The sequence below is a fragment of the Streptomyces sp. JNUCC 63 genome (genome assembly GCF_054366325.1).
Genome location: NZ_CM135963.1, coordinates 2,347,914 through 2,460,969 on the forward strand (window position 1 = coordinate 2,347,914; position 113,056 = coordinate 2,460,969).

Here is a 113,056-nt window from a genome sequence, read left to right on the forward strand (position 1 = left end):
TCATGATCCGTACGCTGATCCGTACGAGGATGAAGGCGACCAGCCGCTGGTACGTCCGTATGCGATGACCGGCGGCCGGACCCGGCCGCGCTATCAGCTCGCCATCGAGGCGCTGATCAGCACCACGGCCGACCCGGCAGCGCTGATGGGACTCCTCCCGGAGCACCAGCGGATATGCCATTTGTGCCGCGAGGTGAAATCGGTGGCCGAGGTGTCGGCGCTTCTCGCCATGCCGCTGGGTGTGGCACGGATCCTCGTCGCGGACCTCGCCGAGGCCGGCCTGGTGGCCATCCACCAGCCGGGCGGCGATGAGAACAACGGTGGCGCACCGGATGTGACGCTGCTCGAAAGGGTGCTCAGTGGACTTCGCAAGCTCTGACGCGGGCCGGGCGACCACCTCCGCCAAGATCGTGGTGGCGGGCGGCTTCGGCGTGGGCAAGACCACGTTCGTGGGCGCCGTCTCGGAGATCAACCCGCTGCGCACGGAGGCCGTCATGACGTCTGCTTCGGCGGGCATCGACGACCTCACCCACACCGGGGACAAGACCACCACCACGGTGGCCATGGACTTCGGCCGCATCACGCTCGACCAGGACCTGATCCTGTACCTGTTCGGCACGCCCGGCCAGGACCGGTTCTGGTTCATGTGGGACGACCTGGTCCGCGGCGCCATCGGCGCGGTGGTCCTGGTCGACACGCGCCGTCTGGCCGACTGCTTCCCGGCGGTCGACTACTTCGAGAACAGCGGCCTGCCCTTCGTCATCGCCCTCAACGGGTTCGACGGCCAGCAGCCGTACAACCCCGACGAGGTCCGCGAGGCCCTGCAGATCGGTTCCGACGCACCGATCGTCACCACCGACGCCCGCCACCGCGCGGACGCCAAGTCGGCGCTGATCACTCTGGTCGAGCACGCCCTGATGGCCCGGCTGAAGTAACGCCCGGCCGAAGTAACGCCCGGGTGCCGTTACCCATGGTTGCCAAGTCGGCAAGGCCGTACGGCAGTTGTCGTAGGCACATCGGGGCCGGCTGTGTCCTTTGACACGGTCGGCCCCGATGTTCATAACGTTTCGGCAGAGGAATCGGCGGGTACGGCCACGCGTCGCGCACATACGGTGTCGCTGCGCGCACAATCCCCCGGCCTTTTGCCGAGGCTCGTTCTTTATGACCGTTTTATCCGGGGCTCGCAAGCGCGTACTCGGTCGGATCCGGGTGTTTGGAAGAGTCCATGCTGACGTGCTGGAATGCCTGAACTGCCCAATGGTCAAAGACGTACCCAGTTGTACCGGGTCGTCGATGGCGGACAGGGTTCTGAGACACTGCGGCACAACGTAGGTGCCGACCGCCGAGAGGTTGTTGGTCGAGTGAGGCGAAGCAAGAACGGCTCCGAGCCGTCGGCCCGGGGCAACTTCACCCCGCCGCCGCGCGGCGCGGCGCCCGCGCATGTGCCCGGTTCGGAGCCGACGGCCGCTCCCGCCCCGAGCGGCGGCCGTTTCTCCCCGCGCAACTGGCGGGTGCCGACCCGGCTGAACGCGATCCTGCTCATACCCGTGCTGGTCGGCCTCGTGATGGGCGGCTTCCAGGTCAAGAGCTCGATCGACACCTGGCAGAACGCCCGGGACGCCGAGAAGACCGCGCGTCTGGTGCAGGCCTCGCTGGCCTACGGCGACGCCCTCTACCACGAGCGTGACGTCAGCGCGGCGCCTCTCCTGCAGGGCAAGGGCCAGAACAACTCGACCGTCGTTCAGGCCCGCCAGGAGACCGACAAGGCCGCCGACGCGTTCAACCAGGCCGCGCAGGACATGCCGCACAAGCCCGGCCTGGACCGCCGGCTGAAGCTGTTCCGCGAGACTGAGCCCTTCCTGCAGAAGCTGCGCGCGGGCGCGTACTCCGGCAAGTTCACCGGCGTGCAGACCGAGGAGGGCTATGTCAAGATCGCCCACCCTCTGATGGAGTTCGCCAACGAGCTCGGCCTGGGCACCGGCAACATCACCTCCTACGGCCGTACCGTCTACGCCATCTCACTCACCAAGGCGGCGCTCTCGCTGGAGCGCTCGATCGGCATGCACCTGCTGATCAAGCCCGGCCCCGACGCCCCCAACCTGGCGAGCCAGCGCGTGGCCCTGTCCTCGTACGCCTACCTCGAGGGCATCGCCATCGAGGAGTACCTCGGCGGCGGCACCCAGGAGGACGCGGACAAGCTGGAGGCTCTGAAGAAGGAGATCCAGGCCAAGGGCGCCACCATGGCCGAGCAGGCCAAGGCCAAGGACCCGAACTACGTGGCCCCGCCGGAGGACCCCACGAAGATGGTCTCGGCCCTGGCCACGCTGCAGAGCACGGACCCGGCCGAGCGCGCCGCGCTCGCCCAGAAGGGCATCACGCCCGAGAACTGGTGGGCGGTCAACACCCTCAAGTACGACGCCTACCGCCAGATCGAGTCGGACATGGCCGACACCGCGGTGAACGAGGCCGCCACCATCGCCGACGACGCCAAGCAGTCGACGTTCATCACCGGCGCGATCGTGGTGGTCGCCCTGCTCGCCGCGTTCATCCTGGCCGGCATGGTGGCCCGCCAGATGAGCCGCTCCATGCGCCAGCTGCGCAACGCCGCCTTCGGCATCGCCGAGCAGCGCCTGCCGATGCTGGTCGACCAGCTCTCGCGCACCGACCCCGGCCGGGTCGACACCCGGGTGGCGCCGATCCCGATCACCTCGACCGACGAGATCGGCGAAGTCGCCCGCGCCTTCGACCAGGTCCACCGCGAGGCCGTCCGGCTCGCCTCCGAGCAGGCCCTGCTGCGGGGCAACATCAACGCGATCTTCACCAACCTCTCGCGCCGCAACCAGTCGCTGATCGAGGGCCAGCTGACCCTGATCACCGACCTGGAGAACAACGAGGCCGACCCGGACCAGCTGGAGAACCTCTTCCGCCTGGACCACCTGGCGACCCGTATGCGCCGCAACGGCGAGAACCTCCTCGTCCTCGCCGGCGAGGAGCCCGGCCGCCGCTGGGACCAGCCGGTCCCGCTGGTCGACGTGCTGCGCGCGGCCTCCTCCGAGGTGGAGCAGTACGAGCGCATCGAACTGTCCGGTGTCCCCGAGGCCGAGATCCACGGCCGCGCCGTGACCGACCTCGTGCACCTGCTGGCCGAGCTCCTGGAGAACGCCACCACGTTCTCCTCCCCGCAGACCAAGGTCCGCGTCACCGCGACCCGTCTCCCCGACGGCCGCGTGATGATCGAGATCCACGACAAGGGCATCGGCCTGACCGCCGAGGACTTCGCGGACATCAACCACAAGCTGGCCAACCCGCCCACCGTGGACGTGGCGATCTCCCAGCGCATGGGCCTGTTCGTGGTCGGCCGCCTCGCCGACCGGCACGGCATCCGCGTCCAGCTGCGCCCCTCCGGCGAGCAGGCCGGCACCACCTCGCTGGTCATGCTGCCGGACGCGATCACCCACGGCGGTGGCGGCGAGCAGGCGCTGGACCAGAACGAGTTCACCGTTTCCCAGATCATCCCGGAGCAGCAGTTCCAGGGTGAGGACTTCGGTGCCCTGCAGCCGATGCGCACCGCCGCGGAGCTCGGCTTCGACGACAGCCAGTACGAGGTCCCGGACGACATCCGGGGGCTGGACCCCGTCAACCGCTCGCTCAAGCGCGAGGAGCGCCGGGCCACCCTGGAGGCGCAGACGCACGGCCGGCAGCAGGGCCCTGAGACGGGCGAGCAGGCCGCCTATCCCGACGAGCACACCGGGCAGCAGCCGTCGTACGACACCGGCCAGATGCCCTACCCGGAGCAGGGCGGATACGACCAGCAGCCGTCGTACGAGGAGCAGCAGTCCGCGTACGACCAGCAGCGGACGGCCTACGACGGGGCGGGACAGCCGTCGTACGACGAGACGTACTACGCGCCGAACGGCGGCCTGCCGGACAACGACTCCTACTCGTCCAACGGTGGTTACCCCGACCCCGCCTACACGGAGTCCGGGCAGCAGGAGCACGCCGCGGCGCCGGAGACGTACGCCGGCTTCCAGGAGCGGTCCTACCAGGACGACTGGCCCCAGCAGGACGGCTACCGGAACGGCTACCCGGACCAGTACGCTCCGGAAGCGGAAGCCGCGCAGGCCGCTGACGGAAACGAGGCGGACCGCGTAGGCTTCGAGCGTCCGGGACCGGCCTCCTCCGCCGCCCACGAGCTGACCGACGCCGGGCTGCCCCGCCGCGGATCCATCGCGAGCGGTTCGAACGGCACGCGGCCCGTGAACCAGGAAGCGCCGTCCCGTACTCCGGAGAGCAGCGACGACAGCAGCTGGCGTTCGGCGAACGACGAGCGCTGGCAGCAGGCCTCGCAACTCCGTAAGCCCAAGGCGGGCGGGGTGACCTCCTCCGGCCTGCCACGGCGGGTGCCCAAGGCCAATCTGGTCCAGGGCACCGCGGAATCGACCCCGCAGGGCGGCCCACAGGTCTCCCGCGCCCCCGAGGACGTCCGGGGCAGGCTGAGCAACCTGCGCCGGGGTGTCCAGCGGGGACGCACCGCAGGAAGTGAAAAGAACGGCCAGGGCTTCGGTCCTGACAGCACCTACAACCAGGAGCGTTAGTGTGAGCCCGATGAGCCAGGCGGCACAGAACCTGAACTGGTTGATCACCAACTTCGTGGACAACACCCCCGGGGTGTCCCACACCGTGGTGGTCTCCGCCGACGGACTCCTTCTGGCGATGTCCGAAGGCTTTCCCCGCGACCGCGCCGACCAGCTCGCGGCCGTCGCCTCCGGTCTGACCTCGCTGACCGCCGGTGCCTCGCGCATCTTCGAGGGCGGCCACGTGAACCAGACGGTTGTGGAGATGGAGCGGGGATTCCTCTTCATCATGTCCATCTCCGATGGTTCGTCCCTCGCGGTTCTCGCACACCCCGAGGCGGACATCGGTCTCATTGGGTACGAGATGGCGCTTCTGGTCGACCGTGCCGGTACGGTCCTGACCCCGGATCTCCGCGCGGAGCTCCAGGGAAGCCTTCTCAACTAACAGACAGACGGTGCTTTTCGGCGTCCCGGGGCCGTAAGGTTTCGGGACGCGGCTTCCCCAGGGATGGGTGCCCGGCACAGTCGGAGGAGGAGAGAAAGTGGCAACACCCCCAGGCGGTTCGTCTTCGGGCAACTGGCCGTACGGCCCTGCCCAGGGCCAGGGCGACGGATCGGCGAACCCGTACTTCCCCTCCGCTCCACACCACCAGCAGCCGTACGCGCCGCAGGGCCCCGGCCCGTCGCCGTACGACCAGCCGCCGGCGCGGCGGATCCAGCCGGTGCAGCCGCAGCGACGCGCCCCTGAGCCGGCGCCCGCCGGGGCGTCGAACAACCCCCTGGTGCGCCCGTACGCCATGACGGGCGGCCGCACCAGGCCGCGGTACCAGCTCGCCATCGAGGCACTGGTGCACACCACCGCGCAGCCGCACCAGATGCAGGGCCAGTTGCCCGAACATCAGCGGATCTGCCATCTGTGCCGCGAGATCAAGTCGGTGGCCGAGATCTCGGCCCTGCTGTCGATCCCGCTCGGCGTGGCCAGGATCCTCGTCGCCGACTTGGCGGAGGCGGGCCTGGTCGCCATCCATCAGCCCGGCGGCGACGAGAACGCCGGTGGCCAGCCAGACGTGACACTGCTCGAAAGGGTGCTCAGTGGACTTCGCAAGCTCTAGCGGCGGTCCTTCCCGCTCCACCACCTCCGCCAAGATCGTGGTGGCGGGCGGCTTCGGCGTGGGCAAGACCACGTTCGTCGGCGCCGTCTCGGAGATCAACCCGCTGCGCACGGAGGCCGTCATGACGTCTGCTTCGGCGGGCATCGACGACCTCACCCACACCGGGGACAAGACCACCACCACGGTGGCCATGGACTTCGGCCGCATCACGCTCGACCAGGACCTGATCCTGTACCTGTTCGGCACACCCGGCCAGGACCGGTTCTGGTTCATGTGGGACGACCTGGTCCGCGGCGCCATCGGCGCCATCGTCCTGGTCGACACCCGGCGCCTGGCCGACTGCTTCCCGGCGGTCGACTACTTCGAGAACAGCGGCCTGCCCTTCGTCATCGCCCTCAACGGGTTCGACGGCCAGCAGCCGTACAACCCCGACGAGGTCCGCGAGGCCCTGCAGATCGGCCCGGACACCCCGATCATCACCACCGACGCCCGCCACCGCGCGGACGCCAAGTCGGCGCTGATCACTCTGGTCGAGCACGCCCTGATGGCCCGACTGCGGTAGCGCTCCGCCCGGTCGACGAAGGGGGCGTCCCCTCCCCGCGGGGAGGGGACGCCCCCTTCGTCGTTCCGTGGAGGACGCGCGAAAGGGGCCCACCCGGGCGGGTGGGCCCCTTGGGGAGCCGGACGGGCTCAGTGCCAGCTGTGCGGGGCGCGGAAGCCGCTCTCCCGTTCCAGCCGGCGCCAGCCGGCCTTGGCGCGGCCGCGGTGGGTGAGGGTCGTGTCGGCGGGGCGGGCCGCGGCGCGGGCCAGGAGGAGGGCCGTGATGGCGGCGACTTCCTCGGGCTCGGCGTGGCCCTTCTCTACGCGGATGTCAACGTTGTCCATGAGTGGGTCTCCGTGACTGAGTTACTGCGGCGGGTTGCCGTGCTTGCGGGAGGGCAGGTCGGCGTGCTTCGACTGCAGCATCGCCAGGGACTTGATCAGGACCTCGCGGGTGTCGGCGGGGTCGATGACGTCGTCCACCAGGCCGCGCTCGGCCGCGTAGTAGGGATGCATCAGCTCGGCCTTGTACTCCTTGACCATCTTCTGACGCATGGCCTCGGGGTCCTCCGCCTCGGCGATCTGGCGGCGGAAGATGACGTTGGCCGCGCCCTCGGCGCCCATCACGGCGATCTCGTTGGTCGGCCAGGCGTAGGTGAGGTCGGCCCCGATGGACTGGCTGTCCATGACGATGTAGGCACCTCCGTACGCCTTGCGCAGGATCAGCGAGATCCTCGGCACGGTGGCGTTGCAGTAGGCGTAGAGCAGCTTGGCGCCGTGCCGGATGATTCCACCGTGCTCCTGGTCGACGCCGGGCAGGAAGCCGGGTACGTCCAGAAGGGTGACGATCGGGACGTTGAAGGCGTCGCACATCTGCACGAAGCGGGCGGCCTTCTCGCTGGCCTCGATGTCCAGGACGCCCGCCAGCACCTGGGGCTGGTTGGCGATGATGCCGACGACCTGGCCGTCGAGGCGGGCCAGCGCGCAGATGATGTTGCGCGCCCAGCGCTCGTGGACCTCCAGCACCTCGCCGTCGTCGACGATCTCCTCGATGACCTTGGCCATGTCGTAGGGCCGGTTGCCGTCGGCCGGGACCAGGTCCAGCAGGACGTCGGAGCGGCGGTCGGCGGAGTCGGAGCAGTCCACCCGCGGCGGGTTCTCCCGGTTGTTCTGCGGCAGCAGCGACAGCAGGTACCGCACCTCGGCGATGCAGGTCTCCTCGTCGTCGTAGGCGAAGTGGCACACGCCGGAGGTCTCGGCGTGCACGTCCGCGCCGCCCAGGCCGTTCTGCGTGATCTCCTCGCCGGTGACGGCCTTGACCACGTCCGGACCGGTGATGAACATCTGCGAGGTCTCGCGGACCATGAACACGAAGTCGGTGAGCGCGGGGCTGTAGGCGGCGCCGCCCGCGCACGGGCCGAGCATCACGCTGATCTGCGGGATGACCCCGGAGGCCTTGGTGTTGCGCTGGAAGATGCCGCCGTAGCCGGCCAGCGCGCTGACGCCCTCCTGGATCCGGGCGCCCGCGCCGTCGTTGAGGGAGACCAGCGGGGCACCGGCCGCGATGGCCATGTCCATGATCTTGTGGATCTTCGTGGCGTGGGCCTCGCCCAGCGCGCCGCCGAAGATGCGGAAGTCGTGGGCGTAGACGAAGACCGTGCGGCCCTCCACCGTGCCCCAGCCGGTGATCACACCGTCGGTGTACGGCTTCTTGGCCTCCAGGCCGAACCCGGTCGCCCGGTGCCGGCGCAGCTGCTCGACCTCCTGGAAGGAGCCGGGGTCCAGGAGCAGTTCGATCCGCTCCCGCGCGGTCAGCTTGCCCTTGGCGTGCTGCGCCGCGGTCGCCTTCTCGCTGGGGCCCGCCACCGCCTGCGCACGGATCCCGTGCAGTTCGGCGACCCGCCCGCGCGCGTCCGCCGGCTCGCCGGCCGGCTCACCCTTCGTCTCTTCCAAAACGGTCATGTAGTGACCTTACGAAGGACACCAAGGAAAGCGGGCCGTCGACTCCGTACAGTCTCCGGCCCGTTTTCCTGGTACCACTGAACAGAACCTGGGCGTGTTGCAGCCTTTCCGACTGTTCAGAGGGCGTCGGCCTTGTAGGGGTGCCACAAACCGGGGTCGCGAGAGCCCCCTCATATTCAGGTGGGCAGATGCCATCCCCCGGGTGACGGCGCGCCCGTCCGGTCAGCAGCCGCCGCAGTTGTAGTACAGGACGTCCCAGTGGTTGCCCTCGTCGGCGTAGATGTTGCCGGAGCCGGACCGGTACTGCGGGGCGCCGTCACCGCGCAGGCCGATGTAGGCGAAGTTGTTCTTGATGTAGTTCGTGACGCAGGTGTTCTTGCCGTAGTCGAGCTTGTAGCCGTTCCAGTGGGAGTAGGTGCCGGAGGCGTGACCGGTCTCCGTGCCGCCGGTGATGTTGAGTGCGCAGCCGCTGGCGCGCTTGAGGGTCTGGGCGCCCTGCGCGGTGGAGAGGTTGAGCTGCTCGAAGGACGTACAGGTCGAGACGTTGCGGTTGGAGCAGTTGCCGGAGGAGGACCAGGTGATGCCCACCTGGCTGAACATCTGGGTCGCGGTCGCGTGGCTGATCTTGGTGACGGCGACGGCGGCATCGGTGGCCGTACCGACGGCGACGGCGACGGCGGCCGTGCCGACGACGGCGGCACCGGGGGCGACGACGAGCGCGAGGGCGGTGACGGCGGCGCGGACCTTGGTGACCCTGCCGGCCTGGATGACCTTCATGGGGGAACCCTTCCTGCTGTTGGCCGTGTTCTTCATGGGGCGGCTGTGCAGGTGGTGCAGGGAGATGGTGCCCGAGTTCTACGCGCGTCCGCCAGAGGGCGGACGCGGTGACTCTGTGCGACCCGGAGAATACAGGCCCAATGATGTTGAAAGTCGAACGAAATAAGTCTATGGTCGTAGGCGTTGAGCAACTTGAATGTTCAACATCCTTGGCGCCCCCTCCGCGCCGAGCGACCGTTCGTCTACAGAGGAGCACATCATGGGCATCTTCAGCCGCAGGAACGACACCGCCGAGAACACGTCCGCCCCCGCCGCCGTGAACCCGGCCCTGGCCGCGCTGACCGGTGAGTACACGATCGACCCGGCGCACTCCACGCTCGGCTTCGTCGCGCGGCACGCCATGGTCACGAACGTCAAGGGCAAGTTCAACGAGTTCACCGGTGTACTCCGCCTGGACGGTACCGACCCCTCCGCCTCCACGGCCTCCATCGACGTGAAGATGGAGAGCATCGACACCGGCTCGGCGGACCGCGACGGCCATCTGAAGAGCGCGGACTTCTTCAAGATCGACGAGTTCCCGGAGATGACCTTCCGCTCCACCAAGGCGGAGGCCCTGGGCGGCGACGACTACCGCATCACCGGCGACCTGACCATCCTCGGCGTCACCAAGCCGCTCACCATCGACCTCGAGTTCAACGGCTCCGCCAAGGACCCCTTCGGCAACGAGCGCGTCGGCTTCGAGGGCAAGGCCGAGATCGTGCGCTCCGAGTGGGGCCTGACCTGGAACGCGGCCCTGGAGACGGGTGGCTTCCTGGTCTCCGACAAGATCAAGCTGAACTTCGACATCTCCGCCATCAAGAACGCCTGACGGGCGCGGGTCCTCAGAACCCGCCCCAGTCCCCGCCTCCCCCGCCGAAGTCGCCGCCTGAGCCGAAGTCCCCTCCCCCGCCGAAGTCGCCGAAGTCGGACGGGTTGAAGTCCGCGCCGGAGACATCGCCTCCCTCGTAGCCGCCGCCGTAACCGTCATGGGCGCCGAAGTCGCCGTAGCCGGTGCCGTAGTCGGCCGCGTAGGCCGGGGTGGCCATCATGCTGCCGAGCAGAGTGCCCACCAGGAGGCCCGGGAGGAGACCGCCGCCGAAGTAGCCTCCGGCCCAGGGGCCGTACGCGGGGCCGGCGTCCCAGTAGGGGCGGCGGCCCCGGTCCGTGTCCACCTCACGGATCTGCGGGTCGCGGCCGTCGGCCAGGCGGACCCGGTCGGCGGCGCAGACCGGGACCTGGCGGGGTGCCCCGCCCGGGGGCGTCCACGTCGCGTCGGCGACCGAGGGGCCATGGCGCGGGTCGAAGAAGCAGGGCGGGCGGCGCTCGGGCAGGGGACGGCCCTCACGCCGGGCGGCCAGCTGGGCGAGCGAGAAACGGCCGTCCTCCAGGGCCTCGGTGACAGCCCGCACGTCCTCCGGCCTGCGGGCGTCGGCCATGTACTGCTTGGCCTGCTCGTAGGCGTCCAGCGCCCGCTCGTAGTCCGCGCGCATGGCGTCGTCCGCGCCGGCCTCCGCCGGGTGGAAATCGAGGCGGTCGAGTTCCTCGCCGAAGGCGGTGATGTCCTCGTCCACGACGACCCGCAGCTTCTCCAGCGCGGCCCGCTGCTCCGCCTCCCGGCGGCTCTGGCCGCGCCTGACCAGGGCGTACGCACCCACACCGCCCGCCACCAGGACCGCGCCGGCGGTGATCAGCGCGGTGGTGGACACCGTGCCGCCGTGCCCGGTGCTGCCCCAACTGGAGGGGGCCGAGCCGCCCATGTTGGCCAGGGCCCGGTTGGTGAAGTCGGTGAGCTGTGCCCTGGTGTCCTCGCCCTGGACGCTGGTGACGAGGTTCCGCACGGCGGTGCGCGGCAGCACCGAGGCGTCGGCGCGGGCGTCGAAGCGGTCACCGAGGCGCACGGCGTACGCGCCGGTGACGCCGGTGGCGGTGCGCAGATCGGTGAACAGGTTCCGCGTCGGATAGTTCGCGGGCAGGACCGCGATGAACAGGGGTTTGTCCGCGTCCTTGATCTGCCGGCTGAGCGTGGCCGCTTCGGCCGGCGGCAGTTGGGCGGACGCGGCCGGATCGACGTACACGGGGCCCCTGCGGAGCGCTTCGGCGACCGTCGAGATGCTGGTGGCCGCCTCCGCCCGGGGTGCGCCCGTCGACAGTACGGCCACGACGGCGACCGCGAGCGCCATCAGCAGTCGCACAGGAACTCGGGTCAGGGCGACGGCCTTCATGCTTCGAAGCTACCTGAACCGGCAGAAAAGGGTTATTCGCGGCCGGTGCAGCGCCGGGCCGGCGGCTCCTGGTGGCCGTATCGTCGGGGGCATGACCACACCGCGGGACCTGTTGATCCTCAGCCTGGACGTGCCGTCCGACCGCCCCGTCGAGCAGGGCGACCTGTCGCTCGCGCTGGCGGGCGCCGAACTGGTCGACCTCCTCGCCGCCGGCGCCGTCACCCTGGACGGCGACCGCATCGTGCCCGTCCCCCGGCAGGGCACGGGGGACGGCCTCCTGGACCAGGCCGGGGCGGCGCTCAGGGAGCAGCCGCCGTACGAGTCCGTCGAGGACTGGCTGTGGCGCCGGGGCGAGGGCCTGGCCGTGGCCTACGTCGACGCACTGGAGGCGGACGGGCACCTCACCGGGCGGCGGCACCGCTGGATGCCCGCCCGCGGCGGCCGGACGACGCCCGTCGACTCACCGGAGCGGCGCGAGGCGGCCGAGCGCTGGGCCTCCCACGATCCCGTCATCGCCGGGCTCGCGGCAGCCGTGGGCATCGAGGCCCGTCCCGGTGAGGAACTCGCGGCGCCGGACGATGACGCCCTGGTGACCGTGCTGGCCGCCGTCAACGGCGCGGTGACGGAACTGGAGGCCGTACGGCAGCGGAGGCGCATCGAGAACGTCGCCTTCGACAACATCTGGCGCGCCCCCTGACGACTGCCGGCCGGCGGGCTACCGGATCGGCCGGCCGATGCCCAGCGGATTCCCCTCGCTGTCCCGGAACCAGGCGCCGCGCTCCCCGCGTGCGCCCTTGCTCGGGTAGTTCCCCTCGATTTCGGCGATCCCGTCCGTGGTACGGAAGCCGGGCACGTCGGCCTCCTCGAGGACGACACCGCGCCGCCCGAGCTCGGCCACGGTCGCCTCGAGGCCGTCGGCCTCCCACGCCATCCGGGTGAACGTGCCCGGCGAGGCTCCGGTCGAGCGGAACACCACGAAGTGGGTTCCGCCGCACCGGTACAGCGGCCCGCCGGGCCGTTCCTCGGCGGGCCGCAGCCCGAGCTTGTCGGCGTAGAAGCGCCGCGCCCGGTCCAGGTCCCGGGCCGGCAGCCGGGTCGTCACGTGTCCCCGGGCCGGCGGGCCGCTGTCGTCCGTGTCCATCCCCCCGCTGTGCCGTGGCCGGTGGCCGAAGGGGTGGGCGGAGGCGTCCGTTCGACTACTGCGCCGGTTCCACGCCGGCGCGCAGCAGGCCGTAGGCGTACGCGTCCTCCAGGGCCTGCCAGGAGGCGGCGATCACGTTGTCGGCCACGCCCACCGTGGACCACTCGCCCTGGCCGTCCGAGGTGGAGATGAGGACGCGGGTGGTGGAGGAGGTGCCGTGCTTGCCCTCCAGGATGCGGACCTTGTAGTCGACCAGACCGATGCTGGCCAGCTCGGGGTAGATCTTCTCCAGGGCCACGCGCAGGGCGCGGTCGAGGGCGTTGACCGGGCCGTTGCCCTCGGCGGTGGCGACGATGCGCTCGCTCTTGGCCCACAGCTTGACGGTGGCCTCGTTCGCGTGGGTGCCGTCGGGGCGGTCCTCGACGATGGCCCGCCAGGACTCGACGTCGAAGTACTTCAGGGGCCTGCCCTCGGCCTCGGCGCGCAGCAGCAGTTCGAAGCTGGCGTCGGCCGCCTCGTAGGTGTAGCCCTTGAGTTCGCGCTCCTTGACCCGCTCGACGACGCGGCCGACGAGCTCGCGGTCGTCGCCGAGGTCGATGCCGAGTTCTCTGCCCTTGAGCTCGATGGACGCGCGGCCCGCCATGTCGGAGACCAGCATGCGCATGGTGTTGCCGACCTGCTCGGGGTCGATGTGCTGGTACAGGTCCGGGTCGACCTTGATCGCGGAGGCGTGCAGGCCGGCCTTGTGGGCGAAGGCGGAAACACCCACATAGGGCTGGTGGGTGGAGGGCGTGAGGTTGACGACCTCGGCGATGGCGTGCGAGATGCGGGTCATCTCGCGCAGCCGGCCCTCGGGCAGCACCCGCTTGCCGTACTTCAGTTCCAGGGCCGCCACGACCGGGAAGAGGTTGGCGTTGCCGACGCGCTCGCCGTAGCCGTTGGCGGTGCACTGCACGTGGGTGGCGCCCGCGTCGACGGCGGCGAGGGTGTTGGCGACCGCGCAGCCGGTGTCGTCCTGGGCGTGGATGCCGAGGCGGGCGCCGGTGTCCGCGAGGACGGTGGAGACGACCGCGTTGATCTGGGCGGGCAGCATGCCGCCGTTGGTGTCGCAGAGGATCACCACGTCCGCGCCGGCCTCGGCGGCGGCCCGTACGACGGCCTTGGCGTACTCGGGGTTGGCGCGGTAGCCGTCGAAGAAGTGCTCGCAGTCGACGAAGACGCGGCGGCCCTGGGAGCGCAGGTGGGAGACGGTGTCGCGGACCATCTCCAGGTTCTCCTCCAGGGTGGTGCGCAGGGCCAGTTCCACATGCCGGTCGTGCGACTTGGCGACCAGGGTGATCACCTCGGCGCCGGAGTCCAGGAGTGCCTTGACCTGGGGGTCGTCCGCCGCCTTGCCGCCGGCCCGGCGGGTCGCGCCGAAGGCCACGAGCCGGGCGTGCTTGAAGTCGATCTCCTCCCGGGCACGGGCGAAGAACTCGGTGTCCCGCGGATTGGCGCCGGGCCAGCCGCCCTCGATGAAGCCCACGCCGAAGTCGTCCAGGTGCCGAGCGATGGCCAGCTTGTCGGCGACCGTGAGGTTGATGCCCTCGCGCTGGGCGCCGTCGCGCAGGGTCGTGTCGAAGACGTGGAACGAATCGTCGAGCTGGCTGGTTGCGGTCATGGTCTCAAGGCTCCTGTTGCAATCTCGGTCTTACCGGAATGACCGGCTCCACCGTCCCCCCAATAGTCCCTTGCGCTGCGATTCCGGCTGAAGGTGGGCCAGGAAAACGAAAAACCTCTCGCGGGTGCGAGAGGTCTGCGCGCGGGTCGAGGACGACGGTGGCCGCCCGCACCTGGTCGTACGTGGCGGTCACTGCGGACCGGCGCGCCTGCTGCCAATAATCATGGCGAACGAGAGCACGGGGGAAGTGTGGCACAAGTCCGGCGTCCTACGCACAGCGTCTCAGGATGCGGTCGTCACGCTGGACGCCTCAGGTGGCGTACGACACGTCCGGGACACCGCGGGTGTCGTGCGTCACGCGTCCGCGCGCCCGGACCGGCCCAGGGACTCGTCGAGGAACTCCCGTACGTGACGGAGGATCTGCTCCCGGCCGGTGCCGCGCAGGCCGATCGCCACGTGGATGGAGAAGCCGTCGAGCAGGGCGCGCAGCCGGGTGGCGAAGCGGTCGGCGTCGACCGGGCGGAACTCGCCGCGTGAGACGCCCTCGGCGACCAGGGCGGCCAGGTCCCGGTGCCAGGCGCCCTCGATGGCGGCCTGCCGGTCGCGGGCGTCCTCGCCGGCGTTCAGCGAGCGGTTCCACACCTCCAGCCACAGTGTCCAGTGCGGGTCCCAGTGGCCGTCGGGGACGTACAGGTCGACGTAGGCGTCGAGCCGTTCGCGGGCCGGGGCGCCGCGGGTCAGCAGCCGCCCGCGTTCGGCCCCGAGCCGGCTCTCGCTCCACTCCAGCGTCTGCAGGAGGAGTTCGTCCTTGGAGCGGAAGTAGTACAGCAGATGGCCGCTGCTCATCCCGAGCTCACGCCCGAGCGCCGCCATGGTGAGCTTCTCCAGACCGCGCTCGGCGATCATCTCCATGGCGGCGGCGAGGACCTTCTCGCGCGGCGGCGCGTTCCTGCGCGCCCGTGCCGCACCGGCCATCCGCGACTCCTCGTGCGTGGTCAGACCTTCGGCTGCTGCTGGGTGACGCAGTGGATGCCACCGCCACCGGAGAAGATCGTACGGGCGTCCACCAGGGTCACCGTCCGGTCGGGGAAGAGGCGGCGGAAGATGCCGGCCGCGAGCTCGTCGCGGGGGTCGTCGAAGGCGCAGAGGACGACGCCGCCGTTGCAGAGGTAGTGGTTGATGTAGGAGTAGTCGGCCCAGCGGCCGTCGGCCTCCAGGGCGGTGGGGGCGGGGACCTCGATCACCTCCAGGCGGCGGCCCTGGGCGTCCGTCGCCGACTTCAGGATGCCGATGACCTCCTTGGTGACCTCGTGGTCGGGGTGGGCCGGGTCCGGCTGGTGGTGGGCGACGACGACGCCCGGGCGGGCGAAGGCGGCGACGATGTCGACGTGGCCGAGGGTGCCGTAGCCGTGCGGGGGGTAGTCGCCGGTGAGACCGCGCGGGAGCCAGATGGCCCTGCTGGTGCCGAGGTGGGCGTGGATCTCCGCCTCGACCTGCTCCTTCGTCCAGTGCGGGTTGCGTTCGGGGCCGAGCTGCACGGTCTCGGTCAGCAGGACCGTGCCCTCGCCGTCGACGTGGATGCCGCCGCCCTCGTTGACGAGCTTCGAGGCGTACGTCCTTGCCCCCACCAGGTCCGAGACGTACGCGGCGATCTTCGCGTCGTGCTCCCAGCGGGCCCAGTCCTGGGCGCCCCAGCCGTTGAACGTCCAGTCGACGGCGGCGAGTTCACCCTTGCCGTTGGTCAGGAAGGTGGGGCCGATGTCGCGCATCCAGGCGTCGTCGAGGTCGCGTTCGACGGTGTCGACGTCCTCGCCCAGCAAGGCGCGGGCCTCGGCCGACTGACCCGGTCCGCAGACCACCGTCACCGGTTCGAAGCGGCGGACGGCGCGGGCCACCGACGCCCAGGCGGCGCGGGAGGCGGCGAGGTCGTCGGGGGTGTCGAAGGTCGGGTTGGGGCCCGGCCACGCCATCCAGGTGCGCTCGTGCGGCGCCCACTCGGCGGGCATGCGGAAGCCGTCGGCGGCGGGGACGGTCATGTCGTGGGTCCTCACAGGAAGTACAGGCGGTTGAGGGAGACCGCGTCGGCGGGCTCGGAGCGGATCGGGTCGCCGTCGAGGGTGACCAGGCCGGTGCGCTGGTCGACGTCGACGGATCCGGTGCGGGAGTTCAGGCGCAGGTCGGCGGGGCCGATGCCGCGGGTGCCGCGTACGGCGACCCTGCGCCGCCGGGTGGGCATCCGGTCGTTGCCCTGGTCCACGGCGGCCTGGGCGACGAACGCCACCGAGATCTCGGCCGGGGTGGCGCCGTGCGCGCCGAACTGCGGGCCGAGGACGAGGGGTTCGCAGGTGTCGGTGGCCGCGTTGGGGTCGCCCACCACGCCGTACGCCGGGAAGCCCGCCTTGAGGACGAGCTGCGGCTTGGCACCGAAGAACTCGGGGCGCCACAGCACGATGTCGGCCAGCTTGCCGGTCTCGAGGGAGCCGACCTCGTGCGAAAGCCCGTGCGCGATGGCCGGGTTGATCGTCAGCTTGGCGATGTAGCGCAGCACGCGCGCGTTGTCGTCGTCCGGGCCGTCCCCGTCGGCCGGGCCCAGCTCCGCCTTCATCTTCCCGGCCATCGCGAAGGTGCGGCGCACGGTCTCGCCGGCCCGGCCCATGCCCTGTGCGTCGGAGGAGGTGATGCCGATGGCGCCCAGGTCGTGCAGCACGTCCTCGGCGCCCATGGTTCCGGCGCGGATGCGGTCGCGGGCCATGGCGGCGTCACCGGGCAGGTCGGTCTTCAGGTCGTGGACGGAGACGATCATGCCGTAGTGCTCGGCGACCGCGTCCCTGCCGAAGGGCAGGGTGGGGTTGGTGGAGGAGCCGATGACGTTCGGGACTCCGGCCATCTTCAGCACGTTGGGGACGTGTCCGCCGCCGCAGCCCTCGATGTGGAAGGCGTGGATCGTGCGCCCCTCCAGGACGCGCAGGGTGTCCTCGACCGACAGGCACTCGTTCAACCCGTCGCTGTGCAGGGCGACTTGGACGTCGTGCTCCTCGGCGACGCGCAGCGCGGTGTCCAGCGCCCGGGTATGGGCGCCCATGTCCTCGTGCACCTTGAAGCCGGACGCGCCGCCCTCGGCGAGGGCCTCGGTCAGGGGAGCTTGTGAGGACGACGAACCGCGCCCCAGGAAACCGATGTTGACCGGCCAGGCGTCGAACGCGCCGAACGCGTGCCGCAGCGCCCAGGGCGAGTTGACGCCCACGCCCCACACCGGCCCGAACTCCTGGCCGATGACGGTGGTCACGCCGGAGGCGAGCGAGGCCTCCATGATGCGCGGCGACAGCAGGTGCACATGGGTGTCGACGGCACCGGCGGTGGCGATCAGCCCCTCGCCGGACACGATGGACGTACCGGTGCCGACGACCACGTCGACGCCGTCGAGGGTGTCGGGGTTCCCGGCCCGCCCGATGGCGTGGATGCGGCCCTCGCGGATGCCGATGGACACCTTCCGGATCCCCTGCGCGGCGTCGATCACGACGACGTTGCTGATCACCACGTCACAGGTCTCGCGGACCGCGGCCGCCTTGAGGTGCAGGCCGTCGCGTGCGGTCTTGCCGAAGCCGGCGAGGAACTCGTCGCCGTACTTCTGCGCGTCGGACTCGACCCGCACCACCAGCCCGGAGTCGCCGAGGCGGATGCGGTCGCCGGCGCGGGGGCCGTGGGTGGCGGCGTATGCGTACGGATCGATGCTCATCGGTCTGCTCCCAGGTATCCGCAGGCGGCGGCCCTGCGCAGGGCCTCCTCCTTGGCGCCCGGCGTGTCCAGGGGCCCGTCGACCAGCCCGGCGAAGCCGATCGCGACGCGCTCGCCGCCGATCGGCACGAGGCCGACCTCGACGCTCTCCCCCGGCGCGAACCGCACGGACGACCCGGCGGGCACGGCGAGCCGCATGCCGTACGCCCGCGCGCGCGGGAAGTCGAGGCGCGGGTTGGCCTCGAAGAAGTGGAAGTGGGAGGTGACGGAGACGGGCACGGTCGCGGTGTTGGCGACCGTGATCCGCACGGCCGCTTCCGGCTCGGCGTGCCCGGGTCCGGGCAGCAGCGCGCCCGGACCCCGGTCGCCCAGGGAGCCGCCCGCGATGGGGTCGGAGACCACCGCGAGCCGTGAGCCGTCGTCGAACACGGCCTCGACGTGCACCTCGGTAACCACGTCCGCGACACCGGGCAGGACGTCGTCGGGGCCGAGCACCGCGCGGGCGCGCTCGATCGCCTCGGCGAGCCGGGCGCCGTCGCGGGCGGCCTCGCACACCGTGTCGGCGATCAGGGCGGTGGCCTCCGGCACGTTGAGCCGCAGCCCGCGGGCCCTGCGGGCACGGGCCAGCTCGGCAGCCGTGAACAGCAGCAGCCGGTCACGCTCGCTGGGCGTCAGTCTCACGCCGCGGCACCTCCTTGCCTTCCTCGTTTAGAACAGCACTCTAAGCATGAGGCTCATGTATGGGAAGGATTGGGTACCCTACGCCTACGTCACATTGAACGGCGTTCCAGCCTCCTCGATCGAGCGGTCGGCCGGAAGCGCGTCAGGGCCGCCGCGGACGAGAAGTCCGCGGCGGCCCTGACCGTCGAAGGGGAAGCTTCAGCCGAGCTTGTGCATCCAGCCGTGCTTGTCCTCGATGACGCCGCGCTGGATGTCCAGCAGGGCCTGGCGCAGCTTCAGGGTGACCTCGCCGGGCTCGCCTCCCGACTGCTGCCACTCGGCGCCCGCGCGCTTGACGGTGCCGACCGGGGTGATCACGGCGGCCGTGCCGCAGGCGAAGACCTCGGTCAGCGTGCCGCTCTCGGAGTCGCGCTGCCACTGGTCGATGGAGACGCGGGCCTCCTCGGCCTCGTAGCCGAGGTCGCGGGCGACCGTCAGCAGCGAGTCACGGGTGACGCCCTCCAGGATCGAGCCGCTGAGAGAGGGCGTGACGATCTTGTCGCCGTAGACGAAGTACAGGTTCATGCCGCCGAGTTCCTCGACCCACTTGTGCTCCACGGCGTCGAGGTAGCAGACCTGGTCGCAGCCCTTGGCGGCGGCCTCGGCCTGGGCGAGCAGGGAGGCCGCGTAGTTGCCGCCCGTCTTGGCGTCTCCCATGCCGCCGGGGACGGCGCGGACGCGGTCCTCGGAGGCCCAGATGGAGACCGGCTTCACACCGCCGGGGAAGTACGCGCCGGCCGGGGAGGCGATCACGAGGAACAGGTACTCGTTGGCGGGCTTGACGCCCAGCCCGACCTCGGTGGCGATCATGAACGGGCGCAGATAGAGGGACTCCTCGCCGCCGTGCGCGGGCACCCACGCCTTGTCCTGCTGGACCAGGACGTCACAGGCCTCGATGAACGTCTCCACGGGCAGCTCGGGCATGGCCAGCCGGCGGGAGGAGGCCTGGAAGCGCAGGGCGTTCTTCTCCGGGCGGAAGGTGGCGACCGAGCCGTCGGGCCGGCGGTAGGCCTTCAGGCCCTCGAAGATCTCCTGCGCGTAGTGCAGGACGGTGGTCGCCGGGTCGAGGGAGATCGGCGCGTACGGAACGAGCTGGCCGTCGTGCCAGCCCCGGCCCTCCGTCCACCTGATCGTCACCATGTGGTCGGTGAAGTGGCGGCCGAACCCGGGGTTGGCCAGGATCTTCTCGCGCTCCGCGTCGGAGAGCGGGTTGGCCGAGGGCTTGAGCTCGATCGTGGGCGTCGTCATGAGTGAGTGTCCTTCACCGGGTTGTAGTGACGGGCCGCGCTCACGCCCGTACGGCCGGTGGCCAGTGCTAGGACGTCCGAACATTTCCTCATACCGCGGCTCCGCGTTCGATTATCACGCGGCGCCGACGGCGGAAGAAAACGGGGTGAATGCGGCCCAGGGATTGATGGTGGCACCCGGCGGTGGACAGGGGGAAGCCGCCGGGCGCGGATGCGACCCGACGGCTTCGAGGATTTCGATCGGCGCTGGGGGCACCCCCTGCACGGAGTGCTTGGGAGAGGGTCAGCCCGCTACTCGTACGCGGAGCGCGTCGCCGATCTCGGAGGTGCTGCGCGCGGGCAGCGCGCCGCGCTCCGCGAGGTCGGCGGAGACCGCGTCCTCGATCCGGGTCGCCTCGGCCTCGTAGCCGAGGTGGCGCAGCAGCAGGGCGACGGACAGGACCGTGGCGGTGGGGTCGGCCTTGCCCTGGCCGGCGATGTCCGGGGCCGAGCCGTGGACGGGCTCGAACATGGACGGGAACTCGCCGGAGGGGTTGATGTTCCCGCTCGCGGCGACGCCGATGCCGCCGGAGACGGCCGCGGCGAGGTCGGTGATGATGTCGCCGAAGAGGTTGTCGGTGACGATGACGTCGAACCGCTCGGGCTGGGTCACCAGGTAGATCGTGGCGGCGTCGACGTGGATGTACTCGGTGGTGACCTCGGGGTATTCCTCGGCCACCTTGTTGAAGATGTTCGTCCACAGGTGACCCGCGAAGGTCAGCACGTTGTTCTTGTGGACCAGCGTGAGCTTCTTGCGCGGGCGGGCCTGGGCGCGGGCGAAGGCGTCGCGGACCACGCGCTCGACACCGTAGGCCGTGTTGACGGAGACCTCGGTGGCGACCTCGTGCTCGGTGCCCTTGCGGATGGTGCCGCCGTTGCCGGTGTAGGGGCCCTCGGTGCCCTCGCGGACGACGACGAAGTCGATCTGCGGGTCGCCGGCGAGCGGGGTGGCGACGCCGGGCAGGAGCTTGCTCGGGCGGAGGTTGACGTGGTGGTCGAAGGCGAAGCGGAGCTTGAGCAGGAAGCCGCGCTCCAGGACGCCGGAGGGCACCGACGGGTCGCCGATCGCGCCGAGCAGGATGGCGTCGTGCCGCTTGAGCTGCTCCAGGTCGGCGTCGGTGAGGGTCTCACCGGTGGCGTGGTAGCGCCGGGCGCCGAAGTCGTACTCCTTGGTCTCCAGCTTCACGTCCTGCGGGAGGACGGCGGTCAGGACCTTCAGGCCCTCGGCCACGACCTCCTGGCCGATGCCGTCACCGGGGATCACTGCGAGATTGATGCTGCGAGACATGTCGGCACCCTACTCCTCGTCCCATGAGATGACACGCCGCGTCCGCGATATGGACGCCCGGACGGAGGAGGGCGGAGGTGGGTGAGGTACGGCTCAGTGGCCGGTCTCGCCGCCGTTGTCGCGGCGGTCGAGGGCGCGCTGGAGGGCGGCGGCGGCGTTCTTGCGGTCGGACTCGCTCGCACGGGAGGTGTGGCGGACGCGGCGGCGGACGGCAGTTGCGGCCATGGGGCATCGACTCCTTCGGCACACGCGGAGTGCGGAAAGCGCAAGAGGGTGGAAGACGCCGGAAGGGGCGGGAAGCGGTGCCGCAGGGGTGTCCTGCACAGGGGCCCGGCTCACGACCGCCATTCGCTTGATCGAGCGAGACGTTCGGCTTCTACAAAGCTAAGTGAGGAGCGGGCGCCTGTCTCCACAATTACTCGGACTTCCTACTATCTGAGACGGTGGATTGGGTCACACTCTCCTGACCTGCGCTTTCTCCTCACCCGGCCAGGTCAGAGAACATCCCCGTCACGCCAGTCGAAGACCAGCTCGGCATCCGCCTCGACCGCGGGCCACACATACACGGCCCCCTCCTCCTCACGCAGCCGCACCACGCCGTCCGGACCCAGCGCACAGATCCGCCCGCCCCACACCCGCCAGCCGCGGGCCTCGTACAAACGGGCCCCGTCCTCGGTCGCGGACAGCGCCCCGAACGCGTACGCACGCGTGACGACCCCCTCCAGCACGGCCATCACCCGGCCACCGATCCCGGCCCGCCGCGCCTCCCGCCGTACCGCCACCCCCTCGACATACCCGACCCGCACCCACCGCCCCCGGTACCGCACCCGTCGCATCACCACGGCCCCGTGCCCGGCGAGCCCACGCCCGTCGGACACGAGCACATGGACACCCCCCAGGGTGTGGTCCCAGTCCTCGTCCCCGAGGCCCCCCTCGAAGGCGTCGTCCAACAGCCCGCGGACGGCACGGAGTTCGGCGGGGGTGAGGTCGGCGGTGTGGGCGGTGCGGACGGTGACGGCCATCGGACCAGTATTCCGGGCGGTCCCGGTATGACGCCGCCCCCGGCCCGGAGAAATGCGTTCGGGACGGAGGCGGAGTTCAGGGGTGCCGCGCAGGGGTCAGCCCATGTGCGGGTAGGTGTAGTCGGTCGACGGGACCAGGGTTTCCTTGATGGCCCGGGTCAGGGTCCAGCGCATCAGGTTCTGCGGGGCGCCGGCCTTGTCGTTGGTGCCGGAGGCGCGGCCGCCGCCGAAGGGCTGCTGGCCGACCACGGCGCCGGTCGACTTGTCGTTGATGTAGAAGTTGCCGGCCGCGTAGCGCAGCTTCTCCATCGTGTACGCCGCCGCCGCACGGTCGCCCGCGACGACCGAGCCGGTGAGGGCGTAGTCCGACACCGACTCCATCTGGGTCAGCATCTCGTCGTACTTGTCATCCTCGTAGACGTACACCGCGAGGATCGGGCCGAAGTACTCGGTGGTGAAGACCTCGTTCTCCGGGTCGGTGCACTCGATGACGGTCGGGCGGACGAAGTAGCCGACCGAGTCGTCGTAGGTGCCGCCCGCCACGATCGTGCAGGTCGGGTCCTCCTTGGCCCGGTCGATCGCGGCCTTGTTCTTCGCGAAGGAGCGCTCGTCGATGACCGCGCCGATGAAGTTCGACAGGTCGGTGACGTCACCCATCGTCAGGTAGTCGACCTCGGAGGCGAACTCCTCCTTGAAGCCGGAGTTCCAGATGGACGCCGGGATGTACGCCCGGGAGGTCGCCGAGCACTTCTGGCCCTGGTACTCGAAGGCACCGCGGGTCAGGGCGGTCTTCAGCACCGCGCGGTCGGCCGACGGGTGGGCCACCACGAAGTCCTTGCCGCCGGTCTCGCCGACCAGGCGCGGGTAGGAGCGGTACTTCTCGATGTTGTTGCCGACCGTCTTCCACAGGTACTGGAAGGTCTTGGTCGAACCGGTGAAGTGGATGCCGGCCAGGTCACGGTGGTTCAGGGCGACCTCGGAGACCTCGATGCCGTCACCGGTCAGGAGGTTGATGACGCCCTTGGGCAGACCCGCCTCCTCCAGCAGCTGCATGAGCAGTACGGCGGCGTGGGTCTGGGTCGGGGACGGCTTCCAGATCACCACGTTGCCCATGAGGGCCGGCGCGGTGGGCAGGTTGGCCGCGATCGCCGAGAAGTTGAACGGCGTGATCGCGTAGACGAAGCCCTCCAGCGGACGGTGGTCCAGACGGTTCCACACGCCCGGGGAGTTGGCCGGGGGCTGCTCGGCCAGGATCTGGCGGGCGTAGTGCACGTTGAAGCGCCAGAAGTCGACCAGCTCGCAGGGGCTGTCGATCTCCGCCTGCTGCGCGGTCTTGGACTGGCCGAGCATCGTGGAGGCGGCGATCGTCTCGCGCCACGGGCCGGACAGCAGTTCGGCGGCGCGCAGGATGATCGCGGCACGGTCGTCGAAGGACATCGCACGCCAGGCCGGAGCCGCGGCGAGGGCGGCGTCGACGGCGTCCTGGGCGTCCGCCTTCGTGGCGTTGCGGTAGGTGCCGAGGACGGCCTTGTGGTTGTGGGGCTGGACGACCTCGAAGGACTCGCCGCCGCCCATGCGCTTCTCACCGTTGATGGTGCAGGGCAGGTCGATCGGGTTCTCGGCCAGCTCCTTGAGCTTGACCTCCAGCCGGGCGCGCTCGGGAGAGCCGGGAGCGTAGCCGTGCACCGGCTCGTTGACGGGGGTGGGGACCTGGGTCACAGCGTCCATGTGATCCGAACTCCTTGACTTGAGCGGTGTGTTGAGCGTGTGGTGGGGGCTCAGCCCTTGCTGACCATCGAGCGGACGAAGAAGCGCAGGTTCGCCGGCTTCTCCGCCAGTCGGCGCATGAAGTAGCCGTACCAGTCGGTGCCGTAGGCGGTGTAGACGCGCATGCGGTGGCCCTCGGCGGCCAGCCGCAGGTGCTCGTCGCTGCGGATGCCGTACAGCATCTGGAACTCGTACTCGGCCGGCTTGCGCCGGGCCCTCCGGGCGAGTTCCTGGGCGATGCTGATGATCCGCGGATCGTGGGAGCCGATCATCGGGTACCCGTCGCCCTCCATCAGGATGCGCAGGACGCGGACGTACGCCTTGTCGATCTCGTGCTTGTTCTGGTGAGCGACCTCGGCGGGCTCCTTGTAGGCGCCCTTCACCAGGCGCACCCGGCTGCCGTTCGCGGCGAGGCGGCGGGCGTCGGCCTCGGTGCGGAAGAGGTAGGCCTGGATGACGCAGCCGGTCTGCGGGAAGTCCTTCCGCAGCTCCTCGTGGATGGCGAACATCGAGTCGAGGGTGGTGTGGTCCTCGGCGTCCAGCGTGACCGTCGTACCGATGGCGGCGGCGGCCTCGACGACCGGGCGGACGTTGGCGAGGGCCAGCTCGTGCCCGTTCTCCAGCGCCTGGCCGAACATCGACAGCTTCACGGACATCTCGACCTTCGGGCCGAGCCGCAGCTCCTTGATCCGGTCGATGAGCCCCAGGTACGCGTCGCGCGCGGCGGCGGCCTGCGCGGGGGTGGTGATGTCCTCGCCGACCACGTCCATGGTCAGCTCCAGGCCCCGGCCGGTCAGGTCCCCGATGATCGGGACGATGTCGTCCACGGTCTCACCGGGGATGAAGCGGTCGACGACCTGCTTGGTCACCGGGGCCGCCGAGATCAGGCGTCGCATCCGGTCGCTGCGCGACGCGGCAAGAATCACGGGACCCAGCACGGGGCACCTCCAAACAAGGTGAACAAGGCCGAAACCCGATGGTTCGGGGCGGCACGGAGAACCACCGTGAAAGTAAAGGATTCTTCAGGTCGTCGGCCATCGACAGCTGTCACGCATCCGTGCCCTGGATCTCAGACAGTTGTATGAAGGCCCTGGGGACATGCGGGAGAATGCCCGCGTGACGGCCGACAACAAGGGTGACTACCAGGAGCTGGTCGACGAGATCTCGGAGCTGCTCGGCGCGCCGGCCACGCTGGAGAACCGGAACTTCGAGCTGATCGCCTTCGGCGCCTACGACAGCGAGGGCGACCTGGACCCGTCGGCCCTGGACCCGGTGCGCACCCGCTCGATCCTCACCCGCCGCTCCACGGCGGCGGTCCGCCGCTGGTTCGAAAGCTTCGGCATCACCCGCGCGACCGGGCCGGTGCGGATCCCGCGGACTGTGGAGGCGGGCGTGTACCGGGGACGGATCTGCCTTCCGGTACGCCATCGGGGTGTCGTCCTCGGCTACGTCTGGCTCCTGGACTACGACCCGGGACCCACCGAACAGCAGCTGGCCGCCGCCATGCGGGTGACCGGACGGATCGGCGCCCTGCTCGCGGACGAGGCCCAGCACGGCGCGGACCTCACCCGGGAGCTGCGGGCGGCGCTGACCGCCGAGCGGGGGTGGCCGCGGGACATGGCGGTGGCGGAGCTGCGTACGGCCCTGGGGGTCCGCGCGGACGGTCCGCACACGGTGGTGTGTGTGGCCCCCTGGCCGTCGGCCGACCCGGACGACGCCCCGTCGGTGCGCGCCCTGCCGGGCGCCAGGGCGCTGTGCACGGTCCCCTGGGGAACCACCGACCAGAGCCTGGCGCTGCTGGTCCGGCTGCGCTCCACGGACACGCTGACACCGGCGGTGTCGGCGGCGGCGCGGCTGCTGGAGGGGGCCGGCGGGACAGGACCGGCCGACGGTACCGCTGCCGGTGGGGTCGCCGCCGGGGTCTCCGCCGCCCGGGTCGGGCTCGCCGAGCTCGGTACGGCCTGGGCGGAGGCGTCGGCGGCCGCGCGGGCCGCGCTGGCGGAGCCGCGGCTGGGTCCTGTGGCGCAGTGGGCGGCGATCGGGCCGTACCGGCTGCTCACCGGCCTGCCGCCGGAGGCCGCCCACGACCCCGCCCTGCACGACCTCCTCTCCCCCGCCCATCGGGAGCTGGCCCGCACCGCCGAGGTCTACCTCGACTGCGCGGGCCAGGCCGGCCGCACCGCCGCCGAGCTGGGCATCCACCGCCAGACCCTCTACTACCGCCTGTCGCGGGTGGAGCGGCTCACCGGCCTCGACCTGGACGACGGCGAGGACCGCCTGCTGCTGCACATGGCACTGAAGGCGGCGCGGCTCTAGGAACTGCGCCCGGTCCCCGCGATGACCCGGCGCAGTCCCTCCGTCAACTGGTCCGCGTCGGTCGCGGAGTCCGGGTCGAAGAGCCACTGCACCATGAGCCCGTTGAGAAGGGTCTGGTAGAAGCGGCCCTCCGTGTTGATGGTCTGCTTGTCGAGCTCGTTCTCCGGGATGCCGGTGAACAAGGACACCAGGCCCGAACGCCCCTCCCGCTGAGCCTCGCCCAGCAGCCGGCGCACCTGGGGAACCCGGTCCCCCTGGAGGACGAGCTCAAAGCTCAGCAGCCAGATCGCCCGCGACTCGGGGAGCGAGCGGATGACGTCCGCCCACACCTGCTGGAAGCGCTCCAGCGACCCGAGGGGCGCCGCCACCTCGCCACCCGTGGCACCCCAGCCGGGGCCCGTACCCGCCGCCACGTCTTCGATCAGCGAGACGTACGCCTGGACCAGCAGCGCGTCCTTCGATCCGTAGTGGTAGCCGATCGAGGCGAGGTTGGCCCCCGACTCCTTGACGATGTCGCGCGCGGTCGTGCGCACGAACCCTTTCTGCAACAGGCAGCGCTTGGCGCCCTCGAGGAGGTCCTCACGGTGTCCCATGCCGACCACCCTACCCGCGATCCATACAACCGTCCTAGACGAATGACTTATACAAGCGTTCTAGACAAGCGTTTAAGACGCTTGTACATTACCGGGCATGACGAACCCGACGAGCACCACCACGCCCCCCTCTGCCACCCCGCCGCGCGCGGGGCGCCGCGAATGGACCGCCCTCGGTGTGCTGATGCTGCCGTTGCTGCTGGTCTCGATGGACGTCTCGGTCCTGTACTTCGCCATCCCCGCGATCAGCACGGACCTGGAGCCGAGCGGCACGCAGCAGCTGTGGATCTTCGACATCTACGCGTTCGTCCTGGCCGGCCTGCTGATGACGATGGGCTCGCTCGGCGACCGCATCGGCCGCCGCAGGCTGCTGCTGATCGGGGCCGCCGCGTTCGGCGCCGCCTCCCTGGTGGCGGCGTACGCGAACAGCGCCGGGACGCTGATCGCCGCCCGCGCGGTCCTCGGTATCGGCGGCGCGACTCTGATGCCGTCGACGATGGCGCTGGTCCGCACGATGTTCACCGACCCCGCCCAGCGCGTGAAGGCGATCGGCATCTGGTCGGGCGTGATGGCCGGCGGGGTCGCGCTCGGCTCCGTGCTGAGCGGTGTTCTGGTCCAGTTCTTCTGGTGGGGCTCGGTGTTCCTGGTCAACCTGCCCGCGATGGCGCTGCTGCTGGTGCTCGGCCCGCTCCTGCTGCCCGAGTCGAAGAACCCCGAGCCCGGCCGCTTCGACCTCCTCAGCGTGCCGCTGTCGATGGCGGCGGTGCTCCCGGTGATCTACGGCCTGAAGGAGATCCCCTCCGAGGGCTGGCATCCGCTCTACGTCGTCTCGATCACCGTCGGCCTGCTCTTCGCCGCCCTCTTCGTCCACCGCCAGCGCACGGTGGTCTCGCCGATGATCTCGCCGACCCTGTTCCGCGGCCGGGGTTTCGCTCCCGCGGTGGTCCTGAACCTCGTGTCGTCGTTCGCGATGATGGGCTCGGCCTTCTTCACGACGCAGTACCTGCAGTCGGTGCTCGGCAAGAGCGCGATGGAGGCGGCCCTGTGGGGGCTGCTGCCGTCGGTGCCGATCGGGATGGCCGCGCCGATCGCGGCAGCGCTCGTCCAGAAGGGTGTCAACCGGGCGTACGTCGTCACCGCGGGCTTCGCGATCACCGCGGCGGGCTACGGGATGCTGGCCTTGGCCGACACGGACTCCCTCTGGCTGCTGCTGGTCGCGAGCGGCGTGCTCGCCTCCGGCGCCGTGATGGTGATGTCCCAGATGACCGACCTGGCGCTGGGCGCGGCCCCGGTGGAGAAGGCGGGCGCGGCCTCCTCACTGCTGGAGACCGGCTCGGAGTTCGGCGGCGCGCTGGGGATGGCGGTGCTCGGCTCGATCGGTACGGGGATCTACCGCCACGAGATCCCGTCCTCGGCCCCGGCCGCGGCCCACGAGACCCTGGGCGGCGCGCTGGCCGTCGCCGGGCAGCTCCCGGGGCGCGCGGGAGACGCCCTGGCGACCGCCGCCCGGGACGCCTTCACCAACGGAATGCACGGCGCGGCGCTCGCGGGGACGGCGGTACTGCTCCTCGCGGCGATCGGGTCGGCGGCCACGCTGCGACGGATCCACGTCAGGGCCTGAGAGCCACCCACAGCACAGGAAAACGCCGGACGAGCTCAAGCAGCCCGTCCGGCGTTTGAGGACGAGGCCGTTCAGGCCGAAGGGGGCCTGGGGGGCGCAGCCCCCGGACGGCACCCTCAGACCAGGTTCACCGAACGGGCGGACGTCGCCCCGATCTCCTCGGCAACCTCCGCGAGCACCCCGGAGGGCACCGTGTCGTCGACGGTCAGCACCGCCAGCGCCTCGCCGCCCGCCGTCGCGCGCGCGACCTGCATACCGGCGATGTTGATGCCGGCCTCGCCGATGATCCGGCCGACCGTGCCGACGACGCCGGGACGGTCCTCGTAGCGCAGGACGACCATGTGGTCGGCGAGCGCGAGGTCGACGTCGTAGTCACCGACCGCGACGATCTTCTGCAGGTGCTTCGGCCCGGCCAGCGTGCCGGAGACGGACACCTCCTCGCCGTCGGCGAGCGTGCCGCGCACGGTGACGACGTTGCGGTGGTCGGTCGACTCCGAGCTGGTGGTCAGACGTACCTCCACGCCGCGCTCCTGGGCGAACAGGGGCGCGTTGACGTAGGACACCGTCTCGTCGACGACGTCCTCGAAGACGCCCTTGAGCGCGGAGAGTTCGAGCACCTTCACGTCGTGCTGGGTGATCTCGCCGTAGACCTCGACGTCGAGGCGGGCGGCGACCTCGCCCGCGAGCGCGGTGAAGATGCGGCCGAGCTTCTCGGCGAGCGGCAGACCCGGCTTGACGTCCTGGGCGATGACGCCGCCCTGGACGTTGACCGCGTCCGGCACCAGCTCACCGGCGAGGGCGAGGCGGACGGACTTGGCGACGGCGATGCCGGCCTTCTCCTGGGCCTCGTCCGTCGACGCGCCGAGGTGCGGGGTGCAGACGACCTGGTCGAACTCGAACAGCGGGGAGTCCGTGCACGGCTCCTTGGCGTACACGTCCAGGCCGGCGCCCGCGACGCGGCCCTCCTTGAGCGCCGAGTACAGCGCCTCCTCGTCGACGATGCCCCCGCGCGCGGCGTTGATGACGCGCACGCTCGGCTTGACCTTGCGCAGCGCCTCCTCGCCGATCAGGCCGATCGTCTCGGAGGTCTTGGGCAGGTGGACGGTGATGAAGTCGGAGACCTCGAGCAGCTCGTCCAGGGTCAGCACCTTGACGCCCATCTGCGCGGCCCGCGCGGGCTGCACGTAGGGGTCGTAGGCGACGACCCTCATGCCGAAGGCGGACATGCGCTGGGCGACCAGGGCGCCGATGCGGCCGAGGCCGACGACGCCGAGGGTCTTCTCGGCGAGCTCGACGCCGGTGTACTTGCTGCGCTTCCACTCGCCGTTCTTCAGCGCGGCGTTGGCCTGCGGGATGTTGCGGGCGGTGGCGACGATCAGACCGCAGGCCAGCTCGGCGGCGGTCACGATGTTGGAGGTCGGGGCGTTGACGACCATCACGCCGGCCTTGGTGGCGGCGGGGACGTCGACGTTGTCCAGGCCGACGCCGGCGCGGGCGACGACCTTGAGCTTGTTCGCCGCGGCGATGGCCTCCGCGTCCACCTTGGTGGCCGAGCGGATCAGGATCGCGTCCACGTCGGCGATGGCCGGCAGCAGTTCGGCCCGGTCCGCGCCGTTGCAGTGCCGGATCTCGAAGTCCGGGCCGAGCGCGTCGACGGTGGCGGGCGACAGCTCTTCAGCGATGAGTACGACGGGTTTCGAGCTCACGTGAGTCCTCACAAGTCCAAAGCATGCGGACGGCCGTCCCGACGGCCGCGGGCGGAGGAGGGAGCGGCGCCGGGGACGTGTCCGTGACTTCCTCGGTGTCGCTTGGCCGCGTGGAAGACGCACGACGCTGTGGGCCTGACGCGTTGTTGTGCAGCAGTGTAGTGGCGCCGCGTGCGTCGTATTACGCCGCTGCGGAAGGATCACCCGTCCGTGGCTGGACGGGGTGGACAACGTCGCGCGTCCACCGGGGACTCCGACGTTACTCCGGGTTCGCCGAAGGGGCCGGAGCTGTGCCGCTCCGGCCCCTCGGGTGAGGCCTACGCCTCCTCGTTCACCCAGCTCATGAGCTTGCGCAGCTCCTTGCCGGTGGTCTCCAGCAGGTGCTCGGAGTCCTGCTTCTTGTACTCGTTGTACTTCTTCAGACCGCCGTGGTACTCGTCCATCCAGGTGCGGGCGAAGGAGCCGTCCTGGATCTCGGCGAGGACCTTCTTCATCTCGGCCTTGGTGGTGTCGGTGATGATGCGCGGGCCGGTGACGTAGTCGCCCCACTCGGCGGTCTCGGAGATCGACCAGCGCATCTTCTCCAGGCCGCCCTCGTACATGAGGTCGACGATCAGCTTCAGCTCGTGCAGGCACTCGAAGTAGGCGATCTCCGGCTGGTAGCCCGCCTCGACCAGGGTCTCGAAGCCGGCCTTCACCAGCGCCGCGGTGCCACCGCACAGGACGGCCTGCTCACCGAACAGGTCGGTCTCGGTCTCCTCGGTGAAGGTGGTCTTGATGACGCCGGCGCGGGTGCCGCCGATGCCCTTGGCGTACGACAGGGCCAGCGCGAAGGCGTTGCCGGAGGCGTCCTGTTCGACGGCCACGATGCAGGGGACGCCGCGGCCCTCCTCGTACTGGCGGCGCACCAGGTGGCCCGGGCCCTTCGGGGCGACCATGCAGACGTCCACGCCGGCCGGGGGCTTGATGAAGCCGAAGCGGATGTTGAAGCCGTGGCCGAAGAACAGCGCGTCGCCGTCCTTCAGGTTCGGGGCGATGGACTCCTCGTAGACCTGGGACTGGATCGGGTCCGGGACCAGGATCATGATGACGTCGGCCTCGGCGGCGGCCTCGGCCGGGGTGACCACGCGCAGGCCCTGCTCCTCGGCCTTGGCCTTGGACTTGGAGCCCTCGTGCAGACCGACCCGCACGTCGACACCGGAGTCGCGCAGCGACAGGGCGTGGGCGTGGCCCTGGCTGCCGTAGCCGATGACCGCGACCTTGCGGCCCTGGATGATGGACAGGTCGGCGTCAGCGTCGTAGAACAGCTCGGCCACTTTGGGTTCTCTCCTTGGTGTGCAGGTTGTGCGTCCCACCGTATGACGGTGAGGGGACGGGAAGTCTCGGAGTCTCGGTATCCGGGCGGCCGGTGTCACCCGGCCGCCCGCACACCGGGTTATGCCGAACGGTCCAGGGCGCGCAGCGACCGGTCGGTGATCGAACGGGCGCCGCGTCCGATCGCGATCGTGCCGGACTGGACCAGTTCCTTGATGCCGAACGGCTCCAGCATCTTGAGCATGGCGGCCAGCTTGTCGCTGGCCCCGGTGGCCTCGATCGTGACGGCCTCCGGGGAGACGTCGACGGTCTTGGCGCGGAACAGCTGCACGATCTCGACGATCTGGGAGCGCGTCTCGTTGTCGGCGCGCACCTTCACCAGGACGAGTTCGCGCTGCACGGCCTGCGAGGGCTCCAGCTCGACGATCTTGAACACGTTGACGAGCTTGTTGAGCTGCTTGGTCACCTGCTCCAGCGGGAAGTCCTCGACGCTGACCACGATGGTGATGCGGGAGATGTCGGGGTGCTCGGTGACGCCGACCGCGAGGGAGTCGATGTTGAACCCGCGGCGGGAGAACAGCGCGGCGATCCGGGCGAGGATGCCGGGCGTGTTCTCGACGAGGACCGAGAGGGTGTGCTTGGACATGGTTCTCACTCAGCTCTCTGTCAGTCGTCTTCGTTGTCGCCGAAGTCGGGGCGGACGTCCCGGGCGGCCATGATCTCGTCGTTGGAGGTGCCGGCGGCGACCATCGGCCACACCATCGCGTCCTCGTGGACGATGAAGTCGACGACGACCGGACGGTCGTTGACGGAGTTGGCCTCCGCGATGACCTTGTCGAGGTCGTCGGGGGACTCGCAGCGGAGGGCGTAGCAGCCCATCGCCTCCGACAGCTTCACGAAGTCCGGGACGCGGGTGCCCCTGGCCTGAGGGTTGACGTCGTCCGGGCCGGAGTGCAGCACCGTGTTGGAGTACCGCTGGTTGTAGAACAGGGTCTGCCACTGGCGGACCATCCCGAGGGCGCCGTTGTTGATGATGGCGACCTTGATCGGGATGTTGTTCAGGGCGCAGGTGGTGAGCTCCTGGTTCGTCATCTGGAAGCAGCCGTCGCCGTCGATCGCCCAGACGGTCCTGCCGGGCTGTCCGGCCTTGGCGCCCATGGCGGCCGGGACGGCGTAGCCCATGGTTCCGGCGCCGCCGGAGTTCAGCCAGGTGGCGGGCCTGTCGTACTGGATGAAGTGCGCGGCCCACATCTGGTGCTGGCCGACACCGGCGGCGAAGATCGTGCCCTCGGGGGCGAGCTGTCCGATGCGCTCGATGACCTGCTGCGGGGACAGCGAGCCGTCCTCGGGCTGGTCGTAGCCGAGCGGGTAGGTCTCGCGCCAGCGGTTGAGGTCGTTCCACCAGGCGGTGTAGTCGCCTCGGTGGCCCTCGGCGTGCTCCTTCTGCACGGCCTGGACCAGGTCGGCGATGACCTCGCGGGCGTCCCCGACGATCGGCACGTCGGCGGCGCGGTTCTTGCCGATCTCGGCCGGGTCGATGTCGGCGTGGACGATCTTGGCGTACGGGGCGAAGCTGTCCAGCTTGCCGGTGACGCGGTCGTCGAAGCGGGCTCCGAGGGCGACGATCAGGTCGGCCTTCTGCAGCGCGGTGACGGCGGTGACCGCACCGTGCATGCCCGGCATTCCCACGTGCAGCGGGTGGCTGTCGGGGAATGCGCCGAGCGCCATCAGGGTGGTGGTGACGGGCGCTCCGGTGAGTTCCGCGAGGACCTTCAGTTCGGCGGTGGCGCCGGCCTTGATGACACCGCCGCCGACGTAGAGCACGGGCCGCCTCGCGGAGGTGATGAGCCTGGCCGCCTCGCGGATCTGCTTGGCGTGCGGCTTGGTGACGGGCCGGTAGCCGGGCAGGTCCATGACCGGAGGCCAGGAGAAGGTGGTCTTCGCCTGGAGGGCGTCCTTGGCGATGTCGACGAGGACCGGGCCGGGGCGGCCGGTGGAGGCGATGTGGAACGCCTGCGCGATCACCCGGGGGATGTCCTCGGCCTTGGTGACCAGGAAGTTGTGCTTGGTGATCGGCATGGTGATGCCGACGATGTCCGCCTCCTGGAAGGCGTCCGTGCCGATCGACGAGGACGCGACCTGGCCGGTGATCGCGACCAGCGGGACGGAGTCCATGTGGGCGTCGGCGATCGGGGTGACCAGGTTGGTGGCACCGGGGCCGGAGGTGGCCATGCAGACGCCGACCTTGCCGGTGGCCTGCGCGTAGCCGGTGGCCGCGTGACCGGCGCCCTGCTCGTGCCGGACCAGGACGTGGCGCACCCGGCCGGAGTCCATCAGCGGATCGTAGGCGGGAAGGATCGCACCGCCGGGAATGCCGAATACGGTGTCGGCGCCGACCTCCTCGAGAGAGCGGATGAGGGACTGCGCACCCGTGACGTGCTCGGGCGCGGACTGGTGTCCTCCGGATCGGGGCCGCGGATGCGGGTGAGGGGCCCCGGTGGCCTGCTCGGTCATCGGCATTCTCTTCTCGATGCTGAGGGTTTTTGCGAGGTTTGAGAGAGTTGCGGCGCTGCACGATCGGTGCTCGTGCAACAAAAAACCCCTCGTGCCACAAGGCAAGCGAGGGGAGCGCGTCGGTGAAGGTCGCTGGGTGTCCGGATCGTCGTCCGGTGGGTCCCAGCTCAGCCGACGCGCTGTCCAAGTACGAGGATTCGGGTGCGCATGGCACTGACCCTCCCTCCGGCACGCACCCGATGTCAAGCGGGTGGGACGCGCGTCTCATTATGTGGGCTCAGGGCGGTCGCGTTGTGCGAACCCAGGACGGCCGTGCCGCCGAGAACGGCCGGCACCCCGCCGGCGCGCACCCCCGCGCCTCCCCCGGCGAACGCCGGTTCGGCCGGACCGTGCGGCACCGGACAGTGGCCGCGGGTGAGCGCCCGGCGCAGCCGGTACTCGTCCAGCGGCCCCGAGAGGGCCATGCCCTGCCCGTGCGTACAGCCCATCGCGCGCAGAGCCACGACCTGCTCGGGCAGGTCCACGCCGTCGGCCACCGACTGCAGCCCGAGGTCGGCGGCGATGCGCAGCAGCCCACTTGTGATCTTGTGCAGCCGGGCGGACTCGACGACGCCCTCGACCAGGCCGCGGTCGAGCCTGAGCACGTCGGCGGGGAGCCTTCTGAGGGCCGTGACGGCCCCGTGGCCGCTGCCGAAGCCGTCCAGCGCGATCCGCACACCGAGCCGCCGGAGGGCGGCCAGGCGCCGCTCCAGCTCGTCCAGCGGCGCTCGCGGGTCGGTGTCGGACAGCTCGATCATCAGCGCCCCGGACGGCAGCCCGTGCCGGGTCAGCAGGGCCTCCACGGAGCCGGGCGGCAGCGAACGGTCCACCAGGCGGCGGGCGCCCATCCGGACCACCACGGGCACGGTCGGTCCCGTCGCGGCGCGCTCGGCGGCCTGCTCGACCGCCTCCTCCAGCATCCAGCGGCCCAGCTCGGCGGTCCTGTCGCTGTCCTCGGCCACCCGCAGGAACTCCGCGGGCGTGAACAGCACCCCCTGGGAGGAACGCCAGCGCGCCTGGGCGGCGACCGAGGTGATCCGGCCGTCCTCCAGGCGGACCACCGGCTGGTGCAGCAGGGTGAACTCGCCGTCGTGCAGCGCGGACCTGAGCCGGGTGGCCAGCTCCGCCTTGCGGACGACGTCCTGCTGCATCTGCGGCTTGTACAGCTCGACCCGGCCCTTGCCGGCCGCCTTGGCCCGGTACATGGCGAGATCGGCGTTGCGCAGCAACTCCCCCGCGCCCAGGCCCGGTTCGGCGAAGGCCACGCCGATGGACGCGGCGACACGGGCGTCGTTGCCGTCGATGAGGTACGGCTGCGACAGCGTCACCCTGAGGCGGTCGGCGAGCTCCAGGATGTGCCCTTCACGGGCGGTGCGGTCGCGGGTGCCGTCCCCGACGATGAGGGCCGCGAACTCGTCGCCGCCGAGCCGGGAGGCGGTGTCGCCGTGCCGGACCGCCTCCTGAAGTCTGCGGGCGGCCTGGACGAGCAGCTCGTCCCCGGCCTGGTGCCCGATCGTGTCGTTGACGGCCTTGAAGCCGTCGAGGTCGATGAAGAGCACGGCCGTGCCGCGGTCGGTCGAGCGGCGGCCGGACAGGGCCTGCTGCACGCGCCTGGTGAACAGCGCGCGGTTGGGCAGGTCGGTGAGCGGGTCGTGCTCGGCGTTGTGCTGGAGCTGCGCCTGCAGGCGCACCCTCTCGGTCACGTCCCGGCTGTTGAGGATGAGGCCGCCGTGGTGGCGGTTGATGGTCGACTCCACGTTGAGCCAGCCGCCGTCGCCGGACCGGAAGCGGCACTCGATGCGCGTGGTGGGCTCCTGCAGGGGGCTCGCGACCAGGAAGCGGCGCACCTCGTGCACCACGCAGCCCAGGTCCTCCGGGTGGATGAGATTGGCCAGCTCGGTGCCGACCAGTTCCTCCGCGGGCCGCCCGTACACCCCGGCGGCGGCCGGGGAGACGTACCGCAGGATGCCGTTGGGCGCGGCGATCATGATGACGTCGCTGGAGCCCTGCACCAGGGAGCGGAAGTGGTTCTCCTGCTGGGCCAGTTCCTGGGTGAGGGCGATGTTGTCACGCAGCACGATGCCCTGGCGCACGACGAGGGCCAGCACGACGGCGCCCGCGGTGATCAGCACCACGCGGTCGACGCTGTGGCCGTTGAGCACGTTGCAGAGGACCCCCAGTGTGCACACGGCGGCGGCGAGGTACGGGGTGAGGGCCGCGATGGGCCGGCTGGTCGGATACCGGTCGTGGTCACCGCCCGGCGCGAGCGGAGGGCGGTGGGCGGCGCGCGCGGTCGGCGGCCGGCCGGGCACGTGCTCGTGCACCACGCGGCTGTGCCCGTCGGCGCGCCCGTGCGTGTCGACCACGCGCGTGTGGTCGTCGACGGCGTACTGGTCCGTGTCGCGCGGGTCCGCGTGATGCCGGTCCACATCGTCGTGCCGGTCCACATCGTCGTGCCGGTGCGCCTCGTCGTGCCGGTGCGCCTCGTGCCGCTCGGCGGTCGCGTGTCCGGAGCGGGGCGCGGCCCAGGGGGCGTACGCCAGGAGCAGTGAGCCGGCGAACCAGCCGGCGTCGAGCATCTGCCCGGAGCGGTAGCTGTGGTGCAGCAGCGGCGAGGTGAACAGGGCGTCGCACAGCACGGTCAGCGCGAGCGCGCCGATCGCCGTGTTGACGGCGGTGCGGTTGACCGCGGAGCGCCGGAAGTGCAGCGCGAGCACCATGCTGACCAGGGCGATGTCCAGCAGCGGGTACGCCAGCGAGAGCGCGGTGTGCGCGACGCTCGGACCGTCGAACCTGGCCGCCTGAGCCAGCGCGATGCTCCATGACAGCGTGAGCAGCGAGCCCCCGATCAGCCAGGCGTCCAGCGCCAGGCACACCCATCCGGTCTTCGTCGCCGGCCGTTTGGCGAGCACCAGCAGGCCGACGATCGCGGGTGGCGCGAAGCACAGGAAGAACAGGTCGGCGTAGCTGGGGCTGGGCACGGGCCGGTCGAGGACGACCTCGTACCATCCCCAGACCGCGTTGCCCAGGGCCGCCATCGCCGAGGAGAGGGCGAACAGCAGCCAGGCGCTTCGAAACCGGACACGGTGGCTGCGCGCGTACAGGGCGCAGGAGACGGCGGCCGTGCCGGCCGCGGCGCTCAGCCCGAAGTCGCCCATGACCAGTGCGGCCTCGCTCGAACCCCAGCCGCACGCGGAGCCGACGGCATATCCCGCGCACACCAGCGCCAGCAGGAGTTGCGGAGCCGGTCCTGTACGGCCGGCGGCCGACGGCCGGGGCAGCGGCGTCCCCGGCGAAGACGGAGTCCGCAGTGCGCCGTTGAGCGCGGTCAGGGCGGGCGGCGGCGGGCTCACCGGGGGCTCCTGGTCCGCGCTGCCGGGTCCCGGGGATCCCGGTGCGCCGGGTGCGCGTGCCTCCGGCGGCCGCCGGGCCTGCGGTGGTGGTGATGGCTGCTGTGACGGCCGCGTCTGTGCGCGGCCGTGCGCCAGGGCCTTTGGCGGCGGCCCCGCCGCGTCGGATCGTTCGTCCATAGGCCGTGCATCGCCCGTCGCCCCCCTCGCAGTCTGAGATGTCCGTCCCCGGCGCCGAACGGTGCGCGGCGCAGCCCCTGTCGGGACGATACACCAGTATCGTCACTCAGGGACATAGCATCTCTACGCTCCGTGACGACCAGCGGAGATGCGGGTACGTACCGCGTCCAAGGGGTTGCGGACAGTACCCGAAGCGGACTACGCGCTTGCCGCGCCCGTCGTCAGAACCACGTTGGCGAGCGGCTCCTGGTTCACGAAACGGCGCAACTGGTCCGTCAGAAGCCGTTTGGCGCGCGGCAGGAAAGCGGACGTGGGGCCGCCGACGTGGGGGCTGATCAGCACACCTGGTGCGTGCCACAGAGGGTGCTCCGGGGGCAGCGGCTCGGGGTCGGTGACGTCGAGGGCGGCGGTGAGACGGCCGCTGTCCAGCTCGGTGAGCAGCGCTTTGGTGTCGACGACAGGTCCGCGCGCGACGTTCACCAGCAGTGCGCCGTCCTTCATCCGGGCGAGGAAGTCGGCGTTCACCAGCCCGCGCGTGGACTCCGTCAAGGGCGTGGACAGGACGACGACGTCGGCTTCCGGGAGCAGGGGGGGCAGATCGGTGAGCGGATGCACCGGACCGCGCGCCGTGGTGCGCTTGGAGCGCGCCACGCGCGCCACCCGCGCGAGTTCGAAGGGCGCGAGCCTGTCCTCGATGGCGGCGCCGATGGAGCCGTAGCCGACGATGAGCACGTTCTTGTCGGCGAGGGCGGGGTGGAAACCTCCCTGCCACTCGCCCCGGTCCTGGGCCCGCACGAAGCCGGGGATGCCGCGCAGCGAGGCCAGGATGAGCGCCAGGGTGAGCTCGGCCGTGCTCGCCTCGTGCACTCCGCGCGCGTTGCACAGCCGCACGCCGGGGGGCAGGTGCCGCAGGCCCGGCTCCACGTGGTCGGTGCCGGCGGACAGCGTCTGCACGACCCGCAGGGAGCTCATGTGCGGCATCGGGCGTACGCCGATGCCGCTGGGCTTCATGTACGGCACGACGTAGAAGGCGCAGTCGGCGGGGTCCGCGGGGAACTCCTCGGCGCCGTCCCAGAAGCGGTAGGCGGGCCCCTGCGGAAGCCCCTCGATCTCGTCCGGCGGGATGGGCAGCCATACGTCAGCGGTCATGGTCAGGAGGCTATGCCAGGGGCGTCGGGAGGCAGAGGTTAGGTTGGTGGAGCCCGAGAGAGGGAGGGTTACGGCCAAGTGGAGCGCAGGACGATCGGCGCGGCGGCACTCACGGTGGGGGCCGTAGGACTGGGGTGCATGCCGATGAGCTGGGCGTACAGCGCGTCGCGGCAGCGGGGGGAGGAGTCGCTCAGGACCGTGCACCGGGCGCTGGATCTGGGCTCGACGCTCCTGGACACGGCCGACATGTACGGCCCGTTCACCAACGAGCTGCTGGTGGGTCGGGTGTTGAAGCAGCGGCGGTCCGACGCCTTCGTCTCGACGAAGGTCGGTCTGCTGGTGGGTGAGCAGCACATCGTGGCCAACGGGCGTCCCGGCTATGTGAAGCGGGCCTGCGACGCCTCGCTCCGGCGGCTGCAGACGGACGTGATCGACCTCTACCAGCTGCACCGCGCCGATCCCGAGGTCCCGGTCGAGGAGACCTGGGGGGCGATGGCGGAGCTGGTGCGGGCCGGGAAGGTGCGGGCGCTGGGGTTGTGCGCGGTGGGTGCGCGCGGCGGGCGCAGGTCCGGGGCGCGGCTGCACGACGGAACGATCCGCCAGTTGGAACGGGTGCAGCAGGTCTTCCCGGTGAGCGCGGTGCAGGCCGAGCTGTCGGTGTGGTCGCCGGAGGCCCTGGAGTCGCTGCTGCCGTGGTGCGAGGCGCGCGGGGTCGGCCTCCTGGCCGCGATGCCCCTCGGCAACGGTTTCCTGACCGGCACGCTCACCCCCGGCGAGGGCTTCGAACCGGACGACGTACGCGCCCGTCACCCCCGGTTCACCGCTGAGATGATGGCCGCCAACCAGCCGATCGTGGCCGGTCTGCGACGAACGGCCGAGCGCCACGGCGAGGACGTCACCCCCGCCCAGGTGGCCCTGGCGTGGGTACTGGCCCAGGGGCGCCACGTGATCCCGGTACCGGGCACCAAGCGGGAACGCTGGGTGACGGAGAACGCGGGCGCGGCGGCGCTGCGTCTGACGCCGCAGGACCTGACGGAGCTGGGCCGGCTGCCGGCGGCACGGGGCTCGTGGGACTGAGGGCACGCGGCGGCAGGCGCGGGCGTCGGGTTCGGCGGGCGGCCGGCCGACGGGGGCCGGGTCGGCAGGCATAGGGGCGACGGGCATTGGGCCGGCAGGCACCGGATCAGCGGGCACCGGATCAGCGGGCACCGGGCCGACGGACGCCGGGCTGGCAGCCATCCGGCTCGACAGGCGCCAGGCCAGCAGGCATCGGGCTCAGGGGGCTCAGGGGGCTCCGGGTCGACGGGTATCGGCTCGGCGGACGCCAGGCCGACGGGGACTGGGCCGACGGGCTCCGGCCGACGGGAACTGGGCCGACGAGCTCCGGGCCGACGGGCATCTGCTCGGCGGGCGGCCAGGCCGATGGGCTCCGGGGCGGCGGACACCAGGCCGACAAACGCCGGGGCGGCAGGTATCGGGCCGACGGGCATGGGGCCAGCAGGCATCGGGGCAGCAGGCGTCAGGGGGCAGCAGGCGTCAGGGGCGGTGGGCGTCAGGGGGCAGCAGGCGTCAGGGGCGGTGGGCGTTGGTTTTGGGTGATCGGGAACCTGGGAGGCGCGGGCGGTGTATGACAGGTAGGACCCGCCGCGTCGAAGGGACGAAGATCGTGCAACGTCGAGTGGTGACGGGCGTACTGGCCGCCGCCCTGCTGTTGACGGCCGGGTGCTCCTCCGGGGGCTCGTCGGCCGGTGGGGGCGCCGCGGCGCCCAGTCGTACGACGGCGGCGTCCTCGCCCTCCGGGCAGGCGCCCGGGGAGAGCGCGCCGCCGGCCAAGGGCTCGGTGAAGGTGCTGCGCACGGTCGCGGAGGGGCTGGACTCGCCGTGGGGACTGGCCCCGATCCCCGGCGGCGGTCTGCTCGTCTCCTCGCGTGACAAGGCGACGATCACGCGCGTGGACGAGAAGACGGGGAAGAAGACCGAGCTGGGCACGGTGCCCGGGGTGTCGCCGGAGGGCGAGGGCGGCCTGCTGGGCATCGCGCTCTCCCCCGACTTCGCCTCCGACCACATGATCTACGCCTACTTCACCTCGGCCTCGGACAACCGCATCGTCCGGATGCTGTACGACGACAGGAAGCCGGTCGGACAGCAACTGGGCGCCCCCGACACGATCTTCAAGGGAATCCCCAAGGGGTTCATCCACAACGGCGGCCGGATCGCCTTCGGCCCCGACCGGATGCTGTACGCGGGCACGGGTGAGACCGGTGACCGGGGTCTGGCCCAGGACCGGAAGTCCCTGGGCGGCAAGATCCTGCGGCTGACCCCGGAGGGCGAGCCGGCCCCGGGCAACCCGTTCCCCGACTCCCCGGTGTACTCCTACGGCCACCGCAATGTGCAGGGCCTGGCCTGGGACGACAAGCAGCGCTTGTTCGCCTCGGAGTTCGGCCAGAACACCTGGGACGAGCTGAACGCGATCAAACCGGGCGACAACTACGGCTGGCCGGACGCGGAGGGCAAGTCCGACGACCCGAAGTTCCACAACCCCATCGCCGAGTGGCATACGAACGTCGCCTCCCCCAGCGGCATCGCCTACGCCGAGGGCTCCATCTGGATGGCCGGCCTGAGGGGCCAGCGACTGTGGCGCATCCCGCTGAAGGGCACGGAGGCCTCCGCGGCCCCCCAGGCGTTCCTGACCGGCGAGTTCGGCCGCCTGCGCACGGTGGCCTCGGCGGGCGGCGACAAACTCTGGCTGATCACCAGCAACACGGACGGCCGCGGCACCCCGAAGAAGGGCGACGACCGAATCCTGGAACTGGAGGTGAAGTAGACCCCACCCCTCACCCCTCGCCGGCCCCGCCCTCCTCCGAGGAAGTCTCGGGCGGCCGTACGACCACCTTCCCGGACGCGAGATCGATCGGACCCCGCCCGGGATCGTTGTCCCCCACGTCCTCCCGCGTCAGCTCCAGCCGCTTCTCCTCGTCCCGGGTGTGCTTGCGTCCGGGCGCGAACAGTTCCTCGAAGACGTTGAACACGGCTTTTCCCCTCCGGCCGCCATCACTCGGGCCTCTACTCGTCGTCGATGAGGCATCGGCGAAAGTGCGCCACCGACATCAGGACCAGCACCGCCTCGTGCACCGTGTAGTGGACGCTGAGCCGTGGCGCGAGGGCGACGCCACGCGCCTCGCCGCCGACGGCTCGCGACACCGGCGTGAACGGGTCCTCGGCGAGCTTGTGCAGTTCGCGCTGATCTTCCGGGAGCGCATCGCACTGCCGCGCAGCCCGCTCGGTGAACTCGGTCGTGCATGGCAGGGTGCCCTCCATAAAGACTCTTCCCCTCGTCATCGCGCGACCAGGCGGTCCCCGGTCCCTGGCGGGAACAGCCCCAGCCGGTGGGCCACCGCCGCTGCTTCCCCGCGGCCCGAGACGCCCAGCTTGGCAAGGATGTTGGAGACGTGGACGCTGGCTGTCTTGGGGGAGATGAAGAGTTCCTCGGCTATCTGGCGGTTGGTGCGGCCGATGGAGACCAGGCGCAGGACGTCACGTTCGCGGCTGGTCAGGCCCAGGGACTCGGCGGGGTCGGCGGAGGTGGGCCGCTGTGGGGCGCAGGTCAGGGTGAGGCGGGCACGGCGGGCGAGCAGGGCGACGGAGTCGGCCAGCGGGCGGGCGCGCAGGTGCTCGGCGACGGCGTGGGCCAAACGCAGCAGTTCGGTGGCGCGGTCCCGCTGGTCCTCGTCGGCGGCGAGCAGCGCCTCGGCCAGGCGGCAGCGGGCGCGGGCGAGGTCGTAGGGGCGCTGAAGCGTCTCGAAGGCGGCGACGATCCCCGCCCAGTCCTCCGGCCGGCTGTGGCCCTCGGCGCGCAGCAGTTCGGCACGCACCCAACGTTCGTACGCCTGCCAGACGGGCACGTTGGTGGCGAGCGACCTGGCGGCCCGGCGGATGCGTTCGAGGGTTTCGGCGCGTCCCGGGTCGGCGGCGGGCAGTCCGGCCGCGCCGGTCTCCACGGTGGCGGCGGTCAGCAGCAGAGGCCAGCCGTAGCGCTGGGTGCCGGGCGGGAAGCCGTCCTCCACGACGTGCTGGAGCTCGGCGCGGGCGTCCAGCAGGCGGCCCTCGCCCGCGGCGACCCCGATCGCGATGCGGGCCAGCGGCAGGGAGTGCTGGGGCGCGAAGTCATGGGTGCCGAAGTGCTCACGGGCGTCGGCCAGTTGGTCGTACGCTTCGGCGAGGTCGCCGCGCTCGAGGGCGAGTTCGGCGCGGATCCGGGCGTGGAAACCGCGCGGCTTGGCACTCTGCCCGACGCGCCGGGACCGGGACGCCGCCTCGGCGGCCTCCTCCCAGCGGCCCAGGGTGAACAGCGACTCGGCGAGGTTGCCCCACACCCAGGCCTCGCTGTCCAGCAGGCCGAAGCGCCGGGTGAAGGCGATCCCCTCCTCCATGAGCGGCACGGCCTCGCGGGAGCGGCCGACGGCCTCCAGTTCGGAGGGCAGGTTGACGTAGGACCGGCCGGCGACGGCGGCGATGCCGTCGGCGACGGTGCGCTTGTTGACCTCGTACATCTCGGCGAGGCCCGCCTCGACATCACCGGCCTGGGCCATGAGGGCGCCCAGGGTGAGCCGCGCGGTCATCTCGATCTCGCGGGCGCCGACCATGCGCGCGTACTCCACGGCCCGTTCGGCGGCCGAGAGCGCGTCGGGGCCCGGCACGTGCACCATGGACCAGTTGGCGACGTTGACCAGCACCTCGGCGTGCACCTCGGACGGCGGCAGCCCGCGCACCAGCTCCTGCGCGGTGCCCAGTTCCCGCCAGCCGTCGCCGTGGGCCTTCGCCTGGACCAGCCGGGAGCGCTGGACCCAGAACCAGGCGGCCCGCAGTGGATCGTCGTCGTCCTCCAGCAGGCGCAGCGCCCGCTTGGTGATTTTCATGGCGCGGTCCCGCTCCCCGCAGAAGCGGCCGGCGACGGCGGCCTCGGCCATCAGGTCGAGGTAGGTCAGCGGGGTGGTCGCCGGGTCGCAGCCGCACGGGGAGTACGTCTGGGTGTAGTCGACGAGGCGCAGCCGGGAGCGTACGTCCTGCGGCGCGGCGTCCCACAGTTCCATCGCCCGCTCCAGCAGCCCCAGTTGCTCACTGTAGGCGTGCCGGGCGCGGGCCGCGACGGAGGCTTCGAGGACGGCGGGCAGGGCTTTGGCCGGGTCGTGGGCGTGGTACCAGTAGCTGGCCAGCCGCATGACGCGCTGGTCGGCGGGGACGAGGGTCGGGTCGGCCTCCAATGCCTCGGCGTAACGGCGGTTCAGGCGTGAGCGCTCGCCGGGCAGCAGGTCGTCGCTGACGGCCTCGCGGACCAGGGAGTGCCGGAAGCGGTAACCGTCGCCGGTGCGTGCGGCGATCAGGATGTTGGCGTTCACCGCGTCCCGCAGCGCCTCGATGAGGTCGTCCTCGGCGAGCCGGGCCACGGCGGCGAGCAGCCGGTGCTCGACGGTGGACCCTCCCTCGGCGGCGATCCGGGCGATCCGCTGGGCGGGCTCGGGCAGCGTCTCGACCCGGACGAGGAGCAGGTCGCGCAGGGATTCGCGGAGGCTGGGGCAACAGCGCTCGTGGACGGCGACGGCGAGCTCCTCGACGAAGAAGGCATTGCCGTCGGAGCGTTCGAAGATCTCGTCGACCTGGGCGGGGTCCGGTTCGGTGGCCATGATTCCGGCGATCTGGCGGCCCACTTCCTGGCGGGTGAAGCGGGCGAGCTCGAGGCGGCGGACCGTGCGCAGCCGGTCGAGTTCGGCGAGCAGGGGCCGCAGCGGGTGGCGGCGGTGGATGTCGTCGGAGCGGTAGCTGGCCAGGACCAGGAGGCGGCCCGTGCGCAGGGTGCGGAAGAGGTAGGCGAGCAGATGCCGGGTGGAGGCGTCGGCCCAGTGCAGGTCCTCCAGGGCCACGACGACGGTGTGGTCGGCGGCGACGCGCTCCAGCAACCGGGCGGTGAGTTCGAAGAGACGGGCCATGCCCTCCTCGTCGTACCGGCCCGTGCCCCGCGCGGCGGGCGGCTCGCCGAGTTCGGGTACCAGCCGGGCGAGTTCCTCCTCCTGCCCGGCGGCCGCGGCGGCGAACTCGTCGGGCAGTTCGCGGCGCAGGGCGCGCAGGGCGGTGGAGAAGGGGGCGAACGGCAGCCCGTCGGCGCCGATCTCCACACAGCCGCCGAGCGCCACGACGGCGCCCCCGCGACCGGCGGCGCCGGCGAATTCCTCGATCAGACGGGTCTTGCCGACGCCCGCCTCACCGCCGAGCAGCAACGCCTGCGGCTCTCCCGCGGCGGCGCGGGAGAGCGCATCGTGCAGCGTGCTCAACTCGTCGGCGCGGCCGACGAACACCGGACTGACGGACCTGGTTTCCACAGCCCCGAGCATCGCATGCGGGTCTGACAGCGCGGCACCCGTTTTCGCAGCCCGCGCCACCGTGTTCACGCGGCGTGGGTGAACCAGTGTCGGCGGGGACCGTGGGTATGCGGCTCCGCCTCGGGGGTTCGGCGGGCGGCTGCGCGGCGCGCGGCACGGCGGGCGCTCAGGACCTCGCGGGCCAGGCGGTCCTGCTCGGCGCGACGGTGGAGTTCGGTGGCGTGCTGCTGGTGGAGCTCGAGGTGGAACATGACGTCTCCCTGGTGAGAGGTGGTTTCGGTATCGCTTCCGGCGATGCCTCAACCTTCGTCTCCCAGGGGGGTCGGCCACATCGGGAGAGTTCCGCATCTTTCCGCGGCGCAGGGGGCCTTAGACGCGTAGGGGGGCCTCAGAACGGCCGTAAGGCACCGGTGGGAGACCGGTAAGGCACCTACGGCCGCCCCGGGGACCCCTCGGAGAGCGATGGTGACTCAGGCGGACGGCAGTCCGAGCAGGGACGCCGAACGCGGGCCGGCGAGGACCGCGACGAGGGCGAGGACCGCGACGAGGGCGAACAGCCCGCTCCACGGCGCGGCGGTGTGCCAGGCGTCGCCGTACACCTCCTCGGCCTGCTGGCGATGCTCGCGGAGGACGAGGTCCGCAGCCGGACGATCAGCTGCTCGCGCGCCCCGGCCACGATGCCGAGCCGGCTACCGCTGAGCGAAACCAGGCCCAGCGCGGCGGAGACGACGGCACCCGCGCCCTGGCCGACGCCGGACGAGCCGTCCTCCTCGGACGCCGGCGACGCGGCCTCGGCCGGTTCCCCGCCGTCGGTGCCGTTCTCGGCGCCGGGCGCCGCCCCGGCCTCGTCCGCGGTCTTCGTTCCCATGCCCCGCACCGTACGGACGCTTCCTGAGAGGTCTCTCCGTGCTCCTTACCGACGATCACGCGCGCGTGCCTCGCGCCACTCGGGGGCGAGGACCGCCCACACCTCCATGTCCTGGCGCACACCCCGGTAGGGGAAGCTCTCGCGGAGCACGCCCTCGCGGGTCATGCCCAGCCGCCGGGCCGCCTTGATGCTCGCCTCGTTGGCCGACGACGCGTGCCACTCCACGCGGTGCATGCCGCGCTCGTCGAACGCCCAGTCGATGAGCACCCGCGCCCCGCGCGTGACGAGTCCCCGTCCGGTGCCGGCCGGCTCCAGCCAGCAGCCGATCTCGCAGGTGCCGGTCGCCGCGTCGAAGATACGGAACAGCAGCCCGCCGACCAGCTTGCCCTCCAGCCACAGCCCGTGCAGGAAGCCGCTGTCGGCGGCGCGCTTGTCGGCGTACGCCTGCAGGGTCGCGCGGGCGGAGTCGAGGTCCGTGGCGTTCGCCCCGAACGGGATGTGCCGGGTGATGAACTTCCGCCCCCGGTCCAGGTGAGCGAGGAACTCCGCGGCATGCCAGGGCTCCAGCGGCCGCAGCTCGGCTCCGTCGTCACCCAGGGAGATCGCGTACATCCTGCTGCGGCTCCTTCGCCAGTGCCTCCACGACGTCCGTGATCTTCTCATGGCCGGCGCGGCACTCGGGCGGCTCGATGCTGATCCGGGGCAGCACCCGGTCCAGCGGCCGCGGCAGCCACCAGTTGGCGCGGCCGAGCATGTGCATCAGGGCGGGCACGAGCAGGGTGCGCAGCACGAACGCGTCCAGGGCGACGGCGGCGGCGAGCGCGATGCCGAACATGGCGATCACCCGGTCGCCGCCGAGCACGAAGGCGAGGAAGACCGAGATCATGATGACCGCGGCGGAGTTGATCACCCGGCTGGTCTCGGCGAGGCCGACGCGGACGGCTCGCCGGTTGTCTCCGGTCTCCAGCCACTCCTCGTACATCCGGCTGACCAGGAAGACCTGGTAGTCCATGGACAGCCCGAAGAGCACCGAGACCATGATCACGGGGAGGAAGGGCTCGATGGGTCCGGCCCTGCCGAGGCCCAGGAACTCGCTGCCCCAGCCCCACTGGAAGATCACGACGACGACTCCGAAGGCGGCGGCGACGGCGGCGATGTTCATCGCGGCGGCCTTCAGGGGGATGCCGATGGACCGGAAGGCGAGCAGCAGCAGTACGCAGCCGAGGCCGACGACCACGCCCACGAACAGCGGCAGTCTGCCGATGATCACCTGGGCGAAGTCGTCGTATCCGGCGGTGACCCCGCCGACGTGCAGATCGAGCGAGGTGCCGGTCTGGGCGCGCGGCAGCACCTCGGTGCGCAGTCGGTCGACGAGCTCGCTGGTGCGCTGCGACTGGGGAGCGGAGTCGGGGATGACGGTCAGGTAGGCGGTGGTGCCGCCGGTGTTGTAGGTCGCCGGGGTCACCGCGGCGACGCCCTCGGTGGTGCGCAGGGTGGCGTCGAGGTTGTCGAGGGCGAGCTTGGCCTCGGCTCCGTCCACGGGGGTCACCAGCGTGAGCGGCCCGTTGACGCCGGGGCCGAAGCCCTCGGCTATGAGGTCGTACGCCTTCCGGGTGGTGGCCGTGCTGGGGTCGTTGCCCTGGTCGGAGGTGCCCAGGCGGAGGGAGAGCGTGGGCAGGGCGAGCACGGTGATCACGGCGAGGGCGACGGCGCCGAGCAGCTTCGGGTGGCGTTCGACGAAGGCCGACCAGCGGGCGGCGAATCCGGTGGGCAACTCGGGTTCGGGACCGTTTTCGGCCAGTCGGCGCCGCTCGCGCCGGCTCAGGGCGCGCGGGCCGATGAAGGACAGCAGGGCGGGCAGCAGGGTCACCGAGGCCGCGACGGTCAGGATCACGGTCACCGAGGCGGCGACCGCCACGCCGTTGAGGAAGCCCAGCCGCAGGATCAGCATGCCGAGCAGGGCGATGCAAACGGTGGCACCCGCGAAGACGACGGCCCGTCCGGTGGTGGCGACGGCGTTCGTGACCGCCTCGGTGGGGTCGAGTCCGCGCTTCAGTCCGCGCCGGTGCCGGGTGACGATGAACAGCGCGTAGTCGATGCCGACGCCGAGCCCGATCAGCATGCCCAGCATGGGCGCGAAGTCGGCGACCGTCATGGCGTGGCCGAGGAGTCCGATGGCGGCGTGGGCGGTGCCGACGCTCACCAGGGCGGTGGCGATGGGCAGCAGTGCGGCGGCGAGCGAGCCGAACGCGAGCAGGAGCACCGCCCCGGCCACGACCACGCCGACGACCTCGGCGAGGTGTCCGCCGGAGGGCTTCGTGGCCCCGATCGCGCTGCCGCCGAGCTCCACCTGGAGCCCGTCGGCCTCGGCGGCCTTGGCGGCCGTGACCACGGCCTGCGCCTCGGGCTCGGTGATGTCCTGGGCCTCGTGGGTGAAGGTGACCGTGGCGTACGCGGTGTGCCCGTCGCGGCTGATCCGGTCCGCGCCCTGGGCTCCCTGGCCCTCGTAGGGGCTGGTCACGGAGGCCACCTGGGGCAGGGTGGCGATCCGGTCCAGGGCGCGGGTCATCGTCTGCTCGACGTCGGCGGCGCGCACGGTGCCGGCCGTGGTGTGCCAGACGACGGTGTCGCTGTCACCGCCGAGTCCGGGGAAGCCCTCCCGGAGCAGCTGGGTGGCGCGGCCCGCCTCGGTGCCGGGGACCTCGTAGTCGTTGGAGTACGCCGAACCGGTGACGGAGGCGGCCGTGGTGACCCCGCCGAGGGCGAGGATCCAGAGCAGTACGACGACGAGGCGGTGCCGGACACACCAACGCGCTAGGGCTGCCACGAACGTGCTCCCAGGGTGACTATGTGGATCTTTGACCGGGAACAGTCGTCCATGAACGGAACGGCCCGCAAAGAACGCATGAGCAATTAAAGACACTCTTGCAGGCGAATCTGATCGTTTACCGTATTCGTGGCCTTATTCACATGAGTGCGATTCAATTCACAGGACAATCAGGTGAGGTCTGTCGCCCCGCAGGGTGCCCGCTGTCACGTACGGATCAGGAAGGCCGACTGCTCGGAAGGGTGCTCAGTCGAACTGGTCGCCGAGCGCCATCACCATCACCCCGGCGATCAGCAGCCACAGCGCCCGCCGGGTGCGTCCGCGGGAGCCGAGGAAGGCCGCGAGCGCGCAGACGGCGGCGCCGAGGGCGTAGGCGGCCGGGACGAGCGCGGGGGCCGAGCGGGTGAGCCGCAGCAGCGCCGCGGCGAGGCCGGCGAGCGTCAGCAGCGCGCCGGCGCCGGTCGCGGTCCAGCGGGCGCGACGGGCGACCTGAGCGGGGACCTCGACATCGTCCTCGGTATCGCCCTCGGCATCGCCGTCGTCGTCCCGTACCGCGGTGGTCTGGACGTCGTCGGCCTCGGATATCTCGGGGTGCGTGTCGGAATCGGCGCGTCCACTCATGGCGGGCGAGCGTAGCGCCTGCGCCCGGCGGCCCGGACGCGGGGTTGGGGGCGACCCCCGTGACGGAACGCCTCGGGGGGGCACCGGATCCGGTGCCCCCCCGAGGGTGGTTCGCGAGAGCCGGCTCAGCCCTCGCCGACGCCCAGCTTCTGAAGGATCAGCTCCTTGACGCGGGCCGCGTCGGCCTGGCCGCGGGTGGCCTTCATGACCGCGCCGACCAGGGCGCCGGCCGCGGCCACCTTGCCGCCGCGGATCTTGTCCGCGATGGCCGGGTTGCCGGCGATGGCCTCGTCGACGGCGGCGGTCAGCGCGCCCTCGTCGGAGACGACCTTCAGGCCGCGCTTGTCGACGACCTCGTCCGGGGTGCCCTCGCCTGCGAGGACGCCCTCGATCACCTGGCGGGCCAGCTTGTCGTTCAGGTCCCCCTTGGCGACCAGCTCGGTGACCCGGGCGACCTGCGCCGGCGTGATCGGCAACTCGTCCAGGGCCTTGCCCGACTCGTTGGCGGCACGGGCGAGCTCGCCCATCCACCACTTGCGGGCGGAGGCGGCGTCCGCGCCGGCCTCGATCGTGGCGACGATCGGGTCCAGGGCGCCGGCGTTGAGGATCGCCTGCATGTCGGTGGCCGAGATGCCCCACTCCGCCAGCAGGCGGGTACGGCGGACCAGCGGCAGCTCGGGCAGCGCGGCGCGGATCTCCTCGACCCACTCGCGCGAGGGGGCCACCGGCACCAGGTCGGGCTCCGGGAAGTACCGGTAGTCCTCGGCCTCCTCCTTGACCCGGCCGGAGGTCGTGGAGCCCGTGTCCTCGTGGAAGTGGCGGGTCTCCTGGACCACCGTGCCGCCGCTGTCGAGGACGGCGGCGTGCCGCTGCACCTCGAACCGGACCGCGCGCTCGACGGACCGCAGCGAGTTGACGTTCTTCGTCTCGGAGCGGGTGCCGAACTTGTCGGCGCCCTTGGGCATCAGCGACAGGTTCACGTCGCAGCGCATCTGGCCCATCTCCATGCGGGCCTCGGAGACGCCGAGCGACCGGATGAGCTCGCGCAGCTCACGGACGTAGGCCTTGGCCACCTCGGGGGCACGCTCGCCGGCGCCGACGATCGGCTTGGTGACGATCTCGATGAGCGGGATGCCGGCGCGGTTGTAGTCCAGCAGCGAGTGGGACGCGCCGTGGATACGGCCGGTGGCGCCGCCGACGTGCGTCGACTTGCCGGTGTCCTCCTCCATGTGGGCACGCTCGATCTCCACGCGGAAGATCTCGCCGTCCTCCAGCTGCACGTCGAGGTAGCCGTTGAAGGCGATCGGCTCGTCGTACTGGGAGGTCTGGAAGTTCTTCGGCATGTCCGGATAGAAGTAGTTCTTCCGGGCGAAGCGGCACCACTCGGCGATCTCGCAGTTCAGCGCGAGACCGATCTTGATCGCGGACTCGACGCCGGTCGCGTTGACGACCGGCAGCGCGCCGGGCAGGCCGAGGCAGACCGGGCAGGTCTGGGCGTTCGGGTCGGCGCCGAGCGCGGTCGGACAGCCGCAGAACATCTTGGTCTTGGTGCCGAGTTCGACATGGACCTCGAGGCCCATGACGGGGTCGTACGACGCCAGCGCGTCCTCGTACGACACCAGGTCGGTCGTGGTGGTCACGGTGAAAACTTCCCTCTCAGCCCAGCAGGACGTCGTCGTCGCCCAGCCGCTTCAGCTCGCGGTAGAGGATGGCGAGGCCGGTGACGATCGCGACGGCGGACACGGTGGCGTCGATCAGACGCAGCGTGTCGTGCTCGGCGCGGGCCTTCTTGATCTGCTTGGCGACACCGATCGCGCCGAACGCGGTGGTGGCCATGGACAGGTACGTACCGGACTTGGACTTCTTGAAGCCCTTGGCCTTCTGCAGTGCCTTGGTCACAGCGACGGAGCCTCCTCGAGCAGCGGGTGCCCCCACTTTTCCACGAAGGCGGCCTCGACGGCGGCACCCACCTTGTACAGGCGGTCGTCCTTCATCACCGGGGCGATGATCTGCAGGCCCACCGGCAGGTTGTCCTCCGGGGCGAGACCGCAGGGCAGGGACATGGCCGCGTTGCCCGCCAGGTTGGTCGGGATGGTGCACAGGTCGGCGAGGTACATCGCCATCGGGTCGTCGGCGCGCTCGCCGATCGCGAAGGCGGTGGTCGGGGTCGTCGGGGAGACGATCACGTCGACCTGCTCGAACGCCTTGTCGAAGTCCTGCTTGATGAGGGTGCGGACCTTCTGGGCGCTGCCGTAGTACGCGTCGTAGTAGCCGGAGCTGAGCGCGTACGTACCGAGCATGATGCGGCGCTTCACCTCGGGGCCGAAGCCCTCCTCACGGGTGAGGGAGGTGACCTCCTCGGCGGAGTGGCTGCCGTCGTCGCCGGTGCGCAGGCCGTAGCGCAGGCCGTCGAAGCGGGCCAGGTTGGAGGAGCACTCGGACGGCGCGATCAGGTAGTACGCCGACAGGGCCAGGTCGAAGGACGGGCAGTCCAGCTCGACGATCTCGGCGCCCAGCTCCCTCAGCAGCTCCACGGACTCGTCGAAGCGCTGGATGACACCGGCCTGGTAGCCCTCGCCGCGGAACTGCTTGACCACGCCGACGCGCATGCCCTCGACGCTGCCGTTGCGGGCGGCCTCGACGACCGGCGGGACCGGCTCGTCGATGGAGGTGGAGTCGAGCGGGTCGTGCCCGGCGATCACCTCGTGCAGCAGGGCCGCGTCCAGGACCGTACGGGCGCAGGGGCCGCCCTGGTCCAGGGAGGACGAGAAGGCGACCATGCCGTAGCGGGAGACCGCGCCGTACGTCGGCTTCACGCCGACCGTGCCGGTGACGGCGGCCGGCTGGCGGATGGAGCCGCCGGTGTCGGTGCCGATGGCGAGCGGGGCCTGGAAGGAGGCGAGCGCGGCGGAGGAGCCCCCGCCGGAGCCGCCGGGGATCCTGGTGAGGTCCCAGGGGTTGCCGGTCGGGCCGTAGGCGCTGTTCTCGGTGGAGGACCCCATGGCGAACTCGTCCATGTTGGTCTTGCCGAGGATCACCACGTCGGCGGCCTTGAGCCGCTTGGTGAGGGTCGCGTCGTACGGCGGGATCCAGCCCTCGAGGATCTTGGAGCCGACGGTGGTCGGCACGCCCTCGGTGGTGAAGATGTCCTTGAGCGCGAGGGGTACGCCGGCCAGCGGACCGAGCTTCTCGCCCCGCTCCCTCTTCTCGTCGACGGCGCGGGCCTGGGCGAGGGCGCCCTCGCGGTCGACGTGCAGGAAGGCGTGCACCTTCTCGTCGACGGCCTCGATCCGGGCGAGGTGGGCCTCGGTGACCTCGACGGCCGTGAGCTCACCGGAGGCGATCTTCTCGGCGGTCTCGGCGGCGGTGAGCTTGATGATGTCCGTCATGGTTGCTTACTCCTCCCCCAGGATCTGCGGCACCTTGAAACGCTGCTGCTCCTGGGCCGGGGCGCCGGAGAGCGCCTGCTCGGGGGTGAGCGACGGACGGACCTCGTCCGCGCGCATGACGTTGGTCAGCGGCAGCGGGTGGGAGGTCGGCGGTACGTCTTGGTCGGCGACCTCACTGACGCGGGCCACCGCGCCGATGATGTCGTCCAGCTGTCCCGCGAAGTGGTCGAGCTCTTCGGGCTTCAGCTCCAGACGCGCCAGCCGGGCGAGGTGGGCGACCTCCTCGCGCGTGATGCCAGGCATGCAGCGTTCCTCTGGGGTGAGTGTGTGTGGTTTGGCCCAATCCTATGGGGCCGGACCTGAAACCCGTGAAACGGTCGGCTCACTCGTCGGTCGCCGCCGCGGGCAGCGCGGCGGCGGGGCGTATCCAACCGCGCGACCCCCGTGCCCGCAGCCACGCCGTCGTCTCCTCCGGAGGCATCGCGGCGGCGACGAGCCAGCCCTGTACGGCGTCGCAGCCCAGGTCCCGCAGCCGCTCCCAGGTCTCGTCGTCCTCGACGCCCTCCGCGACGACGAGCAGGCCGAGGGAGTGCGCGAGGTCGACGGTGCAGCGCACGATCTCGGCGTCCTCGGCGTCCACGGCCAGCCGGGCCACGAACGAGCGGTCGATCTTCAGCTCGCTCACCGGCAGCCGCCGCAGGTGCACCAGCGAGGAGTACCCGGTGCCGAAGTCGTCCAGCGACATCTTCACGCCGTGCCCGGTCAGGGCGTGCAGGGTGTCGGCGGCCCGCTGCGGGTCCTCCAGCAGGACGTGCTCGGTTATCTCCAGCTGCAGCGCGCCCGCCGGGACGCCGTGCCGGGCCAGCCGGGCGGCCACCGAGCCGGCGAAGCCGGGGACGTGCACATCGCGCGGGGAGACGTTGACCGCGACCGGCACGTACAGACCCTGCGCCCGCCACCGGGCGACCTGCCCGAGCGCGGTCTCCAGCACGTAGTCCGTCAGGTGGGGCATCAGCCCGGAGGACTCGGCGATCGCTATGAACTCGTCCGGCGGCACCTTGCCGCGCTCGGGATGGACCCAGCGCACCAGCGCCTCCAGGCCCGCGACCTGTCCGTCGAAGCGGACCTTGGGCTGGTAGTGCAGTTGGACCTCGTGAGCGTCCAGGGCCCGGCGCAGGTCGCCCAGCAGCCCCAGCCGGTCGGGAGTGTTGGAGTCCCGCTTGGACTCGTAGACCTCCACGCCCGTGCGGTCCCGCTTGGCCTGGTACATCGCCACGTCCGCCCGGCGCAGCATGCCCTCGGCGTCCAGGGCGTGGTCGGGGAAGACGGCGACTCCGGCGCTGGCCTCCAGGACGAGGGTGAGCCCGTCGAGGTCGAGCGGGGAGCTGAGGGTGGTGACCAGGGCGCGCGCGACCCGGGTCGCGGACGTCGTGGAGTCGGCGACCGGCAGTAACACGGCGAACTCGTCGCCGCCGAGCCGCGCGGCCTCCGCCCCGCGCGGCAGCGCCTGGCGCAGCCGGTCGGCGATCTGCAACAGCAGCCGGTCCCCGGCGAGGTGACCGAGCGTGTCGTTGACCGACCGGAAACGGTCCAGGTCGATCAGCATCAGAGCGGCCCGGGCGCCGATGCGTTCGGCCTCGTCCAGGGCGGTCCAGATGCGCTCCAGCAGCCACTGCCGGTTGGGCAGCCCGGTCAGCGGGTCGCGCAACTGCTCCTCGGCCCGGACGCGGGCTATCCACAGGGTGGAGTCCAGCGCGATGAGCGGGATGGCGAACAGCGGCAGCAGGACGGGTTTGGCCACGGCGACGACGCAGACCAGCGGCGCGATGCCGAGCAGGGCGACGGCGACCAGGCCCTGTCTGACCAGGGCGGTGCGGGCGACCGTGGGCATCCCGGCGTTGCGGGAGGTGTGCAGGAACCACAGCAGGGCGCGGGTGACCGCGAGGTAGGCGGTGGCGACCAGCACCACCTGCAGGGCGGTGGACGCGGTCCAACTGCCCGGATCGCAGGGTCGCTCCACGGTCGGTACGCGGCCGAAGGCGCCCAGCACCAGGGCGCCGGCGCCGATGCCGAGGATGTCCACCGCGCCGTGCACCACGCCCTGGCGCCAGCGGTGGCGGCGGGCGATGCCGACCAGGACGACGACGGTGAGGCTGACCATGCCGGCGGGCACCCAGCCGTAGAGCAGCAGCACGGCGAGGGTGAGGGCGGCGCCGGAGCCGGTGCCGCCCCACCAGCGGGCCCGGCCGAGCATGACCAGGTGGCCGACGATGACGCCGGTGAGCACGGCCAGGGACCAGCCGACGGTGCCGGACGGGAAGAGCGCGTGGCCGCCGAGGAACGCCCAGGAGAAACCGGCGCCCAGGACGAGGGCGGCCGCGGCGACGACCGCCGCCGGCAACGCGGGCCGGAACCGGTGTTGTTCGGCTTCGGCGCCCGGAAGCCCGGAGGTGTGTCCGACGGCCGGCCGCGCGGAGGCACGGAGCTCCGTCACGGTGTACTGTCCGGCAACGCGCCCGGCGCGCTCCTTCGCGCCCGGACGCTCCGGCGCCCGCCCCCGGCTCCCCCACCAGTTGCCGGCCAACCGGCGCAGCCGTGAGTGCGGGGCGGCGCTCTCCGTCGGTTCCATTCCCGTCCCTCTCACAGCCGGCGGTGCCCACGCCACGCGGTCCGCTGCCCGACGACCACTGGGCGGCACCGCGCTGGAAAACCCTTCCACGCGCTCATGACGAGCACGGGGATGCCCCGACCGCAGCTGGGCACGGCAGGCGCACACCTCAACAGTAGGCCGCGGAAGCCTTTCACGGGCAGCGGTCGTCGACGGTTGCCCGAATGCGCCCCGGTCACCCGTATGCATCTGGTATGCGCCGAACAGGTGGACTTCAACCACTACTCGCCGGTCGGAAGCGCGACTTCGGCCGCCGCGTCCGGGCCCTGTTCCAACAGGACGCCGAAACCGTCCTCGTTCAGAACCGGCACCTTGAGCTGCATCGCTTTGTCATATTTCGAACCAGGATTGTCGCCTACGACCACAAAGGAGGTCTTCTTCGAAACCGAACCGGTCACCTTCGCCCCCCGGCTCTGCAGCGCCTCCTTGGCGCCGTCCCGGGTGAACTGCTCGAGGGTGCCGGTGACCACGACCGTCAGGCCTTCGAGCGGGCGCGGGCCCTCCTCCTCGCCGGTGCTCTCGTCCTCCATACGGACGCCGGCCTCCCGCCACTTGCGCAGGATCTCCTGGTGCCACTCCTCGGCGAACCACTCCTTGAGCGAGGCGGCGATGATCGGGCCGACGCCCTCGGTGTTCGCCAACTCCTCCTCACTGGCCTGCTCGATGCGGTCGACGGAGCGGAACTCCCGGGCCAGCGCCTCGGCCGCGACCGGTCCGACGTGACGGATCGACAGGCCGGTGAGGATACGGGCGAGCGGTCGCCGCTTGGCGGACTGGATGTTCTCCAGCATGGCGAGCGCGTTCTTCTTGGCCTCGCCCTGCTGGTTGGCGAAGACCGTGACGACCTTCTCCTCACCGGTCTTCGGGTCGCGCTTGGGCAGACCGCTGTCCTGGTCGAGGACGTAGGCCTTGATGGGGAGCAACTGGTCGACCGTCAGGTCGAACAGGTCGCCCTCGTCCTTCAGCGGTGGGTCCGCGGGCTCCAGCGGCTTGGTGAGGGCGGCCGCGGCGACGTAGCCGAAGTGCTCGATGTCCAGCGCCTTGCGGCCCGCGAGGTAGAACAGGCGCTCGCGCAACTGCGCCGGGCAGGCACGCGCGTTGGGGCAGCGCAGGTCGACGTCGCCCTCCTTCATCGGCCTGAGCGGCGTACCGCACTCGGGGCACTCGGACGGCATCACGAACTCCCGCTCGCTGCCGTCGCGCAGGTCGACGACCGGGCCGAGGATCTCCGGGATGACGTCACCGGCCTTGCGCAGCACCACCGTGTCGCCGATGAGCACGCCCTTGGCCTTGACCACGTCCTGGTTGTGCAGGGTGGCGAACTCGACCTCGGAGCCGGCCACCGTGACCGGCTCGACCTGCGCGTACGGCGTGACCCGGCCCGTGCGGCCGACGCCCACCCGGATGTTGACGAGCCTGGTGTTGACCTCCTCCGGCGCGTACTTGTACGCGATCGCCCAACGCGGTGCGCGGGAGGTGGAGCCCAGGCGGCCCTGGAGCGGGATCTCGTCGAGCTTGACGACGACGCCGTCGATCTCGTGCTCCACCGAGTGCCGGTGCTCGCCGTAGTACGCGATGAACTCCCGGATGCCTTCCAGGTCGTCGACCACCTTGTTGTGCGGGGAGGTGGGCAGACCCCAGGCGTGCAGCAGCTCGTAGGCCTGGGAGAGGCGGGTGAGGCCCTTGAAGCCCTCCAGGGCGCCGATGCCGTGCACCACCATGTGCAGCGGGCGGGCGGCGGTGACCCGGGGGTCCTTCTGGCGCAGTGAACCCGCCGCCGCGTTGCGCGGGTTGGCGAACGGCTTGTCACCGGCCTCGACCAGGCGGCGGTTGAGCTCCTCGAACTTCTCCATCGGGAAGTAGACCTCGCCGCGGATCTCCACGAGGTCCGGGACGCGGTCCCCCTTCAACCGGTCCGGGATCTCCGTGATGGTCCGGACGTTGGGCGTGATGTCCTCGCCGGTGCGGCCGTCGCCGCGGGTCGCCGCGCGCGTGAGCCGGCCGTGCTCGTAGGTGAGGTTGACGGCGAGTCCGTCGACCTTGAGCTCGCACAGGAAGTGGTACTCCTGGCTGCCCAGCTCCTTGGCGATGCGGTCGGTCCAGGCGGCGAGGTCGGCGTCGTTGAACGTGTTGTCCAGGGAGAGCATCCGCTGCCGGTGCTCGACGGCGGTGAACTCCGTCTCGTAGGACCCGGCGACCTTCTGGGTGGGCGAGTCGGGCGTGCGCAGCTCCGGGTGCTCCTCCTCCAGTTCCTCCAAAGAGCGCAGGAGCTGGTCGAACTCGGCGTCGCTGATGACGGGGGCGTCCTTGACGTAGTACCGGAAGCGGTGCTCCTCGACCTGCTCCGCGAGCTGCGCGTGCTTCTCCCGTGCCTCGGCGGGCACCCCTGTCTCCGCTTGCTGCTTGTCGCCGGCCACCGTGTTGTCCTCCCGTTACTCTGGGTTGTCCGCGAGAGATCTCGCCGCCTGGACGCAGTGGGCGAGCGCCCGGCGCGCGTAGGCGGGGGAAGCGCCCGCGAGTCCGCACGCCGGAGTGACCGTGACCGTCTCGGTGAGAAGCCCCGGTTCCAGCCCCAGCCTGCGCCACAACGTCCTGACACCCATGACGCTACCGGCAGGGTCTGACAACGGGCCGTCGATGCCAGGGACGACGCCCGCGAAGAGCCGGGTGCCCGCTTCCACGGCCTCACCGATCGCGTCGTCGTCACGCTCGGTGAGAAGCGAGACGTCGAGGGAGACCGCCGCGGCGCCCGCCCGGCGCAGCAGGGCGATCGGGACGTCCGGTGCGCAGGAGTGGACCACGACCGGACCCTCGGTGTGCACCCCGACGACGTCCCGCAGCGTGGCCTCCACGACCTGCCGGTCGACGGCGCGGTGGGTCCGGTAACCGCTGGCCGTCCTCACCTGCCCGCGCAGGACGGCGGTCAGAGAGGGCTCGTCGAGCTGGAGGACGAGCCGGGCGCCGGGAACGCGCCGCCGCACCTCCGCGAGATGGAGCCGCAGCCCCTCGGTGAGCGAGGCGGCCAGGTCCCGGCAGGCGCCGGGATCGGAGAGGGCCGCCTCGCCGTTCTTGAGCTCCAGGCCGGCGGCGAGCGTCCACGGCCCCACCGCCTGCACCTTCAGCGCACCCTCGTATCCCTGGGTGAACTCCTCCAGGGCGTCGAGGTCCTCCCCGAGCCAGGACCGCGCCCGCTTGGTGTCCCGTCCGGGGCGGTCGCCGATCCGCCAGCCGCTGGGCTCCACGCGCGCGTACAGCTCGACGAGCATCCCGGCGGTCCGCCCGATCATGTCGGCGCCGGGCCCACGCGCGGGCAGCTCGGGCAGGAAGGGGAAGTCCTCGAAGGTGCCGGTGACGGTCTTGACGGCCTCCCGGGCGTCCCCGCCGGGCATGGACCCGACACCGGTGGCGGCACCGAACCTGAATGGGCTGTTCTCACTCACCCGGGAAGCCTACGCAACCCTCCGGGGGTGGGGCCGCTTCAGAAGCGGTGCCACCGTCCTGCCGGAAGTGCCCGGTGCCATGCCGCCGTCCCTGGGGGCCGCCGCTCCCCAGACCCCCGCTCCGGCCTGAACGGCCTCGTCCTCAATCTCCCCCAAGCTCTTCGAGCAGGGGGGACCCCCGGACAGGCTGGGTTGTGGCCGGGTCCTCCGTCACCGCCCCGGCCGGACCGTCAGGTCGTTGACCTCCGCGTCCCGCGGCAGGTCCAGCGCCATGACGATGGTCGTGGCGACCGACTCGGGGTCGATCCACTTCCCCGGGTCGTACTCCTTGCCCTCCTGCTGGTGGACCTTGGCCTGCATGGGACTGGCGGTGCGGCCCGGGTAGACGGAGGTGACCCGGACGCCGTTCGCGTGTTCCTCCTTGCGCAGGGAGTCGGCCAGCGCTTTCAGACCGTGCTTGGATGCGGCGTACGCGGACCAGCCGGCGCCTGCGTTCAGGCCCGAGCCCGAGTTGACGAACACCACGTGCCCGCGCGAGGCGCGCAGCTGGGGCAGGAAGTGCCGGGTCAGTTCGGCGGGGGCGATCAGGTTGACGTCCAGCTGATGACGCCAGCTCTTCGGGGTGAGCTCACCGACCGGGCCGAGGTCGACCACGCCCGCGACGTGCAGCAGGGAGTCCACCCGGTCGGGCAGCGTCTGGTGCGAGAACGCCCAGCTCAGCCGGTCGGGGTCGGCCAGGTCGCCGACCAGCGTCCGGGCGCCGGGGAACTCGGCGGCCAGCTCCTTGGCCCGGCCGGCGTCGCGCGCGTGCAGCACGAGCTCGTCCCCGCGCGCGTGCAGCCGGCGGGCCACGGCCGCGCCGATGCCGGACCCGGCCCCGGTGATCACATGTGTAGCCATGCCCGCCATGCTCGCACCGCCGCCTCAGCGGCCGGCGAGCGACTCCTCCAGGTACGCCATCGCGCCCACGGGCTCCTCGGCGAAGAACACGAGCTCGGCGAGCGGCCGGGGCAGGAACCCGTCCTCCTCCATGCGACGGAACTGCTGCTGGAGGCCGTCGTAGAAACCCTCCGTGTTCAGCAGCGCCACCGGCTTGTCGGTCCGCCCGTGCTTCTTCAGCTCCAGGATCTCGGTGGCCTCGTCGAGCGTCCCGGTGCCGCCCACCATGATCACGACCGCGTCGGCCTTCTCCAGCAGCAGCTTCTTGCGCTCGGCGAGGTCCCGCGCGATCACCATCTCGTCCGCGCCGGGCCGTGCCTTGGCCGACAGGAAGTCGACCGACACGCCGACGAGCCGCCCGCCCGCCTCCTGCACACCGTCCGCGACCACCTTCATCAGCCCGGTGTCGGACCCGCCCCAGACCAGGCTGTGCCCACCCTTGCCGATCAGCCGGGCGAAGTCCCGCGCGGGACGGGTGTAGCGGTCGTCGAGGTCGGCGGCGGAGAGGAAGACGCAGATGTTCATGGAGCCACGGTACGCGGCGGGAAGCCGGCCCCGGACGCGGGAAGAAGCGTGCGCCCCCGGGCGCTGTTCCGACATGACCCAAGGACACACGATCACGATCGACAAGAGCGGCGAGCACGTGCGCGTGGTGCACGGCGGTCAGGTCCTCGCGGAGAGCGACCGCCCCCTGGTGCTGCGCGAGACGGGCTGTCCCCCGCGCTACTACCTGCCGCCCGAGGACGTACGCCTCGACCTGCTGACGCCGTCCGACACGCACACGTACTGCCCCTTCAAGGGCACGGCGTCCTACTGGTCCCTGCCGGACGCGGCGGACCTGGTGTGGGCGTACCCCGACCCGAAGCCGGACGTCGCCGGGATCAAGGACCACCTGTGCTTCTACGACGTCGAAGTGTTGTGACCTGCTGAGCCCGCCGGGGAGTGGCAGTCTTGACTGGCATGACCGGCATGGACAAGAAGACCGTCTCGCGTGACGGCACCTCCCTCGCCTACCACCGCACCGGACAGGGCCCGGTGGTCGTCCTCGTCAGCGGCGCGATGTCGACGGGCGCCACGATGGGCCCGCTGGCGGCGGCGCTGTCGGACCGCTGCGACGCCGTCGTCTACGACCGCCGGGGCCGCGGCGGGAGCGGGGACACGGCGCCGTACGCGGTGGAGCGCGAGGTCGAGGACCTCGCCGCGCTGATCGACGCGGTGGGCGGCGAGGCGGCGCTGTACGGCGTCTCCTCGGGCGGCGCGCTGGCGCTGAGGGCGACGGCGAGCGGGCTGCCGGTCCGCCAGGTGGCGGTGTACGAGCCGCCCTTCGCCGTGCGTGAGGGTGACGAGCGCGAGCGCGCCGAGTACACGGACAACCTGAACCAGGCCCTCGCCGAGGGCCGCCCCGGCGACGCGGTGGAGCTGTTCCTGCGGCGCACCGGACTGGCACCCGAAATGATCGCCAACGCCCGCCAGTCCCCCATGTGGGCCGGCATGGAGTCGATCGCGCCCACCCTCGCCCACGACGACGCCGTGATGGGCGACGGCCTGGTCCCCCACGACCTGCTGGCCACGATCACCGTGCCGGTCCTCTCCGTCTCGGGCAGCGCGAGCCCGGCCTGGCTGCGCGAGGCGGCCAGGGCGATCGCGGACGCCGCGCCCCGGGGGACGTACCGCACCCTGGAGGGCCAGACCCACGCGGTGGAACCGGAGGTGCTGGCACCGGTGCTGGCGGACTTCTTCGCCGCGTGAACAGGGCGTTGCCACAGGTCCTCTCGCCCGCCGCACCCCGAGCCGCCGCGGCCCGGAGTGCTCTCCTGCCGGACAACCAGGCGCCGACCAGGCCGGCCGCGTCTTCGGTCGTGGCCGGCCTCCGCGTCCGCGCGTAGCCCGGCCCTCCCACGGCCCCGGTACGGTCCTCGCCGACGGCGCGGTGGGCCGGGGCCGGAAATGCGCCGGGACCCGTCGTTGTTGGCGCCACCGAGATGGCGCCCCGCCCGACCGGGGTCGCCCGCGACCGGGAGGGACACCGCAGCCATGCCCAGCACCGCTCACGACGTCACCGAAGCCGCTTCCGCGGAGGATGCTCCCCGCCCCTGGACCGTGGCCGTGCTCGGCCCCGGCGGCGTCGGCGGACTGCTCGCCGCGCTGCTGTCCCGGGCAGGTCACCGGGTGATCTGCCTGGCCGGGGACGCGACGGCGCGGTCCCTGCGCGAGGGCGGAATACGGGTGCGCAGCGGCCTGTTCGGGGACTTCACCGCCAAGGTCGAGGCGGACACCGAACTGCGGGAGCCGGTCGACCTGTGCGTGGTGGCCGTCAAGCACACCAGCCTGGACGCCGCGCTGGACCGGGTCCCGCCGGCCGTGCTCGGCGCGGACGGCCTCGTCCTGCCACTCCTCAACGGCATCGAGCACCCCGAGGCCCTGCGCCGCCGCTACGGCGACGACCGGGTGGCCGCGGGCGTCATCCGCGTCGAGTCGACCCGCGTCGCGCCCGGTGTCATCGAGCACGGCAGCCCGTTCGCCGAGATCGACCTGGCCGGGACGACCGCGCGCCCGCTCACCGGCCTGGCCGCCGTGCTGGAGTCCGCCGGCGTGCGGACCCGCCTGGCCGAGTCCGAGACCGCCGTCCTCTGGGCGAAGCTGGCCTTCCTCGCCCCCTTCGCCCTCCTCACCACCCGCTACGGCGTCGACATCGGTACGGTCCGCACCGGCCACCGCGAGGAACTGCTCGCCCTCGTCGGCGAGATCACCGCCGTCGGCCGCGCCGCCGGGGCGCCGCTCGACCCGGACCGGACCCTGGCGATGTACGACGCGTTTCCCGCCGGGATGAGGTCCTCGATGCAGCGCGACGCCGCGGCGGGCCGCCCCCTGGAGCTCGACGCGATCGGCGGCGCCGTGCTGCGCGCCGCGAAGCGGCACGGCATTCCGGCGCCGACGGCCGCCCGGCTGGTGTCCGAACTGGCGACCTTGTGACCAACTCAACATCCTTCAGAGGGAGTTGGTACCTCTAGACTCCCCGTGCGGGAGCGGCGAACGACCGCACCCGCACGGGGAGCAGCCATGCGTTACGCCGACCGGCCCAGCACGCACCGCGAGGTGCGCATCGCGGCGGAACCCTCGCGGGTCTGGGAAGTCGTCACCGACGTCGAGGCCATGGCCGGGTGGAGCCCCGAGCTGGTGCGCGTGGAGTGGCAGGGCGGCGCCGACCGGCCGGCGCCGAGCGCCCGCTACATCGGACACAACCAGAATCCAATCGTGGGCGAGTGGCGGACCCTCTCCCACATCACGGAGGTCGTCCCGGAGCGCACCCTCACCTGGTGCGTGCTGGACCCCGACGGACGCTACGGCAAGGCCTCCGAGGACCTGACGGACCGGATGGCCACCTGGTCCTTCGCCCTCACCCCGGCGCCGGAGGGGGGCACCGTCCTGCGCCAGTCGGTCACGATCGGCCCCGGCCGCTCCGGCCTGAGCGCGTACATCGACCGCGCCCCCGAGCAGGAGGAGGCGATCATCGCCTACCGCCTCGAGGAACTCGGCAAGGGCATGGACGCCACCCTGGCCGGGATCAAGGAGACAGCGGAACGCCGGCCCTAGCGGCACGGGCTCCGTCCCCACGCCTGCCAGGACAGTGCCGGGCCGGCTGGGTCGTCCGCAGCGAGCAGCGCAGGCCCGGTCTGACTGCGCGAGGCGGCCAGGACGACTGCCAACGCCGCGTCCCGAGGCATGTGTTACACCTTGGAAGCCCAGACCCACGCGGTGGAACCGGAGGTCCTGGCATCGGTGCCGGCGGAGTTCTTCGCCCGGTGAGCAGCGGACGCGGGCGGAATCACCTCACGGCGCCCCGCCACAGTCGCGGTTCCTCCTCCGCGAAACGGCGCTCGCGCTCGTCGGCGTCCGGCAGTGTCCGCCGGAGATGCCCGCGGAACGCGGGCCCGTGGTTCCCGGCATGGCCGGTGCGGCGGGTCCACTCCTCGTAGCTCTCGGTACGCGGCCCGGGAATCGGAGCGTGCACGAGGTTCCGGGCCGAGCACGTACCGTGCGAGCACAGGCTCACAAGCTTGCGGGCATTGCGCACCGCATCCTTCTCCCGGTTCAGGAGCGACTGGCCCCGCTGGTCGTCGAGACCCTTCCCTCGATCGCCCGAGGCCTTGTCGTACTCCGCGAAGCCCTTCGCGTCCCGGTGTTCGCGCAGCCGGCGCAGGACGGTGTCGTTCACGCCTCCCTCCTGACTGGTGAACTGCTGGAAGTGCAGGAGCAGCCACAGCTCGAAGGAGGGGTGGGAGAGCGCCACCTGAACGCCCTGCTCTGCGGCCTTGCGCATCGCGTCGGGGATGTCCTGGTCCCGGTTGTCCTGCGCGTCACGGTCGAAGAGCGCCCACTTCTCGTCCGCCGGATCCGAGGCGCACTCGAGCACCAGGTTCACGACCTCGGTGGGGCGCAGCCCGTTCTTGGCGCCGTGGAACTTGAGGACGAACTTCTCCCGCTCGCCATAGACCCTGTTCAACAGAGCGATGTAGTCCCGTTCGGTCTTGTCGCCCTCGGCGGCGACGTAGACCACCCGGCGGGACTCGTCCCCGTAGGACTGCACCGGCCTGCGCAGCGGCCGGGCGGCGTCAGGGTCGCGGCGGCGACGGCGGCCTCGTGGCTGGTTCCGGTTCTGGCGGTCCTGTTGTCCCCTGCTCACGCTGTTGCCCGCAGCCCCTCTTCGATGAGTGCGATCTGCCGTGCGATCTCGCCACTGGTCAGTCGTGGGACGCCGCCGTAGTGGCCGTGCAGGTAGCGGCGTTCGAGGTTGTCGTCCCGGCGGGCCTTCCGGGCCGCCGTGATCGGGTAGAGCCGGGATTCACCGGTGGCGTCCTTGAGGGCGATCCACACCTGGTCGCGGTCCAGGGGACGCTCCACCACTGACGGGCCCAGCAGGGTCGCGTCATGCGTGGTGAAGATCAGCTGGGCGGTGCGGGGGTTGGCCTCCTCGTCCTGGAAGAGGCGGATGACCTCCGCGGCGAGAATCGGGTGGAGGCTGGAGTCGAGTTCGTCGGCGAGGAGGACCCCGCCTCGGTCCAGGACGTGGAAGAGCGGACCCAGGAAAGCGAACCAGGCGTGGGTGCCCAGAGACTCCTGTTCCCAGAAGTCCAGGGGGCGAGGAGTGCCGTCGGAGCTGCGGTGCAGAAGTTGCACCTCACCGCTTTCGGGGTCCAGGGTCAGCCCGGTGATGCCCAGGTCCGCCGCGGCCAGCAGGGCTCCCAGGCGGTCGCGCAGGCCGCCGCCGGTTTTGCGATCGGTGAGCTGCTTACGGGTCCAATCGGTCCGGTGCGGGACGTCCGGGCCCGATGTCACCAGCCACAGGTTGTCGACGAACCAGCGGTGGACCGCTGCGAGCGCCGGGTGGTTGAGCGTGGCGCCGACCGTGAGGAACAGGGCGTCCGGACGAGTCGAGGAGACGATCAGCTCCTTGTGCCCCTTCAGCCCGCTGCCGGGGAACCGGAACTCGCCGCCCTCTTCCTCCGGCCGGCCGGCCTCCCGGTCGAACCACACCTGGCGCCGTCCGGACGGGTAGGCGTGCAGCCATTCGGCTTCCACGCGCTCGTCGGACAGCTCGAAGCCGTAGGTATAGCGGACGCGTTGTTTGCCGAGGAGAAGGTCGATTTCGAAGAGGCTGGTCTCCTCCAGCGCTTCCGGATCGAGTTCGAACGGTTCGCGCGGGACGCCGGACCTCTTGCCCCAGTCGGCGAAGGATTCGAGGACTGCCCTGCGCATGAACCGCAGAGCGTCCAGGACATTGCTCTTGCCCGAGGCGTTGGCACCGAAGATCCCGACCGTCGGCAGCACGGAGACCGGCCTGCCCTCGGAGCGGGCACCGGTCTCACGGGCGGTGCCCTCGTTGAGCTCGGTCGCCACGAGGGAGAGTTCGGTCTCCTCGCGGATGGACCTGTGATTGGCCACCCGGAAACTGAGCAGCACGGCCGACCTCCTGACGAGGCGGGTATGCGATTCGCCGCCTTACGTTGTTACGTGCGGGTAATCCGCACGAGAGAGCCTAAAGAGACTCCCGGAGATACGCCAGAGTTCGTCACCCAACGTTGACCGACATCCCGGCGTGCCCTGTGCCCTGGTCTATGGTGGGCACGGCCGGAAGGAGGTGCGGGGATGCTCGGGAAGCGGCACGGTGCCATGGGCGCCGCCCTCGCGCTGCTGACCCTGCTGGCCGCGCTGTTCTGCGCCACGTCGGTCCGCTCGGACGCCCCCGTGGCCTCGGTGGCCGAGGCCTCCTTCGCAGCGGAAGCTTCCTCTGCCGCGGCCGCCGTCTCCTCCGTGGCCCTCCCCTCCCTCGACACGGCCGATCAGAGCGGCGGTGCCGCCGCCGCGGGCGGGCCGTGTCTGAAGAAGGTCGTCCCGGACCAGCCGCAGCCGCGAACCGGCGCCGCGCCGATCAGCGGTCTGCCCGCGGGAGCCGGTGGGACGGCGTGGGTCCACGGGCCCGCGCACGCGGTGTCCCGGCACGCCGGTCCGGCTCCCTCTCCGCCCGATCTCACCGAGCTCTCCGTACGACGCGTATAGGCCGCGCACCGAGTCCGCGTGCTCCTGTCGGCCCGTACAACCGCGCAATCGCGCAATCGCGCAACCGGAGAGTCTCCCGTTGTCCTCTTCCCGCTCGCCCCGGGCGGCGTGGGCCGCCCTGCGCCGCTGGCCCCGTGGCCGGTGGGCCGCCGTGGCGGCCGCCACGCCGCTGGTGGTCCTCGCCCTCGGTGTGCCCACGGCCCTGGTGCCGAACCCGTTCTTCTCCCGCTCGGTGCCCCCGGTGTGGTGGAACCACACCGTGCTGGTGCTCACCGCCCTGCTGTCGGCCGTCGTACTCGCCACCTACGTCCGGACGGGGTCCTCGCCCCGTGACGACCGTGAGCGCACCGGGCGTTCGCTCGGGTCGGCCGGTGCGGTGCTGTCCTTCCTCGCGGTCGGCTGCCCCGTCTGCAACAAGGCCGTTCTCCTCCTCGTCGGAACGTCGGGTGCGCTGAGCTACTGGGCGCCCCTGCAGCCCGTCGTCGCGGTGGTCTCGCTCGCCCTGCTGGCCGAGGCCGCGCTGCGGCGTCTGGCGTCCGAGGCGGCCTGTCCCGTCCGGCCCGGCGCCTGACTCCCGTCTCCCTCCTTTCCGCCTCCCTCCTTCCGCACATTTCACTTCGGAGTGCCATGTCTCCCTCTCTTCGTGCCCGTCGTCGCCGTCTGGTCCTGATCACCGCGGTGAGCGGCGCGGCGGCCGTCCTCGCCTCGACCATTGCCCTCACCGGCACGTCCGGCGGCCCGAGTGCCGAGAAGGCCCCGACGTCCTCCTCGGCCGCCGTCCCCGACGAACGAGAGGCGTCGCTGCTCGCTCTGGCCCGCCGGAAGGCCGAGGATCCGCTGGCCAAGGGGAAGGCCGACGCCCCCGTCGTGATGATCGTCTACTCGGACTTCCAGTGCCCCTTCTGCGGCAGGTTCGCCCGCGAGACCGAACCCGAGCTCGTCCGCGAGTACGTGGACAAGGGCGTGCTGCGCATCGAGTGGCGCAACTTCCCCGTGTTCGGCGACGAGTCGGAACGGGCCGCGCGGGCCGCCTGGGCCGCCGGACAGCAGGGCAGGTTCTGGCAGTTCCACGACGTCGTCTTCGGAAAGCCGCGGGAGCGCGACCAGGGCCAGTTCTCCGCCATACGCCTGCGGGACATGGCCCGTGAGGCGGGCGTCGCCGATCTCGACCGCTTCGGCACCGACATGGAGTCGGAGGCCGCGGGCGAGGCAGTGAGCACGGACCAGGAGGAGGGGTACGGCCTGGGGGTGTCCAGCACGCCCGCCTTCCTCGTCAACACCACGCCGGTCCTGGGCGCCCAGCCGCTGACCGCCTTCACCGTCGCCGTCGAGAAGGCGGCCGAGGAAGCCGGGGCAGCGGCGCGATGAGCGGGATCACCGCCGCCACCGCCCTCCTCGGCGGGCTGCTCGCCCTGCTCAGCCCCTGCAGCGCGCTGCTGCTGCCGGCGTTCTTCGCGTACTCCTTCACGACGCGCACGCGCCTGCTCCTGCGCACCGCCGTCTTCTACGCGGGGCTGTGCGTGACGCTGGTGCCGCTCGGGGTGGCCGGCTCCTTCGCGAGCCGGCTGTTCTACGGGCACCGCGGGACGCTGGTCGCCGTCGGCGGCTGGACGCTGATCGCGCTGGGGCTCGCGCAGATCCTGGGGCTCGGATTCGGCTCCCGCCGGCTGCAGCGGGCGGCGGGAGCACGCCGGACGGGATCCGCCCTGTCCGTCTTCGCCCTGGGTGCCGTCTACGGTCTGGCCGGCTTCTGCGCCGGTCCCATCCTGGGCGGCATCCTCACGGTGGCCGCGCTCGACGGCAGTCCGCTGCACGGCGGTGTGCTGCTGGCGCTCTACGCGCTGGGCATGGCGGTGCCGATGTTCGTCCTGGCGATGCTGTGGGACCGCTACGACCTCGGGCGCCGGCGCTGGCTGAGGGGGTGGGCCCTGCGGCTGGGTCCCCTGACCGTGCACTCCACCTCGCTCGTCGGCGGGTGCGTCTTCGTGCTGCTCGGAGCCGTGTTCCTGCTGTTCGACGGTACGTCCGCGCTGCCCTCGCTGCTCGGTGTCGACACCGAGGCGGCGTGGGAACAGGGAGCGACGCGCATCGGGGAAGCCGTCTCCGACCGCTTCCTCGCACTGGTGGCGGCCCTGGCCGCGGCCGTCACGGCCGCGGTGGCCGCCCTGCGGCTGCGCCGGCTGACGCGGCAGCACAGCGGGGACGAGGCCGACCCGTCCCCGTGATCAGACCGCGGTGGCCGCGTCACTCGCGCGGACCGTGGACGCGATGGTCGCCGAGCCCACCACGCGCGTGCCGTCGTACAGGACGATCGCCTGGCCGGGGGCCACGCCGCGGACGGGCTCGCTGAAGGTGACCCGGAGTTCGCCGTCGACGAGCTCTGCCGTGACCTCGGTCTCGCCGCCGTGGGCACGCAGCTGGGCCGTGTAGGTGCCGGGGCCGGACGGGGCCGTGCCGCACCAGCGGGGCCTGATGGCCGTGAGGGCGGTGACGTCGAGGGCGGAGGCGGGGCCGACCGTGACCGTGTTGGTCACCGGGGAGATGTCCAGGACGTAGCGCGGCTTGCCGTCGGGGGCCGGGGTGCCGATGCGCAGGCCCTTGCGCTGGCCGATGGTGAAGCCGTACGCGCCCTCGTGGGTGCCGACGACCGTGCCCGACTCGTCGACGATGTCGCCCTCCGCCTTGCCCAGGCGGCGGGCCAGGAAGCCCTGGGTGTCGCCGTCGGCGATGAAGCAGATGTCGTGCGAGTCGGGCTTCTTGGCGACGGCTAGGCCCCGGCGCTCGGCCTCCGCGCGGATCTCGTCCTTGGTGGTGACCGTGTCGCCCAGGGGGAACATCGCGTGCGCGAGCTGCTTCTCGTCCAGGACGCCGAGGACGTACGACTGGTCCTTGGCCATGTCGGAGGCGCGGTGCAGCTCGCGGGTGCCGTCGGGCAGCGTCGCCACGCGCGCGTAGTGGCCGGTGCACACCGCGTCGAAGCCCAGTGCCAGCGCCTTGTCCAGCAGCGCGGCGAACTTGATCTTCTCGTTGCAGCGCAGGCACGGGTTCGGGGTGCGGCCGGCCTCGTACTCGGCGACGAAGTCCTCCACCACGTCCTCGCGGAAGCGCTCGGCGAGGTCCCAGACGTAGAACGGGATGCCGATGACGTCCGCGGCGCGGCGGGCGTCGCGCGAGTCCTCGATGGTGCAGCAGCCCCGCGCGCCCGTGCGGAAGGACTGCGGGTTCGCGGAGAGCGCGAGGTGGACGCCGGTGACGTCGTGGCCGGCCTCCGCGGCGCGCGCGGCGGCGACGGCGGAGTCGACCCCGCCCGACATGGCGGCGAGGACGCGGAGGGGACGGGTGCGCTGCGGAGTGTCAGTCATAGCCCTTCCAGGGTACGGGGGCGCGGGAACCGGGGCCGCCGGATATCCGTTGAAGATCACATGGGGGCGAAGAAACAGGAAGCGAACCGGCGGCCGGGGCGGCGGGCGCTGCTCATCGGCGCGGCGGCGGTGGTCGTGGGCGGGGCCGCGCTGGAGCGCAGCGGGCTGTCCCGGCTGTGGTGGCGGCTGCCGGGCGCGCAGAAGCCGCGGGTGGAGGGCGCGGTGGACTTCGGGGGCGCCCGGTGGGTGGAGGCCTCCCCGGCGAACTACCGGCGGGCGGACCGCCCGGACGACTACCGGATCGACCGGGTCGTCGTCCATGTCACGCAGGGCAGCTACGCGAGCGCGGTGAAGGTCTTCCAGGACCCGGGGCACGGGGCCGCCGCGCACTACATCGTCCGCAAGGACGGGCATGTCACGCAGATGATCCGCGAGCTGGACGTGGCCTTCCACGCGGGCAACCGGGGGTACAACGAGCGGAGCGTCGGCATCGAGCACGAGGGTTTCGTCGACGACGCCTCGTCCTTCACGGACGCGATGTACGCCGCCTCGGCGCGGCTGACGGCCCGGATCTGCGCGCGGTACGGGATACCCGTCGACCGGGAGCACATCATCGGCCACGTGGAGGTGCCGGGCGCCGACCACACGGACCCGGGACGGCACTGGGACTGGGGCCGGTACATACGGCTGGTCCGCGCGGCGCACTCCCCCGAGCTCTCGGCTTCTCCCCCAGGTTCTCGACTTCGCTCGAACAGGGGGGACCCCCATGAGCAGGGGGGATCCCCATCGCGGACCTGACCGGGTTACGTCAGTCCCGCCGCGCGGGCGCGTTCCACGGCGGGGCCGATGGCCTTGGCGACCGCCTCGACGTCGGCCCGGGTGGAGGTGTGGCCGAGGGAGAAGCGCAGGGTGCCGCGGGCGAGGTCCGGGTCGGCGCCGGTGGCGAGCAGGACGTGGCTGGGCTGGGCGACGCCCGCGGTGCAGGCGGAGCCGGTCGAGCACTCGATGCCCTGGGCGTCCAGCAGGAGCAGCAGGGAGTCGCCCTCGCAGCCGGGGAAGGTGAAGTGGGCGTTGGCGGGCAGGCGGCCCTCCGGTGCGGGGTCGCCGCCGAGGACCGCGGCCGGGACCGCCGCGCGCACCGCCTCGATCAGCTCGTCGCGCAGGGCGCCGATCTCCCGGGCGAACCACTCGCGCCGCTCGGCGGCGACCCGGCCGGCCACGGCGAAGGAGGCGATCGCGGGGACGTCGAGGGTGCCGGAGCGTACGTGCCGCTCCTGACCGCCGCCGTGCAGGACGGGTACGGGGCTGTGGTCGCGTCCCAGGATCAGCGCGCCGATGCCGTAGGGCCCGCCGATCTTGTGGCCGGAGACCGTCATCGCGGCCAGTCCCGAGGCGGCGAAGTCGACCGGGACCTGGCCCAGGGCCTGCACCGCATCGGCGTGCAGCGGGACGTCGAACTCGGCGGCCACGTCGGCGAGTTCGCGGACCGGCAGCAGCGTGCCGATCTCGTTGTTGGCCCACATCACGGTGGCGAGGGCGACATCGGCGGGGTTGCGGGCGATGGCCTCGCGCAGTGCCTCGGGGTGGACGCGGCCGTAGGAGTCGACCGGGAGGTACTCGACGGTGGCGCCCTCGTGCTCGCCGAGCCAGTGGACGGCGTCGAGGACGGCGTGGTGCTCGACGGGGCTGGCCAGTATGCGGGTGCGCGCCGGGTCGGCGTTGCGGCGGGCCCAGTACAGGCCCTTGACGGCGAGGTTGTCGGCCTCGGTGCCGCCGGAGGTGAAGACGACCTCGCTGGGGCGGGCGCCGAGGGCTTCGGCGAGGATTTCGCGGGACTCCTCGACCGTGCGGCGGGCCCGACGGCCGGATGCGTGGAGGGAGGAGGCGTTGCCGGTGACGCCCAGCGCGGCGGTCAGCGCCTCTGCCGCCTCCGGGAGCATGGGGGTGGTCGCGGCGTGGTCGAGGTAAGCCATGGTGAGACCGATTCTACGGGGCGCCTGTCCATGGCCTCGGGCCAAGCCCGCGCCGAGTCGCAGCGAGGCGGGCGCCCGGGGCCTGTCCGGCGGATCATGCCGCAGACGCGGGGTCCGGCACTTCCCCGAGCTCTTCGGGCAGGGGACCCCATCGCCCCCGCTCACCTGGGCGGATGGCCGACCGCCGGTTTCCTGCGACTTGATCCGCCGGACAGGCCCTGGCCCGAGGTGGGGGGCGCGGCACTCCGGAGTCACCGCCCATGGCGGCGACAGCCCTCTAGAAGCTCCAGGACACCGTGTTGTCCGCCTGCATGAAGGCCAGGAGGACCAGGATGTCGGCGATGCCGAGGGCCAGGCCGAGGAAGGCGCGGCCGCGGCGGGTGGTGCCGCGCCACAGGGCGACGCCGGCCAGGGCGATGGCGACGGGGCCGAGGAACAGGTTGAGGACGAGCAGGCCGAGCAGGCCGAGGACGAAGGACGCGACGGCCATGCCGTCGGCGTCGCGCGTACCGGTGCGGCGCGTGGCCGGTGCGGTGAGGTGCATGGTGGGTCTGCTCCCGACGGTCGTAGGGGCGGGACGGCGGACGAACCTCAGTGGGACGTGCCGCGCCGGCGGGCGTGGCGCTCGCGGAGCGCGAAGACGCCGAGCCAGACGGCGATGACGACGGCGGCGGCGATCGTGAAGTCGAGCGGCGCGTGGGCCACGGTGCCCATGACGACGCCGAGCAGCAGCAGTGCGGCGACGAGGAACAGCATGAGTCGGATCCCCCTTCGGTGAACGCTTGTAGGTACATTTGTTCACTGACTTCCCAGCCTAGCGCGCCGACGGCTTGGAAACCCCGGAGAACAGTTGTTGACTGGATGGCATGAGTCACACCCTCGGTGTCCGGCAGGCCCAGAAGCAGAAGACCCGACGAGCCCTTCTGGACGCGGCGCTGGAGCTGCTGGAGGAGCAGAGCCTGAGCAGCCTGGGCCTGCGCGAGGTGACACGTGCCGTCGGTGTCGCCCCGACCGCCTTCTACCGGCACTTCCGCTCCACGGCGGATCTCGGCGTGGCCCTGGTCGAGGAGGCGCTGGGCAGCCTGCACCCGATGATCCGGACGACGGTGTCCACGGCGGACGACAGCGAGCAACGCATCACGCGCGCCGTCGGGTTGATCGCCCGCCACGTGGACGCCCACCCCGCTCACGTCCGTTTCATCGCGCGGGAGCGGCACGGCGGGGTGCAGCCGGTGCGGGAGGCCGTCCGGGGGCAACTGGCCCGGTTCGCCCGGGAGGTGAAGGACGAGCTCGCCAAGGATCCCCAGTCCGCGGGGTGGAACGACGACGACCTGCTCATGCTCGCCCACCTGTACGTCGACCAGATGCTGATCACCGCCTCGCTCTTCCTGGAGGCGCTCGACGCTCCGGAGGAGGAGCGCGAGCGCGTCACCCAGGTGGCGACCCGGCAGCTGCGGCTGATCAGCATCGGCCGCCGTCACTGGCCGGCCTGACCGTCAGCCCAGCCTGACCCGTGCGAGCTGCCGGGACTGCGCCACCAGCCGGTCGGCGCTGTCCCAGACCTCGGCGTCCTCCTCCAGGAAGCCGCCGGCGAGGTTGCGGGTGGTGATGGAGACGCGCAGCGGGCCCGGTGCCGGGCGGCAGCGGACGTGCACGGTCAGTTCGACGGTCGGCACCCAGCCCTTGATGCCGAGCTCGAAGGCGGTCGGGGGCAGCGCGTCCACGGCGAGCAGCAGGGAGAGCGGGTCGTGGTCCCGGCCGTCGGCGAGGCCGAACCAGGCCCGCATCTCGCCGTTGCCGGAGGGCGAGCCGAGCGCCCAGCCGAGGGTGGCCGGGTCCAGCTTGAGCATCAGGCGGTCGGTGATGGCCGAGCTGCCGGGTACCGGGGCCGGACCGTCCTGGGGACCGAAGCACTGGCCCATCGGCGGGATCGCGGGCGGCTTCGCCGTGGTGCGTACGTCGTCGGGCAGGTCGTCGAGGTCGCCGTAGGAGGCCAGGACGCGGATGCGCTCCACCTCGCGGCCGTCCTCGTCGTACTGGAAGAGGGAGGCCTGGCCGGTGGAGAGGGTGCGGCCGGTGCGGGCCACGTCCGTGCGCACGACGGCCGGCCCGGGCTGGGACGCCGTGAGATAGTGGGCCGAGACGGTGAAGGGGTCCGGGTGCGGCAGGGCGTCCGCGAGGGCACGACCGAGGACGGCCAGCAGATAGCCGCCGTTGACGGCGTTGATGATGGTCCAGCCGGCGGAGAGCTCGGTGTCGTACACGCCGGGGGCGCGCTGGGCGACCGCGGTGTCACGGTCGAACTCGCTGTCGCCGATCGTGGCCCGCGCGGTCGGGGCGGTGGCTGCTTCTGACATGGGTGAACGGTACAACAGGAAATTACTAAGCGGTAGCTTTGGCTTCCTCGCTGTACAAGGGCCTTGCGCCCGTACAAGGAGCAGCACCCCGAGTGAGGACCCGGCAATTTCTCGGTAAGCGTCCGTACCCGTCCGTGACCCGAGGGCCCCGTTTCCCCTCTATCAGGACATGAGCCTCACCGGGACTGCGTTCCTGTACACCGCCGTCGCACTGGCCGTGGTCGCCCTGGCCCTGCCGTTCGTCCTGTGGACGCGTCTGAGGGGCCCCCGGGTGCTGCGCGCCGCCCTGCGGGCGCTGATGCTGCTGTTCGCCCAGGCCACGGCCATCACCCTGGTCTTCGTACTGGTGAACAACGCCAACAACCTGTACGACAACTGGGCCGACCTGCTCGGCACGGGCAACCATGTGCAGCAGGCCGCCGACCTCGGCACCGACGGCACCGGAGGCATCGCCTACCGCAAACTGCCCACGGTCCGGCAGAAGTTCACCCAGGCCGACGGGCCCGGGATGCACGCGGCCGGCGGGGTCAGGGTCACGCAGCTGAAGGGCCGGGTCTCGGGGGTGAGCGCCGAGGTCTACGTCTGGCTGCCGCCGCAGTACGACGAGCCGGCGTACAGGAACAAGAAGTTCCCGGTCGTGGAGCTGCTCTCCGGCTACCCGGGCTCGGCGAAGGCATGGTTCGGCACCCTGAAGGTGCACGAGCAGCTCGAGCCGCTGATGAGAAGCGGCCACGTCGCCCCGTTCATACTGGTGTCGCCGCGCACGAACCTGATCGCCAAGATCGACACGGGCTGCGCCAACGTCCCGGGCACCGTGAACGCCGACACCTGGCTGAGCATCGACGTACCGAAGATGGTCACGGACAACTTCCGCGCCCGGCCCGCCCCGAACGGCTGGGCGACCGCCGGCTACTCCGCGGGCGCCCACTGCGCGACCAAGCTCGCCGTCGCCCACCCCGACCGCTACCGGGCCGCGGTGAGCCTGTCCGGATACAACGACCCGATCGGTCAGCCCAATTCGCTCGCCAACGAGAACCTCGGGCTGCGGCGCGCGAACAACCCCTACGTCCTGCTGACGAAGTACCGCACGCCGCCGCGCATCGCGCTCTACCTCTCGGGCCAGCCCGGCGACGGGTACCAGGCGGGCGTCGCCCTGGAGCGGATCGCGAAGCCGCCGACCACCGTGCGCGTGGTCTACCTGCCGCGCAGCGCGGGCGGTCACAGCATGGCGCTGTGGCGGCCGCAGGTGCCGGCGGTGTTCCGCTGGCTGACCATGGAGCTGGGGCAGAAGTCCGCCCACCACGCCGAAGCGGGCCTCACTCCTCCCGTACCGTCGAGCGCCGGTTCCAGGCCCGCGGAGCTCGCCAGTGGTAACGCATCGCGAGCAGGCGCAGGGCGAAGGCGGTGAACGCGGCGAGGCTGCTGGTGAACGGGTTCACCGCGTCGTAGTGGATGCACAGCGCCACGATGGTGGCGCCGACGATCGCTGGGACCGCGTACAGGTCGCGGTCCCAGCGCAGCAATGACGGCACCTCGTTGGCGAGTACGTCCCGCAGCACACCGCCGCCCACGGCGGTGGCCAGGCCGAGCGTCGCGGACGAGGTGAGGCTGAGTCCGTAGGCGTACGCCTTGGTCGTACCGGCCACGCAGAACAGGCCGAGGCCGGCCGCGTCGAAGACGTACACCGCTCTCTGGATGCGCTCCACGTGCGGGTGCAGGAAGAAGACCACCAACGTGGCGAGCAGCGGGGTGAGGAAGTACCCGAGATCCGTGAACGCGGCCGGGGGTACGGCCCCGATGACGAGGTCGCGGAACAGCCCTCCGCCCAGCGCGGTGACCTCGGCGAGGACGGCCATGCCGAAGACGTCGAAGTTCTTGCGGACGGCCAGCAGCGCGCCGGAGATGGCGAACGCGAAGATGCCGAACAGATCGAGCGTGTGCTGGACGGAGGGGCTGAACAGTTGCTGAAGCACCCCCCATTCTTACAAGCGGGGTGCGCTACTTGTCGGTCGCCTCCTCGGAGGCCTCGGAGGACCCAGCGGCCTCGGAGGGCTCCGCCTCGGAGGACCCAGCGGCCTCGGAGGGCTCCGCCTCGGAGGACCCAGCGGCCTCCGCGGTCCCCACCTCCGCGGCCACCGCCGCCGAGGTCGCCGCCGACTCCGCCAGGACCTCGTCGGCCACCAGCTCCGCGGCCTCCTTGGCGGCCGACAGCAGCACGGTGTCCTGCGGGGCCTGGTCCTCGAAGTTCTCCGGGTGGTGGCAGGCCACCCGCTGACCGGGCTTCAGCTCCTTGAGCGGCGGCTCGGTCGTGCGGCAGACCTCGGTCGCCTTCCAGCACCGGGTGTGGAAGCGGCAGCCGCTCGGCGGGGCGATCGGCGAGGGCACGTCGCCCTTGAGCAGGATGCGCTCGCTCTTGACGTTCTTGCGCTTGGGGTCCGGGATCGGGACGGCCGACATCAGCGCCTTGGTGTACGGGTGCATCGGCGCCTTGTAGAGCGACTCGCGGTCGGCCAGCTCCACGATCTTGCCGAGGTACATCACCGCGATCCGGTCCGAGACGTGCCGGACGACCGACAGGTCATGGGCGATGATCACGTACGTCAGGCCCAGCTCCTGCTGGAGGTCGTCGAGCAGGTTGACGACCTGCGCCTGGATCGACACGTCCAGCGCGGAGACCGGCTCGTCCGCGACGACCAGCTTCGGGTTGAGCGCGAGCGCCCGGGCGATGCCGATGCGCTGGCGCTGACCGCCGGAGAACTCGTGCGGATAGCGGTTGTAGTGCTCGGGGTTGAGGCCGACCACCGACAGCAGCCGCTGCACTTCCTTCTTGATCCCGCCCTCGGGCTCGACGCCCTGGAGCCGGAAGGGGGCGCCGACGATCGTGCCGATGGTGTGGCGCGGGTTCAGCGACGAGTACGGGTCCTGGAAGATCATCTGCACGTCGCGGCGCAGCGGGCGCATGCCGCCGACACCGAGGTGCGTGATGTCCTTGCCCTCGAACTCGACCTTCCCCGCGGTCGGTTCGAGCAGCCGGGTGATCAGCCGGCCCATCGTCGACTTGCCGCAGCCGGACTCGCCCACGACACCGAGGGTCTCGCCGGAGCGGACCTCGAAGTCGATGCCGTCGACCGCGCGCACCGCGCCGACCTGACGCTGCAGCAGGCCCTTCTTGATGGGGAAGTGCTTCTGCAGGCCGGTCACCTTCAGCAGGACCTCGCCCGGGGCGGCGTCCTTGGTGAGGGTGGCCGCACCGGAGGCCTTGGCCTCGGCGCCGTCGCTCTGTGCAGGGATGCTCACTGCGTTGTCCTCTGCCATCTCACTCACAGCTTCGGCGCAATCTCTTCGGTCCAGATCCGCTCCCGCTGCTCCTGCGTCATGTGGCAGGCGGCCCAGTGCTTGCTGCCGACCTCGGTCAGCTCGGGGCGGACCGTGCGGGTGACGTTGTCCTTCGGGATGTCGGCGTACGGGCAGCGCGGGTTGAAGGCGCAGCCGGACGGTACGTTGATCAGGGAGGGCGGGGAGCCCTTGACCGGGATGAGCCGGTCCTGCTGCTCACGGTCCAGCCGCGGCATGGAGCCGAGCAGGCCCCAGGTGTAGGGGTGCCGGGGCTCGTAGAACACCTTCTCGGCCGGGCCCCGCTCGACGCAGCGGCCGCCGTACATCACCAGGATGTCGTCGGCGAGTTCGGCGACGACGCCCAGGTCGTGGGTGATGACGATGACCGCGGAGCCGAACTCCTTCTGCAGATCGCGGATCAGGTCGAGGATCTGCGCCTGCACGGTGACGTCCAGGGCGGTGGTCGGCTCGTCCGCGATGAGCAGTTCCGGGTTGTTGACCAGCGACATCGCGATCATGGCGCGCTGGCGCATGCCGCCGGAGAACTCGTGCGGGTAGCTGTCGACCCGCTTGTCCGGCTGCGGGATGCCCACCCGCTCGAGCATCTCGATCGCCCGCCTGCGGGCGGTCTTCTTGTCGACGTCGTGGTGGATCCGGTACGCCTCCACGATCTGCTGGCCGATCGTGTAGTACGGGTGCAGCGCGGACAGCGGGTCCTGGAAGATCATCGCCATCTCACGGCCGCGCAGCTTGCGCACGTGGTCGGGGTCGGCGGACAGCAGTTCGGTGCCGTTCAGCCAGATCTCGCCGGAGAGCTGCGCCTTGCGCTTGCCGTACTGGCCGGTGGTGTGCAGACCCATGATGCCGAGCGAGGTCACCGACTTGCCGGAGCCCGACTCGCCCACGATGCCGAGGGTCTTGCCCTTCTCCAGTGTGAAGCTGAGCCCGTCGACGGACTTCACCAGGCCGTCGTCGGTGGGGAAGTGCACCTTCAGGTCGCGCACTTCCAGGAAGGCCGTCGGGGCGGGCGAGGCGGAGGTGGGCTCTCCCACGGCCGCGCCGCTCTTGCTGAGTTCGGTCATGCGAGCCTCACTCGGGGGTCGATCACGGCGTACAGGAGGTCCACCACGAGGTTGGCGATGAGCACCGCGAGAGAGGTGATCAGGACGACGCCCAGGATGATGGGCAGATCCTGGTTCTTGATGGCGTTGAGCACCGCCTGGCCGAGGCCGGGCAGGCTGAACGTGGTCTCGGTCAGGATCGCGCCGCCGATGAGGGCGCCGAGGTCCATGCCGAGCATGGTCAGGATGGGTGTCATCGTCGAGCGCATGGCGTGCTTGCCGATGACGGTCTTCTCCCGCAGACCCTTGGCACGGGCGGTGCGGATGTAGTCCTCACCGAGGATCTCCAGCATGGTGGCGCGGGTGATACGGGCGTACATCGCCGCGTAGAGGAACGCCAGGGTGATCCAGGGCAGGATCATGCCGCCGATCCACCCGCTGAAGCTGTCGCCGAGGGGGACGTACTCCCCGTTGATCCAGCGCAGGCCGAACGCGAAGATCGCCAGGCTGAGCATGCCGGTGAAGTAGATGGGAAGCGAGACGCCGCCGAGGGCGACCAGCATCGCACCGCGGTCCCACAGGCTGCCCCGCTTGAGCGCCGAGAGCACACCCGCCGAGACACCGAAGATCAGCCACAGCACGGCGGCACCGAGCGCCAGTCCCAGGGTCACCGGGAAGCGGTCGGTCAGCACCGGCCAGACGGCCTGCTCGCTCTTGAACGAGTAGCCGAAGCACGGCGCGGAGCAGTGGATGACGTCGCCGCCGCCCGAGTAGGTGCGGCCGACGAAGATGGCCTTGAAGAACTCCCAGACCTGAAGGTAGATCGGGTCGCTCAGGCCCAGCTTCTCCCGCACCCCTTGTACGGCGGCCGGGTCGGCCTGCTTGCCCACGAAGCTCAGGGCGATGTCGACGCCCGCCCACTTGGGGACGAGGAAGAAGATGCTGAAGACCACCAGGATGATGACCACCAGCATCACGGCGGCGGCGAACAGCCGCCTGATGAGGTAAGCGAGCACAGCTTACGGCCCGCCGCGGGACCGCGGCCCGCCGGATGTTTTCCGGGGTCCGCGGTCCCACCGCGCCGGCCTTCACCTGCCTTTCGTGCCGTACGGCGGGTGTGCCGGGTTTACTTCGCGGACTTCAGGCCGAGGTTGACGAAGTCGTACTGACCGCTGTAGCCGTCCGACGTGTAGACGTTCGCCAGGCGGCTGGAGCGCCAGTTGATGAACTTCTCGAAGACGAAGGGCAGGTAGTAGCCGCCCTCCATGACCTTGTGGTTGATCTGCGTGGCGATCTCGGTCTTCTTGGCGTCGTCGAGCTCGTTGACGTAGTCGTCGAAGAGGCCGTCGATCTTCTTGTCCTTGATCAGAGCGTAGTTGTTGTTACCGCTCTGCAGGATGTACTTGCTGTTCCACAGCGGCAGACCGTAGCCCTGGACGGACGGGAAGTCCGGGCCCCAGCCCATGATGATGATGCCGTAGCCCTTCTTCTTCACGTTCGAGGGGCTACCGATGATGCCGGCGGTCTGCGAGCCGTCGTACTGGTCGATCTGGACGTCGACGCCGATCTTCTTCAGCGACGCCTGGAGCGACTCCGCGGTGGCCACCTCGACCGGCTTGTTGTTGCGGACGGCGATGGTGGTCTTGAAGCCGTTCGGCTTGCCGCAGGCCTTCAGCTCCTCCTTGGCCTTCTCGACGTTGCCGTTCTTGTTGGCGCCGGCCAGCTCGAACGGGTCGTACTTCTGGCCCTCGGCACCCGGCACCGACGGCGGCAGCATGTTGGTGCCGATCTCACCGCCGGCGACCGGGCCACCGCGCGCCGTCTGCAGCGACACGTGGTCCGCGCCGTAGATCACGGCGTTGCGGCAGTGGATGTTGTCGAACGGCTTCACGCTCTGCGGGAAGACCGCGTAACGGACGTAGCCGGAGACCGGGTTGTCCAGGTTGCCCTTGTGCTGCTTCAGGGCGGTCTGGCGGCCCTGCGGCGACATGCCGGTCTGGTTCAGGTCCAGGTCGTAGTCACCGGCGATCAGACGCTGGTCCAGGTCGTTGGCGTTCGAGAAGAACTTGATGGTGATCTCGTCCGGGTACGCCTTGCGGATCGGGTCCGAGTCCTGCTTCCACTCGGTGTTGCGGACGAGCTTCAGGTCCTTGCCCGGGCTGTACGACTCGAACTTGTACGGGCCCGAGGAGAAGGGGTGCAGACCGTACTTGGACTTGGTGTCCTTGTCCTGGCGGACCGGGGACGCCGAGATCAGGGACAGCATCTGCTCGAAGTCCGAGTTGGCCCTCGGCAGGCGGAAGACGATGGTCTTGTCGTCCGGCGTCTCGATCGCCTTCAGACCCAGGTGCTCCTTGTCCTTGTCCTTGTAGGGGCCCTGGTACTTGCCCTCCGGGTCCAGGACCTCCTTCAGGTAGGTCGGGCCGCCGGACAGCACGTCCTGCGCCCAGACGCGCTCGATGCCGTACTTGACGTCCTTGGAGGTGATCGGCTTGCCGTCCTCCCACGTGATGCCGTCGCGCAGCGTGTACGTGTAGGTCTTGCCGCCGTCGGTGACCTTGGCGAGATCCGTGGCGAGGTCCGGGGTCACCTGGGCGCCGGCCTTGCCGGGCTCCGCCTTGTTCGTGACCAGCTGGCGGCTGTAGTAGCGGGCGAAGTTCCACATCATGCCGTAGTAGCCGCGCGTGGTGTCCCACGAGTCCGCGTCCTGGGCGGCACCGAACTTCAGCGTGCCGCCCTTCTTGGCCAGCGAGGCCTGGGCGACCTTGTTGTTGGCTGCGTCGAAGCCGGCGGCACCGCTCTTCGAACCGCCGCCGCCGTTGTCGTCCTTGCCACCGCCGCCGCACGCCGCCGTGGTCAGCAGCGCGGCGACCACGGCCGCAGCGGCCATGGCCTGCTTGCGCCGCCCTGAGGTGCGTTGGGTAGTCACGATCTCGGATCCTCCGGATTAGATGAGAGACCCCGTGTAAGTGCCACGGGGACGCTTGGGGGTAAGGCGGTTCAGCGGGAGCCCTTCGGGTCCAGCGCGTCCCGCACGCCGTCGCCGAAGAGGTTGAAGGCAAGGACGGTGATGAAGATCGCCACACCGGGGACCACCATGTACATGGGGTCCGCCTCGTAGTAGTCGATCGCGTTCGAGAGCATCTGCCCCCAGGAGGCGGTCGGCGGCTTGACGCCCACGCCGAGGAAGCTGAGGGCGGCCTCGGTCAGGATGTTGGTCGGGATCATCATCGTCGTGTACACGATGATGGGCGCAACGAGGTTGGGCAGCAGCTCCTTGAACAGGATGTAGAAGCGTCCGGCGCCGAGCGAGCGCGCGGCCTCCACGTACTCACGTTCGCGCAGCGAGAGCGTCTGGCCGCGCACCACGCGTCCGATGTAGGGCCAGCCGAAGAAGCCGATGACGAGGATCATCACGAAGACCCGCACGCCTGTGCCGGTCAGGCCGAGCATCGCGTTCGGCATGACGGAGACCAGCGCGATGATGAACAGCAGTTGCGGGAAGGCGAGCAGGCCGTCCATCACACGGCTGATGACCGCGTCCACCCAGCCGCCGAAGAAGCCGGCGAGGATACCGAGGGCGGTCCCCAGGATGACGGCGACCACGGCGGACAGGAAGCCGACGAGCAGCGAGATCCGGGCGCCGTAGACGATGCGGGCGAAGATGTCGCGGCCGCTGACCGGCTCGACGCCGAGGAGGTGGTCGCCGCTGATGCCGCCGAGGGACCCCTTGGGGGTGCCGAAGAGCGGGTCGATCAGGTCCTCGTGGTGGAGCTCGGGGTCCTGCCCGACGGCGTGGGCGATCAGGGGCGCGAGCAGCGCGACCAGGATGAGGAAGAGCACGACGATGCCGCCCGTCAGGGCGAGTTTGTCCCGTTTGAGGCGCTCCCAGGCGATCCGGCCCAGGGAGCGCCCCTGGACGGCCTTCGCGCCGGTCGTCGCTACCGCCGCTTCGTCGACCGCGCTCGGGGCCGCTTCCGCGGTCGGCTCGTGCAATGGTGCCGTCATCAGGCAGGGACCCCTCTCAACCGGCGGTAGCCGGCCCGCACTTGCCGCTGTGGCGGCGTTGTTCAGTCCGTCGTACACAGGGGCGAAACCCCCTGCTGCGGGAGTCTTCAACGCATCGGCGACCAGTTGCCAGACTTGACGGTGAATGGATGCGTAAACGTGATGCGGGTTAGGGGGTTCCGTTATCCGGACAGTGGGTAACGGGGGTCGGACACGGGCGAGTTGGGGTATCCCGACACAGAAACGGACCTTCCGCCCTCATCTACGCGCGAAGAAAAGGCTCGCCCGGGGGAAGCCCTGCCGTCGGTCCGGCCCGGATGACGGTATGTCAGTAGCCGCCCCGCGCCGGCGGGTACCCGTAGCCGGTCGCCGGGGCCTGGGCCGGGGATGCGTGGCTCTCGCGGTCGTAGAACGGGCGGGAGTTGGCACGCAGCCACATCGCGACCGGGTCGTACTCGTCGGACATCGCGACGGTCGACACCGGCAGCCCGTCCGGAACGGCGCCGATGGACTGCTGCATCATCGCGCGCACCGAGTCGACGGCGGCCGGCGAGGTGTCGTACACGTCCAGGCCGATGGCGAGGTACGGCGCTCCGAGCGCCGGCTGCACCCAGGCGCGGCGCAGCGAGCGGACCGCCGGGGTGCGGTGGGCGTTCTGCGTGAGCAGGGCGTAGAACTGCGGGACCTCGACGGCCGGTTCGGACAGGCTGAGCGGCCCCGCCGGCTGGCGGTCCAGACCGGTGGCGATGCGGCGCAGGTCGAGCCAGGGGATGCCGACACCGCCGCCCGGGGCGTGCGGGTTCAGCCAGAGACCGTAGTGGTCGGGATAGAGGGTGCGGGCCACGTCGAGGCCGTCCACCACCTCGTACGACCGCATCCAGCCGCTGGCCGACAGCTCCTGGGCGGAGGTCACGCAGGGCGCGTAGCCGTGGCCGTCGACCTCCATGCGCCCGTACTGGGCGTCGGGGGAACCCGCCTGACCGTGCCACAGCAGCATCCAGATCTGGCCGGAGGACGGCGTCGCCAGTGCGCGCAGCAGCGCCTCGTAGGCGTCGTAACGCCCGGGCGTCACCTGGCGCAGCGTCTGCTCGACCTGCCCGGCCGTCGTGCCGCTGGCGCTCACGCTCACCTTTTGTACCGCCCCTCCACGAACCCCTCGACGAGCTGTGCACCTAGTGCCCGCGACCGGAAGGGTCCGCCGGAAAGCTCGCGGCGTCCGGTGCGGTGCGTCGCAAGGCGGAGCACCGCCCGCGTACTGGATGTACTCGGGTGGTGCGACAACGCGGCGAGGCACCGTGCCGGGCGTCGCGAGCCGGTGAACCCTTCCGGTCGCAGCACTAGCTTAAGGCCGCCTGCGAACTCGGTACCTGTTGCCGTTTTTGCGGCCGTGGGCCGCTCGTGGCCGCCCGCGGGTGCCCTCAGTGGGCGTGCTGGTAGAACGGCCGGACCTTTTCCCTCATCCAGTCGGCCACCGGGTCCTGGGTCACGTCCAGGAGGACCAGGTTGACCGGCCACGTGACCGGGGACTTGGCCAGGGCACGGCCCAGGGCGTCCAGGGGGCGGGCCAGCAGGTCGCCCTCCTGGTGGGACAGTTCGACGCCTATGAACATGACCGGGTCGGCCGTCTCGATGGCGGCCAGGCAGCGGCGGGCGGTGCTGACCACTCCTGCTTCGGCGAACTCGGCGGAGGCGGCGGAGAGGAAGTCCACCGGGTCGTCCTGCCAGTCGGGTTCGAAGAGGCGGACGCGGCCGCCGCTCGCCGGGCCGTCCAGTGGGGTGCGGCCCGCCCGGCACAGCTCGGCCACGGCCGGCGGCGGCAGCGGGATGCCGACCATGCCGTCCGGGTTGACGGCGATGCCGACCTGCGGGGGCAGTCCGCGCGCGAACTCGACGGCGGGCGCGATGGTGTACGCCATGTGCGAGCCGACGACCCGACGGAGCTGTTCCTCGGAGCTGAAGACCGGCACGTACGCCTGGCCGTCGACCTCCAGCGTGGGCAGGTCGAGCGGCCCGCTGTGCGGGCCGCCGCCGTTGGGCAGGGGAACCCAGAGGAAGCTGCGGCCGAGGACCTCGATGATCCGGCCGCCGGCCGACGGGACGCCGAGGGAGGCCGACAGCACCTCCTCCAGCTCGTTGCCGGGCCAACCGCCGTGCGGGTGGGGGTGCGCCTGTGCCGGGAAGTCCGGAGAAGAGTCCGCGGAGAAGTCCGCCGGGAAGTCCATCTGCTACCGCCTGCTGGGAACCACTGTGGTGACCGGAAGGCTATCGGGTACAGGGACGAACTCGATCCGCCGCAGGACCGCCGCGGCCTCGCGGTCCAGCAGGACCGCCGAGCCGCAGCCCTTCGGCGTCTCGCCCCGCCGCAGCGCGCGCAGCAGGCGGGCCACTGCCCGGCGGTGGCGCCGGAAGGCGTACGGCGAGACGCCGCGGCCGCGTTCCCGCTGGCCCGCCAGGGCGGTGCCGGGGGCGACGTCCAGCAGGAGCAGGTGCAGGGTGCCGCCACGGCGACGGGCGGCGCGGGCCAGCCAGGCGCGGACCCAGGGCTGTGTGCCGCAGTCGTGGACCACGACCGGGTCGCCGGAGCGCAGGACGCGGCGCAGGCCTGCGTAGTGGGCGAGGCGGATCAGGGGGCGGTAGAGGGCGTAGGGCAGGTACGGCGCCAGACGGGCGTCCCAGCGGTCGCGGGTGTCCTGGGAGTCGATCCGCGCGCCGCGCACCGCACGCCGCATCAACGTCGACTTGCCACCGCCGGGCAGCCCGGTGACGACGACCAGGTCCCCCGGCCCGAACCACAGCACGCGCACGCCACGTCCGCCCCCTCCACGCAAGTCACGAACGGCGGGCGGGGACCGCCGCGGCCGGGAGCGGGTCTCCTCGGGCACCGCGACGACCTGTCCGGGCTTCGGGAGGGGCCGCGCGGGCTTCGGCTCGGCGAGCGCCCGCCCCGGCAGCGGGGCGTGCTCCTCGGGTGCGGCGAGGGGCTGGGGCGTCGTGTGTGCCGTAGGCCTGTTCACCGTCGTCGTCCTCCCCAGGGGTGGTCATGGTCCGTCTCCCCGCCGAGCGTAAAGAGAAGGTAATGGACGAGCCTCGCGTTTCCGTGCGCGTACTGCCACAGGCCCGTCACAGATGTGGTCCTGCCGCGAGCGGGCCGGGCGTGCAATGATGGGCGCGGCAACTGCATACCGGCCGCTTGAATCCGCGCGGGAGAGCCCCCAGCCGTGTCGCTGGGGCGCCGAAGGAGCAAGTCCCTCCCTTGAATCTCTCAGGCACCGTTACCGCGCGGGCGAGGCACATCTGAAAAGCGGGCCGCTGACGCAGTGGCTCCACCCAAGGTGCAAGCCGTGACCGTCCGTCCGACGGCGGTCGTGGCGAACCTCTCAGGTTCCGATGACAGATGGGGAGGACATGAGATCCGTCCTCGCCCGTCCTGCCTTGGAGACCGACCGATGAGCAGTACCGAACCCCATCGACTCCGCCATACCGCGCTCGATGCGCTGCACCGCTCGCTCGGCGCGACGATGACCGACTTCGCCGGCTGGGACATGCCGCTGCGCTACGGCTCCGAGCGCGACGAGCACGTCGCCGTGCGCACCAGGGCCGGTCTCTTCGACCTCTCCCACATGGGCGAGATCACCGTCACCGGCCCGCAGGCCGCCGCGCTGCTGAACCACGCCCTGGTCGGCAACATCGCCTCGATCGGCCTGGGCCGCGCCCGCTACACCATGATCTGCCGGGTCGACGGCGGCATCCTGGACGACCTGATCGTCTACCGGCCGGCCGAGACCGAGTACCTGGTCGTCGCCAACGCCTCCAACGCCCAGGCGGTCCTCGACGCGCTGACCGAGCGGGCGGCCGGCTTCGACGCCGAGGTCCGCGACGACCGGGACAACTACGCGCTGCTCGCCGTCCAGGGCCCCGAGTCCCTCGCCGTCCTGAAGTCCCTCACCGAGGCCGACCTCGACGGCCTGAAGTACTACTCCGCTCTGCCCGGCATCGTCGCGGGCGTCCCCGCGCTGATCGCCCGCACCGGGTACACCGGCGAGGACGGCTTCGAGCTGTTCGTGGCCCCGGGCGACGCGGAGAAGCTCTGGCAGGCGATCACCGAGGCCGGCGCCCCGGCCGGGCTTGTGCCGTGCGGCCTGTCCTGCCGGGACACGCTGCGCCTGGAGGCCGGCATGCCGCTGTACGGGCACGAGCTGTCGCTCGCGCTGACCCCGTTCGACGCGGGCCTCGGCCGGGTGGTCAAGTTCGACAAGGAGGGCGACTTCGTGGGGCGCGAGGCCCTGCTGGCCGCCGCCGAGCACGCCGCCGCCGAGCCGCCCCGGGTCCTCGTCGGCCTGGTCGCCGAGGGCCGCCGGGTCCCGCGCGCCGGGTACCCGGTCGTCGCCGGCGGCGAGGTGATCGGCGAGGTCACCTCCGGCGCCCCCTCCCCCACCCTGGGCAAGCCGATCGCCATGGCCTACGTCGACGCCTCGCACGCCGCCCCGGGCACGGCGGGTGTCGCGGTGGACATCCGGGGCAGTCACGAGCCGTACGAGGTCGTGGCGCTGCCCTTCTACCAGCGGCAGAAGTGACACCGGCGCAACCGGTCGGAGTGACGTGAGCCGCGTCATCCCTGGTCACGCACATCTTTAGCAGTCCCTCATTCACCAGCACTCCCCGCGTACAGGAGAATTCAGGCCATGAACAACCCCCAGCAGCTGCGCTACAGCAAGGAGCACGAGTGGGTGTCGCCCGTCGAGGACGGCGTCGCCACGATCGGCATCACGGAGTTCGCGGCCAACGCGCTCGGCGATGTCGTCTACGCCCAGCTCCCGGAGGTCGGCGACACGGTGGCCGCGGGCGAGACCTGCGGCGAGCTGGAGTCGACCAAGTCGGTGTCCGACCTGTACTCCCCGGTCAGCGGTGAGGTCACCGCGGTCAACGAGGACGTGGTGAGTGACCCGTCGCTGGTGAACTCCGCGCCCTTCGAGGGCGGCTGGCTGTTCAAGGTGCGCCTCGAGGGCGAGCCGGCCGACCTGCTCTCCGCCGACGAGTACGCCGCCCACACGGCCGGCTGAGGAGCGGAACGAAGCACATGACTGAACAGAAGAACGTTCTCGACACGCCCCTGCACGAGCTCGACCCGGACGTGGCCGCCGCGGTCGACGCCGAGCTGCACCGCCAGCAGTCCACCCTCGAGATGATCGCCTCGGAGAACTTCGCCCCGGTCGCGGTCATGGAGGCCCAGGGCTCGGTCCTCACCAACAAGTACGCCGAGGGCTACCCGGGCCGCCGCTACTACGGCGGCTGCGAGCACGTGGACGTGGTCGAGCAGATCGCCATCGACCGCATCAAGGCGCTGTTCGGCGCCGAGCACGCCAACGTGCAGCCGCACTCCGGTGCCCAGGCCAACGCGGCCGCGATGTTCGCGCTGCTCAAGCCCGGCGACACGATCATGGGTCTGAACCTCGCGCACGGCGGGCACCTGACCCACGGCATGAAGATCAACTTCTCCGGCAAGCTCTACAACGTCGTCCCCTACCACGTGGGCGAGGACGGCCTGGTCGACATGGCCGAGGTGGAGAAGCTGGCCAAGGAGTCCAAGCCGAAGCTGATCGTGGCCGGCTGGTCGGCGTACCCCCGGCAGCTGGACTTCGCCGCGTTCCGCCGGATCGCGGACGAGGTCGGCGCGTACCTCATGGTCGACATGGCGCACTTCGCCGGCCTGGTCGCCGCGGGCCTGCACCCGAACCCCGTCCCGCACGCGCACGTGGTCACCACCACCACCCACAAGACGCTGGGCGGTCCGCGCGGCGGCGTGATCCTGTCGACGGCCGAGCTGGCCAAGAAGATCAACTCCGCGGTCTTCCCCGGTCAGCAGGGCGGTCCGCTGGAGCACGTGATCGCCGCCAAGGCGGTGTCCTTCAAGGTCGCGGCGAGCGAGGAGTTCAAGGAGCGCCAGCGGCGTACCCTGGAGGGCGCCCGCATCCTGGCCGAGCGCCTGGTGCGGGACGACGTGAAGGCGGTCGGCGTGGACGTGCTGTCCGGCGGCACGGACGTGCACCTGGTCCTGGTGGACCTGCGCGACTCCGAGCTGGACGGACAGCAGGCCGAGGACCGGCTCCACGAGATCGGGATCACGGTCAACCGCAACGCGATCCCGAACGACCCTCGCCCGCCGATGGTCACCTCGGGCCTTCGGATCGGCACGCCGGCCCTGGCGACCCGCGGCTTCACGGCCGAGGACTTCGCCGAGGTGGCGGACGTGATCGCCGAGGCGCTGAAGCCGTCCTACGACGCCGACGCCCTCAAGGCCCGGGTCGAGGCCCTGGCCGACAAGCACCCGCTGTACCCGGGTCTGAACAAGTAAGTCACACCTCTCGGCGGCACCGCGCGGGCCGGAGACCCCACTCCGCGCGGTGTCCCCGCCCGTACCCCCTGGCACCACCCCCGCACTGAGGAGTCACCGTGGCCATCTCGGTCTTCGACCTGTTCTCGATCGGCATCGGCCCGTCCAGCTCCCACACGGTCGGCCCGATGCGGGCCGCCCGCATGTTCGCGCGCAGGCTGCGCAACGAGGGCCTGCTGGAGCGGACCGCCTCCGTCCGTACGGAGCTGTACGGCTCCCTCGGCGCCACCGGCCACGGCCACGGCACCCCGAAGGCGGTGCTGCTCGGCCTGGAGGGCGAGTCCCCGCGGACGGTGGACGTGGAGACGGCGGACGAGCGGGTCGAGGCGATGAAGACCTCGGGCCGCCTGAGCCTCCTCGGCGAGCACGGGATCACGTTCTCCTACGACGACGACCTGGTCCTGCACCGCCGCAAGGCGCTGCCCTACCACGCCAACGGCATGACCCTGTGGGCGTACGACGCCTCGGGCACCGAGCTGCTGACCAGGACGTACTACTCGGTGGGCGGCGGCTTCGTCGTGGACGAGGAAGCGGTGGGCGCGGACCGTATCAAGCTGGACGACACGGTCCTGAAGTACCCCTTCCGCACGGGCGACGAACTGCTGCGCCTGACGCAGGAGACGGGCCTGTCCATCTCCTCTCTCATGCTGGAGAACGAGCGGGCCTGGCGCACCGAGGAGGAGATCCGCGAGGGCCTGCTGGAGATATGGCGGGTGATGCGGGAGTGCGTGTCCCGGGGCATGAGCCGCGAGGGCATCCTGCCGGGCGGCCTGAGGGTACGCCGCCGCGCGGCCGTCACCGCCCGCCAGCTGCGCGCCGAGGGCGACGCGGCGGACCGCGCCATGGAGTGGATCACGCTCTACGCGATGGCGGTGAACGAGGAGAACGCGGCCGGCGGCCGGGTGGTCACCGCCCCGACCAACGGCGCGGCCGGCATCATCCCGGCGGTCCTGCACTACTACATGAACTTCATCCCCGGCGCCGACGAGGACGGCGTGGTCCGCTTCCTGCTCGCCGCCGGCGCGATCGGCATGCTCTTCAAGGAGAACGCCTCCATCTCCGGCGCCGAGGTCGGCTGCCAGGGCGAGGTCGGCTCGGCCTGCTCCATGGCCGCGGGCGCCCTCGCCGAGGTGATGGGCGGCACGCCCGAGCAGGTGGAGAACGCCGCCGAGATCGGCATGGAGCACAACCTCGGCCTCACCTGCGACCCCGTGGGCGGCCTCGTCCAGATCCCCTGCATCGAGCGCAACGGCATGGCCGCCGTCAAGGCCGTCACCGCCGCCCGCATGGCCCTGCGCGGCGACGGCCGGCACCACGTCTCCCTCGACAAGGTCATCAAGACCATGAAGGAGACCGGCGCGGACATGTCGGTGAAGTACAAGGAGACGGCGCGCGGCGGGCTGGCGGTCAACATCATCGAGTGCTGAGGAGACAGGCCGCCCTCCCCGCTCGGGCGGCGAAACCCCGACCTCAATAACAAGAGGTCTGTCAAAATCGCCGCATGGCTACCTCCCCGGCTCCCGGCGAAGGCCCCGTCCGCCCGGTCTCCGTCTCGCTCCACGAAGGCACCATCGCGGCCCTCAAGGCACGCACCGGCAGACGGGGCATGTCCGCCTACGTCGAAGCCCTCGTCCAGCGCCAGCTGGAACGCGACCGGCTGCGCGAGCTCATCGAGGACGCGGAGGCCGAGCACGGCCCCGTCGACCAGGCCGCCGTCGCGGCCAAGCGAGCCATCCTGCGCGGCGACGCGGCAGGCTCGGCGGACGCCGCGTGAGCGGCACACTCGTCCTGGACTGCGAGGGCCTGTCCGGTCTCGTACGGCGCACACCCGAGCTCACCGAGTGGCTGGTCGCAGCCGAGGCCGAGGACATCCGCGTCGTCACCAGCTCGGTGACTCTGCCGAAGCCCGCGACCCCAGGACCAACCGGGCTCGCTTCGACCACGCCGTCTCCCGCGTGAACATCGTCCCGCCCGCCGAAGCCATCGCCCGCCATGCGAGCAAGCTCCTCGCCGCAGCCGGGCTGCACGGCCACAAGTACGCACTCGATGCCATCGTGGCCGCCACCGCACTCGTCTCACCCGCCCCTGCGACCATCCTGACCTCGGATCCCGAGGACCTCCGCATGCTGTGCGGCAACGGTATCCGTGTGATCAAGGTCTGAGGCGTCATCGCGTGCTGATGTGACCCCCGTTCCTCCAGGGGCTACCGCACGGTAACCACTTGCCTCTACGCTGCCGCTCAACTCAGCTGCAGCGAAGGGGAGTTGGTCCATGCGTATGGCAAGACGTGCGGCGGCGTTACTGGGTGCCGCCGCGTTGCTGGTGGTGGTGCCCGGAAACGCCGGTGCGGCTCAGGCACCGAAGTTCTCCGGGACGACGGCGATCGGTACGCACAACGCGTACGAGAAGTCGAAGTACACGTACTTCGCGCAGGCGCTGGACTCCGGTGCCTCGCTGCTCGAAGTCGACGTCTACACCGACCCGTTGACCCGGCGCTGGCGGGTCAGCCACAGCAATCCGCTGGGCAACGACAACAACTGCGAGGCCGCGAAGACCCCCGGCGAGCTGTACGGCAAGAGCCGCAACCAGGACCTCGGCAGCTGCCTGGACAACATCGCCGCCTGGCACCAGCTGCACCCCGACCACCGGCCGATCGTCTTCAAGATGGAGATGAAGAACGGCTTCAACCAGACCATCGGTCTCGGGCCGGCCGCCTTCGACACCCTGGTGCGGCAGAAGCTCGGCAGCATGGTCTACAAGCCCTCCGACCTGCTGGACGGGAAGTATCCGACACTGGACGCGGCCGCGAAGGCCGACGCCTGGCCGTCCCGGGACGACCTGACCGGCAAGGTCGTCTTCGAGCTGATCCCGGGCACGGTGGAACAGGCCAACCCCTTCGACCACTACTGGACCGACCAGGAGTACGGCGACCATCTGCGCGACCTGTACGCCGCCGGGAACATCGCCACGGCCCAGGCCTTCCCCGCCGTCCTCGGCGCGGCGGCCGGCGACCCGCGCACCGGCCGCTACGACGCCTCGATCCGCCCCTGGTTCGTCTTCTTCGACGGGGACGCGGCGGCCTACGTCACCAAGGGCTACGACACGTCCTTCTACTCCGCGAACCACTACATCCTGATCACCACGGACGCGGCCGGCGTCTCCCCTGCGATCTCCTCGACCAGTCCCACGGACGCGGAGGTTGCCGCCCGCCTGTCCCTCCTGGCCGGGAACCACGCCAGCGTGATCACCTCGGACTGGTCGGCGAAATCGCCCGCCGTACTGGGTTCGGTGGTCGACCGGAGCTGATGTTCGAACGCCCTGAAGGGATCGTCCGTAGGGGAGACGGGGCACAACTCAACCAACGACTCCTCCCCCCACGGCACTTTCAGGGAGTGTGCATGCTGCACGGCATCGACGTGAGCGCCTACCAGTCCTCCACGTACGGCACGAGCGGCTCCTCCTTCGTCTTCATCAAGGCGACGGAGGGCCGTTCGTACGTCAACCCCAAGCTCGGCGCCCAGACCAAGCACGGCCGCGACGCCGGTCTGGTCGTCGGCTTCTACCACTTCCTGTGGCCCGGCAACATCACCGTCCAGGCCGAGTACTTCGTCTCCCACGCCTCCGAGAAGGCGGGCGACATCCTCGCCGTCGACTGGGAGAACACGGGCGAGGGCACCCACGCAAGCAACGCGGAGAAGGACCAGTTCATCCGCAAGGTCAAGGCCCTCCGCCCGCACAACCGGGTGATCCTCTACGCCAACCGCCACTTCTGGCTCAACGTCGACACCACCTCCTACGCGGGCGACGGCCTGTGGATCGCGGACTACGTCACCGCCGGCCACCCCCGCATCAAGGCGAAGTGGCTCTTCCACCAGTACACCGACGACCCGCACGACACGAACGTGGCGAATTTCAGCAGCAAGGCGGCGCTCAAGGCGTGGGCGAAGGGCGTCTGAACTACGCCCGGAAGTCCGCCGGGCGCTCCGGGGACGCCTCCGCCAGGGCCCTGGTGACGGCGCCGACTCCCCCACGCATCCCGTACACCGGGGTGCCGGGCTGCTGGCGCCAGGAGTCGTCGATGCCGCCGGCGTCCACCGTGTCGAAGCCGATCTCGTCGATGAGCTGCCTGACCTTCGCCTTGGCCGCCTGGTCGTCACCGGCCACCGGGAGCGCCATGCGCTCGGGGTCGCCGGCCGGGCGGGGACGTTCGACGAGATCCTGGGCGAAGGTGCCGTTGAACGCCTTGATCACGGGATGGCCGATCTGCCGCTCGGTCCAGCGGCTCTCGGTCAGTCCCTCGTCCTCGATCGCCGCGATCCTGCCGTCCCGCTCCCGCGGGTAGTAGTTGCCGGTGTCGATCACCGCCACACCCTCGGCCGCCCCGTCGAGCAGCCCCGGCGGCAGCTTCGGGACCGCCTTCACGGGAACGGTGACCACGACCACCTCGGCGCCACGTGCCGCCTCCTCGGCGCGTACGGGGGTCGCGCCGGTCTCCTCGGCCAGCGCGGTGAGGGTCTGCGGCCCGCGGGAGTTGGCGACGGAGACGTCATGGCCGGCGGCAGTGAACCGCCGGGTCAGATTGCCGCCGATGTTCCCCGCACCGATGATGCCGATCTTCATGTCCGCTCGCCTTGCCTTCCGTGGGTCGGTCCCTGGCGCAGCTGCTGCAGACCAGGTGCAACCTCGGGCCGGCGCGAGCTATTCCGGCCCCGCACCGAACGACCGACACCGCGGTCGGGCGGTGCCCGCGGAACGGCTCGGCCCTGATCGACGTCGGCGAGTTGCTTCGGCTTCGGCAGGCCAGGGGCGTGATCCACATCACTTGCCGCTCTGCGGCATGATGGCGCAACCTTCGGCGGATCTTGAGGGTCTGGGGTGTGAGTCGCCTCGCCCTGCCGGTGCGGGTGCCACCTGTTTTCTCGCTCCTCACGAAGGACATCGCAGATCCGTTATGGGTAGATCTCGCTATATCTGGGGTACGGCCGCCGTGGTCTCGGCAGGGCTCGTCGGAGGGCTCGTTCTGAACGGAGGCTCCGATCGGACGGGCCAGGACGCCGGTCGTGACGGCAGACCCGGCCCCGTCAGGAGCCAGGCCCGCACCTCCGCCCTGCCGACGACCGAGCACGGCACCAAGGCCACCCTGAAGGAAGAGCGGACCGAGCCGTTCAGCATGCTCGGCATCACCTGGCGCGACCCCTCGGCGCGGATCACGGGCACGATCGAGGCACGTACCCGCGCGGCGGGATCCGGTCAGTGGTCCGACTGGCTGCGGCTGGACGGTAATGGTGGCCAGGGTGAGACGGGCGCCCGGCGCGGCGGTACCGAGCCGGCCTGGGTGGGGCCGTCCGACGGAGTGGAGGTGCGGGTCAGCGCGGGTGGACGTACCTCCGACCGTCTGCCTGCCGGATTGCGCCTGGACATGATCGATCCGGGCGAGGGCGGCAGCGGTACCGGAGCGCCGGGCGGGATGGAGCCGGCGGGTTACCAGGTCGATGCGCCCGATGATCCGTCCGAGTCGCCTGATCCCACGGAGGAGGAAACGGTCGAGGCTCCCGATCCGACCGCGTCGGCCGACGACGAGGAGACCACCGCTCCCGCCGAGCCGGAGCCTCCGGCCGAGTCCGCCCCTTCCAGCCAGGCGCCGACGTCCTCCGCGCCCGCCTCCCCGCCCCCGTCGGCAACTCCCGGTCCCAGCGCCAGTACGACCGGGCCCACGGCTCCCCCGTCCACCGCGCCGCGCCCGGCGATCGTCTCGCGTGCCAAGTGGGGTGCGGACGAGTCGATCAGCCCCGAGGAGCCCGGTTACCTGCCCGACGGGAAGATCAAGGCGGTGGTGGTCCACCACACCGCCGAGAGCAACAACTACACCTGCGCCGACGCACCCGCCATCGTCCGGGGCATCTACGCCTACCACGTCAGGCAACTGGAGTGGAAAGACCTCGGCTACAACTTCCTCGTCGACAAGTGCGGCACCGTCTACGAGGGCCGAAAGGGCGGAGTGGACCTGCCCGTCATGGGCGCCCACGCCTACGGCTTCAACTCCGAGACCACCGGCATCTCCATCCTGGGCACCTACACCGACGTCGCCCCGAGCGACGCCGCGCTGACCTCGGTCGCCCGGATAGCGGCCTGGAAGCTGGGGCAGTACGGCGTGAGCCCGACCGGCACGGCCACCCTCACCGCGGGTGACAGCGGCCGCAGCTACACCGGCAAGACCTGGGCCAAGGGCGCGAAGCTGAGCCTGCCCGCCATCCACGGCCACCGCGACGGCTACAACACCCAGTGCCCCGGCAACGCGTACTACGCCAAGCTGCCCACCATCCGCGACTGGGCCGCCGGCCCGGTCAAGGGCCTGACGATCAAGTCCGTCACCGGCGCCGGCCTGTCCGGCACGACGTACTACACCAAGGCCGCGATCACCGTGAACTGGGCGGCCACCACCCCGTCCGCGCTGATCAGCAAGTACGAACTCCTCGTCGACGGCAAGGCCGTGGCCACCACCGCGGGAACCGCCACCTCCGCCAAGGCCACCCTGGCGCTGGGCAGCCACCAGGTCCAGGTCCGCGCCACCCACCAGTCCGGGAAGACCGCCACCTCCCCGGCGGCCACGGTCGTCGCCGAGACGACCGCCCCCACCTTCCCCACCAAGCCGGCCCTGGCGCTGCGCACGGGCACGGTGAACACCACCGCCGTCCCCATCACCCTGAGCTGGAAGGCGTCCGACAACGCCGCCCTGAAGGAGGTCAGGCTCACCGCCCCGGCCACCGCCACCTACGGACCGACCACCACCAGCGCCGGCCTCACCGCCAAGTCCGGTGCGGCGACCACCTGGTCCATGACCGCCTACGACCGTGCGGGCAACACCGGCACGGCCACCGTGTCCGGCACCCCCGTCATCGTCCAGGAGACGGCCGCGGCCAGGACCGGCACCTGGACGAGCAAGTCCTCCACCAGCTACCTGGGCGGCAAGTCGTTCACCAGCTCCACCAAGAACGCGTCGCTGACCTGGACCTTCACCGGCCGCTCCGTGGCCTGGATCGTCTCCCGGGCCTCCACCTCCGGCCAGGCCCACATCTACGTCGACGGCACCAAGACCGCCACGGTCGACCTGAAGTCGGCGACGACCAAGTACCGGGACGCCATCTGGACCAAGACCTGGTCCACCAGCGCGAAGCACACCATCAAGATCGTGGTCGTCGGCACCTCGGGCCGCCCCGCCGTCACCACGGACGGCATCGTCCACCTCAAGTAGCACCGCACCACCTGGCGCCCCGCACCGGTCGACTCCGGTGCGGGGCGCTTGCGTTCGCGCCGCGATCAGGGCGCCGGCACGCGGGCGCGCAGTGCGGCGATCACCCAGGCGAACTCCTCCTCGTGCGCCGGCGCGGGCGTCCCCTTCAGGGTCGCCGGCAGTTCGCGGTAGCGGGCGAGCCTGACGTTCTGGGACGCCTGCATGCGCTCCAGCACGGCACCGCGATCGGCGTCGCCGAGCAGGTTCCGCAGCACCTCGTCGGCGTCCGGTGCCTCCGGGGCGAGGCCGCGCTGGGGGCCTGCCCGGCCGGCCGGACGAGCCGCTTGGTGAACCGCATGGACGCCCCCGCGGGCGTCTCGTGCCCTCGGCCGGCGGCGTTGAACTCGGCCGCCCTGCGCATCTGCGCCCGGAACTCCGGGTCCCGCACCAGCCCGGCCGGCTCCACCCAGGCGTCGACCTGCTCGGGTGTCGGGTCCTCCGGCAGGTCCATCGCGCTGCGCCGCATGCGTTCACGGATCTCCGGATCGGCGGTGTCGAGCCCGTGGAACATCTCCTCCACGAACTCCTCCATGATCCGTCTGCGCTCGGCCGCCGACAGCCGCGCCAGTTTGTTCACCAGGGTCGTCTCCCGCGCGCTCGATCCACGTCGTGCCACGGTCGACAGCACCGCTCGGGTCGCCTTCAGGTGGGGGTCCCCCCTCTGGGGGAGGATCTGGGCGTCCAGGGCGGCCACGTGGGCGGCCGCGACCTCCGCGACCGTCCGCTCCCCCGCCGGCACCCTGCGCACGCCGTCCAGGCCGAGGCCCAGTTCGTGCAGGGTGCGGATCAGCTCCGGGCGGGCCACGGACGCGGCGTCGTAGAGGCGGTAGCCGCCCGTGGAGCGGGCCACCGGGGGCAGGGTGCCCTCGTCGGACCAGTAGCAGACGGTCCGTACGGTCAGTCCGGTGGCCCGGGCCAGTTCGCCGATCGTGAGGAGTCCGGTGCCGTCTTCCGTCATGTGGGCGAGTCCGGGGCTTCCAGTGGGTGGAGACTCAACTCGACGACTCCCGTGGTCAGCGGAAGACTCCCGTGTGGCCCAGTGAGTAGCGGCCCGGCTGCGGGTAGACCGCGAGGCCGTGCGGGCCGCTGCCGACCTTGATGCGGGCGAGCTGGGTGCCGGTGCGGGTGTCGACGGCGTAGACCTCGGAGTGGTAGCGGCCCGAGAGCCACAGCACCTTGCCGTCGGCGGAGACGCCGCCCATGTCGGGGCTGCCGCCGTGGGGCAGGCGCCACTTCCTGGTCAGCTTGTTCTGGGCGAAGTCGAAGACGGAGATGGTGCCCTCGCCTCGGTTGGAGATGTACATCTCGCGGGAGTCGCGGCTGACGTAGAGGCCGTGGGCGCCCTTGCCGGTGGCCAGGAACCTCGGCTTGCCGAACGTGTCGCCGTCCAGGATCCACAGGCCGTTGGCCACCATGTCGGCGACGTAGAACTTCCTGCCGTCGGGCGAGACCTTCACGTCCTGCGGCATCGCGCCGCGGTGGTCCAGCTTCTGCTGGCCGACGACCTTCATCTTCGCGGTGTCGACCTTGAGCAGTTCGCCGCTGAACTCGCAGGAGACGATGAAGTAGCGGCCGTCGATGGAGAAGTCGGCGTGGTTGACGCCGGCGCAGCTGACCGGGACGGTCTTCGCCACCTTCATGGTGTGCGCGTCGCGGAAGACGAGCTGGCGGTCCTTGGAGGCCATGACGACGGCGTACTTGCCGTCGGGGGTGAAGTAGAGGTTGTAAGGGTCGTGCACGGCGACCGGCTTGCCCGCCCTGCCGGTCCTGGGGTCGATGGGGGTGAGGGAGTTGCCGAGGTCGTTGTTGACCCACAGTGTCCTCAGGTCCCAGGACGGCACGACGTGCTGGGGCTGGCGGCCCACCGGGATCGTCTCGATGATCTTGTACGTCCTGGGGTCGATGACCGTGACGGTGTTGGAGTTGGTGTTGGGAACGTAGACCCGGGAGGGGAAGTCCTTGACCACCGGGGAGAGTTGGTTCGGGCGGTCGGCGGCGTAGACGTCGGTCGGGTCGAGGACGGGCGGCATGCCGGGCAGCCCGTCGACAGCCTGCTGCTTCGGCTCCGGCTGTGCGGGCGCCTTGCTGCCGAGGGCTTCGTCGGCCTGGTGCTTCGAGCCGCCGCCACTGCTGCAGGCGGACAGGGTGGTGAACGCGAGGCAGGCGACGCCGGCGATCAGGGCCCGGGCGATTCGAGTGGGGTGCATCAGCTCAGCAGCTCCGTGGTCGTGACCGCTTTCAGGCCGCGGCGGTCGAGTTCTTTGAGTACGTCGGGAAGGGCGGTGACCGTGTCCGGGTACCCGAAGTGCAGGCTCACCACGGAGCCGCCCCGGGCCTCGGCCAGGATCTTGCGGGTGACGGCGGGGGCGCCTGGCCGGGTGTAGTCGAGGGAGTCGACGTCGTACGACAGCACGTGCGGGTAACCGGCCGCGCGGGCCAGCCGCTGGACCAGCGGGGAGGCGGTCGGGGCGCGCGAGGGGCGGAACCAGGTGCCGATGGAGCCGGTGAGCCGTTTCAGGCGGTCCGCGCAGCCGGTGATCTCGGAGCGGGCGCCGTCCTCCGTCATCGCGTTGACGGCCAGGTGGCGCTGGGTGTGGTTGCCGAGGTCGTGGCCGCCGTCGAGGATCCGGCGGGCCATCTGCGGATACTGGTCGAGCCAGGTGCCGACGGCGAGCACGGTGAGGCGGGCGCCGTGTTCCTCGGCCGCGGTGAGCAGGGCGCGGGCGAGCGCGGGGTCGCCCTGGCCGTGGAAGGTGAGGGCGACACGGGGCCGGTCGCGCGGGCCGTGGGTGATCTGCGCGGGCTGCCGGGGGAAGGCACGCGGGGTGGGCGCGGCCTGCGGGGACGCGGTACTCGAGGGCCCGGAAGGCGCTACGGAGGACGCGGCGGAGTGCGGGGCGGCGCCGGTGGACGAACACCCGGTGGCGAGCGCGCCCCCGGCGACGAGCCCGGCACCGGCCCGCAGCACGCGGCGGCGGTCGGTCGTGGTCACCCGCACCATTTAAGAGGCACAGAGTAAGAAAACGGGCTATTCACACGTATGGACAACGAGGTGAGCGTCGGTCAGGGGCGCGAGACGCCCGTCAGCGGTCGCCCACCCGCATCTCGAACCACGTCGTCTTGCCGCGCGGCAGCAGGTCGACTCCCCAGCGGTCGGACAGCTTGTCGACGAGGAACAGGCCGCGTCCGCTGATGTCCAGCTCCTGCACCGGCATCAGACACGGCAGCCCGCGGGAGGGGTCGCGGACCTCGACGCGGATCCAGCCGCGGCGGCGGCGCATCCGCAGGCCGAAGACCCGGGCGCCGGTGTGCCGTACGGCGTTGCCCACGAGTTCGGAGACGAGCAGGACGGTGTCCTCCACCATCTTGGGCGACAGTCCCCATTGGCGCAGGACGACGACCTGGGCGAGCCGGCGGGCGGTGGCGGCGGACTCGGGGAGGGACGGCAGCGGAACCTCCTCCTCCGCCGGGTTGCCGAACAACTCCAGCGCCTTCTGCGCGCGTTCGTCCTCGACCGCGGGCGACCAGCGCGCCGCGGTCGCACGTGACTGTCCCCGCGGCTGTTCGATACCCTCCAGCCCCGCCATGCCCCCATGATGGCCGTCCGCCGCCTCCCCCGGGGCGGTTCCGGGTGAATACGCCCCCTGGGCGCCCCCTGCACGCACCTTTCGGGCGGCATATGCCAACGGCACCTCGGACCCCGGAACGTCCTGGCTGACCTGCGCGGACGGATCGGCTGGCGGCAATCGACCGGCTCCCTCGACAAGACACGCTTAAGGCTGCGTTAAGGCTGCCATAAACCGCCCTGTCGAGGGACCCGGATCAGACATCACGTCAATTGCAAGTCCCCGAAGGGGTGAATCACAGGAACTTCGCCTTGCCGGGGCCCTCTTCCACGAAGCTGCGCATGCCGCGCTCTCGGTCCTCCGTGGCGAACAGGCCGGCGAACCAGTTCCGCTCGACGGCGAGTCCGGTCTCGATGTCGGTCTCCAGACCGGTGTCGATCGACTCCTTGGCGGCGCGCAGCGCGATCGCCGGACCCTGGGCGAGCCTGGCGGCCCACGCGTGCGCCTCGGCGTAGACCTGGTCGGGTGCCACCACGCGGTCCACCAGGCCCAGCGCGAGGGCCTCGTCGGCCCTGACCTGACGGCCGGTGAAGATGAGGTCCTTGGCCTTGGAGGGGCCGATCAGCCGGGACAGCCGCTGGGTGCCGCCCGCGCCGGGGATGAGGCCGAGCAGGATCTCCGGCTGACCGAGCTTGGCGTTCTCCCCGGCGATGCGGTAGTCCGCGCAGAGCGCGAGTTCGCAGCCGCCGCCGAGCGCGTAGCCCGTGACCGCGGCGACCACCGGCTTGGGGATGCGGGCCACGGCGGTGAAGGAGTCCTGCAGGGCGCGGGCGCGCAGGACCATCGCCGCGTGGTCCATCACCTGCATCTCCTTGATGTCCGCGCCGGCCGCGAACACCTTCTCGCCGCCGTAGATCACCACGGCGCGCACGTCCTCGCGGCGGGTGGCCTCCTCGGCGAGCTCCTTGAGCCGGTCCTGCGTGGCGACGTCGAGCGCGTTCATGGGCGGGCGGTCCAGGCGCAGCGTCCCGACGCCCTCGGCGACTTCCAGAGATACGGTCATGGGAGCAGGTTAACGGGGACTAAGAGGTCGCGCGGATAGGTGCGGTTGGGGACACCGGCAACAGGACGGGCACAGGTTCTGGTGATCATGGAGTTGCGACGCTCTGTGATCACTGAGGAGACCTGTGCCCGCGCTGCCATCATGGCTCGCCGAACCGCTCTGGGACCAATTCGCGGCCCTGCTGCCCGAGCGGCCGGAGTACCACCCGGACCATCCACTTGGCTGCCACCGCCGACGTATCAGCGACCGGATCGTCTTCGACAAGATGCTGCAGCTCCTGCGCTTCGGCTGCTCCTACCAGGCGATCGCCGACACAACCTGCTCGGCCACCACGATCCGCAACCGCCGCGACGAGTGGATACAACTGGGCGTCTTCACCCGGCTCAAGCAGATCGCGCTGGAGTCCTACGACCGGATCGTGGGACTCGTCCTCGACCAGATCGCCGTGGACGGCTCTATCACCAAGGCTCCCGGAGGCGGCGAGGTGGCCGGGCGTTCCCCGGTCGACCGCGGCAAACAGGGCTTGAAACGCTCGGGCATGACGGACGGATACGGCATTCCGCTGGGCCGGGTCCTGGCCGGCGCCAACCGCCACGACTCCCCGCTGCTCGCCCCGACCCTGGACCGCCTGGACGACCTCGGACCGCTGCCCGACGACATCACCGTCCATCTGGACGCCGGCTACGACTCGGACAAGACCCGCGCTGTGCTCGACGATCGCGGCTTCCACGGCCGTATCGCGCACAAAGGCGAGAAGGCACCCATCCAGGCCAGTCGGCGGTGGCACGTGGAACGTACCCACGCCTGGCAGAACGCCTTCCACCGGCTCGCCCGCTGCTACGAGCGGCGCGCCACCGTCGTCGACGCCTTCTTCGACCTCGCCGACGCGGTTATCACCGTGCGCAGCCTGATCCGGCAGGCATGGGCGACTCACCGCTGGGACGAACGCCCAAACCGCCGACCATGACAGCACCCTCATCCGCGCCGCATCTAAACGTCGCGCACCGCGAGCAGTTCGACCGCTGCCCCAGACGACTCCAGCAGTGGTGCAGCGGCAGAACGCCGGGGATCCGCCCGGTAGGCAGCGAGATCCTCGCTGGTGGGAAAGGCTATGAGGTGGGCCTCGACCTGATCGTCCAGAGTGCGCAGTCGGCGCTCAAGACGCCCTCCATACTCGGCAAGGAGGGGCAGGACAGCGCTCTCATAAGCGTCGAAGGTGCCCAAGCCGCCTTCAGGTAGCCGCGCGAGCATCAAGTAGGTGACGGCCATGGCTCCCTCATAGCGGTCTGTAACCGGTGATCTTCTGAGCCTAGCTGGCGTACACGCCTTCAACGCCGCCCCAGCGGCCGTCTATCTGCGCGACCTCTAACGGGGACCGGCCCGGTGCGGTCGGTCACACCGGGCCGGTCCGCAGCGGCGCGTTACGCCTTCCACTCGTCCCAGGACATGTTCCAGCCGTTGAGCCCGTTGTCCGGGGCGACCGTCCGGTCGCGGGAGTTCTTGACGACCACCACGTCGCCGATCATCGAGCGGTTGAAGAACCAGGCGGCCGGTGTGCCGCTGTCGTAGCCGCCGCGTACGTCGCGCAGGCCGATGCAGCCGTGGCTGGCGTTGTAGTTGCCGAAGGCGCCGCCGCCCCAGTAGTTGCCGTGCAGGAAGGTGCCGGAGGTGGTCAGGCGCATGGCGTGCGGGACGTCCTTGATGTCGTACTCGCCGCCGAAGCCCACCGTCTCGCCGTTCATGCGGGTCACCTTGAGCTTCTCGCTGATGACCATCCGGCCGTTCCAGGTGTCGGTGCCCGGCGCGCCGGCGGTGATGGGGATGGTCCTGATGACCTTGTCCTCCCGCATGACCTTCATCGTGTGCTTCTTGGCGTCGACCACGGAGACCTGGTTGCGGCCGATGGTGAAGGAGACGGTCCTGCTCTGCTTGCCGTAGACGCCGGGGCGGCCCTCGACGCCGTCGAGGTCGAGCTTGACGGTGACCTTGGTGCCGGCCTTCCAGTAGTGCTCGGGGCGGAAGTCGAGGCGGTCGTTGCCGAACCAGTGGCCGGCGACCTCGACGGCCGGCTCGGTCTTGATCTCGATCGCCTTCTCGACGGCCTTCGGCTCCGTGATGCCCCGGGTGAAGCGGAGCGAGAACGGCATTCCGACGCCGACGGTGGAGCCGTCCTCGGGGGTGAAGTAGCCGACGAAGGTGTTCTGCGGGGTCAGCGTGGTGAAGGTGGAGTCCTCGGCCGCCTCGAGGCCCGCGGAGTCCTTGGCCACCGCGTGCACCGTGTACTCGGTGGAGGCGGACAGGTGCCTGCTCGGCGTCCAGGAGGTGCCGTCGCCGGATATCTCCCCGGGTATCTCCGCGCCCTTGGTGTCCTTGACGACGACCTGGGTGAGCTTGCCCTTGCTCACCCCGACCTCGAGGGCGCCGCTGGTGTCCACGGACTTGGCGCCGTCCTTGGGCGCGATGGTCACGACCGCCTGCGACTGCTTGCTCCGGGCCGTGTCGGAGTCCTTGCCCTTGCTCTCCCCGGGCCCCCCGCCCGAAGCACCCCCGCCGCACGCGGTGACGGTGAGGACCAGCATGCCGGACACCAGCGCCAGCAGCCCCCTGTTCCCCCGTCGTCCCCGCGCGTCCACCGACGTCCCCGATATCGGCCGCACGTTCAAGTTCGTCTCCCCTCCCCGGGCCGGTCCGGACCCGCGCCCCAGTGCGCATCCCGCGCACTGGCCGCATAGTAACCACAAGGTCAGGGGCAATTTGTCAGGCGATTGTCACTGTTCAGTCCCAACTTCAACAGCTACCGGACGACCCCCCAGTCCTCGTCCTCGGCCGGTCACTTGGCCGTACTGCCCGCCTTCCACCGGTCCCAGTCCATGTTCCACCCGCCGAGGCCGTTGTCGGGAGAGACCGTCTTGTCGTCGCTGTTGACGATCCGGACGATGTCGCCGACGAGGCTGCGGTCGAAGAACCAGGCAGCCGGCGTCCCTGTCCCGCCGCCCTTGACGTCCCTCAGGCCCACGCAGCCGTGGCTGACGTTGTCGCGGCCGAACGTGCCCGGGGCCGACCAGTAGTTGCCGTGCAGGAAGGTGCCGGAGTTGGTGAGCCGCAGGGCGTGCGGGACGTCGGGGACGTCGTACTCGTTGCCGAGGCCGACCGTGCGGCTGTCCATGCGGGTGACCTCGTGCATCTCCATCACCACCATCGTCCCGTTGTACGTGGCGTGCTTCGGTGCCCCGGCGGTGACGGGGAGCGTGGTGAGCAGCCGGCCGTCGCGGCGGACCTGCATGGTGTGGGCGGCGACGTCGACCAGGGAGACCTGGCTGCGGCCGATGGTGAAGGAGAAGGTCTTGGACTGCAGCCCGTAGACGCCGGGCGCCCCTTCGAGGTCCCTCAGGCGCAGCTCGACGGTGACCCGGGTGCCCGGTTTCCAGAACTCCCGGGGGCGGAAGTCGAGCCGGCTCCCGCCGAACCAGTGCGGGCGGATCTCGACCGGTGGCTCGGCGGTGACGTGGACGGCCCGCTCGACGGCGGCGCGGTGGGTGACCGGCCGGTTGAAGGACAGCGAGACGATCATTCCGGTGCCCACGACGGAGCGGTTCTCCGGGGTGACGTAGCCGATGAAGCGTTTGTCGGGGACGAAGGTGGTGAAGGTGGTGTGCCGGGCGGAGCGGTGCCCGGCCTCGTCGTCGGCCACCGCGTCGACGGTGTACTTGGCGGCGAGGGCGAGCCGGCCGTCGTCGGGCTGCCAGGTCCGGCGGTCGCGGGAGAAGTGCCCGGGCACCGGGGTGTCCTGCGCGTCCTGGGACTTGACGACCGTGACGGATTCCAGGTGTCCGTCGGTGGCCCGCACCCGCAGCTTCTCGCCGGGCCGGACGCCCTTGCTGCCGTTGTCCGGCGAGATCCTGACGATCTCCTCGGGCGCCGGGGGCTCGCCGAAGACCCGGTCGAGCCCTCCGGCGCCGCCCGAGGTGCAGCCGGCGGCCCCGGCCAGTAGTCCTGCCCATGTCAGTACGGCGGCCAGCGCGGCCCCCGCGCGCCGTGCGCGCCCAGTTGCATGCCTCACGGGTTGCCCAACGACCGGGGCCGCCCGGGGAAACGTGAGTGCGAGGCACGCCGTGGGCAGAACAGTGGGGAGGACCGCGCGGCGGGGAGCCGCGCCCGGGAGTCAGCCGCAGGGAAGGGCGGGCCGGAGGCGGACGAGCCACAGGGGCCGCAGGAGCCGCAGAGGCCGCAGAGGCCGCAGGGGTCACAAGAGCCGCAAGAGCTGAAAAAAGGGGCCGACCAGGTGTCCAGCGCAGCCGAGCAGGAGGCGGTGGCGGGCGGACGCGCCACCGAGGACGGGTGCGCCACCGAGGACGGGCGGGCCGCCGAGGAGGCGCAGACCGCCGAGGAGGCGTGGACCACCGAGGAGGCGTGGACCACCGAGAACGGGCGGGCCGTCCAGGAGGACCGCCCGTCCGCCGCCGTGAACGGCGCCCGCCGCACCGCGCCGCCGCCCGGCGTGCCCGTGTGGCCGGGCGCGCCGGCACCGCTGGGCGCCCGCTTCCGGGCCGGCCCGGACGGGGTGGCGGGCACCAACTTCGCGCTGTGGGCGGGCGGGGCGGAGGCGGTGGAACTGTGCCTGTTCGACGAGTCGGGCAGGGAGACCCGCGCCCGGCTCACCGAACTGACGCACGAGATCTGGCACGGCTTCGTCCCCGGCGTGATGCCGGGTCAGCGCTACGGCTACCGGGTGCACGGCCGCTGGGACCCGTGGACCGGCGCCCGCTGGAATCCGGCCAAGCTGCTGCTCGACCCGTACGCGCGCGCGGTGGACGGCGCCAAAGGAAATGATTACAGCCGGCTGCCCCCTCAGGTGTACGGGCACGTCCGGGACTGGCCCGACCAGTCGGTGGCGGACACCGTGCGCGACGAGCGGGACTCGGCGCCGTACGTGCCCAAGGGCGTCGTCGTCCACGATGACGACGACTGGTCGGACGACCGCCGCCCCAAGACGCCGTGGGCCGACTCGGTGATCTACGAGTTGCACGTACGCGGCTTCACCAGGCTGCACCCCGGGGTCCCGGAGGAACTGCGGGGCACGTACGCCGGACTGGCCCACCCGGCGGCGGTCGAGCACCTGGTGAGGCTGGGCGTGACGGCGGTGGAGCTGCTGCCGGTGCACCAGTTCGCGCACGAGGACCACCTGCTGCGCCGGGGCCTGAGGAACTACTGGGGCTACAACTCCATCGGCTACTTCGCCCCGCACGCGGCCTACGCCGCCTCCGGCACCACGGGGCAGCAGGTGGGCGAGTTCAAGCGGATGGTGCGCGCGCTGCACGCGGCCGGTATCGAGGTGATCCTCGACGTGGTCTACAACCACACGGCGGAGGCGAACGAGTACGGCCCCACACTGTCCCTGAAGGGCATCGACAACCACCGCTACTACCGCCCGCAGCCGGACCCGCGCCGATACGCCGACTACACCGGCTGCGGCAACACCCTGCACGTGGTCCAGCCGCACGTACTGCGCCTGATCACCGACTCGCTGCGCTACTGGGTGACCGAGATGGGCGTGGACGGCTTCCGCTTCGACCTGGCGGCGGCGCTGGCGCGCTCCATGCACGACGTGGACATGCTCTCCCCGTTCCTCGCGGTCATCGCCCAGGACCCGGTGCTGCGCCGGGTGAAGCTGATCGCCGAGCCGTGGGACGTCGGCTCGGGCGGCTACCAGGTGGGCGCCTTCCCCCCGCTGTGGACGGAGTGGAACGACCGCTACCGCGACGCCGTACGGGACTTCTGGCGGCACGCCCTGCCGGACGTGCGGGAGATGGGCTACCGCCTGTCCGGCTCCAGCGACCTGTACGCGTGGAACGGCCGCCGCCCCTACGCCTCCGTCAACTTCGTCACCGCGCACGACGGTTTCACCCTCCGGGACCTGGTGTCGTACGAGCGCAAGCACAACGAGGCCAACGGCGAGGGCAACCGGGACGGCACCGACGACAACCGCTCCTGGAACTGCGGGGCGGAGGGCGAGACCGACGACGAGGGAATACGCGCGCTGCGGCGCCGGCAGCTGCGGAACCTGATGACCACGCTGCTGCTGTCGACGGGCGTGCCGATGCTGGTCGCCGGCGACGAACTGGGCCGCACCCAGCGCGGCAACAACAACGCCTACTGCCAGGACAACGAGATCGGCTGGCTGGACTGGAGCCTGCTGGCGGACCCCGGCTGGCGGACCCTGTTCGAGCTGACCTCCCGTCTGATCGCCCTGCGGCACCGGCATCCCGTGCTGCGCCGCCGCGCGTTCTTCTCCGGGCGCGCGCACTCGGCGGACGGGCTGCGGGACCTGGCCTGGTTCACCGCGCGCGGCACGGAGATGACGGAGGGCGACTGGTACGCCCCCGCCGCCACCCTGGGCATGTATCTGTCCGGCCGGGACATCCCGGGCCGCGACGAGCGCGGCGCCCCGGTCGTCGACGACAGCTTCCTGGCCGTGCTGCACGCCGGGGACCACCCGGTGAGCTTCGTCCTGCCGGGGCCGCCGTGGGCGGAGCGGTACGAGGTGGTCGTGGACACCTCGCGGGAGGAACAGGCGGACGCGCCGGGCGTGTCGCACGCCTCGGGTGCGGCGATCACGGTACCGGCCAGGTCGGTGCTGCTGCTCAAGGTCGTGGACTAGCCGAGGATCCCCCGGTCGTACGCCACCGCGACCGCCGCCGCGCGGTCGTTGACGCCGAGTTTGGCGTACAGGTGGGTGAGGTGGGTCTTCACGGTGGCCTCGCTGATGAACAGCTCGCGGGCGATCTCCCGGTTGGAAGTGCCCTTGGCGACCAGGGCGAGGACCTCGCGCTCGCGGGCGGAGAGGGGCCCGGAGGCGGGCGCGCGGACCGCGGAGACCAGCCGGGAGGCCACGGCCGGGGAGAGCACCGTACGGCCCTGCGCGGCGGCCCGGACGGCGGTGAACAGCTCGTCGCGCGGGGCGTCCTTGAGCAGGTAGCCGGTCGCGCCCGCCTCGATCGCGGGAAGGGTGTCGGAGTCGGTGTCGTACGTCGTCAGCACCAGCACCCTGGCGCGGGCGCCGCGGCCGGTCAGCTCCCGGATGGCGTCCACGCCGGAGCCGCCCGGCATGCGCAGGTCCATGAGGATCACGTCCGGGTCGAGGGCGGCGGCCTTCTCGACCGCCTCGACGCCCCCCGCGGCCTCGCCGAGAACCGTGAACCCGGACGCGGACTCGAACATGCCGCGCAGGCCGTCCCGCACGACGGGGTGGTCGTCGACGATCAACAGGGAGATCACGGCGTCATCGGTCATGGCGCACCAACGGTACGTGAGCCGAGACCGCCGTGCCGTGCCCCGGCTCGGACTCGACGGTGAGGAACCCGGCGATGCGTTCGGCGCGGGCGCGCATGCCGTCGAGGCCGAAACCGCCGGCGCGGGTGCGTTCCGGGAGGGCGAGGGGGTCGAAGCCGCGGCCGTCGTCGCGGATGTCGAGGGAGACCTCGTCGCCCATGAAGGACAGGGTGACGCCGACACGGGAGGCGCGGGCGTGCCGGTCGGCGTTGGACAGGGCCTCCTGGGTGATGCGCAGCAGGGTGGCCGCGACCTCCTCGTGCAGCTGCTCGGCGGTGCCGGTGACGGTGAAGTCGGCCCGTGAGCCGGTACGTTCGCCCCAGTCCGCGACCGTCTTCTTCAACGCCTCGGGCAGACCGTTGCCGTCGAGGGCCACCGGGGAGAGGTTGTGCACGGAGCGGCGGGCCTCGCCCAGGCTGTGCCGGGCCAGGTCGATCGCGCGGTCGACGTGCTCGTGGGCCACGGCATCGTCCGGGGCGTTCGCCACGACCTGGAGCTGGGCGATGATGCCGGTCAGGCCCTGGGCGAGGGTGTCGTGGATCTCGGCGGCCAGACGGCGGCGCTCGTCTGCGATGCCGGCCTCGCGGGCCTGGACGAGGAGTTGGGCGTGCAGGGCGGCGTTCTCGTCGAGGGCCTGCTGCAACGCCGTGTTGGTGCGCTCCAGTTCGGCGATGGTCTCGGCCTGGGTGCGGGCCCGGGCGTCCTCCAGCGCGGCGAAGTGGGAGAACAGCGCCAGAAGCACGACATGCACGGCGAGGATCGCCCCGAACATGACCCATCCCATGTGCCCGCGCGGAGGCAACCCGCCCGACTGCGAGCCGGCGACCGTCACGGCGGTGGCGAACAGACCGGCCTTGAGCAGCCGCTGCGGCAGCAGCCGGTCGGCGCCGAAGTAGCCGATGGCGGCGTAGAAGGCGAACAGAGGGTTCAGCCAGGTCAGGGTGAAGGCGATTGCCCAGCGCAGGGCGTAGTGTCCGGCGCTCGCCGGGGACGGGCCGGGGCGGGTGCGGGAACCCCACCCCCACCACAGCTCCAGGGCGTACGCCGCGACGACCAGGCCGGCGGCCGCGTTCCGCTCGCCGCTCGTCATGCCGACCACGTCGGCCGCCGCCGAGGCGACCGCGGTACCGACGGTCAGCAGCCCGGCCGGCCCCCAACGGTGGAACACCGCCCACCGCTGTTCGACCACCCCCATCTCGCTCATCCCCTCAGTGTCGGGCACGGAGCCGCGCACGCCGCCGCTCACTCCCAGCGGAACCAGCGGGAGGCCGCCGCGGTGAGCAGCACGATCCACGCGACCAGGACCCCCAGGTGGGACCAGCCGGGCCAGTGGCCCGCCGCCGCCTGGTTCAGGGCCTGCGCGGCGGCGCCGAAGGGCGTGCGGCCGACGATCCGGGCGAGCGTGTCGGGCATGGCCTGCACCGGCAGCCACACGCCCGCGCAGAACATCATCGGGAAGAGCGCGGCGGACCCGATCGCGCCCGCGATCTTCGTGGTGCGGGACAGCGCGGAGATCACCGAGCCCAGGGCGAGGGCCACCAGGACCGCCAGCAGCAGGGCGACTGCGTAGCCGAACGGCTGCCGGGGCAACGTCACGTCGAAGGCGAGCCGCCCGACGGCGAGCGCGAGCAGCGCCGAGGCCAGGGCCGCTCCCCCGTACAGCGCCATCTGTGCGGACAGCAGGGCGGCGGGCCGGACCGGCGTGGTGGACATCCGGCGCAGGATGCCGCGCTCGCGGTAGCCGGTGAGGGTCTGCGGCATGCCCTGCAGCCCTCCCATGAGCAGCCCGAGCAGCACCGTGACCGGCACATAGGCGTCGATGGGCCGCAGGCCCCCGAGGGAGTGGTCGGGCTGTCGGAAGGACGGGACGGAACCGAGGATCACCAGCAGCAGGGTGGGGAACAGCAGGATCCAGAAGATGCCTCCGGGTTCGCGGCCGAAGAGCCGGATCTCGGTGCGCAGTACGGCCCGGTGCACAAGGGCGTTGCTCATACGGTGACCTCCGTCAGGTCCAGGAACGCGTCGTCGAGGGTGGCGTCGGTGACGCGGAGTTGGTGGGCGGTGATGCGGTGGCGGGCGAGCAGGGTGATGACGGCGTTGACGGTCTCGTCGGTGCCGGAGAGCGTGATCCGGCCGTCCTTGTGGGTGAGGAAGGCCAGCCCGGGCAGCGCGTTCAGGTCGTGCTCGTCCAGTGGCGCGGACGGGGTGAAGCTGACGACGGTGGCGCCGGCCGAGCGCCGGATCAGGCCGTCCGGGGTGTCCAGGGCGGCGATCCGGCCCTTGTCGATGACGGCGATCCGGTCGCACAGCCGCTGGGCCTCCTCCATGAAGTGCGTGACGAGGAGGACGGTGACCCCGCTCGCCCGGACGTCCTCGATGAGCTGCCAGGTGTCGCGGCGGGCGCGCGGGTCGAGTCCGGTGGTCAGCTCGTCCAGGACGACCACGCGGGGGTTGCCGATGAGGGCGAGCGCGATGAACAGCCGCTGCTTCTGGCCGCCGGAGAGCTCGGCGAACCGGGTGGTGAGCTTCTCGGTCAGACCGAGGCGTTCGGCCAGGGGCCGCCAGTCGGCCGGGCGCGGGTAGAAGGAGGCGTACAGCTGAAGCGCCTCGCGCACGGTGAGCTTGGCCTGCAGCTCGCTCTGCTGGAGCTGGGCGCCGAGCACGCGGGCGACCCGCTCGTGGTCGGCGACCGGGTCGAGGCCGGTGACGCGGACGCGGCCCGCCTCGGGGACGCGCAGGCCCTCGACGCACTCGACGGTGGTGGTCTTGCCGGCGCCGTTCGGGCCGAGGATGCCGAAGATCTCGCCCTCCTCGACGGCGAAGGAGACGCCGTCGACGACGGTCCGGCCGCCGTAGGACTTGCGCAGTTCGCTCACTTGGATGATGGACATGGCTCAAGGTTCGCGGCGGGCGGGGCCCGCGCACATCGCCCGTCACGCTCGGGGAAACATCAGCCGATCGGTTGATGCCGCGGTCGTACCGCGCAGGTCGGGCGGGTGTTCGTACGGCCGTACGCGCAGGTCGTAGGACCAGCGGCGGAGTACGGTCCGGCCGAACCGCCGAAAACTCTGTGGGCGATGTCGGTGGCGGTCCGTAGGCTCGCCCTGATGCCCAATACACCTGCCTTCGCCGAGGATCCCGCCGACCGCACCGGCCCGACCGGCCGTTCGGCCGTGCGTACGCTGCTGCGCCTGTGGCCGTACGTGCGGCCGGTGCGTGTGCGGCTGTTCACCGCCGCGCTCGTCGCGATCGTCGCCTCCTGTGCGGGACTGGTGATCCCGCTCGTCCTGAAGTGGATGGTGGACGGGCCGGTCGCCGACCGGGACCCGCGCGGCGTGTGGCTCGGGGCGCTGTACCTGTTGCTGCTCGGGGTGATGGAGGCCCTGCTGTTCGGGCTGCGGCGGTGGCTGGTGGCCCGGCCGCTGTCGCGCGTGGAGGCGGAGATGCGGGCGGGCCTCTACGGGCATCTGCAGCGGCTGCCGGTGGCCTTCCACGACCGGTGGGCGTCGGGCCAGCTGCTCTCCCGGGGCACGACCGACTTGATGCTGCTGCGTCAGTTCCTCGCCTTTCCGCTGACGTTCCTGCTGGTCAACGGCGTGACGATCGTGGTCGGCGTGGTCATCATGCTGCTGCAGGACTGGACGCTGGGGCTGGTGATGCTCGGGCCGGCCGTGCCGCTGGTCGTCCTCAGCGCGGTCTTCGAGAAGCGGTACGCGCACGCGGCGCGGCTGGCGCAGGACCAGGTCGGGGACCTGACGACGGTGGTCGAGGAGAGCGTGCTCGGCATCCGCGTCATCAAGGGCTTCGGCCGGCACCGCAGCCAGGCGCGGGCGTTCCGCGAGCTGTCCCGGACCCTGCGGGGCACCGAGCTGCGCAAGGCCCGCCTGCTGGCCACCATCTGGGCGGTCATCATGACCCTGCCGGAGGTGGCCATCGGGGCGGCGCTGGTGGTGGGGGCGGTCCAGGTCGCGGACGGCTCGCTGTCGGCGGGCACGCTGGTGGCCTTCCTGTCCACGGCGCTGGCGCTGCGCTGGCCGGTGGAGTCGATCGGGTTCCTGCTGGCGATGAGCCAGGAGGCGGCGACGGCGACGGAACGGTACTTCGAGGTCCTGGACGCGGAGCCGGAGTCCGGGGAGCCGTTGGTTTCCGGTGAGCGTGGGCCGGCGCCGGGGGGTGGGTCGCGCAGCCCGGCGTTGCGGGGTGCCTCCCCCGAGCCCTTCGAGCAGGGGGTACCCCCAGCGCCCGCCCTCCCCCGAGCTCTCGGCTTCGCTCGAGCAGGGGGGACCCCCATCGCCCCTGGGGGTCCCCCCAGGCGTTCAGCACCAGGGGAGGCACGGCTGCCCGCAGCTTGCGGCGGGCTACGGTTCCGCGGCGTTCGTTTTCGTTATCCCGACGCCCCGCCCGCCTCCCCGCCCCTTCTCGACCACATCGACCTGCACATCCGCCCCGGCGAGTCCATGGCCCTGGTCGGCGCGACCGGAAGCGGCAAGACGACCCTCACGGCGCTCATCCCCCGCCTCCACGAGGTGACCGAGGGCCGCATCACCCTCGACGGGCAGGACATCACCGAGTTGTCCCGAGAGGAGCTGCGCTCGATGGTCGCCGTCGCCTTCGAGGAACCCACCCTCTTCTCCGCGAGCGTCGGCGACAACGTTCTCATGGGCGCCGGCGCCACCGCCGGCGCCCATGAGCTGGGCCGCGCGCTCTCCGTCGCACAGGCCGACTTCGCGCACGCCCTCCCCCAGGGCACGGACACGCAGGTCGGCGAGCAGGGCCTCAGCCTCTCCGGCGGCCAGCGGCAACGCCTCGCGCTGGCCCGTGCCGTCGTGGGCCGGCCCCGGTTCCTGGTCCTGGACGACCCGCTGTCCGCCCTGGACGTGCACACCGAGGCCGCCGTGGAGGCCGCCCTGCGCCAGGTCCTCGCCGACACCACCGCCCTGATCGTGGCCCACCGCCCCTCCACGGTCCTGCTGGCCGACCGCGTCGCCCTGCTGTCGAACGGCCGGAT

At 71.2% G+C, this 113,056-nt stretch carries 101 protein-coding genes, 3 pseudogenes and 2 riboswitches (2 of these 106 only partly in view); of the genes and pseudogenes, 35 read left to right on the forward strand and 69 right to left on the reverse strand.

Annotation, left to right across the window (positions count from 1 at the left end; genetic code table 11):
• The 6 genes from ACX25U_RS10515 to ACX25U_RS10540 form a co-directional block, all read left to right on the forward strand.
• On the forward strand, window positions 1-379 hold the 3' portion of the coding sequence (locus ACX25U_RS10515; RefSeq protein WP_454390872.1) for a DUF742 domain-containing protein. Its footprint begins 20 nt before the window's first position; 379 of the gene's 399 nt are visible here — the last part of the coding sequence; its start codon lies beyond the left edge, outside the window; its stop codon occupies window positions 377-379.
• The gene (locus ACX25U_RS10520; protein WP_454390874.1) at window positions 360-935 is read left to right on the forward strand and encodes a GTP-binding protein; all 576 of its coding nucleotides are present in this window, start codon (window positions 360-362) and stop codon (window positions 933-935) included. The genes ACX25U_RS10515 and ACX25U_RS10520 overlap by 20 nt, the downstream gene beginning before the upstream one ends.
• A gap of 426 nt (window positions 936-1,361) precedes the next feature.
• A complete protein-coding gene (locus ACX25U_RS10525) occupies window positions 1,362-4,595 on the forward strand; it encodes a nitrate- and nitrite sensing domain-containing protein (protein WP_454390876.1) in 3,234 nt (1,077 codons plus the stop codon).
• A 10-nt stretch (window positions 4,596-4,605) separates the two neighbouring features.
• Window positions 4,606-5,019 (forward strand): roadblock/LC7 domain-containing protein, encoded by a 414-nt coding sequence (locus ACX25U_RS10530; protein WP_189419756.1) that lies wholly within the window; start codon window positions 4,606-4,608, stop codon window positions 5,017-5,019.
• A gap of 97 nt (window positions 5,020-5,116) precedes the next feature.
• Window positions 5,117-5,686 carry a DUF742 domain-containing protein gene (locus ACX25U_RS10535; protein WP_454390878.1) on the forward strand — a complete coding sequence of 190 codons (570 nt, stop codon included), beginning with the start codon at window positions 5,117-5,119 and terminating at the stop codon, window positions 5,684-5,686.
• The gene (locus tag ACX25U_RS10540) at window positions 5,667-6,248 is read left to right on the forward strand and encodes a GTP-binding protein (RefSeq protein ID WP_009314218.1); all 582 of its coding nucleotides are present in this window, start codon (window positions 5,667-5,669) and stop codon (window positions 6,246-6,248) included. Before ACX25U_RS10535 ends, ACX25U_RS10540 begins: the two co-directional genes overlap by 20 nt.
• A 128-nt stretch (window positions 6,249-6,376) precedes the next feature.
• Here ACX25U_RS10540 and ACX25U_RS10545 read toward each other — a convergent pair whose 3' ends face one another.
• The 3 genes from ACX25U_RS10545 to ACX25U_RS10555 all read right to left on the reverse strand — a co-directional run bounded on the left by ACX25U_RS10545 (window position 6,377) and on the right by ACX25U_RS10555 (window position 8,965).
• A complete protein-coding gene (locus ACX25U_RS10545; RefSeq protein ID WP_454390880.1) occupies window positions 6,377-6,571 on the reverse strand; it encodes an acyl-CoA carboxylase epsilon subunit in 195 nt (64 codons plus the stop codon).
• A gap of 21 nt (window positions 6,572-6,592) precedes the next feature.
• Window positions 6,593-8,188 (reverse strand): acyl-CoA carboxylase subunit beta, encoded by a 1,596-nt coding sequence (locus ACX25U_RS10550; protein ID WP_454390882.1) that lies wholly within the window; start codon window positions 8,186-8,188, stop codon window positions 6,593-6,595.
• A gap of 222 nt (window positions 8,189-8,410) precedes the next feature.
• Window positions 8,411-8,965 carry a hypothetical protein gene (locus ACX25U_RS10555; RefSeq protein ID WP_454394199.1) on the reverse strand — a complete coding sequence of 185 codons (555 nt, stop codon included), beginning with the start codon at window positions 8,963-8,965 and terminating at the stop codon, window positions 8,411-8,413.
• 259 nt (window positions 8,966-9,224) lie between these two features.
• Between ACX25U_RS10555 and ACX25U_RS10560 the strand changes: the two genes are divergently transcribed.
• Window positions 9,225-9,833, forward strand: a complete 609-nt coding sequence (locus ACX25U_RS10560) for a YceI family protein (RefSeq protein ID WP_454390884.1) — start codon at window positions 9,225-9,227, stop codon at window positions 9,831-9,833.
• A 13-nt stretch (window positions 9,834-9,846) separates the two neighbouring features.
• Here ACX25U_RS10560 and ACX25U_RS10565 read toward each other — a convergent pair whose 3' ends face one another.
• Complete coding sequence (locus ACX25U_RS10565) at window positions 9,847-11,226, reverse strand: hypothetical protein (protein ID WP_454390886.1); 1,380 nt, start codon at window positions 11,224-11,226, stop codon at window positions 9,847-9,849.
• A 91-nt stretch (window positions 11,227-11,317) separates the two neighbouring features.
• Here ACX25U_RS10565 and ACX25U_RS10570 point away from each other — a divergent pair, with 91 nt between their 5' ends.
• A complete protein-coding gene (locus ACX25U_RS10570; protein WP_454390888.1) occupies window positions 11,318-11,923 on the forward strand; it encodes a GOLPH3/VPS74 family protein in 606 nt (201 codons plus the stop codon).
• 18 nt (window positions 11,924-11,941) lie between these two features.
• Here ACX25U_RS10570 and ACX25U_RS10575 read toward each other — a convergent pair whose 3' ends face one another.
• The 12 genes from ACX25U_RS10575 to ACX25U_RS10630 all read right to left on the reverse strand — a co-directional run bounded on the left by ACX25U_RS10575 (window position 11,942) and on the right by ACX25U_RS10630 (window position 24,783).
• Window positions 11,942-12,367 (reverse strand): VOC family protein, encoded by a 426-nt coding sequence (locus ACX25U_RS10575; RefSeq protein WP_454390890.1) that lies wholly within the window; start codon window positions 12,365-12,367, stop codon window positions 11,942-11,944.
• A 55-nt stretch (window positions 12,368-12,422) separates the two neighbouring features.
• On the reverse strand, window positions 12,423-14,027 hold the full coding sequence (gene cimA / locus ACX25U_RS10580) for a citramalate synthase (RefSeq protein WP_454390892.1): 1,605 nt from the start codon (window positions 14,025-14,027) through the stop codon (window positions 12,423-12,425).
• A gap of 354 nt (window positions 14,028-14,381) precedes the next feature.
• A complete protein-coding gene (locus ACX25U_RS10585) occupies window positions 14,382-15,002 on the reverse strand; it encodes a TetR/AcrR family transcriptional regulator (protein WP_454390894.1) in 621 nt (206 codons plus the stop codon).
• Between the two features lie 20 nt (window positions 15,003-15,022).
• On the reverse strand, window positions 15,023-16,063 hold the full coding sequence (locus ACX25U_RS10590; protein WP_454390896.1) for an agmatine deiminase family protein: 1,041 nt from the start codon (window positions 16,061-16,063) through the stop codon (window positions 15,023-15,025).
• An 11-nt stretch (window positions 16,064-16,074) separates the two neighbouring features.
• The gene (locus tag ACX25U_RS10595; protein WP_454390898.1) at window positions 16,075-17,763 is read right to left on the reverse strand and encodes an urease subunit alpha; all 1,689 of its coding nucleotides are present in this window, start codon (window positions 17,761-17,763) and stop codon (window positions 16,075-16,077) included.
• Complete coding sequence (gene ureA, locus ACX25U_RS10600) at window positions 17,760-18,443, reverse strand: urease subunit gamma (RefSeq protein WP_454390900.1); 684 nt, start codon at window positions 18,441-18,443, stop codon at window positions 17,760-17,762. The genes ACX25U_RS10595 and ureA overlap by 4 nt, the downstream gene beginning before the upstream one ends.
• A 198-nt stretch (window positions 18,444-18,641) precedes the next feature.
• Window positions 18,642-19,730 carry a branched-chain amino acid aminotransferase gene (locus tag ACX25U_RS10605; protein ID WP_454390902.1) on the reverse strand — a complete coding sequence of 363 codons (1,089 nt, stop codon included), beginning with the start codon at window positions 19,728-19,730 and terminating at the stop codon, window positions 18,642-18,644.
• 282 nt (window positions 19,731-20,012) lie between these two features.
• On the reverse strand, window positions 20,013-21,056 hold the full coding sequence (locus ACX25U_RS10610; protein ID WP_454390904.1) for a 3-isopropylmalate dehydrogenase: 1,044 nt from the start codon (window positions 21,054-21,056) through the stop codon (window positions 20,013-20,015).
• A 93-nt stretch (window positions 21,057-21,149) separates the two neighbouring features.
• A complete protein-coding gene (locus ACX25U_RS10615) occupies window positions 21,150-21,281 on the reverse strand; it encodes a hypothetical protein (RefSeq protein ID WP_107428693.1) in 132 nt (43 codons plus the stop codon).
• Between the two features lie 269 nt (window positions 21,282-21,550).
• On the reverse strand, window positions 21,551-22,078 hold the full coding sequence (locus tag ACX25U_RS10620; RefSeq protein WP_454390906.1) for a GNAT family N-acetyltransferase: 528 nt from the start codon (window positions 22,076-22,078) through the stop codon (window positions 21,551-21,553).
• 96 nt (window positions 22,079-22,174) lie between these two features.
• Complete coding sequence (pruA, locus tag ACX25U_RS10625) at window positions 22,175-23,806, reverse strand: L-glutamate gamma-semialdehyde dehydrogenase (protein WP_454390908.1); 1,632 nt, start codon at window positions 23,804-23,806, stop codon at window positions 22,175-22,177.
• A gap of 50 nt (window positions 23,807-23,856) precedes the next feature.
• Entirely contained in the window at window positions 23,857-24,783 is a 927-nt protein-coding gene (locus tag ACX25U_RS10630) for a proline dehydrogenase family protein (protein WP_454390910.1), read from the reverse strand.
• Window positions 24,784-24,943: 160 nt separating this feature from the next.
• Here ACX25U_RS10630 and ACX25U_RS10635 point away from each other — a divergent pair, with 160 nt between their 5' ends.
• Window positions 24,944-26,161: a PucR family transcriptional regulator gene (locus ACX25U_RS10635; RefSeq protein ID WP_454390912.1), complete on the forward strand. Its 1,218-nt coding sequence runs from the start codon at window positions 24,944-24,946 to the stop codon at window positions 26,159-26,161.
• Here the strand turns inward: ACX25U_RS10635 and ACX25U_RS10640 are convergent.
• Window positions 26,158-26,754 carry a TetR/AcrR family transcriptional regulator gene (locus ACX25U_RS10640; protein ID WP_454390914.1) on the reverse strand — a complete coding sequence of 199 codons (597 nt, stop codon included), beginning with the start codon at window positions 26,752-26,754 and terminating at the stop codon, window positions 26,158-26,160. The two genes, ACX25U_RS10635 and ACX25U_RS10640, sit on opposite strands and share 4 nt — an antisense overlap.
• A 97-nt stretch (window positions 26,755-26,851) precedes the next feature.
• Between ACX25U_RS10640 and ACX25U_RS10645 the strand changes: the two genes are divergently transcribed.
• Window positions 26,852-28,375, forward strand: coding sequence for an MFS transporter (locus ACX25U_RS10645; RefSeq protein WP_454390916.1), 1,524 nt, complete (start codon window positions 26,852-26,854; stop codon window positions 28,373-28,375).
• 116 nt (window positions 28,376-28,491) lie between these two features.
• On the opposite strand, the gene serA is transcribed toward ACX25U_RS10645, so the two are convergent.
• From serA to ACX25U_RS10675, 6 genes are all read right to left on the reverse strand, one after another.
• On the reverse strand, window positions 28,492-30,081 hold the full coding sequence (gene serA / locus ACX25U_RS10650) for a phosphoglycerate dehydrogenase (RefSeq protein ID WP_454390918.1): 1,590 nt from the start codon (window positions 30,079-30,081) through the stop codon (window positions 28,492-28,494).
• Between the two features lie 317 nt (window positions 30,082-30,398).
• The gene (gene ilvC / locus ACX25U_RS10655) at window positions 30,399-31,397 is read right to left on the reverse strand and encodes a ketol-acid reductoisomerase (RefSeq protein ID WP_454390920.1); all 999 of its coding nucleotides are present in this window, start codon (window positions 31,395-31,397) and stop codon (window positions 30,399-30,401) included.
• A 119-nt stretch (window positions 31,398-31,516) separates the two neighbouring features.
• Window positions 31,517-32,041, reverse strand: coding sequence for an acetolactate synthase small subunit (ilvN, locus tag ACX25U_RS10660; RefSeq protein ID WP_454390922.1), 525 nt, complete (start codon window positions 32,039-32,041; stop codon window positions 31,517-31,519).
• Window positions 32,042-32,061: 20 nt separating this feature from the next.
• Complete coding sequence (locus ACX25U_RS10665; protein ID WP_454390924.1) at window positions 32,062-33,909, reverse strand: acetolactate synthase large subunit; 1,848 nt, start codon at window positions 33,907-33,909, stop codon at window positions 32,062-32,064.
• Between the two features lie 242 nt (window positions 33,910-34,151).
• On the reverse strand, window positions 34,152-37,301 hold the full coding sequence (locus tag ACX25U_RS10670) for a putative bifunctional diguanylate cyclase/phosphodiesterase (protein ID WP_454390926.1): 3,150 nt from the start codon (window positions 37,299-37,301) through the stop codon (window positions 34,152-34,154).
• A gap of 375 nt (window positions 37,302-37,676) precedes the next feature.
• Window positions 37,677-38,627 (reverse strand): 2-hydroxyacid dehydrogenase, encoded by a 951-nt coding sequence (locus tag ACX25U_RS10675; protein WP_454390928.1) that lies wholly within the window; start codon window positions 38,625-38,627, stop codon window positions 37,677-37,679.
• Window positions 38,628-38,705: 78 nt separating this feature from the next.
• Here ACX25U_RS10675 and ACX25U_RS10680 point away from each other — a divergent pair, with 78 nt between their 5' ends.
• Together ACX25U_RS10680 and ACX25U_RS10685 are read left to right on the forward strand one after the other, a co-directional pair.
• A complete protein-coding gene (locus tag ACX25U_RS10680; RefSeq protein WP_454390930.1) occupies window positions 38,706-39,704 on the forward strand; it encodes an aldo/keto reductase in 999 nt (332 codons plus the stop codon).
• 550 nt (window positions 39,705-40,254) lie between these two features.
• The gene (locus tag ACX25U_RS10685) at window positions 40,255-41,451 is read left to right on the forward strand and encodes a PQQ-dependent sugar dehydrogenase (protein WP_454390932.1); all 1,197 of its coding nucleotides are present in this window, start codon (window positions 40,255-40,257) and stop codon (window positions 41,449-41,451) included.
• 10 nt (window positions 41,452-41,461) lie between these two features.
• Here ACX25U_RS10685 and ACX25U_RS10690 read toward each other — a convergent pair whose 3' ends face one another.
• The 17 genes from ACX25U_RS10690 to ACX25U_RS10770 form a co-directional block, all read right to left on the reverse strand.
• Window positions 41,462-41,656 (reverse strand): DUF6191 domain-containing protein, encoded by a 195-nt coding sequence (locus ACX25U_RS10690; protein ID WP_454390934.1) that lies wholly within the window; start codon window positions 41,654-41,656, stop codon window positions 41,462-41,464.
• A 34-nt stretch (window positions 41,657-41,690) separates the two neighbouring features.
• Window positions 41,691-41,945, reverse strand: coding sequence for a hypothetical protein (locus ACX25U_RS10695; RefSeq protein WP_454390936.1), 255 nt, complete (start codon window positions 41,943-41,945; stop codon window positions 41,691-41,693).
• Between the two features lie 17 nt (window positions 41,946-41,962).
• Complete coding sequence (locus tag ACX25U_RS10700) at window positions 41,963-45,013, reverse strand: helix-turn-helix transcriptional regulator (protein WP_454390938.1); 3,051 nt, start codon at window positions 45,011-45,013, stop codon at window positions 41,963-41,965.
• Window positions 45,014-45,066: 53 nt separating this feature from the next.
• Complete coding sequence (locus tag ACX25U_RS10705; RefSeq protein WP_454390940.1) at window positions 45,067-45,252, reverse strand: hypothetical protein; 186 nt, start codon at window positions 45,250-45,252, stop codon at window positions 45,067-45,069.
• Between the two features lie 219 nt (window positions 45,253-45,471).
• Window positions 45,472-45,600 carry a hypothetical protein gene (locus ACX25U_RS10710; protein ID WP_454390942.1) on the reverse strand — a complete coding sequence of 43 codons (129 nt, stop codon included), beginning with the start codon at window positions 45,598-45,600 and terminating at the stop codon, window positions 45,472-45,474.
• Between the two features lie 314 nt (window positions 45,601-45,914).
• Window positions 45,915-46,481 (reverse strand): GNAT family N-acetyltransferase, encoded by a 567-nt coding sequence (locus ACX25U_RS10715; protein ID WP_454390944.1) that lies wholly within the window; start codon window positions 46,479-46,481, stop codon window positions 45,915-45,917.
• Window positions 46,459-48,696, reverse strand: a complete 2,238-nt coding sequence (locus tag ACX25U_RS10720) for an MMPL family transporter (RefSeq protein WP_454390946.1) — start codon at window positions 48,694-48,696, stop codon at window positions 46,459-46,461. The genes ACX25U_RS10715 and ACX25U_RS10720 overlap by 23 nt, the downstream gene beginning before the upstream one ends.
• A gap of 246 nt (window positions 48,697-48,942) precedes the next feature.
• On the reverse strand, window positions 48,943-49,317 hold the full coding sequence (locus ACX25U_RS10725; RefSeq protein WP_454390948.1) for a hypothetical protein: 375 nt from the start codon (window positions 49,315-49,317) through the stop codon (window positions 48,943-48,945).
• Between the two features lie 125 nt (window positions 49,318-49,442).
• Window positions 49,443-50,957 (reverse strand): Asp-tRNA(Asn)/Glu-tRNA(Gln) amidotransferase subunit GatB, encoded by a 1,515-nt coding sequence (gene gatB, locus ACX25U_RS10730; protein WP_454390950.1) that lies wholly within the window; start codon window positions 50,955-50,957, stop codon window positions 49,443-49,445.
• Window positions 50,958-50,973: 16 nt separating this feature from the next.
• Complete coding sequence (locus tag ACX25U_RS10735) at window positions 50,974-51,216, reverse strand: hypothetical protein (RefSeq protein WP_454390952.1); 243 nt, start codon at window positions 51,214-51,216, stop codon at window positions 50,974-50,976.
• Window positions 51,213-52,706: an Asp-tRNA(Asn)/Glu-tRNA(Gln) amidotransferase subunit GatA gene (gene gatA / locus ACX25U_RS10740; RefSeq protein WP_454390954.1), complete on the reverse strand. Its 1,494-nt coding sequence runs from the start codon at window positions 52,704-52,706 to the stop codon at window positions 51,213-51,215. Before gatA ends, ACX25U_RS10735 begins: the two co-directional genes overlap by 4 nt.
• Before the next feature lie 6 nt (window positions 52,707-52,712).
• The gene (gene gatC, locus ACX25U_RS10745; RefSeq protein WP_006130840.1) at window positions 52,713-53,009 is read right to left on the reverse strand and encodes an Asp-tRNA(Asn)/Glu-tRNA(Gln) amidotransferase subunit GatC; all 297 of its coding nucleotides are present in this window, start codon (window positions 53,007-53,009) and stop codon (window positions 52,713-52,715) included.
• Between the two features lie 79 nt (window positions 53,010-53,088).
• Window positions 53,089-55,335 (reverse strand): putative bifunctional diguanylate cyclase/phosphodiesterase, encoded by a 2,247-nt coding sequence (locus tag ACX25U_RS10750; RefSeq protein ID WP_454390957.1) that lies wholly within the window; start codon window positions 55,333-55,335, stop codon window positions 53,089-53,091.
• A gap of 260 nt (window positions 55,336-55,595) precedes the next feature.
• On the reverse strand, window positions 55,596-57,791 hold the full coding sequence (ligA, locus tag ACX25U_RS10755; RefSeq protein ID WP_454390959.1) for an NAD-dependent DNA ligase LigA: 2,196 nt from the start codon (window positions 57,789-57,791) through the stop codon (window positions 55,596-55,598).
• A 15-nt stretch (window positions 57,792-57,806) separates the two neighbouring features.
• Window positions 57,807-58,814 carry a methionine synthase gene (locus ACX25U_RS10760; protein WP_454390961.1) on the reverse strand — a complete coding sequence of 336 codons (1,008 nt, stop codon included), beginning with the start codon at window positions 58,812-58,814 and terminating at the stop codon, window positions 57,807-57,809.
• A 210-nt stretch (window positions 58,815-59,024) separates the two neighbouring features.
• Entirely contained in the window at window positions 59,025-59,723 is a 699-nt protein-coding gene (locus ACX25U_RS10765; protein WP_454390963.1) for an SDR family oxidoreductase, read from the reverse strand.
• 15 nt (window positions 59,724-59,738) lie between these two features.
• Window positions 59,739-60,278: an LOG family protein gene (locus ACX25U_RS10770; protein ID WP_454390965.1), complete on the reverse strand. Its 540-nt coding sequence runs from the start codon at window positions 60,276-60,278 to the stop codon at window positions 59,739-59,741.
• A 73-nt stretch (window positions 60,279-60,351) separates the two neighbouring features.
• On the opposite strand from ACX25U_RS10770, the gene ACX25U_RS10775 reads away from it, so the two are divergent.
• The 4 genes from ACX25U_RS10775 (at window position 60,352) to ACX25U_RS10790 (ending at window position 63,347) form a co-directional block, all read left to right on the forward strand.
• Window positions 60,352-60,675 carry a DUF427 domain-containing protein gene (locus ACX25U_RS10775; RefSeq protein WP_454390967.1) on the forward strand — a complete coding sequence of 108 codons (324 nt, stop codon included), beginning with the start codon at window positions 60,352-60,354 and terminating at the stop codon, window positions 60,673-60,675.
• A gap of 47 nt (window positions 60,676-60,722) precedes the next feature.
• Complete coding sequence (locus ACX25U_RS10780) at window positions 60,723-61,502, forward strand: alpha/beta fold hydrolase (protein ID WP_454394201.1); 780 nt, start codon at window positions 60,723-60,725, stop codon at window positions 61,500-61,502.
• A gap of 285 nt (window positions 61,503-61,787) precedes the next feature.
• Complete coding sequence (locus ACX25U_RS10785) at window positions 61,788-62,726, forward strand: ketopantoate reductase family protein (RefSeq protein WP_454390969.1); 939 nt, start codon at window positions 61,788-61,790, stop codon at window positions 62,724-62,726.
• An 87-nt stretch (window positions 62,727-62,813) separates the two neighbouring features.
• Window positions 62,814-63,347, forward strand: coding sequence for an SRPBCC family protein (locus ACX25U_RS10790; protein ID WP_454390971.1), 534 nt, complete (start codon window positions 62,814-62,816; stop codon window positions 63,345-63,347).
• A gap of 232 nt (window positions 63,348-63,579) precedes the next feature.
• Here the strand turns inward: ACX25U_RS10790 and ACX25U_RS10795 are convergent, their stop codons facing one another.
• Window positions 63,580-64,437: an RloB family protein gene (locus ACX25U_RS10795; RefSeq protein ID WP_454390973.1), complete on the reverse strand. Its 858-nt coding sequence runs from the start codon at window positions 64,435-64,437 to the stop codon at window positions 63,580-63,582.
• A complete protein-coding gene (locus ACX25U_RS10800; RefSeq protein WP_454390975.1) occupies window positions 64,434-65,714 on the reverse strand; it encodes an AAA family ATPase in 1,281 nt (426 codons plus the stop codon). The genes ACX25U_RS10795 and ACX25U_RS10800 overlap by 4 nt, the downstream gene beginning before the upstream one ends.
• 186 nt (window positions 65,715-65,900) lie before the next feature.
• Here ACX25U_RS10800 and ACX25U_RS10805 point away from each other — a divergent pair, with 186 nt between their 5' ends.
• From ACX25U_RS10805 to ACX25U_RS10820, 4 genes are all read left to right on the forward strand, one after another.
• A complete protein-coding gene (locus ACX25U_RS10805; RefSeq protein ID WP_454390977.1) occupies window positions 65,901-66,311 on the forward strand; it encodes a hypothetical protein in 411 nt (136 codons plus the stop codon).
• A 79-nt stretch (window positions 66,312-66,390) separates the two neighbouring features.
• Window positions 66,391-66,882 carry a hypothetical protein gene (locus ACX25U_RS10810; protein WP_454390979.1) on the forward strand — a complete coding sequence of 164 codons (492 nt, stop codon included), beginning with the start codon at window positions 66,391-66,393 and terminating at the stop codon, window positions 66,880-66,882.
• Between the two features lie 56 nt (window positions 66,883-66,938).
• Window positions 66,939-67,679: a DsbA family protein gene (locus ACX25U_RS10815; RefSeq protein WP_454390981.1), complete on the forward strand. Its 741-nt coding sequence runs from the start codon at window positions 66,939-66,941 to the stop codon at window positions 67,677-67,679.
• Window positions 67,676-68,536, forward strand: coding sequence for a cytochrome c biogenesis CcdA family protein (locus ACX25U_RS10820; RefSeq protein WP_454390983.1), 861 nt, complete (start codon window positions 67,676-67,678; stop codon window positions 68,534-68,536). The genes ACX25U_RS10815 and ACX25U_RS10820 overlap by 4 nt, the downstream gene beginning before the upstream one ends.
• Here ACX25U_RS10820 and mnmA read toward each other — a convergent pair whose 3' ends face one another.
• Window positions 68,537-69,673: a tRNA 2-thiouridine(34) synthase MnmA gene (mnmA, locus tag ACX25U_RS10825; RefSeq protein WP_454390985.1), complete on the reverse strand. Its 1,137-nt coding sequence runs from the start codon at window positions 69,671-69,673 to the stop codon at window positions 68,537-68,539.
• Between the two features lie 60 nt (window positions 69,674-69,733).
• Between mnmA and ACX25U_RS10830 the strand changes: the two genes are divergently transcribed.
• On the forward strand, window positions 69,734-70,471 hold the full coding sequence (locus ACX25U_RS10830) for an N-acetylmuramoyl-L-alanine amidase (protein WP_454390987.1): 738 nt from the start codon (window positions 69,734-69,736) through the stop codon (window positions 70,469-70,471).
• A 5-nt stretch (window positions 70,472-70,476) separates the two neighbouring features.
• Here ACX25U_RS10830 and ACX25U_RS10835 read toward each other — a convergent pair whose 3' ends face one another.
• The 3 genes from ACX25U_RS10835 to ACX25U_RS10845 form a co-directional block, all read right to left on the reverse strand.
• A complete protein-coding gene (locus ACX25U_RS10835) occupies window positions 70,477-71,646 on the reverse strand; it encodes a cysteine desulfurase family protein (protein WP_454390989.1) in 1,170 nt (389 codons plus the stop codon).
• Window positions 71,647-71,923: 277 nt separating this feature from the next.
• Window positions 71,924-72,190 carry a DUF4190 domain-containing protein gene (locus ACX25U_RS10840; protein WP_454390991.1) on the reverse strand — a complete coding sequence of 89 codons (267 nt, stop codon included), beginning with the start codon at window positions 72,188-72,190 and terminating at the stop codon, window positions 71,924-71,926.
• Between the two features lie 47 nt (window positions 72,191-72,237).
• Entirely contained in the window at window positions 72,238-72,402 is a 165-nt protein-coding gene (locus tag ACX25U_RS10845; protein ID WP_454390993.1) for a hypothetical protein, read from the reverse strand.
• Window positions 72,403-72,512: 110 nt separating this feature from the next.
• Here ACX25U_RS10845 and ACX25U_RS10850 point away from each other — a divergent pair, with 110 nt between their 5' ends.
• Window positions 72,513-73,139 (forward strand): TetR family transcriptional regulator, encoded by a 627-nt coding sequence (locus tag ACX25U_RS10850; protein ID WP_454390995.1) that lies wholly within the window; start codon window positions 72,513-72,515, stop codon window positions 73,137-73,139.
• A 3-nt stretch (window positions 73,140-73,142) separates the two neighbouring features.
• Here the strand turns inward: ACX25U_RS10850 and ACX25U_RS10855 are convergent, their stop codons facing one another.
• Window positions 73,143-74,003, reverse strand: a complete 861-nt coding sequence (locus ACX25U_RS10855; RefSeq protein WP_454390997.1) for a thioesterase family protein — start codon at window positions 74,001-74,003, stop codon at window positions 73,143-73,145.
• Window positions 74,004-74,172: 169 nt separating this feature from the next.
• Between ACX25U_RS10855 and ACX25U_RS10860 the strand changes: the two genes are divergently transcribed.
• Window positions 74,173-75,411: an alpha/beta hydrolase gene (locus ACX25U_RS10860; protein WP_454390999.1), complete on the forward strand. Its 1,239-nt coding sequence runs from the start codon at window positions 74,173-74,175 to the stop codon at window positions 75,409-75,411.
• Here the strand turns inward: ACX25U_RS10860 and ACX25U_RS10865 are convergent.
• The 9 genes from ACX25U_RS10865 to ACX25U_RS10905 all read right to left on the reverse strand — a co-directional run bounded on the left by ACX25U_RS10865 (window position 75,320) and on the right by ACX25U_RS10905 (window position 85,422).
• Window positions 75,320-75,976, reverse strand: coding sequence for a trimeric intracellular cation channel family protein (locus ACX25U_RS10865; RefSeq protein WP_454391001.1), 657 nt, complete (start codon window positions 75,974-75,976; stop codon window positions 75,320-75,322). The two genes, ACX25U_RS10860 and ACX25U_RS10865, sit on opposite strands and share 92 nt — an antisense overlap.
• A gap of 25 nt (window positions 75,977-76,001) precedes the next feature.
• A complete protein-coding gene (locus ACX25U_RS10870; RefSeq protein ID WP_454391003.1) occupies window positions 76,002-77,318 on the reverse strand; it encodes an ABC transporter ATP-binding protein in 1,317 nt (438 codons plus the stop codon).
• A 5-nt stretch (window positions 77,319-77,323) separates the two neighbouring features.
• Window positions 77,324-78,421: an ABC transporter ATP-binding protein gene (locus ACX25U_RS10875; protein ID WP_454391005.1), complete on the reverse strand. Its 1,098-nt coding sequence runs from the start codon at window positions 78,419-78,421 to the stop codon at window positions 77,324-77,326.
• Complete coding sequence (locus ACX25U_RS10880) at window positions 78,418-79,416, reverse strand: ABC transporter permease (RefSeq protein ID WP_454391007.1); 999 nt, start codon at window positions 79,414-79,416, stop codon at window positions 78,418-78,420. Before ACX25U_RS10880 ends, ACX25U_RS10875 begins: the two co-directional genes overlap by 4 nt.
• Window positions 79,417-79,526: 110 nt before the next feature.
• Window positions 79,527-81,329 carry an ABC transporter substrate-binding protein gene (locus ACX25U_RS10885; protein ID WP_454391009.1) on the reverse strand — a complete coding sequence of 601 codons (1,803 nt, stop codon included), beginning with the start codon at window positions 81,327-81,329 and terminating at the stop codon, window positions 79,527-79,529.
• A 71-nt stretch (window positions 81,330-81,400) separates the two neighbouring features.
• Window positions 81,401-82,408, reverse strand: a complete 1,008-nt coding sequence (locus ACX25U_RS10890; RefSeq protein ID WP_454391010.1) for an ABC transporter permease — start codon at window positions 82,406-82,408, stop codon at window positions 81,401-81,403.
• Between the two features lie 328 nt (window positions 82,409-82,736).
• Window positions 82,737-83,531, reverse strand: coding sequence for an enhanced serine sensitivity protein SseB C-terminal domain-containing protein (locus ACX25U_RS10895; RefSeq protein ID WP_454391012.1), 795 nt, complete (start codon window positions 83,529-83,531; stop codon window positions 82,737-82,739).
• Window positions 83,532-83,826: 295 nt separating this feature from the next.
• Complete coding sequence (locus ACX25U_RS10900; protein WP_454391014.1) at window positions 83,827-84,630, reverse strand: enhanced serine sensitivity protein SseB; 804 nt, start codon at window positions 84,628-84,630, stop codon at window positions 83,827-83,829.
• Window positions 84,631-84,633: 3 nt separating this feature from the next.
• Window positions 84,634-85,422 (reverse strand): AAA family ATPase, encoded by a 789-nt coding sequence (locus ACX25U_RS10905; protein WP_454391016.1) that lies wholly within the window; start codon window positions 85,420-85,422, stop codon window positions 84,634-84,636.
• Between the two features lie 177 nt (window positions 85,423-85,599).
• Window positions 85,600-85,696, forward strand: a riboswitch (glycine riboswitch).
• Window positions 85,697-85,812: riboswitch (glycine riboswitch) on the forward strand.
• A gap of 42 nt (window positions 85,813-85,854) precedes the next feature.
• On the opposite strand from ACX25U_RS10905, the gene gcvT reads away from it, so the two are divergent.
• The 8 genes and pseudogenes from gcvT (at window position 85,855) to ACX25U_RS10945 (ending at window position 92,755) form a co-directional block, all read left to right on the forward strand.
• Complete coding sequence (gene gcvT, locus ACX25U_RS10910; protein ID WP_454391018.1) at window positions 85,855-86,982, forward strand: glycine cleavage system aminomethyltransferase GcvT; 1,128 nt, start codon at window positions 85,855-85,857, stop codon at window positions 86,980-86,982.
• A 108-nt stretch (window positions 86,983-87,090) separates the two neighbouring features.
• Complete coding sequence (gene gcvH / locus ACX25U_RS10915; protein ID WP_454391020.1) at window positions 87,091-87,468, forward strand: glycine cleavage system protein GcvH; 378 nt, start codon at window positions 87,091-87,093, stop codon at window positions 87,466-87,468.
• Between the two features lie 17 nt (window positions 87,469-87,485).
• Complete coding sequence (gene glyA / locus ACX25U_RS10920; protein WP_454391022.1) at window positions 87,486-88,760, forward strand: serine hydroxymethyltransferase; 1,275 nt, start codon at window positions 87,486-87,488, stop codon at window positions 88,758-88,760.
• A gap of 98 nt (window positions 88,761-88,858) precedes the next feature.
• Window positions 88,859-90,226, forward strand: a complete 1,368-nt coding sequence (locus ACX25U_RS10925; protein ID WP_454391024.1) for an L-serine ammonia-lyase — start codon at window positions 88,859-88,861, stop codon at window positions 90,224-90,226.
• Between the two features lie 74 nt (window positions 90,227-90,300).
• Window positions 90,301-90,573 carry a hypothetical protein gene (locus ACX25U_RS10930; RefSeq protein WP_454391026.1) on the forward strand — a complete coding sequence of 91 codons (273 nt, stop codon included), beginning with the start codon at window positions 90,301-90,303 and terminating at the stop codon, window positions 90,571-90,573.
• Window positions 90,570-90,961, forward strand: a pseudogene (locus ACX25U_RS10935) (type II toxin-antitoxin system VapC family toxin). Before ACX25U_RS10930 ends, ACX25U_RS10935 begins: the two are co-directional and overlap by 4 nt.
• Before the next feature lie 109 nt (window positions 90,962-91,070).
• On the forward strand, window positions 91,071-92,105 hold the full coding sequence (locus ACX25U_RS10940; RefSeq protein ID WP_454391028.1) for a phosphatidylinositol-specific phospholipase C domain-containing protein: 1,035 nt from the start codon (window positions 91,071-91,073) through the stop codon (window positions 92,103-92,105).
• A gap of 92 nt (window positions 92,106-92,197) precedes the next feature.
• Window positions 92,198-92,755 (forward strand): GH25 family lysozyme, encoded by a 558-nt coding sequence (locus tag ACX25U_RS10945; RefSeq protein ID WP_454391030.1) that lies wholly within the window; start codon window positions 92,198-92,200, stop codon window positions 92,753-92,755.
• 1 nt (window position 92,756) lies between these two features.
• Here ACX25U_RS10945 and ACX25U_RS10950 read toward each other — a convergent pair.
• A pseudogene (locus tag ACX25U_RS10950) lies at window positions 92,757-93,425 on the reverse strand (NADPH-dependent F420 reductase); the annotation flags it as partial.
• Window positions 93,426-93,750: 325 nt separating this feature from the next.
• Here ACX25U_RS10950 and ACX25U_RS10955 point away from each other — a divergent pair.
• Complete coding sequence (locus ACX25U_RS10955; protein ID WP_454391032.1) at window positions 93,751-96,051, forward strand: N-acetylmuramoyl-L-alanine amidase; 2,301 nt, start codon at window positions 93,751-93,753, stop codon at window positions 96,049-96,051.
• A gap of 65 nt (window positions 96,052-96,116) precedes the next feature.
• Here ACX25U_RS10955 and ACX25U_RS10960 read toward each other — a convergent pair.
• From ACX25U_RS10960 to ACX25U_RS10980, 5 genes and pseudogenes are all read right to left on the reverse strand, one after another.
• A pseudogene (locus ACX25U_RS10960) lies at window positions 96,117-97,048 on the reverse strand (helix-turn-helix domain-containing protein).
• 55 nt (window positions 97,049-97,103) lie between these two features.
• Window positions 97,104-98,297: a YVTN family beta-propeller repeat protein gene (locus tag ACX25U_RS10965; RefSeq protein WP_454391034.1), complete on the reverse strand. Its 1,194-nt coding sequence runs from the start codon at window positions 98,295-98,297 to the stop codon at window positions 97,104-97,106.
• A complete protein-coding gene (locus ACX25U_RS10970) occupies window positions 98,297-99,091 on the reverse strand; it encodes a polysaccharide deacetylase family protein (RefSeq protein WP_454391036.1) in 795 nt (264 codons plus the stop codon). Before ACX25U_RS10970 ends, ACX25U_RS10965 begins: the two co-directional genes overlap by 1 nt.
• Window positions 99,092-99,173: 82 nt before the next feature.
• Complete coding sequence (locus ACX25U_RS10975) at window positions 99,174-99,677, reverse strand: ATP-binding protein (protein ID WP_454391038.1); 504 nt, start codon at window positions 99,675-99,677, stop codon at window positions 99,174-99,176.
• 274 nt (window positions 99,678-99,951) lie between these two features.
• Window positions 99,952-100,719, reverse strand: a complete 768-nt coding sequence (locus tag ACX25U_RS10980; RefSeq protein WP_454391040.1) for an enoyl-CoA hydratase/isomerase family protein — start codon at window positions 100,717-100,719, stop codon at window positions 99,952-99,954.
• Between the two features lie 124 nt (window positions 100,720-100,843).
• Between ACX25U_RS10980 and ACX25U_RS10985 the strand changes: the two genes are divergently transcribed.
• Window positions 100,844-101,686: an IS5 family transposase gene (locus ACX25U_RS10985; protein ID WP_454391042.1), complete on the forward strand. Its 843-nt coding sequence runs from the start codon at window positions 100,844-100,846 to the stop codon at window positions 101,684-101,686.
• A gap of 23 nt (window positions 101,687-101,709) precedes the next feature.
• Here ACX25U_RS10985 and ACX25U_RS10990 read toward each other — a convergent pair whose 3' ends face one another.
• The 3 genes from ACX25U_RS10990 to ACX25U_RS11000 form a co-directional block, all read right to left on the reverse strand.
• Window positions 101,710-101,988 carry a hypothetical protein gene (locus ACX25U_RS10990; protein ID WP_454387120.1) on the reverse strand — a complete coding sequence of 93 codons (279 nt, stop codon included), beginning with the start codon at window positions 101,986-101,988 and terminating at the stop codon, window positions 101,710-101,712.
• Between the two features lie 152 nt (window positions 101,989-102,140).
• On the reverse strand, window positions 102,141-103,382 hold the full coding sequence (locus ACX25U_RS10995; RefSeq protein WP_454391044.1) for a L,D-transpeptidase: 1,242 nt from the start codon (window positions 103,380-103,382) through the stop codon (window positions 102,141-102,143).
• 167 nt (window positions 103,383-103,549) lie between these two features.
• Window positions 103,550-104,779: a L,D-transpeptidase gene (locus tag ACX25U_RS11000; RefSeq protein WP_454391046.1), complete on the reverse strand. Its 1,230-nt coding sequence runs from the start codon at window positions 104,777-104,779 to the stop codon at window positions 103,550-103,552.
• A 402-nt stretch (window positions 104,780-105,181) separates the two neighbouring features.
• On the opposite strand from ACX25U_RS11000, the gene glgX reads away from it, so the two are divergent.
• Window positions 105,182-107,377: a glycogen debranching protein GlgX gene (glgX, locus tag ACX25U_RS11005; protein ID WP_454394203.1), complete on the forward strand. Its 2,196-nt coding sequence runs from the start codon at window positions 105,182-105,184 to the stop codon at window positions 107,375-107,377.
• On the opposite strand, the gene ACX25U_RS11010 is transcribed toward glgX, so the two are convergent.
• Genes ACX25U_RS11010 through ACX25U_RS11025 form a run of 4 tightly spaced genes read right to left on the reverse strand, consistent with a single transcriptional unit; the run spans window position 107,374 to window position 110,939 of the window.
• Window positions 107,374-108,009: a response regulator gene (locus ACX25U_RS11010; protein WP_454391048.1), complete on the reverse strand. Its 636-nt coding sequence runs from the start codon at window positions 108,007-108,009 to the stop codon at window positions 107,374-107,376. The two genes, glgX and ACX25U_RS11010, sit on opposite strands and share 4 nt — an antisense overlap.
• Window positions 107,999-109,252 carry a sensor histidine kinase gene (locus tag ACX25U_RS11015; protein WP_454391050.1) on the reverse strand — a complete coding sequence of 418 codons (1,254 nt, stop codon included), beginning with the start codon at window positions 109,250-109,252 and terminating at the stop codon, window positions 107,999-108,001. Before ACX25U_RS11015 ends, ACX25U_RS11010 begins: the two co-directional genes overlap by 11 nt.
• A 38-nt stretch (window positions 109,253-109,290) precedes the next feature.
• On the reverse strand, window positions 109,291-110,040 hold the full coding sequence (locus ACX25U_RS11020) for an ABC transporter permease (protein WP_454391052.1): 750 nt from the start codon (window positions 110,038-110,040) through the stop codon (window positions 109,291-109,293).
• Complete coding sequence (locus tag ACX25U_RS11025) at window positions 110,037-110,939, reverse strand: ABC transporter ATP-binding protein (protein ID WP_454391054.1); 903 nt, start codon at window positions 110,937-110,939, stop codon at window positions 110,037-110,039. The genes ACX25U_RS11020 and ACX25U_RS11025 overlap by 4 nt, the downstream gene beginning before the upstream one ends.
• A gap of 216 nt (window positions 110,940-111,155) precedes the next feature.
• Here ACX25U_RS11025 and ACX25U_RS11030 point away from each other — a divergent pair, with 216 nt between their 5' ends.
• Window positions 111,156-113,056, forward strand: the 5' portion of a protein-coding gene (locus ACX25U_RS11030) for an ABC transporter ATP-binding protein (RefSeq protein WP_454391056.1). It continues 103 nt past the right edge of the window; 1,901 of the gene's 2,004 nt are visible here — the first part of the coding sequence; it begins with the start codon at window positions 111,156-111,158; the stop codon falls past the right edge of the window.

What these genes read in the sequence shown, in the direction of transcription:
- pruA (WP_454390908.1), bottom strand. Translation starts at nt 23,806, where the DNA reads ATGGACGCTGTGACCCAGGTCCCCACCCCCGTCAACGAGCCGGTGCAC.
- ACX25U_RS10780 (WP_454394201.1), top strand. Translation starts at nt 60,723, where the DNA reads ATGGACAAGAAGACCGTCTCGCGTGACGGCACCTCCCTCGCCTACCAC.
- ACX25U_RS10815 (WP_454390981.1), top strand. Translation starts at nt 66,939, where the DNA reads ATGTCTCCCTCTCTTCGTGCCCGTCGTCGCCGTCTGGTCCTGATCACC.
- gatA (WP_454390954.1), bottom strand. Translation starts at nt 52,706, where the DNA reads ATGACGGACATCATCAAGCTCACCGCCGCCGAGACCGCCGAGAAGATC.
- ACX25U_RS10700 (WP_454390938.1), bottom strand. Translation starts at nt 45,013, where the DNA reads ATGCTCGGGGCTGTGGAAACCAGGTCCGTCAGTCCGGTGTTCGTCGGC.
- ACX25U_RS10615 (WP_107428693.1), bottom strand. Translation starts at nt 21,281, where the DNA reads ATGGCCGCAACTGCCGTCCGCCGCCGCGTCCGCCACACCTCCCGTGCG.
- ACX25U_RS10790 (WP_454390971.1), top strand. Translation starts at nt 62,814, where the DNA reads ATGCGTTACGCCGACCGGCCCAGCACGCACCGCGAGGTGCGCATCGCG.
- ACX25U_RS10840 (WP_454390991.1), bottom strand. Translation starts at nt 72,190, where the DNA reads ATGCACCTCACCGCACCGGCCACGCGCCGCACCGGTACGCGCGACGCC.
- glyA (WP_454391022.1), top strand. Translation starts at nt 87,486, where the DNA reads ATGACTGAACAGAAGAACGTTCTCGACACGCCCCTGCACGAGCTCGAC.
- ACX25U_RS10965 (WP_454391034.1), bottom strand. Translation starts at nt 98,297, where the DNA reads ATGCACCCCACTCGAATCGCCCGGGCCCTGATCGCCGGCGTCGCCTGC.
- ACX25U_RS10870 (WP_454391003.1), bottom strand. Translation starts at nt 77,318, where the DNA reads ATGGCAGAGGACAACGCAGTGAGCATCCCTGCACAGAGCGACGGCGCC.
- ACX25U_RS10575 (WP_454390890.1), bottom strand. Translation starts at nt 12,367, where the DNA reads ATGGACACGGACGACAGCGGCCCGCCGGCCCGGGGACACGTGACGACC.
- ACX25U_RS10590 (WP_454390896.1), bottom strand. Translation starts at nt 16,063, where the DNA reads ATGACCGTCCCCGCCGCCGACGGCTTCCGCATGCCCGCCGAGTGGGCG.
- ACX25U_RS10595 (WP_454390898.1), bottom strand. Translation starts at nt 17,763, where the DNA reads ATGAGCATCGATCCGTACGCATACGCCGCCACCCACGGCCCCCGCGCC.
- ACX25U_RS10635 (WP_454390912.1), top strand. Translation starts at nt 24,944, where the DNA reads ATGCGGGAGAATGCCCGCGTGACGGCCGACAACAAGGGTGACTACCAG.
- ACX25U_RS10855 (WP_454390997.1), bottom strand. Translation starts at nt 74,003, where the DNA reads ATGTCAGAAGCAGCCACCGCCCCGACCGCGCGGGCCACGATCGGCGAC.
- gcvH (WP_454391020.1), top strand. Translation starts at nt 87,091, where the DNA reads ATGAACAACCCCCAGCAGCTGCGCTACAGCAAGGAGCACGAGTGGGTG.
- ACX25U_RS10750 (WP_454390957.1), bottom strand. Translation starts at nt 55,335, where the DNA reads ATGGAACCGACGGAGAGCGCCGCCCCGCACTCACGGCTGCGCCGGTTG.
- ACX25U_RS10835 (WP_454390989.1), bottom strand. Translation starts at nt 71,646, where the DNA reads ATGGCTTACCTCGACCACGCCGCGACCACCCCCATGCTCCCGGAGGCG.
- ACX25U_RS10860 (WP_454390999.1), top strand. Translation starts at nt 74,173, where the DNA reads ATGAGCCTCACCGGGACTGCGTTCCTGTACACCGCCGTCGCACTGGCC.
- ACX25U_RS10640 (WP_454390914.1), bottom strand. Translation starts at nt 26,754, where the DNA reads ATGGGACACCGTGAGGACCTCCTCGAGGGCGCCAAGCGCTGCCTGTTG.
- ACX25U_RS10645 (WP_454390916.1), top strand. Translation starts at nt 26,852, where the DNA reads ATGACGAACCCGACGAGCACCACCACGCCCCCCTCTGCCACCCCGCCG.
- ACX25U_RS10565 (WP_454390886.1), bottom strand. Translation starts at nt 11,226, where the DNA reads ATGAAGGCCGTCGCCCTGACCCGAGTTCCTGTGCGACTGCTGATGGCG.
- ACX25U_RS10610 (WP_454390904.1), bottom strand. Translation starts at nt 21,056, where the DNA reads ATGTCTCGCAGCATCAATCTCGCAGTGATCCCCGGTGACGGCATCGGC.
- ACX25U_RS10605 (WP_454390902.1), bottom strand. Translation starts at nt 19,730, where the DNA reads ATGACGACGCCCACGATCGAGCTCAAGCCCTCGGCCAACCCGCTCTCC.
- gcvT (WP_454391018.1), top strand. Translation starts at nt 85,855, where the DNA reads ATGAGCAGTACCGAACCCCATCGACTCCGCCATACCGCGCTCGATGCG.
- ACX25U_RS10555 (WP_454394199.1), bottom strand. Translation starts at nt 8,965, where the DNA reads ATGAAGGTCATCCAGGCCGGCAGGGTCACCAAGGTCCGCGCCGCCGTC.
- ACX25U_RS10675 (WP_454390928.1), bottom strand. Translation starts at nt 38,627, where the DNA reads ATGACCGCTGACGTATGGCTGCCCATCCCGCCGGACGAGATCGAGGGG.
- ACX25U_RS10550 (WP_454390882.1), bottom strand. Translation starts at nt 8,188, where the DNA reads ATGACCGTTTTGGAAGAGACGAAGGGTGAGCCGGCCGGCGAGCCGGCG.
- ACX25U_RS10770 (WP_454390965.1), bottom strand. Translation starts at nt 60,278, where the DNA reads ATGAACATCTGCGTCTTCCTCTCCGCCGCCGACCTCGACGACCGCTAC.
- ACX25U_RS10570 (WP_454390888.1), top strand. Translation starts at nt 11,318, where the DNA reads ATGACCACACCGCGGGACCTGTTGATCCTCAGCCTGGACGTGCCGTCC.
- ACX25U_RS10945 (WP_454391030.1), top strand. Translation starts at nt 92,198, where the DNA reads ATGCTGCACGGCATCGACGTGAGCGCCTACCAGTCCTCCACGTACGGC.
- ACX25U_RS10775 (WP_454390967.1), top strand. Translation starts at nt 60,352, where the DNA reads ATGACCCAAGGACACACGATCACGATCGACAAGAGCGGCGAGCACGTG.
- ACX25U_RS10955 (WP_454391032.1), top strand. Translation starts at nt 93,751, where the DNA reads ATGGGTAGATCTCGCTATATCTGGGGTACGGCCGCCGTGGTCTCGGCA.
- ACX25U_RS10715 (WP_454390944.1), bottom strand. Translation starts at nt 46,481, where the DNA reads ATGTACGCGATCTCCCTGGGTGACGACGGAGCCGAGCTGCGGCCGCTG.
- ACX25U_RS10725 (WP_454390948.1), bottom strand. Translation starts at nt 49,317, where the DNA reads ATGAGTGGACGCGCCGATTCCGACACGCACCCCGAGATATCCGAGGCC.
- ACX25U_RS11010 (WP_454391048.1), bottom strand. Translation starts at nt 108,009, where the DNA reads ATGACCGATGACGCCGTGATCTCCCTGTTGATCGTCGACGACCACCCC.
- ACX25U_RS10980 (WP_454391040.1), bottom strand. Translation starts at nt 100,719, where the DNA reads ATGACCGTATCTCTGGAAGTCGCCGAGGGCGTCGGGACGCTGCGCCTG.
- ACX25U_RS10890 (WP_454391010.1), bottom strand. Translation starts at nt 82,408, where the DNA reads ATGACGGCACCATTGCACGAGCCGACCGCGGAAGCGGCCCCGAGCGCG.
- cimA (WP_454390892.1), bottom strand. Translation starts at nt 14,027, where the DNA reads ATGACCGCAACCAGCCAGCTCGACGATTCGTTCCACGTCTTCGACACG.
- ACX25U_RS10850 (WP_454390995.1), top strand. Translation starts at nt 72,513, where the DNA reads ATGAGTCACACCCTCGGTGTCCGGCAGGCCCAGAAGCAGAAGACCCGA.
- ACX25U_RS10830 (WP_454390987.1), top strand. Translation starts at nt 69,734, where the DNA reads ATGGGGGCGAAGAAACAGGAAGCGAACCGGCGGCCGGGGCGGCGGGCG.
- ACX25U_RS10875 (WP_454391005.1), bottom strand. Translation starts at nt 78,421, where the DNA reads ATGACCGAACTCAGCAAGAGCGGCGCGGCCGTGGGAGAGCCCACCTCC.
- ACX25U_RS11015 (WP_454391050.1), bottom strand. Translation starts at nt 109,252, where the DNA reads ATGAGCGAGATGGGGGTGGTCGAACAGCGGTGGGCGGTGTTCCACCGT.
- ACX25U_RS11020 (WP_454391052.1), bottom strand. Translation starts at nt 110,040, where the DNA reads ATGAGCAACGCCCTTGTGCACCGGGCCGTACTGCGCACCGAGATCCGG.
- ACX25U_RS10930 (WP_454391026.1), top strand. Translation starts at nt 90,301, where the DNA reads ATGGCTACCTCCCCGGCTCCCGGCGAAGGCCCCGTCCGCCCGGTCTCC.
- ACX25U_RS10560 (WP_454390884.1), top strand. Translation starts at nt 9,225, where the DNA reads ATGGGCATCTTCAGCCGCAGGAACGACACCGCCGAGAACACGTCCGCC.
- ACX25U_RS10900 (WP_454391014.1), bottom strand. Translation starts at nt 84,630, where the DNA reads ATGGACTTCCCGGCGGACTTCTCCGCGGACTCTTCTCCGGACTTCCCG.
- mnmA (WP_454390985.1), bottom strand. Translation starts at nt 69,673, where the DNA reads ATGACTGACACTCCGCAGCGCACCCGTCCCCTCCGCGTCCTCGCCGCC.
- ACX25U_RS10585 (WP_454390894.1), bottom strand. Translation starts at nt 15,002, where the DNA reads ATGGCCGGTGCGGCACGGGCGCGCAGGAACGCGCCGCCGCGCGAGAAG.
- ACX25U_RS10940 (WP_454391028.1), top strand. Translation starts at nt 91,071, where the DNA reads ATGCGTATGGCAAGACGTGCGGCGGCGTTACTGGGTGCCGCCGCGTTG.
- ilvN (WP_454390922.1), bottom strand. Translation starts at nt 32,041, where the DNA reads ATGTCCAAGCACACCCTCTCGGTCCTCGTCGAGAACACGCCCGGCATC.
- ACX25U_RS10805 (WP_454390977.1), top strand. Translation starts at nt 65,901, where the DNA reads ATGCTCGGGAAGCGGCACGGTGCCATGGGCGCCGCCCTCGCGCTGCTG.
- ACX25U_RS10545 (WP_454390880.1), bottom strand. Translation starts at nt 6,571, where the DNA reads ATGGACAACGTTGACATCCGCGTAGAGAAGGGCCACGCCGAGCCCGAG.
- ACX25U_RS10845 (WP_454390993.1), bottom strand. Translation starts at nt 72,402, where the DNA reads ATGCTGTTCCTCGTCGCCGCACTGCTGCTGCTCGGCGTCGTCATGGGC.
- ACX25U_RS10705 (WP_454390940.1), bottom strand. Translation starts at nt 45,252, where the DNA reads ATGTTCCACCTCGAGCTCCACCAGCAGCACGCCACCGAACTCCACCGT.
- gatC (WP_006130840.1), bottom strand. Translation starts at nt 53,009, where the DNA reads ATGCCTGGCATCACGCGCGAGGAGGTCGCCCACCTCGCCCGGCTGGCG.
- ACX25U_RS10970 (WP_454391036.1), bottom strand. Translation starts at nt 99,091, where the DNA reads ATGGTGCGGGTGACCACGACCGACCGCCGCCGCGTGCTGCGGGCCGGT.
- ACX25U_RS10765 (WP_454390963.1), bottom strand. Translation starts at nt 59,723, where the DNA reads ATGGCGGGCATGGCTACACATGTGATCACCGGGGCCGGGTCCGGCATC.
- ACX25U_RS10685 (WP_454390932.1), top strand. Translation starts at nt 40,255, where the DNA reads ATGACAGGTAGGACCCGCCGCGTCGAAGGGACGAAGATCGTGCAACGT.
- ACX25U_RS10820 (WP_454390983.1), top strand. Translation starts at nt 67,676, where the DNA reads ATGAGCGGGATCACCGCCGCCACCGCCCTCCTCGGCGGGCTGCTCGCC.
- ACX25U_RS10695 (WP_454390936.1), bottom strand. Translation starts at nt 41,945, where the DNA reads ATGGAGGGCACCCTGCCATGCACGACCGAGTTCACCGAGCGGGCTGCG.
- ACX25U_RS10785 (WP_454390969.1), top strand. Translation starts at nt 61,788, where the DNA reads ATGCCCAGCACCGCTCACGACGTCACCGAAGCCGCTTCCGCGGAGGAT.
- ACX25U_RS10975 (WP_454391038.1), bottom strand. Translation starts at nt 99,677, where the DNA reads ATGGCGGGGCTGGAGGGTATCGAACAGCCGCGGGGACAGTCACGTGCG.
- ACX25U_RS10620 (WP_454390906.1), bottom strand. Translation starts at nt 22,078, where the DNA reads ATGGCCGTCACCGTCCGCACCGCCCACACCGCCGACCTCACCCCCGCC.
- ACX25U_RS10530 (WP_189419756.1), top strand. Translation starts at nt 4,606, where the DNA reads ATGAGCCAGGCGGCACAGAACCTGAACTGGTTGATCACCAACTTCGTG.
- ACX25U_RS11025 (WP_454391054.1), bottom strand. Translation starts at nt 110,939, where the DNA reads ATGTCCATCATCCAAGTGAGCGAACTGCGCAAGTCCTACGGCGGCCGG.
- ACX25U_RS10665 (WP_454390924.1), bottom strand. Translation starts at nt 33,909, where the DNA reads ATGACCGAGCAGGCCACCGGGGCCCCTCACCCGCATCCGCGGCCCCGA.
- ACX25U_RS10990 (WP_454387120.1), bottom strand. Translation starts at nt 101,988, where the DNA reads ATGGCCGTCACCTACTTGATGCTCGCGCGGCTACCTGAAGGCGGCTTG.